At 71.7% G+C, this 110,226-nt stretch carries 119 protein-coding genes, 3 tRNA genes and 1 pseudogene (1 of these 123 running past the window's edge); 99 read left to right on the forward strand and 24 right to left on the reverse strand.

Going from position 1 to position 110,226, the window contains the following annotated elements:
• From ABD143_RS30320 to ABD143_RS30345, 5 genes are all read right to left on the reverse strand, one after another.
• Positions 1–1,225 carry the 5' portion of a class I adenylate-forming enzyme family protein gene (locus tag ABD143_RS30320; RefSeq protein WP_343984871.1) on the reverse strand. Its footprint begins 464 nt before the window's first position, so the window shows 1,225 of its 1,689 coding nt (coding positions 1–1,225); its start codon is at positions 1,223–1,225; its stop codon lies off the left edge, out of view.
• Positions 1,225–2,547 (reverse strand): cytochrome P450, encoded by a 1,323-nt coding sequence (locus tag ABD143_RS30325; protein WP_343984872.1) that lies wholly within the window; start codon positions 2,545–2,547, stop codon positions 1,225–1,227. The genes ABD143_RS30320 and ABD143_RS30325 overlap by 1 nt, the downstream gene beginning before the upstream one ends.
• A 70-nt stretch (positions 2,548–2,617) precedes the next feature.
• Positions 2,618–5,689, reverse strand: coding sequence for a helix-turn-helix transcriptional regulator (locus ABD143_RS30330; protein ID WP_343984873.1), 3,072 nt, complete (start codon positions 5,687–5,689; stop codon positions 2,618–2,620).
• On the reverse strand, positions 5,686–5,934 hold the full coding sequence (locus ABD143_RS30335) for a hypothetical protein (protein ID WP_343984874.1): 249 nt from the start codon (positions 5,932–5,934) through the stop codon (positions 5,686–5,688). The genes ABD143_RS30330 and ABD143_RS30335 overlap by 4 nt, the downstream gene beginning before the upstream one ends.
• A 275-nt stretch (positions 5,935–6,209) precedes the next feature.
• Entirely contained in the window at positions 6,210–6,758 is a 549-nt protein-coding gene (locus ABD143_RS30345) for a CobW family GTP-binding protein (RefSeq protein WP_343984875.1), read from the reverse strand.
• Positions 6,759–6,845: 87 nt separating this feature from the next.
• On the opposite strand from ABD143_RS30345, the gene rpmG (ABD143_RS30350) reads away from it, so the two are divergent.
• From rpmG (ABD143_RS30350) to ABD143_RS30400, 11 genes and pseudogenes are all read left to right on the forward strand, one after another.
• The gene (gene rpmG / locus ABD143_RS30350) at positions 6,846–7,010 is read left to right on the forward strand and encodes a 50S ribosomal protein L33 (protein WP_343984876.1); all 165 of its coding nucleotides are present in this window, start codon (positions 6,846–6,848) and stop codon (positions 7,008–7,010) included.
• A 1-nt stretch (position 7,011) separates the two neighbouring features.
• A pseudogene (locus ABD143_RS30355) lies at positions 7,012–7,295 on the forward strand (30S ribosomal protein S18).
• 5 nt (positions 7,296–7,300) lie between these two features.
• Positions 7,301–7,537: a 50S ribosomal protein L28 gene (gene rpmB, locus ABD143_RS30360; protein ID WP_343984877.1), complete on the forward strand. Its 237-nt coding sequence runs from the start codon at positions 7,301–7,303 to the stop codon at positions 7,535–7,537.
• A complete protein-coding gene (rpsN, locus tag ABD143_RS30365; RefSeq protein WP_343984878.1) occupies positions 7,537–7,842 on the forward strand; it encodes a 30S ribosomal protein S14 in 306 nt (101 codons plus the stop codon). Before rpmB ends, rpsN begins: the two co-directional genes overlap by 1 nt.
• Positions 7,843–7,933: 91 nt before the next feature.
• Positions 7,934–8,006: transfer RNA gene (locus tag ABD143_RS30370), tRNA-Thr, on the forward strand.
• Between the two features lie 28 nt (positions 8,007–8,034).
• Positions 8,035–8,110 (forward strand) — tRNA-Met (locus ABD143_RS30375).
• Positions 8,111–8,145: 35 nt separating this feature from the next.
• Positions 8,146–8,313, forward strand: a complete 168-nt coding sequence (gene rpmG / locus ABD143_RS30380; RefSeq protein ID WP_094926598.1) for a 50S ribosomal protein L33 — start codon at positions 8,146–8,148, stop codon at positions 8,311–8,313.
• A gap of 3 nt (positions 8,314–8,316) precedes the next feature.
• Complete coding sequence (locus ABD143_RS30385) at positions 8,317–8,766, forward strand: FAS1-like dehydratase domain-containing protein (RefSeq protein WP_343984879.1); 450 nt, start codon at positions 8,317–8,319, stop codon at positions 8,764–8,766.
• A 34-nt stretch (positions 8,767–8,800) separates the two neighbouring features.
• The gene (locus ABD143_RS30390) at positions 8,801–9,238 is read left to right on the forward strand and encodes a MaoC/PaaZ C-terminal domain-containing protein (protein WP_343984880.1); all 438 of its coding nucleotides are present in this window, start codon (positions 8,801–8,803) and stop codon (positions 9,236–9,238) included.
• 81 nt (positions 9,239–9,319) lie between these two features.
• Entirely contained in the window at positions 9,320–9,589 is a 270-nt protein-coding gene (locus tag ABD143_RS30395; protein WP_343984881.1) for a DUF6400 family protein, read from the forward strand.
• Positions 9,582–9,851 carry a hypothetical protein gene (locus ABD143_RS30400; RefSeq protein ID WP_343984882.1) on the forward strand — a complete coding sequence of 90 codons (270 nt, stop codon included), beginning with the start codon at positions 9,582–9,584 and terminating at the stop codon, positions 9,849–9,851. Before ABD143_RS30395 ends, ABD143_RS30400 begins: the two co-directional genes overlap by 8 nt.
• Before the next feature lie 27 nt (positions 9,852–9,878).
• Here ABD143_RS30400 and ABD143_RS30405 read toward each other — a convergent pair whose 3' ends face one another.
• Positions 9,879–11,105, reverse strand: a complete 1,227-nt coding sequence (locus ABD143_RS30405; RefSeq protein WP_343984883.1) for a pyridoxal phosphate-dependent aminotransferase — start codon at positions 11,103–11,105, stop codon at positions 9,879–9,881.
• 167 nt (positions 11,106–11,272) lie between these two features.
• Here ABD143_RS30405 and ABD143_RS30410 point away from each other — a divergent pair.
• From ABD143_RS30410 to rplA, 5 genes are all read left to right on the forward strand, one after another.
• Positions 11,273–11,348: transfer RNA gene (locus ABD143_RS30410), tRNA-Trp, on the forward strand.
• Positions 11,349–11,423: 75 nt separating this feature from the next.
• Positions 11,424–11,759 carry a preprotein translocase subunit SecE gene (gene secE / locus ABD143_RS30415; protein WP_343984884.1) on the forward strand — a complete coding sequence of 112 codons (336 nt, stop codon included), beginning with the start codon at positions 11,424–11,426 and terminating at the stop codon, positions 11,757–11,759.
• Between the two features lie 17 nt (positions 11,760–11,776).
• Entirely contained in the window at positions 11,777–12,634 is an 858-nt protein-coding gene (gene nusG / locus ABD143_RS30420; protein WP_379659648.1) for a transcription termination/antitermination protein NusG, read from the forward strand.
• Positions 12,635–12,693: 59 nt separating this feature from the next.
• Positions 12,694–13,128: a 50S ribosomal protein L11 gene (rplK, locus tag ABD143_RS30425; RefSeq protein ID WP_343985021.1), complete on the forward strand. Its 435-nt coding sequence runs from the start codon at positions 12,694–12,696 to the stop codon at positions 13,126–13,128.
• 76 nt (positions 13,129–13,204) lie between these two features.
• Positions 13,205–13,927 (forward strand): 50S ribosomal protein L1, encoded by a 723-nt coding sequence (gene rplA, locus ABD143_RS30430; protein WP_343984885.1) that lies wholly within the window; start codon positions 13,205–13,207, stop codon positions 13,925–13,927.
• 61 nt (positions 13,928–13,988) lie between these two features.
• Here rplA and ABD143_RS30435 read toward each other — a convergent pair whose 3' ends face one another.
• Both ABD143_RS30435 and yczR read right to left on the reverse strand, forming a co-directional pair.
• On the reverse strand, positions 13,989–15,086 hold the full coding sequence (locus ABD143_RS30435) for a CaiB/BaiF CoA transferase family protein (RefSeq protein WP_343984886.1): 1,098 nt from the start codon (positions 15,084–15,086) through the stop codon (positions 13,989–13,991).
• A 223-nt stretch (positions 15,087–15,309) separates the two neighbouring features.
• Positions 15,310–16,791 carry a MocR-like transcription factor YczR gene (yczR, locus tag ABD143_RS30440; protein WP_343984887.1) on the reverse strand — a complete coding sequence of 494 codons (1,482 nt, stop codon included), beginning with the start codon at positions 16,789–16,791 and terminating at the stop codon, positions 15,310–15,312.
• Positions 16,792–16,853: 62 nt separating this feature from the next.
• Between yczR and ABD143_RS30445 the strand changes: the two genes are divergently transcribed.
• On the forward strand, positions 16,854–17,099 hold the full coding sequence (locus ABD143_RS30445; RefSeq protein WP_343984888.1) for a hypothetical protein: 246 nt from the start codon (positions 16,854–16,856) through the stop codon (positions 17,097–17,099).
• Here ABD143_RS30445 and ABD143_RS30450 read toward each other — a convergent pair.
• Positions 17,067–17,477, reverse strand: a complete 411-nt coding sequence (locus tag ABD143_RS30450) for a sterol carrier protein (RefSeq protein ID WP_343984889.1) — start codon at positions 17,475–17,477, stop codon at positions 17,067–17,069. The genes ABD143_RS30445 and ABD143_RS30450 overlap by 33 nt on opposite strands.
• 129 nt (positions 17,478–17,606) lie before the next feature.
• Positions 17,607–18,269, reverse strand: coding sequence for a response regulator (locus ABD143_RS30455; RefSeq protein WP_343984890.1), 663 nt, complete (start codon positions 18,267–18,269; stop codon positions 17,607–17,609).
• A gap of 52 nt (positions 18,270–18,321) precedes the next feature.
• Here ABD143_RS30455 and ABD143_RS30460 point away from each other — a divergent pair, with 52 nt between their 5' ends.
• The 3 genes from ABD143_RS30460 (at position 18,322) to ABD143_RS30470 (ending at position 22,125) form a co-directional block, all read left to right on the forward strand.
• The gene (locus tag ABD143_RS30460; protein WP_343984891.1) at positions 18,322–19,599 is read left to right on the forward strand and encodes a sensor histidine kinase; all 1,278 of its coding nucleotides are present in this window, start codon (positions 18,322–18,324) and stop codon (positions 19,597–19,599) included.
• A gap of 421 nt (positions 19,600–20,020) precedes the next feature.
• Positions 20,021–21,127 carry an NDMA-dependent alcohol dehydrogenase gene (locus tag ABD143_RS30465; protein WP_343984892.1) on the forward strand — a complete coding sequence of 369 codons (1,107 nt, stop codon included), beginning with the start codon at positions 20,021–20,023 and terminating at the stop codon, positions 21,125–21,127.
• 32 nt (positions 21,128–21,159) lie between these two features.
• Positions 21,160–22,125 carry a R2-like ligand-binding oxidase gene (locus tag ABD143_RS30470; RefSeq protein WP_343984893.1) on the forward strand — a complete coding sequence of 322 codons (966 nt, stop codon included), beginning with the start codon at positions 21,160–21,162 and terminating at the stop codon, positions 22,123–22,125.
• Positions 22,126–22,131: 6 nt separating this feature from the next.
• Here ABD143_RS30470 and ABD143_RS30475 read toward each other — a convergent pair whose 3' ends face one another.
• On the reverse strand, positions 22,132–23,256 hold the full coding sequence (locus ABD143_RS30475) for a sensor histidine kinase (RefSeq protein WP_343984894.1): 1,125 nt from the start codon (positions 23,254–23,256) through the stop codon (positions 22,132–22,134).
• A 35-nt stretch (positions 23,257–23,291) separates the two neighbouring features.
• The gene (locus ABD143_RS30480) at positions 23,292–23,945 is read right to left on the reverse strand and encodes a response regulator transcription factor (RefSeq protein WP_343984895.1); all 654 of its coding nucleotides are present in this window, start codon (positions 23,943–23,945) and stop codon (positions 23,292–23,294) included.
• Positions 23,946–24,054: 109 nt separating this feature from the next.
• Here ABD143_RS30480 and ABD143_RS30485 point away from each other — a divergent pair, with 109 nt between their 5' ends.
• The 14 genes from ABD143_RS30485 to rplL all read left to right on the forward strand — a co-directional run bounded on the left by ABD143_RS30485 (position 24,055) and on the right by rplL (position 37,887).
• Positions 24,055–24,396: a hypothetical protein gene (locus ABD143_RS30485; RefSeq protein ID WP_343984896.1), complete on the forward strand. Its 342-nt coding sequence runs from the start codon at positions 24,055–24,057 to the stop codon at positions 24,394–24,396.
• Positions 24,397–24,675: 279 nt separating this feature from the next.
• Positions 24,676–25,920, forward strand: a complete 1,245-nt coding sequence (locus tag ABD143_RS30490) for an ABC transporter ATP-binding protein (RefSeq protein WP_343984897.1) — start codon at positions 24,676–24,678, stop codon at positions 25,918–25,920.
• Positions 25,921–25,930: 10 nt separating this feature from the next.
• Positions 25,931–26,710 carry an MlaE family ABC transporter permease gene (locus ABD143_RS30495; protein WP_343984898.1) on the forward strand — a complete coding sequence of 260 codons (780 nt, stop codon included), beginning with the start codon at positions 25,931–25,933 and terminating at the stop codon, positions 26,708–26,710.
• Position 26,711: 1 nt separating this feature from the next.
• Entirely contained in the window at positions 26,712–27,551 is an 840-nt protein-coding gene (locus tag ABD143_RS30500) for an MlaE family ABC transporter permease (RefSeq protein WP_343984899.1), read from the forward strand.
• The gene (locus ABD143_RS30505; protein ID WP_343984900.1) at positions 27,548–28,867 is read left to right on the forward strand and encodes an MCE family protein; all 1,320 of its coding nucleotides are present in this window, start codon (positions 27,548–27,550) and stop codon (positions 28,865–28,867) included. Before ABD143_RS30500 ends, ABD143_RS30505 begins: the two co-directional genes overlap by 4 nt.
• Positions 28,864–30,012: an MCE family protein gene (locus ABD143_RS30510; RefSeq protein ID WP_343984901.1), complete on the forward strand. Its 1,149-nt coding sequence runs from the start codon at positions 28,864–28,866 to the stop codon at positions 30,010–30,012. Before ABD143_RS30505 ends, ABD143_RS30510 begins: the two co-directional genes overlap by 4 nt.
• Positions 30,009–30,971, forward strand: coding sequence for an MCE family protein (locus ABD143_RS30515; RefSeq protein ID WP_343984902.1), 963 nt, complete (start codon positions 30,009–30,011; stop codon positions 30,969–30,971). Before ABD143_RS30510 ends, ABD143_RS30515 begins: the two co-directional genes overlap by 4 nt.
• Before the next feature lie 5 nt (positions 30,972–30,976).
• Positions 30,977–32,230, forward strand: a complete 1,254-nt coding sequence (locus tag ABD143_RS30520) for an MCE family protein (protein ID WP_343984903.1) — start codon at positions 30,977–30,979, stop codon at positions 32,228–32,230.
• Complete coding sequence (locus ABD143_RS30525) at positions 32,227–33,513, forward strand: MCE family protein (RefSeq protein WP_343984904.1); 1,287 nt, start codon at positions 32,227–32,229, stop codon at positions 33,511–33,513. Before ABD143_RS30520 ends, ABD143_RS30525 begins: the two co-directional genes overlap by 4 nt.
• Positions 33,510–34,736 (forward strand): MCE family protein, encoded by a 1,227-nt coding sequence (locus tag ABD143_RS30530; protein ID WP_343984905.1) that lies wholly within the window; start codon positions 33,510–33,512, stop codon positions 34,734–34,736. Before ABD143_RS30525 ends, ABD143_RS30530 begins: the two co-directional genes overlap by 4 nt.
• A gap of 53 nt (positions 34,737–34,789) precedes the next feature.
• Positions 34,790–35,362: a hypothetical protein gene (locus ABD143_RS30535; protein ID WP_343984906.1), complete on the forward strand. Its 573-nt coding sequence runs from the start codon at positions 34,790–34,792 to the stop codon at positions 35,360–35,362.
• A gap of 15 nt (positions 35,363–35,377) precedes the next feature.
• Positions 35,378–36,583, forward strand: a complete 1,206-nt coding sequence (locus tag ABD143_RS30540; protein ID WP_343984907.1) for a hypothetical protein — start codon at positions 35,378–35,380, stop codon at positions 36,581–36,583.
• Between the two features lie 298 nt (positions 36,584–36,881).
• The gene (gene rplJ / locus ABD143_RS30545) at positions 36,882–37,457 is read left to right on the forward strand and encodes a 50S ribosomal protein L10 (protein WP_343984908.1); all 576 of its coding nucleotides are present in this window, start codon (positions 36,882–36,884) and stop codon (positions 37,455–37,457) included.
• 37 nt (positions 37,458–37,494) lie between these two features.
• Entirely contained in the window at positions 37,495–37,887 is a 393-nt protein-coding gene (gene rplL, locus ABD143_RS30550) for a 50S ribosomal protein L7/L12 (RefSeq protein WP_343984909.1), read from the forward strand.
• Between the two features lie 81 nt (positions 37,888–37,968).
• On the opposite strand, the gene ABD143_RS30555 is transcribed toward rplL, so the two are convergent.
• Positions 37,969–39,636, reverse strand: coding sequence for a class I adenylate-forming enzyme family protein (locus ABD143_RS30555; protein ID WP_343984910.1), 1,668 nt, complete (start codon positions 39,634–39,636; stop codon positions 37,969–37,971).
• 766 nt (positions 39,637–40,402) lie between these two features.
• On the opposite strand from ABD143_RS30555, the gene rpoB reads away from it, so the two are divergent.
• Together rpoB and ABD143_RS30565 are read left to right on the forward strand one after the other, a co-directional pair.
• Positions 40,403–43,930, forward strand: a complete 3,528-nt coding sequence (rpoB, locus tag ABD143_RS30560) for a DNA-directed RNA polymerase subunit beta (protein WP_343984911.1) — start codon at positions 40,403–40,405, stop codon at positions 43,928–43,930.
• A 38-nt stretch (positions 43,931–43,968) separates the two neighbouring features.
• Complete coding sequence (locus tag ABD143_RS30565; protein ID WP_343984912.1) at positions 43,969–47,892, forward strand: DNA-directed RNA polymerase subunit beta'; 3,924 nt, start codon at positions 43,969–43,971, stop codon at positions 47,890–47,892.
• 99 nt (positions 47,893–47,991) lie between these two features.
• Here the strand turns inward: ABD143_RS30565 and ABD143_RS30570 are convergent, their stop codons facing one another.
• Positions 47,992–49,188 (reverse strand): FAD-dependent monooxygenase, encoded by a 1,197-nt coding sequence (locus tag ABD143_RS30570; protein ID WP_343984913.1) that lies wholly within the window; start codon positions 49,186–49,188, stop codon positions 47,992–47,994.
• Positions 49,189–49,289: 101 nt separating this feature from the next.
• On the opposite strand from ABD143_RS30570, the gene ABD143_RS30575 reads away from it, so the two are divergent.
• The 32 genes from ABD143_RS30575 (at position 49,290) to ABD143_RS30730 (ending at position 71,235) form a co-directional block, all read left to right on the forward strand.
• The gene (locus ABD143_RS30575) at positions 49,290–49,874 is read left to right on the forward strand and encodes a TetR/AcrR family transcriptional regulator (protein ID WP_343984914.1); all 585 of its coding nucleotides are present in this window, start codon (positions 49,290–49,292) and stop codon (positions 49,872–49,874) included.
• An 866-nt stretch (positions 49,875–50,740) separates the two neighbouring features.
• A complete protein-coding gene (gene rpsL / locus ABD143_RS30580; protein WP_142051261.1) occupies positions 50,741–51,115 on the forward strand; it encodes a 30S ribosomal protein S12 in 375 nt (124 codons plus the stop codon).
• Positions 51,115–51,585: a 30S ribosomal protein S7 gene (rpsG, locus tag ABD143_RS30585; RefSeq protein ID WP_343984915.1), complete on the forward strand. Its 471-nt coding sequence runs from the start codon at positions 51,115–51,117 to the stop codon at positions 51,583–51,585. Before rpsL ends, rpsG begins: the two co-directional genes overlap by 1 nt.
• 45 nt (positions 51,586–51,630) lie before the next feature.
• Positions 51,631–53,730: an elongation factor G gene (gene fusA, locus ABD143_RS30590; RefSeq protein WP_343984916.1), complete on the forward strand. Its 2,100-nt coding sequence runs from the start codon at positions 51,631–51,633 to the stop codon at positions 53,728–53,730.
• Between the two features lie 191 nt (positions 53,731–53,921).
• On the forward strand, positions 53,922–55,115 hold the full coding sequence (gene tuf / locus ABD143_RS30595; protein WP_343984917.1) for an elongation factor Tu: 1,194 nt from the start codon (positions 53,922–53,924) through the stop codon (positions 55,113–55,115).
• Between the two features lie 322 nt (positions 55,116–55,437).
• Entirely contained in the window at positions 55,438–55,743 is a 306-nt protein-coding gene (gene rpsJ, locus ABD143_RS30600; RefSeq protein WP_040804197.1) for a 30S ribosomal protein S10, read from the forward strand.
• Positions 55,744–55,754: 11 nt separating this feature from the next.
• Positions 55,755–56,408 carry a 50S ribosomal protein L3 gene (rplC, locus tag ABD143_RS30605; RefSeq protein WP_343984918.1) on the forward strand — a complete coding sequence of 218 codons (654 nt, stop codon included), beginning with the start codon at positions 55,755–55,757 and terminating at the stop codon, positions 56,406–56,408.
• Entirely contained in the window at positions 56,408–57,319 is a 912-nt protein-coding gene (rplD, locus tag ABD143_RS30610) for a 50S ribosomal protein L4, sunset domain variant (RefSeq protein WP_465269681.1), read from the forward strand. The genes rplC and rplD overlap by 1 nt, the downstream gene beginning before the upstream one ends.
• Positions 57,316–57,615: a 50S ribosomal protein L23 gene (gene rplW / locus ABD143_RS30615; protein WP_343984919.1), complete on the forward strand. Its 300-nt coding sequence runs from the start codon at positions 57,316–57,318 to the stop codon at positions 57,613–57,615. Before rplD ends, rplW begins: the two co-directional genes overlap by 4 nt.
• Before the next feature lie 14 nt (positions 57,616–57,629).
• Positions 57,630–58,463, forward strand: coding sequence for a 50S ribosomal protein L2 (gene rplB, locus ABD143_RS30620; protein WP_343984920.1), 834 nt, complete (start codon positions 57,630–57,632; stop codon positions 58,461–58,463).
• Between the two features lie 15 nt (positions 58,464–58,478).
• Positions 58,479–58,760 carry a 30S ribosomal protein S19 gene (rpsS, locus tag ABD143_RS30625; RefSeq protein WP_013677461.1) on the forward strand — a complete coding sequence of 94 codons (282 nt, stop codon included), beginning with the start codon at positions 58,479–58,481 and terminating at the stop codon, positions 58,758–58,760.
• 39 nt (positions 58,761–58,799) lie between these two features.
• Positions 58,800–59,225 carry a 50S ribosomal protein L22 gene (gene rplV, locus ABD143_RS30630; protein WP_343984921.1) on the forward strand — a complete coding sequence of 142 codons (426 nt, stop codon included), beginning with the start codon at positions 58,800–58,802 and terminating at the stop codon, positions 59,223–59,225.
• Positions 59,225–60,055, forward strand: a complete 831-nt coding sequence (gene rpsC, locus ABD143_RS30635) for a 30S ribosomal protein S3 (protein ID WP_343984922.1) — start codon at positions 59,225–59,227, stop codon at positions 60,053–60,055. Before rplV ends, rpsC begins: the two co-directional genes overlap by 1 nt.
• Before the next feature lie 3 nt (positions 60,056–60,058).
• Positions 60,059–60,478, forward strand: coding sequence for a 50S ribosomal protein L16 (rplP, locus tag ABD143_RS30640; RefSeq protein WP_343984923.1), 420 nt, complete (start codon positions 60,059–60,061; stop codon positions 60,476–60,478).
• Positions 60,478–60,723 carry a 50S ribosomal protein L29 gene (gene rpmC / locus ABD143_RS30645; protein ID WP_343984924.1) on the forward strand — a complete coding sequence of 82 codons (246 nt, stop codon included), beginning with the start codon at positions 60,478–60,480 and terminating at the stop codon, positions 60,721–60,723. The genes rplP and rpmC overlap by 1 nt, the downstream gene beginning before the upstream one ends.
• Positions 60,720–61,007 (forward strand): 30S ribosomal protein S17, encoded by a 288-nt coding sequence (gene rpsQ / locus ABD143_RS30650; RefSeq protein WP_343984925.1) that lies wholly within the window; start codon positions 60,720–60,722, stop codon positions 61,005–61,007. The genes rpmC and rpsQ overlap by 4 nt, the downstream gene beginning before the upstream one ends.
• Positions 61,004–61,372: a 50S ribosomal protein L14 gene (gene rplN, locus ABD143_RS30655; protein WP_343984926.1), complete on the forward strand. Its 369-nt coding sequence runs from the start codon at positions 61,004–61,006 to the stop codon at positions 61,370–61,372. The genes rpsQ and rplN overlap by 4 nt, the downstream gene beginning before the upstream one ends.
• A gap of 1 nt (position 61,373) precedes the next feature.
• Positions 61,374–61,688, forward strand: coding sequence for a 50S ribosomal protein L24 (gene rplX, locus ABD143_RS30660; RefSeq protein WP_343984927.1), 315 nt, complete (start codon positions 61,374–61,376; stop codon positions 61,686–61,688).
• On the forward strand, positions 61,688–62,257 hold the full coding sequence (rplE, locus tag ABD143_RS30665; protein WP_343984928.1) for a 50S ribosomal protein L5: 570 nt from the start codon (positions 61,688–61,690) through the stop codon (positions 62,255–62,257). The genes rplX and rplE overlap by 1 nt, the downstream gene beginning before the upstream one ends.
• Position 62,258: 1 nt before the next feature.
• Positions 62,259–62,444, forward strand: a complete 186-nt coding sequence (locus tag ABD143_RS30670; protein ID WP_343984929.1) for a type Z 30S ribosomal protein S14 — start codon at positions 62,259–62,261, stop codon at positions 62,442–62,444.
• Between the two features lie 75 nt (positions 62,445–62,519).
• The gene (gene rpsH / locus ABD143_RS30675; protein ID WP_343984930.1) at positions 62,520–62,918 is read left to right on the forward strand and encodes a 30S ribosomal protein S8; all 399 of its coding nucleotides are present in this window, start codon (positions 62,520–62,522) and stop codon (positions 62,916–62,918) included.
• Between the two features lie 11 nt (positions 62,919–62,929).
• The gene (gene rplF / locus ABD143_RS30680) at positions 62,930–63,469 is read left to right on the forward strand and encodes a 50S ribosomal protein L6 (RefSeq protein WP_343984931.1); all 540 of its coding nucleotides are present in this window, start codon (positions 62,930–62,932) and stop codon (positions 63,467–63,469) included.
• Positions 63,469–63,873, forward strand: a complete 405-nt coding sequence (gene rplR / locus ABD143_RS30685) for a 50S ribosomal protein L18 (protein ID WP_343984932.1) — start codon at positions 63,469–63,471, stop codon at positions 63,871–63,873. Before rplF ends, rplR begins: the two co-directional genes overlap by 1 nt.
• Before the next feature lie 52 nt (positions 63,874–63,925).
• On the forward strand, positions 63,926–64,558 hold the full coding sequence (gene rpsE, locus ABD143_RS30690; RefSeq protein ID WP_343984933.1) for a 30S ribosomal protein S5: 633 nt from the start codon (positions 63,926–63,928) through the stop codon (positions 64,556–64,558).
• On the forward strand, positions 64,558–64,800 hold the full coding sequence (gene rpmD, locus ABD143_RS30695; RefSeq protein ID WP_379659647.1) for a 50S ribosomal protein L30: 243 nt from the start codon (positions 64,558–64,560) through the stop codon (positions 64,798–64,800). The genes rpsE and rpmD overlap by 1 nt, the downstream gene beginning before the upstream one ends.
• Positions 64,800–65,249: a 50S ribosomal protein L15 gene (gene rplO / locus ABD143_RS30700; RefSeq protein ID WP_343984934.1), complete on the forward strand. Its 450-nt coding sequence runs from the start codon at positions 64,800–64,802 to the stop codon at positions 65,247–65,249. Before rpmD ends, rplO begins: the two co-directional genes overlap by 1 nt.
• Positions 65,250–65,443: 194 nt before the next feature.
• Positions 65,444–66,751: a preprotein translocase subunit SecY gene (gene secY / locus ABD143_RS30705; protein ID WP_343984935.1), complete on the forward strand. Its 1,308-nt coding sequence runs from the start codon at positions 65,444–65,446 to the stop codon at positions 66,749–66,751.
• Positions 66,752–66,813: 62 nt separating this feature from the next.
• Complete coding sequence (locus ABD143_RS30710) at positions 66,814–67,362, forward strand: adenylate kinase (RefSeq protein ID WP_343984936.1); 549 nt, start codon at positions 66,814–66,816, stop codon at positions 67,360–67,362.
• A gap of 67 nt (positions 67,363–67,429) precedes the next feature.
• Positions 67,430–68,254 carry a type I methionyl aminopeptidase gene (gene map, locus ABD143_RS30715; RefSeq protein ID WP_343984937.1) on the forward strand — a complete coding sequence of 275 codons (825 nt, stop codon included), beginning with the start codon at positions 67,430–67,432 and terminating at the stop codon, positions 68,252–68,254.
• Between the two features lie 121 nt (positions 68,255–68,375).
• A complete protein-coding gene (locus tag ABD143_RS30720) occupies positions 68,376–69,509 on the forward strand; it encodes a Re/Si-specific NAD(P)(+) transhydrogenase subunit alpha (RefSeq protein ID WP_343984938.1) in 1,134 nt (377 codons plus the stop codon).
• Complete coding sequence (locus ABD143_RS30725) at positions 69,509–69,853, forward strand: NAD(P) transhydrogenase subunit alpha part 2 (protein ID WP_343984939.1); 345 nt, start codon at positions 69,509–69,511, stop codon at positions 69,851–69,853. The genes ABD143_RS30720 and ABD143_RS30725 overlap by 1 nt, the downstream gene beginning before the upstream one ends.
• A complete protein-coding gene (locus ABD143_RS30730) occupies positions 69,853–71,235 on the forward strand; it encodes an NAD(P)(+) transhydrogenase (Re/Si-specific) subunit beta (protein WP_343984940.1) in 1,383 nt (460 codons plus the stop codon). The genes ABD143_RS30725 and ABD143_RS30730 overlap by 1 nt, the downstream gene beginning before the upstream one ends.
• 67 nt (positions 71,236–71,302) lie before the next feature.
• Here ABD143_RS30730 and ABD143_RS30735 read toward each other — a convergent pair whose 3' ends face one another.
• The 3 genes from ABD143_RS30735 to ABD143_RS30745 form a co-directional block, all read right to left on the reverse strand.
• On the reverse strand, positions 71,303–71,491 hold the full coding sequence (locus tag ABD143_RS30735) for a YbdD/YjiX family protein (RefSeq protein WP_343984941.1): 189 nt from the start codon (positions 71,489–71,491) through the stop codon (positions 71,303–71,305).
• On the reverse strand, positions 71,488–73,611 hold the full coding sequence (locus tag ABD143_RS30740) for a carbon starvation CstA family protein (protein WP_343984942.1): 2,124 nt from the start codon (positions 73,609–73,611) through the stop codon (positions 71,488–71,490). The genes ABD143_RS30735 and ABD143_RS30740 overlap by 4 nt, the downstream gene beginning before the upstream one ends.
• Before the next feature lie 242 nt (positions 73,612–73,853).
• Entirely contained in the window at positions 73,854–75,209 is a 1,356-nt protein-coding gene (locus tag ABD143_RS30745) for an MFS transporter (RefSeq protein ID WP_343984943.1), read from the reverse strand.
• A gap of 171 nt (positions 75,210–75,380) precedes the next feature.
• Between ABD143_RS30745 and ABD143_RS30750 the strand changes: the two genes are divergently transcribed.
• The 12 genes from ABD143_RS30750 to eccB all read left to right on the forward strand — a co-directional run bounded on the left by ABD143_RS30750 (position 75,381) and on the right by eccB (position 83,631).
• On the forward strand, positions 75,381–75,845 hold the full coding sequence (locus tag ABD143_RS30750) for a DUF1707 SHOCT-like domain-containing protein (protein ID WP_343984944.1): 465 nt from the start codon (positions 75,381–75,383) through the stop codon (positions 75,843–75,845).
• Between the two features lie 194 nt (positions 75,846–76,039).
• A complete protein-coding gene (gene infA, locus ABD143_RS30755) occupies positions 76,040–76,261 on the forward strand; it encodes a translation initiation factor IF-1 (protein ID WP_028929190.1) in 222 nt (73 codons plus the stop codon).
• A 28-nt stretch (positions 76,262–76,289) separates the two neighbouring features.
• On the forward strand, positions 76,290–76,403 hold the full coding sequence (gene rpmJ, locus ABD143_RS30760) for a 50S ribosomal protein L36 (RefSeq protein WP_010148647.1): 114 nt from the start codon (positions 76,290–76,292) through the stop codon (positions 76,401–76,403).
• A gap of 178 nt (positions 76,404–76,581) precedes the next feature.
• Positions 76,582–76,962 (forward strand): 30S ribosomal protein S13, encoded by a 381-nt coding sequence (gene rpsM / locus ABD143_RS30765; RefSeq protein WP_343984945.1) that lies wholly within the window; start codon positions 76,582–76,584, stop codon positions 76,960–76,962.
• Complete coding sequence (gene rpsK, locus ABD143_RS30770) at positions 76,962–77,369, forward strand: 30S ribosomal protein S11 (protein ID WP_343984946.1); 408 nt, start codon at positions 76,962–76,964, stop codon at positions 77,367–77,369. Before rpsM ends, rpsK begins: the two co-directional genes overlap by 1 nt.
• Positions 77,370–77,389: 20 nt before the next feature.
• Complete coding sequence (gene rpsD / locus ABD143_RS30775; RefSeq protein WP_343984947.1) at positions 77,390–77,995, forward strand: 30S ribosomal protein S4; 606 nt, start codon at positions 77,390–77,392, stop codon at positions 77,993–77,995.
• 92 nt (positions 77,996–78,087) lie between these two features.
• The gene (locus tag ABD143_RS30780) at positions 78,088–79,134 is read left to right on the forward strand and encodes a DNA-directed RNA polymerase subunit alpha (RefSeq protein WP_343984948.1); all 1,047 of its coding nucleotides are present in this window, start codon (positions 78,088–78,090) and stop codon (positions 79,132–79,134) included.
• 2 nt (positions 79,135–79,136) lie between these two features.
• Positions 79,137–79,865, forward strand: a complete 729-nt coding sequence (gene rplQ / locus ABD143_RS30785) for a 50S ribosomal protein L17, sunset domain variant (protein ID WP_343984949.1) — start codon at positions 79,137–79,139, stop codon at positions 79,863–79,865.
• An 86-nt stretch (positions 79,866–79,951) separates the two neighbouring features.
• Entirely contained in the window at positions 79,952–80,734 is a 783-nt protein-coding gene (gene truA / locus ABD143_RS30790) for a tRNA pseudouridine(38-40) synthase TruA (protein ID WP_343985025.1), read from the forward strand.
• A 247-nt stretch (positions 80,735–80,981) separates the two neighbouring features.
• Entirely contained in the window at positions 80,982–81,194 is a 213-nt protein-coding gene (locus ABD143_RS30795; protein WP_343984950.1) for a hypothetical protein, read from the forward strand.
• A gap of 49 nt (positions 81,195–81,243) precedes the next feature.
• Positions 81,244–81,702, forward strand: coding sequence for a nucleoside deaminase (locus ABD143_RS30800; RefSeq protein WP_343984951.1), 459 nt, complete (start codon positions 81,244–81,246; stop codon positions 81,700–81,702).
• Positions 81,703–82,209: 507 nt separating this feature from the next.
• Complete coding sequence (eccB, locus tag ABD143_RS30805) at positions 82,210–83,631, forward strand: type VII secretion protein EccB (protein ID WP_343984952.1); 1,422 nt, start codon at positions 82,210–82,212, stop codon at positions 83,629–83,631.
• Position 83,632: 1 nt separating this feature from the next.
• Here the strand turns inward: eccB and mycP are convergent, their stop codons facing one another.
• Together mycP and eccD are read right to left on the reverse strand one after the other, a co-directional pair.
• Positions 83,633–84,988, reverse strand: a complete 1,356-nt coding sequence (gene mycP, locus ABD143_RS30810) for a type VII secretion-associated serine protease mycosin (RefSeq protein ID WP_343984953.1) — start codon at positions 84,986–84,988, stop codon at positions 83,633–83,635.
• A complete protein-coding gene (gene eccD, locus ABD143_RS30815; protein ID WP_343984954.1) occupies positions 84,985–86,361 on the reverse strand; it encodes a type VII secretion integral membrane protein EccD in 1,377 nt (458 codons plus the stop codon). The genes mycP and eccD overlap by 4 nt, the downstream gene beginning before the upstream one ends.
• A 143-nt stretch (positions 86,362–86,504) precedes the next feature.
• On the opposite strand from eccD, the gene eccCa reads away from it, so the two are divergent.
• The 9 genes from eccCa to ABD143_RS30860 all read left to right on the forward strand — a co-directional run bounded on the left by eccCa (position 86,505) and on the right by ABD143_RS30860 (position 95,839).
• On the forward strand, positions 86,505–90,413 hold the full coding sequence (gene eccCa, locus ABD143_RS30820; protein ID WP_343984955.1) for a type VII secretion protein EccCa: 3,909 nt from the start codon (positions 86,505–86,507) through the stop codon (positions 90,411–90,413).
• Positions 90,410–91,801 carry a type VII secretion-associated protein gene (locus ABD143_RS30825; RefSeq protein ID WP_343984956.1) on the forward strand — a complete coding sequence of 464 codons (1,392 nt, stop codon included), beginning with the start codon at positions 90,410–90,412 and terminating at the stop codon, positions 91,799–91,801. The genes eccCa and ABD143_RS30825 overlap by 4 nt, the downstream gene beginning before the upstream one ends.
• A gap of 117 nt (positions 91,802–91,918) precedes the next feature.
• Complete coding sequence (locus ABD143_RS30830) at positions 91,919–92,230, forward strand: WXG100 family type VII secretion target (protein ID WP_343984957.1); 312 nt, start codon at positions 91,919–91,921, stop codon at positions 92,228–92,230.
• A gap of 10 nt (positions 92,231–92,240) precedes the next feature.
• Positions 92,241–92,531, forward strand: coding sequence for a WXG100 family type VII secretion target (locus tag ABD143_RS30835; RefSeq protein ID WP_343984958.1), 291 nt, complete (start codon positions 92,241–92,243; stop codon positions 92,529–92,531).
• A gap of 202 nt (positions 92,532–92,733) precedes the next feature.
• Positions 92,734–93,177: a 50S ribosomal protein L13 gene (gene rplM / locus ABD143_RS30840; protein ID WP_343984959.1), complete on the forward strand. Its 444-nt coding sequence runs from the start codon at positions 92,734–92,736 to the stop codon at positions 93,175–93,177.
• Between the two features lie 38 nt (positions 93,178–93,215).
• Positions 93,216–93,800, forward strand: coding sequence for a 30S ribosomal protein S9 (rpsI, locus tag ABD143_RS30845; protein ID WP_343984960.1), 585 nt, complete (start codon positions 93,216–93,218; stop codon positions 93,798–93,800).
• Between the two features lie 8 nt (positions 93,801–93,808).
• Positions 93,809–95,146 (forward strand): phosphoglucosamine mutase, encoded by a 1,338-nt coding sequence (glmM, locus tag ABD143_RS30850; RefSeq protein ID WP_343984961.1) that lies wholly within the window; start codon positions 93,809–93,811, stop codon positions 95,144–95,146.
• A gap of 58 nt (positions 95,147–95,204) precedes the next feature.
• The gene (locus ABD143_RS30855; RefSeq protein ID WP_343984962.1) at positions 95,205–95,474 is read left to right on the forward strand and encodes a hypothetical protein; all 270 of its coding nucleotides are present in this window, start codon (positions 95,205–95,207) and stop codon (positions 95,472–95,474) included.
• Positions 95,471–95,839 (forward strand): hypothetical protein, encoded by a 369-nt coding sequence (locus ABD143_RS30860; protein ID WP_343984964.1) that lies wholly within the window; start codon positions 95,471–95,473, stop codon positions 95,837–95,839. Before ABD143_RS30855 ends, ABD143_RS30860 begins: the two co-directional genes overlap by 4 nt.
• Before the next feature lie 96 nt (positions 95,840–95,935).
• Here the strand turns inward: ABD143_RS30860 and ABD143_RS30865 are convergent, their stop codons facing one another.
• Complete coding sequence (locus tag ABD143_RS30865; RefSeq protein WP_343984966.1) at positions 95,936–96,769, reverse strand: dienelactone hydrolase family protein; 834 nt, start codon at positions 96,767–96,769, stop codon at positions 95,936–95,938.
• Between the two features lie 91 nt (positions 96,770–96,860).
• Here ABD143_RS30865 and ABD143_RS30870 point away from each other — a divergent pair, with 91 nt between their 5' ends.
• The 7 genes from ABD143_RS30870 (at position 96,861) to tsaD (ending at position 103,590) form a co-directional block, all read left to right on the forward strand.
• Complete coding sequence (locus tag ABD143_RS30870) at positions 96,861–98,306, forward strand: NAD(P)H-hydrate dehydratase (protein ID WP_343984968.1); 1,446 nt, start codon at positions 96,861–96,863, stop codon at positions 98,304–98,306.
• Positions 98,307–98,382: 76 nt separating this feature from the next.
• On the forward strand, positions 98,383–99,561 hold the full coding sequence (gene alr / locus ABD143_RS30875; protein WP_343984970.1) for an alanine racemase: 1,179 nt from the start codon (positions 98,383–98,385) through the stop codon (positions 99,559–99,561).
• A complete protein-coding gene (locus tag ABD143_RS30880; RefSeq protein WP_343984972.1) occupies positions 99,558–100,655 on the forward strand; it encodes an alpha/beta fold hydrolase in 1,098 nt (365 codons plus the stop codon). The genes alr and ABD143_RS30880 overlap by 4 nt, the downstream gene beginning before the upstream one ends.
• 68 nt (positions 100,656–100,723) lie before the next feature.
• Complete coding sequence (tsaE, locus tag ABD143_RS30885; RefSeq protein WP_379659654.1) at positions 100,724–101,185, forward strand: tRNA (adenosine(37)-N6)-threonylcarbamoyltransferase complex ATPase subunit type 1 TsaE; 462 nt, start codon at positions 100,724–100,726, stop codon at positions 101,183–101,185.
• Between the two features lie 232 nt (positions 101,186–101,417).
• A complete protein-coding gene (gene tsaB / locus ABD143_RS30890; RefSeq protein WP_343984974.1) occupies positions 101,418–102,089 on the forward strand; it encodes a tRNA (adenosine(37)-N6)-threonylcarbamoyltransferase complex dimerization subunit type 1 TsaB in 672 nt (223 codons plus the stop codon).
• Positions 102,086–102,553 (forward strand): ribosomal protein S18-alanine N-acetyltransferase, encoded by a 468-nt coding sequence (gene rimI, locus ABD143_RS30895; RefSeq protein ID WP_343984976.1) that lies wholly within the window; start codon positions 102,086–102,088, stop codon positions 102,551–102,553. The genes tsaB and rimI overlap by 4 nt, the downstream gene beginning before the upstream one ends.
• Complete coding sequence (gene tsaD / locus ABD143_RS30900; RefSeq protein WP_343984978.1) at positions 102,550–103,590, forward strand: tRNA (adenosine(37)-N6)-threonylcarbamoyltransferase complex transferase subunit TsaD; 1,041 nt, start codon at positions 102,550–102,552, stop codon at positions 103,588–103,590. Before rimI ends, tsaD begins: the two co-directional genes overlap by 4 nt.
• A 29-nt stretch (positions 103,591–103,619) precedes the next feature.
• On the opposite strand, the gene ABD143_RS30905 is transcribed toward tsaD, so the two are convergent.
• The 3 genes from ABD143_RS30905 to ABD143_RS30915 all read right to left on the reverse strand — a co-directional run bounded on the left by ABD143_RS30905 (position 103,620) and on the right by ABD143_RS30915 (position 107,156).
• Positions 103,620–104,549 carry an aldo/keto reductase gene (locus ABD143_RS30905; RefSeq protein WP_343984980.1) on the reverse strand — a complete coding sequence of 310 codons (930 nt, stop codon included), beginning with the start codon at positions 104,547–104,549 and terminating at the stop codon, positions 103,620–103,622.
• A 28-nt stretch (positions 104,550–104,577) separates the two neighbouring features.
• Positions 104,578–106,182 (reverse strand): alkaline phosphatase D family protein, encoded by a 1,605-nt coding sequence (locus tag ABD143_RS30910; protein WP_343984982.1) that lies wholly within the window; start codon positions 106,180–106,182, stop codon positions 104,578–104,580.
• An 86-nt stretch (positions 106,183–106,268) separates the two neighbouring features.
• Positions 106,269–107,156, reverse strand: coding sequence for a DUF8017 domain-containing protein (locus ABD143_RS30915; protein WP_343984984.1), 888 nt, complete (start codon positions 107,154–107,156; stop codon positions 106,269–106,271).
• 228 nt (positions 107,157–107,384) lie between these two features.
• Here ABD143_RS30915 and groES point away from each other — a divergent pair, with 228 nt between their 5' ends.
• Both groES and groL read left to right on the forward strand, forming a co-directional pair.
• A complete protein-coding gene (gene groES, locus ABD143_RS30920; RefSeq protein ID WP_343984986.1) occupies positions 107,385–107,675 on the forward strand; it encodes a co-chaperone GroES in 291 nt (96 codons plus the stop codon).
• Between the two features lie 95 nt (positions 107,676–107,770).
• Complete coding sequence (groL, locus tag ABD143_RS30925; RefSeq protein WP_343984988.1) at positions 107,771–109,393, forward strand: chaperonin GroEL; 1,623 nt, start codon at positions 107,771–107,773, stop codon at positions 109,391–109,393.
• A gap of 74 nt (positions 109,394–109,467) precedes the next feature.
• On the opposite strand, the gene ABD143_RS30930 is transcribed toward groL, so the two are convergent.
• The gene (locus tag ABD143_RS30930) at positions 109,468–109,746 is read right to left on the reverse strand and encodes a WhiB family transcriptional regulator (protein ID WP_343984990.1); all 279 of its coding nucleotides are present in this window, start codon (positions 109,744–109,746) and stop codon (positions 109,468–109,470) included.
• Between the two features lie 133 nt (positions 109,747–109,879).
• Between ABD143_RS30930 and ABD143_RS30935 the strand changes: the two genes are divergently transcribed.
• Positions 109,880–110,226 (forward strand): MerR family transcriptional regulator (locus ABD143_RS30935; protein ID WP_425563751.1); only part of this gene is annotated, 347 nt, incomplete at its 3' end.

The raw sequence follows: 110,226 nt of genomic DNA on the forward strand, positions 1-110,226 counted from the left end.
CCGGCGGGAGCGGCGAGAGGTCGGTCCCCGCCGGGTCGACGATCCGGATCTCCGTGTCGAACACCGGACGCCCGACCGTGCCGACCTTGCGCACGCCCGCCCGCCCCTGTGGCCCCATCGTGGCCACCATCGTCACCTCGGTGAGCCCGTAGCCCTCGGCGACCACGACGTCCGCCCCGAAGCGGCGGCGCAGGCCCTCGATCATCTCGACGGGCATGGGTGCGGCGCCGGAGGAGACGCCGCGTACGGACGAGAGGTCGCGGCGGGTGAGATCCGGGTGCTGGAGCAGCGCGCCGAAGAGCGCCGGCGCCCCGCCCATCGTCGTCACGCGGAATCGCTCGGCGTCGGCGAGGTAGGCGGCAGGGTCGAACCGCTCGTGCAGGATCGTCGTGCCGCCGGTCAGCATGGGCACATTGAGCCCGCCGATCGTGCCCATCGCGTGGAACCAGGGCGTTATGTTGATGCCCGAACCGGTGCCCAGTCGCACCGGGTACTCGTCGGCGGACGCGACCTGGTCGAGTACCAGCCCGCCGTGCTCGTCGAGCGCGGGCACCGAGCCCGTGCTCCAGCACGCGGACTGCAGCGTGTTGACCACGACGTTGCGATGCGGCAGCCGCACGCCCTTCGACCGGCCGGTCGTGCCGCCGGTGTAGGCGAGGTGCGCGAGGTCGCTGTGGATGTCGATCTCGACGCTCGGCGGTGTCGTCGGCGCATCGGCGTGGAACGCCTCGAAGTCCTCGCCGCCGGGGACCCCGTCGAGCGCGGCCTCACGGGACGGGTCGAGCGCCTGGTCCCTGTCTGTGACGAGCACGAGACGGATCGCGGTGCGGTCGCGGGCGGCGGCGAGCGCCGGAGCGGCCGGCCCCCAGGTCACGGCGGCGACGGCGCCGCAGTCGGCGAGCTGGGCGGCGAGGTCGGCGGGCGGGAGCAACGGGTTGGCGGGGGAGAACGTGGCCCCGGCCAGCAGGATTCCGTAGTAGGCGACCGCGTACTGCGGGCAGTTCGGCAGGTGGATCGCCACGACGTCGCCGCGCCCGATCCCGGCGGCGCCGAGCGCGTTGGCGAACGCCGAGGCGCGGGCGTGCAGCTCGGCGAACGTCAGGTCGCGGCCGGCGAAGTGCACCGCGGTCCGGTCTCCGAAGCGGCGGGCCGACCCCGCGAGCACCGCCCCGACCGGCACCTGCGGGTAGCCGAGGGACTGCCGCACCCCCTGCCCGGCGGTCATCACGCACCCCCGGCAGTGAACGCCACCGGCAGGTGCTTGATCCCGTTGATGAACATCGACTTGAGTCGCTGCGGAGGTGCCGTGGTGTGGATGTCCGGCACCCGCCTGAGCAGCTCGCGGAACATCACGGCCATCTCGCGGCGCGCCAGGTGGGCGCCGAGACAGAAGTGCGGCCCGGCGCCGCCGAATCCGACGTGCGGGTTCGGGGACCGCAGCACGTCGAAGTCGTCCGGGTCGTGGAAATGGGCGGGGTCCCGGTTGGCCGCCCAGTAGAACAGGGCCACCTTGTCGCCCGTCATCATCGGCTGCCCGCCCAGCACGGCGTCGGCAGCGAGCGTGCGCCGCATGAAGATCACCGGTGACGCCAAGCGGACGATCTCCTCCACCGCCGTCGGCGTCACGCCCTCGATGTCGGCGAGCCACGCGGCCCGCTGCTCGGGGTGCTCGCTGAGCAGGTGGATGCCCCAGCTGATCGCGTTGCGCGTGGTCTCGTTGCCCGCCACGACGAGCAGGATGAAGAAGCTCGCCAGCTCGTCGGGGGTGAGTCGCTCGCCGTCGATCTCGGCGTTGACAAGAGCGGACGTGACGTCGTCGGTGGGGTTCTCGGTCCGCTGCCTGCCGAGGTCGCGCATCAGCTCGGCAAGGTCGTTGCCCGCCTGCAGCAGCGCCATCACGACGTTGCCCGAGTCCGGGACGTACTCCGGGTCCTGCGCCCCGAGGATGATGTTGCTGCGGTCCAGCACGAACGCGTACTGGCTCGCCGGGACGCCCATCATGTCGCAGACGATCTTGAGTGGCAGCCGCGCGGAGATCGCAGGCACCGCGTCGCACTCGCCCGCGTCGATCACGTCGTCGACGATGCCGCGAGCCGTGCGCTCCACGTCCTCGACGAGTCCCGCGAGCCGCCGGGGGGTGAACCCGCGGGAGACGATCCGGCGCAGCCTTGCGTGCCGCGGGTCGTCGGTGTTGATCATCGAGCCGTAGAACTCAAGGAACTCCTGCGGCATGTCCGCGATTCCGGTGGCACCGCGGCCGGAGGTGAACACCGAGGGCGTGCGGCTGGCCTCTGCGAGGTCGTCGAGCCTGGTCAGGGCGTAGAAGCCGGCGCCGCGCGGGAACGGGCTCTCCGGCTCGGGGAAGAACGCGACCGGCTCCCGCTCCCGCAGGGCGGCGAACCCGGCGGCCCGCTCCTCGATCGGCGCCGTCCAGAACCCGTCCGTGTCGGACACGTCCGGCCGCCCGGCCCACGCAGTGCTGTTCCCGGTGCTTGCGTGCCCGGCGCCGGTGTGCTCGGTGTTGCCCTCGGTACGCGTCGGCGCCATCGCCGAGCCTCCTCGTTGGTGAGTGGACCGGATCACTACGTGATCCACCATAGTTACCGAGAGGTAGGGCTCAAGGGTCCGAGCGCACCATCTCCCGGTTCGCCGGGGCCAGCAGGCCGCGCTCGTATGCGACGGTGACGGCTTCGGTGCGGCTGCTCGCGCCGAGCTTCGCCATCACCCGGGACAGGTGCACACTCACCGTCTTCTCGCTGATGAACAGCTCCGCCCCGATCTGGCGGTTGGTGCGGCCGCTCGCCACGAGCCCGAGCACCGAGCGCTCGCGGGGGGTGAGTGGGTCCGGCCCGGCGGGCACCGGCGGCGGTGGGGCCGCCTCAAGCCGCACCCCGGCCCGCGCGGCCAGTTCGCGAACGGCGCCGGCCAGGGGCTCGGCGCGCAGCCACGCGGCGGTGCCCAGCGCGGCGCGGAGATCCTCCGCGACCTGCGCGTGGGCGGCTCCGCTCGTGAGCGCGGCCTCGGCCCGGCGCAGCATCGCGTAGGCCTGCTGGTAGCTGGGAAGGGCCGTGCCGCCGGGCGCGCGGTCCTGCCTCTCGTAGGCGAAGGCCGCGACCACCTCGCTCCAGGCCGCAGGGTCGGGCGTGCCCGCCACCCGGGTGAGCTCCGCCCGCGCGCGGCAGAGCCAGGCGCGTCCCTCGGGCCCGAGGGCGCCGGCGCGGGGCAGGCCCCGCTCGGCCGCCTCCTCCGCCGCGCGCACCATTTCCCTGGCGGCGGTCACCGCCTCCGCCACCGGCTGGAGCCCGGCCGCCGCCATGTCGCCATAGGCAGCGGTGCCCAGCGCGCCCAGCATTATCCGGCCGAGATGCGGGTTCAGGTCGGTGTACGGGCCGGTGTTGAGCCCGTCGAGCGCGTGCCGTACGCGCTGCGCCGCCTCCTCGGGGCGGCCCTGCCACATGGCGGCCTCGGCCCCCGCCTGACCCATCAGCATGATCACCTGCTCGTCGACGGGCGTGGAGTCCCGCAGCTCCGCCAGGCGCCGTTCGGTGGCCGCGAACCGCCCGCGCCCCACGGAGGTGAGGAGCCCCGCCGCCGCGAGCCGGGTGGCGACCGTGGCCGAGACCGACTCGCCCGCGATCTCGGCGGCGGCCTCCGCGGCGTCCCACTCCCCGCGCATGTAGCGCGCGATCACGTGGGCGACACGCAGCTCCAGCCCGTAGCCGCTCCACGTGGTGCCGGTGGCCGCGGCCCGCTCTTCGCCCGCCGCGAACTCGTCGCCCGCCTCCGCGAGGCGCCCCTCGCCGAGCAGGGAGATGCCCACCGCGTAGTAGGCGCGCAGCTCGACCGTCAGGTTGGCCGAGTCCCGGGCCAGCGGCTTCGCCTCGGCGAGCAGCTGGCGGGCGCGTTCCGGGTCGCCGTCGTACTCGGCGCAGACGGCCAGCGTGACGAGCGCGTCGGCGGTGGCGCCCTCGACCCTGACGTTCTGCTCCGCCGAGACACGCCGCGCCACAGCGAGCGCCGCCTCCGCCTCGGCCACCGACTCGGCGAAGTGGTCGAGCCGGCCCAGCACGCGGGCCAGCACGGCGTGGGCCCACGCGAGCTCGTCCGACGGCGGGAGGCCGACCACCAGCTCCAGCGCGCGCCGCGCCACCGTGAGGGCCTCCTGCTCGTGGCCCGCGAGGTCGAGCAGCCGCAGGGCGTAGCGGCGGCCGATGGCCGAGGTCAGCCGCGGGTCGCCGCGCTCCTCGGCCAGCTCGAGGGCGCGGCGCCCGAGCGCGATGCCGCGGTCCGGATCGCCCGTGGCGCTCGCTCCCCACGCGGCCCAGCGGGTGAGCGTGCCCTCATCGACCCCCGCGACGGCCTCGGCGTCGGGCACGGCGGGCCACAGGTCGATGGCCCGCTCGGTGTGCAGCAGGATCTCGGCCGGAGCCTCGCGCTCGTTGGCCTCGTTGGCCGCCTGCACCGACGCCGCGAGCGCGAGCGGGAGATCGTGGCAGGCCATCGCGTGGTGGGCCAGCTCGGCGGCGCGCCCCGGCTCGGCGGCGCCGCGCGGGCCGCTGCCTCCGGGGAGGGCGAGCAGCGCGGCGTACGCAGCGTGCAGCCGGCTCCGCTCGCCGGGCAGCAGCTCGTGGTAGACGGCCTCGCGCAGCAGCGCGTGGCGGAAGGCGTAGGCGTCGTCGCCGGGCACCCCGCCGGGCTCGGCGGCCGCAGCGACGAGCACGTGGTGGGCGACCGCCTCGCGCAGCGCGTGCTCCAGTTCGTCGACCGGCAGCCCGGACACCGCAGCCAGCCGGTCGTGGCGCACCCGCCTGCCGGCCACCGACGCGATGCGCAGCATCCGCTGGGTGGCCGGCGAGAGCCCCTCGACGCGCGCCAGCAGCACCTCGGCGAGCCCGTGCGGCAGCCCGTCGGAGGATGCGGAGACCAGCTCCTCGGCGAAGAACGCGTTGCCCTCGCTGCGCCGGGCGACCGTGCGCAGCATCGCGGCCGGGAGGCTGCCGTCGGCGAGCAGCCGCACCAGCTCCAGCGCCTCGTGCTCGGGGAGCGGGGTGAGGTCGATGCGCTCGACGGCAGGCAGCCGGACCAGCTCCGACAGCACCGGGCGCAGCGGGTGGCGGCGGTGCAGGTCGTCGGTGCGATAGGTGGCGAGCACGACCAGCCCCTGCCCGGACAGGCGCGACAGCAGGAACACCAGCAGGTCGCGGCTGGAGCGGTCGGCCCAGTGCAGGTCCTCGACGACCAGGAGCACCGGGGCGCTCGCCGTGAGGTCGTCGAGTGCCGACAGCACGGCGTCGAACACGCGGAGCTGGCCGAGGTCGCGATCCTCACCCCGGGTGGTGCCGCCACGGGCCCAGCCTCCGGGGAGCAGGTGGCGCAGGGCCTCGTGCTCGTCGAGCAGCTTGGCATGAGTCGCGGCGAGCGCCCCGACGATCTCGGTGAAGGGCAGGTACGGCAGCGCCGACTCGGCGGTGTCGAGGCAGCGTCCGACGAGCACGGTGAACCCCGCGGCGACCGCCCGCTCGACGGCCTCGGTGACCAGGCGCGACTTGCCCACCCCGGCGTCTCCCGAGAGGAGCACGCCGGTGGGGCGGCCGGCTGCGGCGCGATCGAGCGCACCGGCGAGCGCCGACACCTCGTGCCGGCGCCCCACGAGCCCGATCCCCGCCCCCAGCCGCGCCACGCCGGTCATCGTGACACGGCGCTACGACGTTCTGCGTCGTGATTGCCGTCGGCTGAACCCGCGTCAGCGGCGGCGGCTGCCGGTCCACCGGCGCGCCGGCGCGGCTCCGGCGGATCGGTGGGCGGCGTAGCCACCGGCCTGCGCCGCCGGAGCGAGGACGCCAGCCGGGCCAGCCGGTAGTTGTCGGCCTCGGCGAGCAGTTCCTTCCGGTGGAGTTCGGACTGGGCGGTGAGCAGCGAGAAGTCGGTGAACATGGCTCCAGGTTCGGCCTGAGGCCCACCTCCGGACATCGGTCGATCACGTCATCCTGAGCCCTCGTGGGAGGCACTGCGGGGTAAGGCCGCCTCAGCCCCCTTACTCGGGGGTGAGGAGCCCGCGCTGGTAGGCCCGCACCAGACGGCGGGGCACGAGGTGGCGCCGTCCGGCGATCGTGATCGGCACCAGGTCCGGCGGTAAGGCCTTCCACTGTGCCCGCCGGCTGCGGGTGTGGGACCGGGACGTGCGGCGTGGCCCGGCCTGGGTACGGCCATCAGTGCTCCTCTTTCTCGGTGTCGGCAGGGCCGCTGAGCAGGTCAGCGGGGGTCTCGCAGGGGTCGGTGTGCCACCAGCCGAACGGGTCGGGCAGCTCCCGCCAGGCGTCCTCGCCCGCCGCCACCTCGGCGTCGGTGAGCAGAGCGCCCAACAGCGCGCCCTCGATCTCGCGGAGGTCGACGACCTCGGTGACCGGCGCGCCGTCCACGAGCACGTGCAGCAGCGACCAGCAGACCTGTTCCGGTTCGAGCGCCGGGTCGAGGTGGAGGACGACCCGGCGCGGCCCGCCGGGGCCTGCCAGCTCGAGCAGCTGCGGGAGGAGGTCCTCCCGCAGGGTGCAGGACAGGAAGCCGTGTTCGAGCTCCAGCACCGTCGTCTCGTCGAACCGGCCGCGGCGCAGCCTGCGGTGCACCCGGCCGGACGCGATGTCCCGCAGGTCGTGGTGCCGCACGGCGGTGTCCGGGTCGAGGGCGCGGATGCGGCTGATCACGCCCTCCACGCCGGGTACGTGCATGCCGGTCAGCACCAGCAGCTCTGGTCGGGTCACGGCGTCCTCCTCCGGGTCGGGCATTTGTGGCGGCGTCCCGGTGTTACCGTAGATGAAAATAGATATCGTTAACGAGAAGGGGTGGGCATGGCCCGCAACGAGGTCCGGCCGATCGTGAAGCTGCGCTCGACGGCAGGCACCGGAACCACGTACGTCACGCGCAGGAACCGGCGCAACGACCCGGATCGCATGGTGCTGCGCAAGTACGACCCGGCGGTCCGCCGGCACGTCGAGTTCCGCGAGGAGCGCTGACGTGCCCGTCGACGGGAAGAGGCAGCGCCCCCCGAGGCGCAAGGCCAACCCGCTGCACGCGAAGCGGATCACCGAGGTCGACTGGAAGGACAGTCCTTACCCGCCCCGCCGCCTCCGAAAGCTCCGGCGGCGTCCATCCCCGGCTCTATTGCTGCGCACGTTCATCTCCGACCGCGGCAAGATCCGCGCCCGCAGGGTGACGGGCCTGACCCCGCAGCAGCAGCGGCAGGTCGCCGTGGCGATCCGCAACGCCCGCTGCCCTACCCGCGCGCCGGGCGGGGGTGACGGCGGTGTCCAGGAGGTGTCAGCTCACCGGGCGGGAGCCCGGCTTCGGGAAGAACGTGTCGCACTCGCACCGGCGCACGAGCAGGCGATTCGATCCGAACATCCAGACGAAGCGCTACTGGCTCGCCGCCGAGGGCCGCCACGTGCGGCTGCGGCTGTCGACCGACGCGATCCGCACGGTCGACCGCATCGGGATCGACGCGGCCGTGGCGCGAATCCGCGCCCGGGGAGGGAAGGTCTGATGGCGACCAAGGGGAAGATCGCGCGAAACGAGCAGCGGAAGGTCGTGGTCGCCCGGTGCGCGGCCCGGCGGGCGGAGCTGAAGGCGATCATCGCCCGCCCCGCCAGTTCGGAAGCCGACCGCGCGGCTGCGCAGCGGGAGCTGTCCCGTCAGCCGCGTGACGCGAGCGCTACCCGCGTGCGCAACCGCGACGGTGTGGACGGCAGGCCGCGCGGCTACCTGCGGGCCTTCGGCGTCTCCCGGGTGCGCATGCGGCAGCTCGCGCACGAGAGCTACCTGCCGGGCGTGCGCAAGTCGAGCTGGTGAGCCGCACGACCAGTACCCGTTTTCCGGCCCGGCGCTGGCGTTGTGTAGCATCGTCAGCGGCCGCGCGGGAGTGACCGACCGCTCGGTGTGCGCCCCTTTAGCTCAGTCGGCAGAGCGTCTCCATGGTAAGGAGAAGGTCTACGGTTCGATTCCGTAAAGGGGCTCGGCGAGCTGGCCCGGCCAGTTGCGCGAAGCGGTGTAGCTCAGTCGGTAGAGCAAGCGGCTCATAATCGCTGTGTCGCCGGTTCAAGTCCGGCCACCGCTACCAGACAGCAGATACACAGCAAGCAGGAGGCACCCGCGATGGCGAAGGCCACCGACGTCCGGCCGAAGATCACGTTGGCGTGCGAGCAGTGCAAGCATCGCAACTACATCACCAAGAAGAACCGGCGGAACGACCCCGACCGGCTCGCGATCAAGAAGTTCTGCCCGAACTGCGGCACTCACCGCGAGCACCGCGAGACGCGCTGAGCCGTGCCCGACGCCTCGTACGTCGGGAAGGCGCTGCCGCCGACGGCCCCGTACCAGGTCAGCCGGGAGAAGATCCGGGAGTTCGCCCTCGCCATCGGCGAGGGCGATTCCGTGTGTCTGGACATCGACGCCGCGCGCGCCGCGGGCCACCCGGACGTGATCGCTCCGCCCACCTTCACAGTGACGTTCACCATGCCGGTGATCGAAGCGTTCCTGCTCGACCCCGCCTTCGGCTGGGACTACTCGCGCATGGTCCACGGCGATCAGTCGATCGTCCTGCACCGTCCGATCCACGGCGGTGACGAGCTGGTCACCACGGTCCACGTCGAGGACCTGACGACGCGGGCCGGCAGCCACATGCTCACCCTGCGCTGCGAGGTCGTCGACGCCGCCGGGGCGCCGGTGGCCACCACCAAAGCCATGCTCGTCACGCAGGCGGAGGCGGCGTCATGACCGCCGACGGGCTCCTTCCCGCGGAGGCGGCGTCATGACCGCGGTCGGCGACCAGCTCCCGCCTCTTCAGCTGCGCGTCACGCGCGCCGACCTGGTGCGCTACGCGGGCGCGTCCGGCGACTTCAACCCCATCCACTGGAGCGACCGCGTCGCCACCGGCGTCGGCCTGCCCGGTGTCATCGCGCACGGGATGCTCACGATGGCCCTCGCCGGGCGGATCGTCACGGACTGGGCGGGCGGCCCGGCCGCGGTGCGTAGCTACGGCGTGCGCTTCACCCGGCCCGTCGTCGTCCCGGACGACGACGAGGGCGCGCTGGTCGAGGTCACCGGCAAGGTCTCGGGCCTCACCGCGTCCGAGGACGGCCGCCACATCGCCAAGGTGTCGATCACGGCCACTTTCGACGGGAAGACCGTGCTGGGCCGGGCCGTCGCCGAGGTTGCGGTCGACGAGGACCTGCCAACCTTGGCGTGACCGACCCCACACCCGTGAGGATCGTCCCGTTCCCTTGGGGTGCGGGCGCCGGCGGAGAGTATCCGTAGGTCGGTGGACTTCATGAACGACGACCGGCTTGCCGAGCTCGAACGGGTGCGTCCTGACGATCCCGACGCGCGTCACCCGGCGACCACGTCCTCGCACGTTTTCGATCTGAGTGCCCACGAACAGCGTCGGCTCTCGGCCGTGCTCGCCGCGACACCGGACCTCGATCCCGGTGCCGTGCTGGCAGCCGAGGTCGAGGCGCACCGCATGCTCTACAGCGGCCTCGACGCCGAGCAACAGGCAGTGTTGCGCATGCTGGTGGACGCGGGGGTCCTCGATGCGTGACGCCGCAGCCGACAACGGCAGGCGTACCTGGACGGAATGTCCCCGCTGCGCCGACCACATGGCCTGCACCGCCTGCGACGAGGGTCGCAGCTGCGAGACCCATTGGCGCTACCTGCTGGCCGCGGAGGGCAGGAGGCTGTTCGTCCAGTGCCGGTCCTGCTGGCACCGCTGGTGGCACGACACCGGGTTCGGCGTCGGGAACCGCCCCGCCGAGGTCGACGAGATGGACGGCTTCCCGCCGCCGGGCCAGGCCGCGGCCTGAGCCTCGCCTGCGACCCGCCCAGGATCGTTAGACGGCCTCGCTGAGCAGCGCTCCCATCCGCTCCACGCCGGTGCGCAGGTCGTCGTCCCCCAGCGCGTAGGAGAGCCGGAAGAAGCCCGGCGTGCCGAACGCCTCCCCCGGCACCACGGCGACCTCGGCGTGCTCCAACACCGCTGCGGCCAGTTCCACGCTCGTCCGCGGGCGGCTGCCGCGCAGCTCCTTGCCGAGCAGGTCCTGCACCGAGGCGTAGGCGTAGAAGGCGCCGCGCGGGGTCGGGCACTCGACCCCCGGGATGGCCCGCAGGAGCTCAACGATCGTGCGCCGGCGCCGGTCGAACGCGGTACGCATCTCCGCCACCGCGTCAAGCGGGCCGGAGACGGCCGCGAGCGCGGCCCGCTGCGACACGTTCGCGACGTTGGAGGACAGGTGCGACTGGAGGTTCGTGGCCGCCTTGACGACGTCGGCGGGCCCGGCCAGCCAGCCGACGCGCCAACCCGTCATCGCGTAGGTCTTGGCCACGCCGTTCAGCACCACGCAGGTGTCGGCCAGCTCGGGCACAGCCACCGGCATCGAGACCGCCTCGGCGCCGTCGTAGACGAGGTGCTCGTAGATCTCGTCGGTGACGACCCAGATGCCGTGCTCGACGGCCCAGCGCCCGACGGCCTCGGTGAGCTCGCGGGACGCCACTGCACCCGTCGGGTTGGACGGGGAGCACCAGAGCAGCACCTTGGTGCGGTCGGTGCGGGCGGCGTCGAGCTGCTCGACCGTGGGCAGGAAGTCCGCCTCCGGGCCGCACGTGACGACTACGGGCACACCGCTGGCGAGCGTGATCGCCTCGGGGTAGGTCGTCCAGTACGGCGCGGGCAGGAGCACCTCGTCGCCCGGGTCGAGCAGCGTGGCGAACGCCTGGTAGACGGCCTGCTTGCCGCCGTTGGTGACCAACACCTGCGACGGGGCGATCTCGAACCCGGAGTCGCGCAGCGTCTTCGCGGCGATCGCCTCGCGCAGCTCCGGGAGGCCCGCGGCGGGCGTGTAGCGGTGGTTGCGCGGTTCGGAGCAGGCGGCCTCGGCGGCCGCGACCACGGCGGGCGGGGTCGGGAAGTCCGGCTCACCCGCGCCGAAGCCGATGACTGGGCGGCCTGCCGCCTTGAGCGCCTTCGCCTTGGCGTCGACGGCGAGCGTGGCGGACTCGGCGATCCCGCCGATCCTGGCGGAGACACGGGCGCGTGCGGTCGGTGTGGTGGTCGGGGCCATGACTGGATACTCCCGCACCGGAGCGGGGCGAGGAGCTGCCGGGTCGGGCGCGGGGTGTGCGATTTCAACCGCATATGCGGGGTGCCGTACACTCGCTCTGCTGGGTGCGTCGCACGCATGGCGCACTCCTTCGCACCCGAGCGGCAGGCCCGGGGCGAAGTTGGTCTAGGGGTGTAGCTCAACTGGCAGAGCAGCGGTCTCCAAAACCGCAGGTTGCAGGTTCAAGTCCTGTCACCCCTGCCACTGCAGGATGTGCTGGATCGGAGTACCGGAAAACGAGCGTGCGGCAGCGACCGCGGGCAGCTGGAGGATGCGGGCGTGACTGAGGAGCGCGAGGGCGGTACCGGGCGGGAGCGCCCGAGTTCCGCCGCCGACCGCAGGGGTCGGCGTTCCGGTCCGGCTCCCTCCGGCGACGGCAAGGGCCGGGCCACCGCGGTCCGCGACGGCCGGCCCGCCAAGGTGTCCCTGTTCGGCCGACTGGCGCGGTTCCTGCGCGAGGTGGTCGCTGAGCTGCGGAAGGTCATCTGGCCCACCCGCAACCAGCTGGTCACGTACACGATCGTGGTGCTGGTCTTCGTGTCGTTCATGGTCGCGCTGGTCTGGCTGCTGGACTTCGTGTTCGCGCAGGGTGTGCTTTTCCTGTTCGGCACCTGACCGGCACTACGCACGACATGGACGAAGGAAGCGAGAGGCACGTGACCGAGCGCGAGGTCGACCAGCGCGATGCCGTGACCGACGATGGCATCGACGAGTCGTCGACGCCCTCCGAGCTCGCGGCCGACGACGCCGACGACACGGCGGCCGACACCGGAGTTTCCGACGAGGACGATGACGTCGCCGACAAGCCCGAGGATGCGGAGGCTCCGGAGGGTCCCGACGACGCTGTCGCCGAGCCCGCCGCGGTTGAGGACGCCGAGGCCGACCCGGTGGAGGAGATGCGGGCCGCGCTCCGGCGCGCGCCCGGCGACTGGTACGTCGTGCACTCCTACGCCGGGTACGAGAACAAGGTGAAGACCAACCTCGAGACGCGGGTGCAGACGCTCGACGTCGAGGACTACATCTTCCAGGTCGAGGTGCCCACCGAAGAGGTCACCGAGATCAAGAACGGCCAGCGCAAGCAGGTGCAGCGCAAGGTGCTGCCCGGCTACATCCTGGTGCGCATGGAGCTCAACGACCAGTCGTGGGGCGCCGTGCGCAACACGCCCGGCGTCACCGGCTTCGTCGGGGCCACGTCGCGGCCGTCGCCGCTGTCGCACGACGACGTCATCAAGTTCCTGCTGCCGAAGGTCGAGCCCAAGCAGGCCGCCAGCACCGGCAAGAGCGATGTCGCCGCGGGTGCCGGCAAGCCGGCCGTCGAGGTCGACTTCGAGGTCGGCGAGTCTGTCACCGTCATGGACGGCCCGTTCGCCACGCTGCCGGCCACGATCAACGAGGTCAACCTGGACGCGCAGAAGCTCAAGGTCCTCGTGTCGATCTTCGGCCGCGAGACCCCGGTCGAGCTGGCGTTCAGCCAGGTCTCGAAGATTTGACCACCGCCGCGCGGCAGGCAGGCCCGCGGCGCGCACCACCGACAAACAGGGAAAACGAGATGCCCCCCAAGAAGCGGAAACTCTCCGCGATCATCAAGCTCCAGATCAAGGCGGGTGCGGCCACGCCCGCTCCGCCGGTCGGCCCCGCGCTCGGTCAGCACGGTGTCAACATCATGGAGTTCTGCAAGGCCTACAACGCCGCCACGGAGTCTCAGCGTGGCGACATCGTCCCGGTCGAGATCTCGGTGTTCGAGGACCGCTCGTTCACCTTCGAGCTCAAGACCCCGCCCGCCGCTCGGCTGCTGCTCAAGGCCGCCGGCGTGGAGAAGGGCAGCGGCGAGCCGCACGTGAAGAAGGTTGCCACGGTGACCATGGACCAGGTGCGGCAGATCGCGCAGACCAAGATGCAGGACCTCAACGCCACCGACATCGACCAGGCGGCGAAGATCATCGCCGGCACCGCGCGGTCGATGGGAATCACCGTTTCCGGCTGAGGCGTTCAGCGGGATGTAAGCGTGGGAGAGCCAGGCGTGGCTCGTACCACGAACCTCAGAGCACAGAGGAACAGTCATGGCACAGCGCAGCAAGGTCTATCGCAAGTCCGCCGAGCTGATCGACTCGGAGCGGCTCTACAGCCCGCTCGAGGCGGCCGGCCTGGCGAAGCAGACGTCCAGCGCCAAGATGGACGCCACCGTCGAGGTCGCGATGCGGCTCGGCGTCGACCCCCGCAAGGCCGACCAGATGGTCCGCGGCACCGTGAACCTGCCTCACGGCACCGGCAAGACGGCGCGCGTCATCGTGTTCGCCACCGGTGACAAGGCCGCCGAGGCCGAGGCCGCAGGCGCCGACGTCGTCGGCGCCGAGGACCTCATCGAGCGCATCCAGGGCGGCTGGCTGGAGTTCGACGCGGCGATCGCCACGCCGGACCAGATGGCCAAGGTCGGCCGCATCGCCCGCATCCTGGGCCCGCGCGGTCTGATGCCGAACCCGAAGACCGGCACCGTCACCCCGGACGTCACCAAGGCGATCCAGGACATCAAGGGCGGCAAGATCAACTTCCGGGTCGACAAGCAGGCCAACCTGCACCTCGTCATCGGCAAGGCGTCGTTCGACACCGAGAAGCTGGTGGAGAACTACGGCGCGGCGCTCGACGAGATCCTGCGGGCCAAGCCGTCGGCCGCGAAGGGCCGCTACATCAAGAAGGTCACGGTCTCCACGACCACGGGCCCGGGCATCCCGGTCGACCCGAACCGCACGCGCAACCTGCTGGTGGACGAAGCCCCCAGCGCCTGAGCGATCCCGATGACGAGACCCCCGGTGCGAAGGGCACCGGGGGTCTCGTCATTCGCGGGGATCACGACCAGTCGGTGAGGATGCTCTCCACTGGCTCCGGCGGTGTCGGGGCGCCTGGCACCGCCGTGCTCGTTCTCGAGAAGCGGGGTGCGGGGGCCGCCTGCGCCACGCCGTCGCGCTCCACGATCGTCGAGCGTGCGGCGATGTGCGGGTGGTCCGCCACCTCACCGAACGCCAGCACGGGGGTGACACAGGCGTCGGTGCCGGCGAAGACCTCGGTCCACTCGTCCCGCGTGCGGGAGGCGAAGACCTCCGCGAATCGCGCCTTCACCGCGGGCCAGCGGTCGCGGTCGAGCTGGTGGGGGAGGCCGGCGTCGGCGAGGCCGAGCCCCGCGAGCAGGGCCGCGTAGAACTGCGGCTCGATGGCCCCGACGGCCACGTGGCCGCCATCGGCGCACGTGTACGTGTCGTAGAACGGGGCGTGCCCGTCGAGGAGGTTGACCCCGCGCTCGTCGGTCCAGATCTTCTGCGCGAGGAAGCCCCACACCATCTGCACCAGCAGTGACGACCCGTCCACCATCGCCGCGTCGACGACCTGGCCCTCGCCGGAACGCTGCGCCTCCCACAGCGCGGCGAGCACACCGATGACCAGCAGCATCGACCCGCCGCCGAAGTCGCCGACGAGGTTCAGCGGCGGGACGGGGCGTTCCCCGGCGCGGCCGATCGCGTGCAGCGCGCCCGTCAGCGAGATGTAGTTGATGTCATGGCCGGCGCGGTCGGACATCGGCCCGTCCTGGCCCCACCCGGTCATCCGCCCGTAGACGAGGCGCGGGTTGCGGGCATGGCAGTCGGCAGGGCCGACGCCGAGCCGCTCCGCGACGCCCGGCCGGTAGCCCTCCATCAACACGTCGGCGTGCTCGACGAGCCGCAGTACAGCCTCGCGTCCGGCCGGGTCCTTCAGGTCCGCGGCCATCCGGCGACGGCCGCGCAGAGTCGGGTCGGGTGCGTCGGGCGAGCCGAGCTGCAGGCCTCCGGAGGGCCGGTCGACGCGGACGACGTCAGCGCCGAGGTCGCTCAGGACCATGGCGGCGTGCGGTCCTGGACCGATGCCCGCGAGCTCCACGACCTTCAGTCCGGCCAGCGGTCCGCTCCGACCCACCCGACACCTCCGTTGCTCGACGAGCCGAACTCTACTGTCGGCTGACTGGTTGATCCGGTTGCGGCGCGGTGGCCACGAACGTTGCCGGGGTGATCGCGGGATCAGAACGGCGCCTCGCAAGGCGCCCCCGCACCCTCGTACCGGGCGTACTTGGGTGCGGGGGCAACGCGGCGAGGCGTCGTTCTGGCCCGCGAGGACCCGGTGGACGTTTATGGCCACCGCATTAGGCCACAGCGACCGGCTCGGCGTCGGTGGCGGGCGCGGCGTGGTCGAGCTCGGCCCAGGCCAGCGCGAGCCGCTCCAGCGCGGCGTCCATCCGGTCCCGGCGCAGCGCGTAGGGCAGCCGGATCCGCCGCTCGAAAGCGCCGTCGACGCCGAACTGCGGGCCGGCCGCGAGCAGCACGTCGTGACGGCGCGCGGCCGTCGTCAGGCGGCTCGACACGGGCTCGGCCAGGTCGACCCACAGGCTGACCCCACCGCCCGGTCGCGACGGCGTCCAGCCGGGGAACGCCAGCGCCAGTCGTCCGAGCAGGTGGTCGCGGGCAGCTGTCAGCTCGGTGCGCCGTGCCGCCCGCACGCTGTCGAGGTCGGGCAGCAGGCGGGCGACCACGAGCTGTTCCAACGCCGGGCTGCCCAGGTCGATCGGCGCCCGCGCGGCGGCGAGCCTGCGGATCATCGCGGCTGACGAGCGGATCCAGCCGACGCGCAGCCCGCCCCAGAGGACCTTGCTCGCCGACCCGATCGTGAGCACGAGCGGAGAGTCGGCGGCACCGTGCGCGGCGACCGGGGGTACGCGCGGCGCGTCGAGAGCGAGCTCGGCGAGCGTCTCGTCCACGATCAGCGGGGTGCTGGTGCGCCGGGCGAGCTCGACGAGCCGCTCCCGGCTGGCCGAGTCGAGCAGGGCGCCGGTGGGGTTCTGGAAGTCCGGGATGAGGTAGGCGAGGCGCGGCGCGGCGTCCCGTACCGCGGACGTGAGCAGGTCGAGATCCCACCCGGCGGCCCCGTCGATCTCCGGCGTCATCGGAACCGGGACCGCGCGTGCCCCGCGGCTTGCGACCGCGACCAGCGCGTTGGGGTAGGTGGGGTGTTCGACGAGCACCCGGTCGCCCGGGCTCACCAGCGCGCTCAGCGCGATCGCGATCGCGTTCTGACCGCCGCCGGTGACCAGCACCTGGTCCGGGGACGTGGGCAGGCCGCGGGTGGTGAAGCGCTCGGCGATCGCCGCACGGAGCACAGGAATGCCCGGCAGGTCGTAGCCGTGGCCGCCGAGATGGGCGTCGAGGTCGTGCACGGCGCCCGCTGCCGCCGCACGCACCTGCTCGGACGGAGCCGGCAACGCCGCGTGCGCGAGGTCGTAGAACCCGCCGTCGCTGCGCGGGGAGAAGGTCGCGGGGGTGCCGCTCTCGTAGTGGTCGATCGGGAGTTGGGTCCAGCTTCCGGCGCCACGCCGGCTGTGCAGGACGCCGGACTCGCGAAGCGTGTCGTACGCGGTGGCGACGGTGGTGCGGCTGACGTCGAGGGCGGCGGCCAGCTCCCGCTCTGCGGGCACCCGCGTGCGCATCGGAAGGCGCCCGTCCAGCACCAGAAGGCGGATCCGGTCCGCCAACGCGCCGGCCAGGCCCCGGCCTCCGGGCGGTCGCCAGTCGCCGAGAAGCCGCGCGAAGCTGCGGGCGCCGATCCGCCGTTCGATCTCGACACGGTCCACGCGGTCCACTCCTGCCAAATTGGCCCTACTGAAGCGGGCCAATCCTAACCACGATGGAGGGCATGGATACGACAGTCGTCTGGACCCTGCTCGCCGTCCTCGTCGCCATCGCGATCGCCGCCCCGCGCTACGGCGTGGACAGCCGCTGGATGCCGCCAGGGCAGGCGCCGGCCCCACCTCGACGCGGTCCCACCGTGCGGGGGGACCTGGCCGCCCTGGCACGCCGGGCGCGTCGGACGTTCTACTCCAGCCGGCCGCGGGGCGGCAGCCGGCCGTCAGGCCTTGAGCAGGTCAGTCCGTCCCGCTGACTCCAGCTGCTCCTTGTACGGGCCGAACATGCCCTTGGCGAGCGGCAGCACCTTGAGCAGCTTCGCGACCGGCCCCTTGGCACGCACGTCGCCCTTGGCCAGCGCGACCGGCAGGATCACCTTGCCCAGCCAGAACCGGTTGCCCGTGTCGGCGGTCATGAACAGCTCGACGTTGGGTTCCGGGCCGAGGCCCGCTCCCTCGTGGATCTGCGAGTTCGGCATGTCGACGGTCAGCACGGCGTCCGGGTCCGTGTAGGTGATCCGCAGGACGATCCCGGTGGGCTGCAGCTTCGCCACCAGCTCCTGGTCCTCCATGCCCCGCCGGAAGATCCCACCCAGGTACTCGTAGACCTCGGCCTCGTCCTTGAACGCCGCCACGTCGCAGCCCCTCTCGTCGGTTCTCGTGTTCCGGCGCAGTCTTGCGCACCGGACGCCGCGGAAGGAGCACACGAACGGGCCACCCGCGGCCCGCGCGGGCCAGCACTGCCCTAACGGGCCAGCACCGCTCTAACGGTGCGGGTCGTCGTCGAGCAGCCCGTAGCGGCCCGCGAGCGCCGCGGCCTCGATCCGGTTGGCCGCGCCGAGCTTGTGCAGCAGCGAGGCGATCATGCGTTTGGCCGTGCGCTCGCTGACGAGCATCGGCTTCGCGATCTCGCTGGTCTCCAGGCCGCGGGCCAGCAGGGCCCAGAGCTGCAGCTCCCGGCTGCCCAGCCGTTCCACCAGCCCGTCGGCGGCGCGGTCGCTCGCCGCGAGCAGGGAGTCGAGCAGGTCGGCCCGGACCACTCGGACACCTGCAGCGACGGTGAGCAGCGGCGCGACGAGCACCTCCGGGTCGGCGGACTTGCCGAGGAACCCGGACGCCCCGGCCCGTAGCGCCGCGGCCGCGAGCCCGAGGTCGTCGGTGCCGGACAGCGCGAGCACCCGCGTGCGCGGGTAGGCCGCCGTGACCCGCCGGATCGTCTCGACCCCGCCGAGCGGGGGCAGCGCGAGGTCGACGATCGCGATGTCGGCGGCCTCCCGCCCGACCAGCGCAACGGCCTCCTCGCCCGCCGTCGTAGAGCCCGCCACGACGAACGTGTCGCCCGCGCGCGACTCCAGCAGGAGTGTCAGGCCCTGGGAGAACAGGGCGTGGTCGTCAACGATGACCACCACGTAGCGGCCGTCACGCACGGTGGGGCAGCCTATCCGGTGCTCGTCGCCCCCGGTGGGAGATGCTGACCAGGTGACCAACGACGCCCCGGCCGGCCTGCAGCGGATCGAGGAGCGGCCGGCCGTCGTCATCCGCCTGCTGGTCGTGGGTGCCGTCGGGTTGGCGCTCGTGTTCGAACCGCGGCTCGCGCAGGGTCGCGCAGCGCTGCTGGCCGGCCTCGTCGTCGCGGCGCTGGTCTACGCGCTCGTGCTCGGAGTGGCCTCTTGGCGGGGTGGGCGGCTGCTGCCGCCGCGGGTCGCCACGGCGATCGACGCCGTGCTGGCGCTCGTCGCATGCGGGCTCACCGGCGGCGCCACGAGCGTCATGGTCGCGATCCTGCCGCTGGTGGTGATCGCGGGCGCCCTCCGCGGCGGGGCGGTCATCGGGAGGCTCACCGCCCTCGCGGTCGGCGCCGGGTTCACCGTGGCGGCCGTGGCCGGCTCGGGCCCGGAGGTCGGCAGCGCTCAGCGCTGGCTCACCGGCGCGTGGTGGACGGGCTACCTGGTCGCGGCCGCCGTGCTCGTCGGGATCCTGTTGCGGATGCTGGAGCGCCAGTTCGGGGCCGCCGCCGAGGAGAGCGCACGGGCCATGGCCGAGCACGAGGCGTTCCTGGAGGAGCGCGACCTGCGGTCGAGGCTGCTCGCCGCCCAGGACGCGCGAATGGACGGCGTGCGGGTGGTGCTGCACGAGTTCCGGACGCCCGTCGCGTCGCTGACGGCGCTGGCCACCGACCTCGCGGCGGGACGGCTCACCGGTCCGGCGGCCGCAACGGCCACCCGTCTGCTCGCGGAGCACGCCGTGCACCTGCGGGACATGCTTGACGGCCTCGCCGACGTGGCGGTGCAGGAGGGCAGCCCGCTCGGCCGGGTGCGGGAGCGGCCGGTGCGGCTCGAAGAGCTCGCCGACGCCGTGCTGGATGCGGCGGCGGTGGAGCCGACCCGGAGGGCGCCCTCCGTCACCCCGCCCGACGCCGTGGTGCGCTGCGACCCGCAGCGCCTGCGCCGCGTGCTCACCAACCTCGTGGAGAACGCGGCCCGGCACAGCGGCAACGCGCCCGTCGAGCTGGATCTCCGGTACACGGACGGTCGGCTGGTCGTTGAGGTGCGCGACCGCGGCCCGGGACTGCCGCCCGGTCAGGCCGGGATCGTGACGGCGAAGGGCGTGGCGCTGGGGGACCGGCAGGGCACGGCCGGCCTCGGCCTGTGGATCGTCGAGTCCCTGGTGGCGTCGATGGACGGCGAGCTGCGCTTGCTACCCAGAGAAGGCGGCGGCCTGGTGGCCCACCTGAACCTCCCCCTCCCCACCCCCTGACCCGCGAGTCGCCGCAGAAGTGCGAGCGAGTCGCCGCGAAAGAGCGCGCGAGTCGCTGCGAAAGCGTGCGCGAGTCGGGGTGTGAGTGCGCGCGAGTCGGGGTGTGAGTGCGTCCGAGTCGCGGCCCAGGGGCACGTCGGGAGGCGGGTGCGCGAGGCGTCGGTGGCCGGGGCCGCGACTCGCGTGCACCCAGACCGCGACTCGCGTGCACCCAGACCGCGACTCGCGTGCACCCAGACCGCGACTCGCGGGCATTTCTGCGGCGACTCGCTTGCACTTCTGGCGCGACTCGCGGGTCAGGGGGTGGGGTGGGGTGCGGGGTTCTGGGTTCTGGCCCTGGATGGGTGAACTGGCACCTGCGGGCCACGGCAGGAACCCGCGGCCCGGTGTGCGGCGAGTTGATCGCCGTCATGCTGACCCCATGAAGACCACGGCAGCGGTGCTCTGGGAACTCGGCGGCAAGTGGGAGGTCGAGGAGGTCGAGCTCGATCCGCCCGCCGCGGGAGAGGTGCTCGTCGAGCTCGCGGCCAGCGGCCTCTGCCACTCCGACGAGCACCTGGTGACCGGGGACCTGCCGGTCGCCTACCCCATGATCGGCGGCCACGAGGGCGCCGGGCGGGTGGTCGAGGTCGGGCCCGGGGTGCACGAGGTGGCGGTGGGTGACCCCGTCGTCATGACGTTCCTACCGAGTTGCGGTCGCTGCAGCTACTGCGCGCGCGGCTACACCGCCCTCTGCGACGACGGCGCGGGCGCCACCCTCGGCCCGCAGCTCGACGGCACCTACCGCTTCCACGCCCGCGGCGAGGACGTCGGCCAGATGTGCCTGCTCGGCACGTTCGCGCGGCACACCGTCGTCCCGGTCAAGTCGGTCGTGAAGATCGACGAGGGCTTCCCGTTGCACCTCGCCGCACTCGTTGGGTGTGGCGTCACCACGGGTTTCGGCTCCGCCGTGCGCACCGCCGAGCTGCGTGCCGGCGACACGGCCGTCGTCATCGGGGTGGGTGGGATCGGCGCCAACGCTGTGCAGGGTGCCAAGGTCGCGGGCTGCCGGTACGTCGTGGCGGTGGACCCCGTGGAGTTCAAGCGCGAGAAGGCGCTGGAGCTGGGCGCCACGCACGTCGCCGCGAGCATGGACGAGGCCTGGAACGTCGTCTCGAGCATCACGCGCGGCCAGCTCGCCGACGCCGCGATTCTCACGACGGGTGTGGCCGAGGGCTCCTACCTGCAGCCCGCGCTCCAGCTCGTCGGCAAGAAGGGTCGGGTGGTCGTCACCGCGCTCGGCCACCCCGACGAGGAGACGGCCTCGCTCTCGCTGCTGGAGCTGACGCTCTACGAGAAGCAGATCCGCGGCGCGCTCTACGGCAGCTCCAACGGTCAGCACGACGTGCCGCGGCTGCTGGAGATGGCCAACCTCGGCCAACTCGACCTCGCGGGCCTCATCACCACCGAGTACTCCCTGGAGGAGATCAACACCGGCTACCGAGACATGCGCGAGGGCCGCAACATCCGCGGCCTGATCCGTTACTAGCAGCCAGCACACCACGGGCAAGGGGGCTCCACGTGAAGCGGTCTATCGAGCACGGCAAGCGCACCGGTTTCGCCACCCTCCAGAAGGGCGGCATCAACTTCGACTCGTTCCCGATGCGCCTGTTCGCCAAGGGCAACGGGCGGCAGTGGAACCCGGCCGACATCGACCTCAGCCAGGACGCGCGAGACTTCGCGGCGATGACCGACGACGAGCGCTGGTGGACCTGCTCGCTGGGGGCGCAGTTCATGGCGGGCGAGGAGTCGGTCACGCAGGACCTGCAGCCGTTCGTCGCTGCGATGGCGGCGGAGGGCCGGATCGCCGACGAGATGTACCTGACGCAGTTCGTCTACGAGGAGGCCAAGCACACCGAGGCCTTCCGCCGCTGGTTCGACGCCGTCGGGATCATCGACGACCTGCACGAGTACATCGAGCCGAACGACCACTACATGCAGATCTTCACGAAGGAGCTGCCCGACAGCCTCTACGCGCTCGGCAGTGACCCCTCACCGCGCAACCAGATCCGCGCCTCGGTGACCTACAACCACATCGTCGAGGGCACGCTTGCGCTCACCGGGTACTTCGCGTGGCAGAAGGTCTGCGCGGGCCGCGGGATCCTCCCGGGGATGCAGCAGATCATCAAGCACATCGGCGACGACGAGCGCAGGCACATGGCGTGGGGCACCTTCACCTGCCGCCGCCACGTCGCGGCCGACGACAGCCTCTGGGAGGCCGTCGACGAGCGGATGCAGGAGCTGCTCGTGCCCGCTATGGGCGTTGTCACCGAGACGTTCGACCAGTACGAGGGCGACGTGCCACCGTTCGACGTCGACATGAACGAGCTGGCCGAGTACGCGATGGACAAGGTCGGCAGGCGCCTGAGCGCGATCGAATCGGCGCGCGGCGCGAACGTGCGCACGATCGACCTCGATGCGAGCCCCGAGGTGCTCGAGGAGCGCTTCCACACCGAGGACGAGGCACAGCTCGCAGCCGTGAGCTGACGGCCATTATGTCCCGCTGGGCAGGGTCACCCGCACGTCCAGGCCGCCCTCCGCACGGGGGTGCAGCGCAACGGTGCCCCCGTGGGCCTGGGCGATCGCGGCCACGATCGACAGGCCGAGCCCGAGTCCGCGCTCGCGCGTGCGTGCCGGACCGAGCGTGCGGAACGGTTCGAGGAGACCGGCCACCTGGTCGGGCGGGATGACGGGACCGCTGTTCGCCACCTCCAGCATCACGCAGCCGGGCCCGGTCGAGGTTGCCACGTGCACCCAGCCGTCCGGTACGTTGTGGCGCTCGGAGTTGGAGATCAGGTTGGCGACCATCCGCTCGAGCAGCTCGGGATCGCCCGCGACCGGGGCGGGCGCGAGCGCGGTCGCCATCGCCGGTCGACCATCGCGCACCGCGACGTCGGCATCCAGCACGGCCAACGCGACCTCCGCGAGGTCGACATCCCGCCGGCGGGCGAGGCCCTGCTGGCTGCGGGCCAGCGTGAGCAGGGCTTCGATGATCCGTTCCTGGTGCTCGCCGGAAGCGAGCAGCCGCCGGAGGGTCTCGCGCAGCGACCCCCGTGGCGCATCCGTGTCGGCCAGCGCCACCTCGATCGCCGCGCGCTGCAGAGTGAGAGGCGTACGCAGCTCGTGCGAGGCGTTCGCGACAAAGCGCCGTTGCGCGCCGAACGCGCGCTCCAGCCGGTCGAGCAGATCGTCGAACGTGTCGGCGAGCTCCTTCAGCTCGTCGTCCGGGCCAGAGGCGGCTAGCCGCCGGTGGAGGTCGTCGGCGGTGATGCGGCGCACCGTGGCGGTCATCGTGGCGAGCGGGCACAGCACCCGCCCGGCCACCAGCCAGCCGAGCAGCACCGAGCCGGCCGCGGTGATCGTCAGCGCCAGCCCCGAGCTGATCAGCAGCCCGCGCAGGCTCGCCGCGCGCTGCAGGTCGAGCTGGTCTTGGAGCGCGGGCGCGAGCACCGGGGGTTGCGGCGCAGGCAGCTCCGGCAGACCGCCCACGTCCGGGGCCGGGGGCGCGGGCGGCGCGCCGAAGGCCGAGTACACCACCAGCAGGTACACCAGCCCGACGAGCAGCGCTCCGGTCGCGAGGAAGAGCCCGCCGTAGAGCAGGGTCAGCCGCAGTCGCACGGTGCGGACCGGACGCGGGCGCGCGGACATCGGCGTCAGATCCGGTAGCCGGCTTGCGGGACTGTCTCGATCAGCGGCGGGTCTCCGAGCTTGCGGCGCAACCGGCTGACGGTCACCTTCACCGACTGCGTGAACGGGTCGCTGGCCTCGTCCCACCCTTTCTCCAGCAGCCGTTCGGCCGAGACCACGGCGCCCCGCGCCGACAGCAGCAGCTCCAGGACGGCGAACTCCTTGGGGCTCAGCTCCAGGCGGCGCCCACCCCGAGTGGCGGCCCGCCGAGCCGTGTCGAGCTCGAGCTCGCCGTGCACGAGCACGGGTGGCAGCGCGGTGTGCGAACGTCTACCCAATGCCCTGATCCGCGCCACCAGCTCGGCGAAGGCGAAGGGTTTGGCCAGGTAGTCGTCGGCGCCGAGGCCCAGCCCGGCCACCCGGTCGGCGACGGTGCCTGCGGCGGTCAGCATCAGCACGCGCGCCGCGTGGCCGTCGGCGGCCAGAGACCGGCAGACCTCGTCGCCGTGCACGACCGGCAGATCGCGGTCGAGCACTACGACGTCGTAGTCGTGGATCGCGGCCCGGTAGAGCGCCGCCGCGCCGTCCAGTGCCACGTCGACGGCCATGCCCTCCCGGCCGAGTCCCGCCGCCAGCGTCCGGGCAAGTTCCTCGTGATCCTCGACGATCAGCACCCGCACCCGCGCAGCATCCAGGATGTCCGGTTGCGCCGGGGTAACGGTCGCCGTTCCCGCGGTGCAACCGCCTGCGGGATCTCCTGGGGACTCCATCGACCGAACGGAGAACGACATGAGGATCCCCGCCCGAGCGGCCGTCGTCGTCATCGGCGGCGCCGCCGCCGTGCTCGCGCTCACCGGTGCGGCGAGCGCCGCGGCCGCCGACGACTACACCGCCTGTATGCGAGCCCACGGCCTGCCCGACTTCCCGGCCGCAACGGTCACGGACGGCGGGCTGCTGGTGTTGGACCCGGCCGGAGCGGGATTCGACCCGTTCTCGCAGGTCTACCGCGCCGCCGCCACCGCGTGTGCGCACGCGCCGGCCACCGGTGCCGCGCTGCCCGCCGAACCCCGACCGCCTGCTCCGCCCGCGCCGCCTGCCCCGCCACAGCCGCCCGCGCCGCCGCGGCTCTGACCCTGGGGTCCGGGAGCCTGCTGGCGGGGTGCTGACTCGATCTTGCCGTACCGCCCGGTCGGGACCGTCCGGCCGGGCGGTGCAGCGCCGGATCGCGACGCAACGTGACAGCTCTACGGCAACTGGTGGACGTATGCTCGTCCGATCGGACCAACGTAGTGGCGAATGCTAACCAGCGAGTAACCCCAGTTGGCGGGTCTCGTTGACCACCTGTGGCCGACCGGCCGCCCCGCTCCCCGCCCGCGCCGGTCGCCCGTAGTAGGCATCAGGAGGCGTCGTTTGACTGGCGTAGAGGTCAGGGTGGAAGGGCTGTCGAAGTCCTTCGGCCGCGCCAACATCTGGTCCGACGTGACCCTCACGCTGCCGCCTGGCGAGGTGTCGGTGCTGCTCGGGCCGTCGGGCACGGGCAAGTCGGTGTTCCTGAAGACGCTGATCGGTCTGCTCAAGCCGGAGCAGGGCTCGATCTTCATCCACGACACCGACCTGGTGCGCTGCTCCGAGTCGCGGCTCTACGAGCTGCGGAAGCTCTTCGGCGTGCTGTTCCAGGACGGCGCGCTCTTCGGGTCGATGAACCTCTACGACAACATCGCGTTCCCGCTGCGGGAGCACACGAGGAAGTCGGAGTCGGAGATCCGCGACATCGTCACGGAGAAGATGACGATGGTCGGCCTCACCGGCGACGAGCGGAAGCTCCCCGGTGAGATCTCCGGCGGCATGCGCAAACGAGCAGGTCTCGCGCGGGCGCTGGTGCTGGACCCGGAGATCATCCTGTTCGACGAGCCGGACTCCGGGCTCGACCCGGTGCGGACGGCCTACCTGAACCAGCTGATCATCGACCTGAACGCGCAGACCGACGCCACGTTCCTGATCGTCACCCACGACATCAACACCGCCCAGACCGTGCCCGACAACATCGGGATGCTCTACCGGCGGCACCTGGCGATGTTCGGGCCCCGGGAGGTGCTGCTGACGTCCGAGGAACCGGTTGTCGCGCAGTTCCTGAACGGGCGCAGGCAGGGTCCGATCGGCATGTCGGAGGAGAAGGACACCGCGCAGGCCGCCCGTGAGATGGAGGAAGCGGGCGACCTGGCCGGGCTGCCACCGCTGAAGCCCCAGCTGCAGCCGAGCGCCGGGGTGGGGGAGCGCCGGGCCGTCGCGCGGCGGCGCCTGCGGGTGGAGGGGATGCTGCACACCCTCCCGGCCGCGGCGCAGCAGGCCATCCGCGACAGCTACGACGAGGACCCGCTCCAGTGGAGCGGCTACTCGGTCGGCGAGCACGAGCCGGCGACCGGTCCGATCGAGGTGCGCACCCGCCCGTCCGCGATGCCGCGGCGCGCGGCCGAAGACGTGACCGGCTACCCGCCGCCCGCTCCCGGCTACGGCAGGGAGTCCGACACGTTCGACGCTTACGGCCCCGGCTACGGCGGCGACCAGGACGCCGGCGGTCCCGGCTCGAACCCGTCGTGGCGTCCGGACACCCCGCCCCCGCCCTCGGGCGCCGGCCGCCACCACCCGCGACCCTGAGCAGGCAACGATGACCGCCCCCGCCCCGATCACCCGCGCCCTCACGCCGGTCGGCCGGCTGTTCGCGCTCGGCATCGACGTCGTGCGCAACACCTTCCGCCGTCCGTTCCAGCTGGGCGAGTTCATCGAGCAGACCTGGTTCGTCACCAAGGTCTCCGCGCTGCCGACGGCCCTGTTCACGATCCCGTTCGGCGCGACGATCGCGCTGCTGCTTGCCGAGCTCACCCGCCAGTTCGGCGCCCAGAGCCAGACGGGCGCCGGCAGCGTGCTGGCGATCGTGCAGCAGGCGGCCCCGATCGTCACGGCGCTGCTGATCTCCGGTGCCGGTGGCAGCGCAGTGTGTGCCGACCTCGGGGCGCGCACGATCCGCGAGGAGATCGCCGCGATGGAGGTGCTCGGCATCTCCCCGATCCAGCGGCTGGTGGTGCCCCGGGTGCTCGCCATGGCCACCACGGCCGTGGTGCTCAATGGCCTGGCCAGCGTGGTCGGTGTGGGCGGCGGCTACTTCTTCAACGTCATCGTGCAGGGCGGCACGCCCGGCGCCTACATCGCGAGCTTCTCCGCCGTCGCGCAGGTGTCGGACATCGTCGTGAGCGAGATCAAGGCGGCGCTGTTCGGGTTCACCGCTGGGATCGTGGCCGCCTACCGGGGGCTCAACCCACCGCCCGGCCCCAAGGGCGTCGGGGACGCCGTGAACCAGTCCGTCGTCATCTCGTTCGTGCTCGTCTTCCTCATCAACCTGGTGCTGACCTCGGTCTACCTCGAGCTCGTGCCGCCGAAGGGGTCGTGACGTGGCGACGTTCGGCGGCAGGGCGCGCCGGTTGGTCACCGCGCCCCTCGATGTTCTGGAGCAGCTCGGCGACCAGCTCTCCCTCTACGCGCGGGCGATCGCCTGGACACCGCGCACGCTGCGCCGCTACCGCGGCGAGATCGCCCGCCTCCTCGCCGAGGTCAGCTTCGGTTCCGGGGCGCTGATCGTCATCCTCGGCACGGCGGGCGTGATGCTGTCGCTCTCGCTCTTCGTCGGGAGCCTGGTGGGCCTGCAGGGTTTCCGCGCGCTCGACACCCTTGGCGTCGAGGCGCTGACCGGCTTCATCACCGCGTACTTCAACACCCGCGACATCGCGCCCCTCGTGGCGGCGGCGGCGCTCACCGCCACCCTCGGCGCGGGCTTCACCGCGCAACTCGGCGCGATGCGGATCTCCGAGGAGATCGACGCGCTCGAGGTGATGGCCGTGCCCAGCGTGCCGTTCCTCATCACGACTCGCGTGATCGCCGGCGTCATCGCGATCATCCCGATGTACACGATCGGCCTGCTCGCGAGCTTCGCCGCGTCGAGGCTCAACGTCACGCTGATCAACGGCCTGCCCGGCGGCACCTACGACCACTACTTCGACCTGTTCCTGCCGGTCAGCGACGTGCTCTACTCGTACCTCAAGGTGATCGTCTTCGCGGTCGTGATCATCCTGATCCACTGCCACTACGGCTACACCGCGCGCGGCGGGCCCGCAGGCGTGGGCATCGCCGTCGGCCGCTCGGTGCGGCTGTCGATCGTGAGCACCGCGATCCTGGACTTCTTCCTCACGCTCGTCATCTACGGCACCTCGACCTCGGTGAGCGTGGCCGGATGATCAAGAAGCGACTGCAGGGGCTCCTGTTCGTGGTGGTGCTGCTCGGGATGGCCGGGCTCGCCGTCGGGCAGTACGCGGGCGCGTTCGACCGTGGCGTGCCCGTGACGCTGGAGGTCGACCGGGTCGGCAACCAGCTCGCCGAGCGCGCCGACGTGAAGATCCGTGGCCTGCGCGTCGGTCAGGTCGAGTCGATCAGCACGGACGCCACACACGCCACGGTGCAGCTGTCGATCGAGCCGGACAAGGTGGACCTCATCCCCGCGAACGTCGCGGCGCGGCTCATCCCCAAGACCCTCTTCGGCGAGCGGTACGTCTCGCTGGTGCCGCCCGCCGGGTCGCAGGCGCCGCCGCTGGCCGCGGGCGACGTCATCCCCCTCGACCGCAGCGACGCGGCGCGCGAGGTGGAGCGGGTGCTCGACGGGCTGCTCCCGCTCCTGCAGGCCGTCGAGCCGCAGGACCTGGCCACCACACTCGGCGCGCTGTCGCAGGCGCTGGCCGGGCGGGGCGAGAACCTCGGGCAGACGCTCGTGCGCCTGCAGGAGCTGACCGGCGGGCTGCGCCCGGCGATCCCGGACCTGCAGGCCGACATCACGCAGCTGGCGGACTTCGCCGGAAACGTCAACTCTGCCGCCCCCGACCTGCTGAACGCGCTGGACGACTTCAGCGCCACCAGCCGCACGATCGTGGAGCAGCGCCAGCAGCTGCACGACCTCCTCAGCGGCGTGACCTCGGCGTCGGACGACCTGCGCAGCTTCCTCGCCGCCAACCGCGGCAACCTCATCGCGCTGGCCGACACCAGCCGGCCGAGCCTCGAGAGCCTGGCGCGCTACTCGCCCGAGTTCCCGTGCCTGCTGAACCAGCTCGCCGGCATCGTCCCGCGCATCGACAAGGCCTTCGGCGCCGGCACGCCCGAGCCGGGACTGCACATCACGCTGGAGATCGTCAACCCGCAGGGCAAGTACATGCCGAACCAGGACGAGCCCCGGTACCTGGACGACCGCGGCCCGCGCTGCTACCCGATCCTCCCGCTCGGGCCCGAACAGCCGGCGGACGGCCCGTTCCGCGACGGCACCGCGCAGGACCGCCAGCCGCCGGTCGGAACGCCCGGAGGCAACCCCGAGAAGTTCGGCGCCGAGACCTACGGGACCTATCCGTCGTCCTACACCGGGATGGGCGTGCCCAACTCGCCCGGTGAGCAGCAGGTCATCGCGGAGCTGCTCGCCGTCCAGGACGGCACCTCGCCGGCCGCCGTGCCGGCCTGGAGCTCGATGCTCGTCGGGCCGCTGTACCGCGGGACCGAGGTGACGCTGACATGAGGCGGTTCCCGGTCGCGGCGTTCGTCAAGTTCGCGGCGCTCACCGCCGTGGTCGCGATGGCCACCACGGTGCTCGCGCTGACCATCGCCAACGCCTCCGGCGGTGAGCGCACGACCTACACCGCGCGCTTCAGCGACGCTTCCGGCCTGCTGCGAGGCGACGACGTCCGGATCGCAGGCGTGATCGTCGGCACGGTCGACGACATCAGGATCGTGGACCGGCGGCAGGCCGAGGTGGCGTTCAGCGTGGCGAGCGACCGGCCGCTGCCGGCGTCGGTGACCGCGGCGATCCTCTACCGCAACCTCATCGGGCAGCGGTTCCTCTCCCTGGGGCAGGGCACCGGGCCGACCGGGGAGGTGCTGCCTGCGGGCGGCACGATCCCGGTGGAGCGCACCCGCCCGCCGCTGAACCTCACCGTGCTGTTCAACGGGTTCAAGCCGCTCTTCACAGCGCTCGACCCCCAGCAGGTCAACCAGCTCTCCTTCGAGATCGTGCAGGTGCTGCAGGGCCAGGGCGGCACGGTGCAGAGCCTGCTGGCGAGCACCTCGTCGCTCACCAACACCCTCGCCGACCGCGACCAGCTGATCGGGCAGGTCATCGACAACCTCAACGCGGTGCTCGACACCGTGAACAAGCGCGACGAGCAGCTGTCGGAGCTGATCTCCTCGCTGCAGGCACTGGTGTCCGGCCTGGCCGAGGACCGCAAGCCGATCGGCGACGCGATCGTCACCATCGGCGAGCTGACCGACGTGACAGCCGGCTTCGTCCAGGACGCGCGGCCCCCGCTGCGTGCCGACATCAACCACCTCGGCGACCTCGCGGGCAACCTCAACGCGTCCGGGGACAAGCTGGAGCAGACGATCCAGAACCTGCCCGGCAAGCTCGACCGGCTCGGGCGAGCGGGCGGCTACGGCAGCTGGTTCAACTTCTACCTGTGCGGGTTGTCCGGCCAGGTCGGGCTGGAGCCCTACCTGGCTCCGACGCAGCTCGACGCCTACCGGAGCCCCTCGCCCCGCTGCGGGCCCAACCCGGACGGCGTGCAGGGGCAGGCGCCCGACCCGCTGGGCGGGCCGGCGCTGCCACCGCCCCCGGCGGCGGCGCAGGACCTGCCGCTGCTGGGCGGGCTGCTGGGAGGTGGCGGATGACGCGCCGCGGACCAGTCCCGATCGCGGTCACCGGCTTGCTGGTGCTCGTCCTGATCGCGGTGGTCGCCTTCAATGCGCCCACGATCTTCGCCGGGGGCACCACCTACAAGGCCGAGTTCGGTGAGGCCGCCGGGCTGCAGTCGGGTGACATGGTGACGATCGCGGGCGTCGAGGCCGGGCGCGTCACCGACGTGAAGCTGGCGGGCGACCGCGTTCTCGTCTCGTTCCGGGTCAGCGACGCCTGGGTCGGCGACCGGACCTCCGCGTCGATCGAGATCAAGACCCTGCTCGGCGCGAAGTACCTGGCGCTCGATCCGCAGGGCGACAAGGACCTCGACCCGGACAGCCCGATCCCGCTGGCCCGTACCGCGTCCCCGTTCGATGTGGTGGAGGCGTTCGACGGGCTTTCCGGCACGATCGACCAGATCGACACGGCGAAGCTCGCGGAGAGCCTCACCACGCTGTCGGACACGTTCCGCGGCACACCCCCGGAGGTCCGGGGCGCGCTCGACGGGCTGTCTCGTCTGTCCACCACGATCGCGAGCCGCGACGAGGAGATCCGCAAGCTGCTCGGGGGCACGCACAACCTCTCGGGCGTGCTCGCGGACCGGAACCAGGAGTTCGAGAAGCTCCTCTCCGACGGCAACCTGCTGCTCGCCGAGATCCAGAAGCGCCGCGCCGCCATCAGCAGCCTGCTCGACGGCACCCGGGCGCTGTCCGAGCAGCTCAGCGGGCTTGTGGCGGACAACAAGGAGCAGCTGCGGCCCACGCTGGAGCAGCTCGACCGGGTCGCCGCGCTCCTACAGCGCAACCGCGACTCCCTCGACGCGAGCCTGCAGAAGGAAGCGGTGTTCGTCCGGCTCTTCACCAACGCCGTCGGCAACGGCGAGTGGTTCGACAACTACGTGTGCGGCCTGTTCCCGCCGCCGCTCGGCCCGATCAACCCCGGGGGGTGCTAGCGCCCATGCCACTGACCCCGACCGACCGCAACCAGCTCCAGTTCACCGGGCTGGTCGCGGTGATCGCCGTGCTGCTCGCGGGTGGCCTGTACCTCGTGATCCAGCCGCCCGGCCGCACGATCACCGCGTACTTCAGCTCGGCCGTCGCCGTGTTCGAGGACAACTCGGTGCGGATGCTGGGTGTGCCCGTCGGCACCATCACGCAGGTCGTGCCCGAGGGCACCCAGGTACGCGTCGAGATCCGTCTCGACGACCCCGACCTGCGGCTGCCCGCCGACGCCAAGGCCGTCGTCGTCTCGCCGAGCCTGGTGACCGGCCGCTACATCCAGCTCACCCCGACCTACTCCGGCGGCCCCGAGATGCAGGACGGCGGTGTCATCCCCGTCGAGCGCACGGCCGTGCCACTCGGCGTGGACGAGCTGGCCCGCACCGCCACCGACCTGGCGAACGCGCTCGGCCCGCACGGGGCCAACTCCCAGGGCGCGCTGTCGGACGCGCTCAACGTCGGCGCGGCGAACCTCGGCGGCAACGGCCAGGCGCTGAACGACAGCATCCGCAACCTCGGCGAGCTGTCGGGCACCCTCGCGGACTCCCGTACGGAACTGTTCGGCACGGTCACCGAGCTCCAGTCGTTCACCTCCACGATCGCGGCGAACGACGCGCAGGTCCGCGACTTCAACGGGCGGCTGCAGGACGTCGCCGGGTTCCTCGCGGGAGAGCGGGGCGACCTCGCCGCCGCGGTTTCGGAGCTGTCGGTCGCGCTCGGCGACGTCGCCGGCTTCGTGCGCGACAACCGGGACGAACTCCATTCGAACGTCGACCGGCTCACCGAGGTCACCGACGTGCTCGTGAAGCAGCGCAACGCGCTCGCCGAGATCCTCGACGTCGCCCCGGCGGCGCTGGGCAACCTGTCGCTGGCATACAACGGCTCATCCGGCACGCTCGACACCAGGGCCGACATCAACGAGCTGACGCTGCCGCCGATCGTGCTGGTCTGCGAGTCGCTCCGGCGCGGCACCCCGCAGAACCTGCCGGCCGCGTTGTCGGACGCGTGCTCCACGCTCGCACCAGTCGTCAGCGGGGCCATCCCGCTGCCGAGCCCCGCCGACGTCATCACAGCGCTGCAGGAGGGTCGGCCGCCGCCGGTGCCCGGTCTCGCACTCCCGACCGTGCCGGCCCAGCCCAGCCCGGCCCAGCCAGGCCCGGCCCAGCCCAGCCCGGCCCAGCCCGGCCCGGCCCAGCCCGGAGGTGGGGGATGACGCGCGCGTCCGTCCGGCTCGCCGCTCTCGCCACCGCGGCCGCCCTGCTCACCAGCGGGTGCGGGGTGTTGTCCGGCGGCCTGCGCGGGGTGGACCTGCCCGGTGGCGCCGACCTCGGCGACCACCCTTACCGCCTCGTCGTCGAGTTCTCCGACGTGGTCGACCTCGTCCCGCAGTCGCTGGTGAAGGTCAACGACGTGCCCGTCGGCACCGTCACCGACATCTCCGTCGGACCGCAGTGGACCGCCATGGTCACGGTCTACGTCAACGGCGACGTGCCCATGCCGGCCAACGCGCAGGCCAGGGTGCGCACCACGAGCCTGCTGGGAGAGAAGTTCGTGGAGCTCCTCGCCCCGCAGGACGCGGAAGGCCGGATTGCCGACGGCGCCACCATCCCGCTCGCCCGCACCGGACGGGCCGCGGAGGTGGAGGAGGTGCTCGGTGCCCTGTCGCTGCTGCTCAACGGGGGCGGCGTCGCCCAGATCCGGACGATCGCCAACGAGCTGAACCATGCCCTCACCGGCAACGAGCCGGAGATCCGCTCGTTGCTCGCCGACGTCGACACCCTCGTCGGGGCCCTGGACGACCGCAAGACCGAGATCACCCGCGCCCTCGACGAGATCAACCGCCTGAGCAGCACCCTCAACGACCACCGCGGTCAGATCGAGACGGCCCTCGACGACCTGCCGGGCGGGCTCAAGGAGCTGGAGGCGCAGCGCGGGCAGCTCGTCGACATGCTGCAGGCCCTCGACCGGCTCTCCGGGGTGGCCACGGACGTGGTGAACCGCAGCCGCGACGACGTGCTCGCCGACCTGAAACTCCTCCAGCCGGTTCTGTCGAACCTCTCCGCCGCAGGCCCCGACCTCGTCAACGCGCTCCCGGTGCTGCCGACCTTCCCGTTCTCCGACGGCACCGTCGACGCTTTCGCGGGCGACTACACCAACCTCTACATCAAGGCCGACCTGGACCTCGGGCACGTCCTGCAGAACCTCGCGCGTTCCAAGGACGCGCCGCTGGGCGCGCGCGGGCCGCTGGACGGGCTGCCGTCCACCGCCCAGCTGCTCGCCCCGCTGCTCGGCCCGCCGAGCGGCGACACCCCGCGCTTCCCGCTGCTCGGCGAAGGCGGCCTCCTGCCGGTGCCGGTGCCGGGGCAGGCCGGGCCGCCCTCGACGTCCGGGTCGACGGTGCCGCCGGAGCAGCGCTCCACCCCGGAGCCGACACCGACACCGACGCCGACGCATGGCCCAGGCCTGCTCGACGGCCTACTCGGAGGTGGCCGGTGATCACCCGCATCGTCCGGTTCCAGCTCGTTGCGTTCCTGGTGATCACCCTCGTGGGAGTGGGCTACGCCGGGTTCCGCTACGCCGGGTTCGGCAACATCTTCGGCGCCACCACCTACCCCGTGCGGTTGCAGCTGGCCGAGTCCGGCGGGATCTTCACCGGCGCGGACGTGACCTACCGCGGGGTGAGCGTCGGCCGCGTCGGCCCGCTGACGCTCGTCCCCGACGGCGTCGAGGTGCAGCTCGACATCCGCCGCGACGCCCCGGCGATCCCGGCCGACCTCGACGCGGCCGTGCACAACCTCTCCGCCATCGGCGAGCAGTACGTCGACCTGATGCCGGCCACGAGCAGCGGCCCGGTCCTCGAAGCCGGATCGGTGATCCCGGTGTCGCGGACGTCCACGCCGGTTCCGGTCGAGAAGCTCGTGGTGAGCCTGGACGACTTCGTGCGCTCGGTGCCGCTGGACTCGCTCCGGACCGTCGTCGACGAGCTCGGTACGGGCTTCGCCGACACCGCGCAGCCGCTCCAGCGCATCCTCGATACGACCAACGCGTTCACCGCAGACGCGGTCGACGCACTACCGCAGACGCTCAAGCTCATCCGCGACGGGCGCACCGTGCTCACCACGCAGAACGACGTCGCCGGCTCGTTCCAGAGCTTCAGCCACGATCTCGCGCTGCTCGCAGACCAGCTCCGCTCGTCCGACCCGGACCTGCGCCGGCTGCTGCAGACCGGGCCGGACGCCTCGTGGCAGGTCCGCTCGCTGCTGCGGGACAGCGGGCACGGGATCGGCGAGCTGGTGGCCAACCTGCTCACCGTGTCGCAGGTCGCCGAGCCCCGGCAGGACGCGATCCGCCAGCTGCTCGTGACCTACCCCGGCGTCATCGGCACGACCTACACCGTGCTGCCCGACGACGGCACCGCCCACCTCGGGCTGGTGATCAATGTGTCCGACCCCTTCCCGTGTTCGCAGGGTTACCAGAGCACCGACCGAAGGCCCGGGAACGATGTGCAACCCCTGCCGCCGAACTCCGGCGCCTCCTGTGCGGAACCCCCCGGCAGCCCGATCACCGTGCGCGGCGCGCAGAATGTGCCGCGGGCGGCCACCCCCAGGCCGCCAGCGGATGCCCCGGTCGGTCCCCCGTCCGGCGGCGTGCCCGCAGGTTCGGCCCCGGTGGGCTCTGCTCCCCCTCTGAGCTCCCCGGCCCAGATCTTGCTCGGCTGAACGGAGCTCATGCAGCGATCGACGGCCAGACCCCGACCCCCGACGGAGAGCCCATGACCGTCCTCGACAGGCCCCCCTCGGGGGGCACCGCGAACGAGAAGTCGACCCGGCGCCGCCTGCCGGTGCTCACTCAGGTGACGGCGCTCGTCGCGCTCGTGGCCCTCGCCGCGGTCGCCGCGATGTTCTTCGGCGCGCGGTACATGCTGTCTCTCAACGACCAGGGGCTGGAGCTGGCCGCCGAGCGCGAGAGCGTGCTCGTCGACGCGCGGCAGGCCGCGATCAACCTCAACAGCCTCGACTACCACAACGTGGCCGCCGGCCTCGATCTGTGGGAGCAGACCTCCACCGGCACCCTGCTCGACGAGTTCCGCGCGAACCGCGCCGACTACGAGAAGGTCGTCACCGACGCCCGTCGCGTCACCGTGGCGACCGTCCAGGACGCCGCGGTGGCGGAGCTCGACGTCCGCTCCGGGATCGCGCGGGTGCTCGTCGGGCTCGACGTCGAGGTCCGCCCCGAGGGACAGGACCCGGTTGTCACGCGGCAGCGCCTGCAGCTGGAGATGACCCGCACCCCCGACGGCTGGCGGGCCAGCCGGCTCGCCCCCGTCCGCACCCCGTCGAGCTGAGCAGGAGGCGACCCCATGCCACCCCGCCCCCGCAGCCCCAAGGCCCGCGCCGGAGTCACCCGCAGGCCCCGTGTCGCCGGGCTGACCCCGGTCCCGCAACGGCCGGACCCCGGTCCCGACGGCGAGCGGAGCCGCGTCCGGCCGGCTGAGCCGGCGCGCCCCGGTACGTTCACCGACGACCCGCTGGCCCAGCCGGACGACGTCGTCGCGGAGCCCGCGAAGCTCGACCATGCGCCTGCCGAGCCCGAGCGACCGGCGGAGGAGCCGGACCCCGAGCCCCCGGCTGTGGACCTTGCCGAGCCGAACGTCCCCGACGCGCCCGAGGATCGCGACGGGCCCGTCGACCCCGAACCGGTCGAAGCCGAGCCGGTCGACCCCATCGAGCCCGCGGAGTCGGTGCCCCCGCCCGTGGCAGCGAGCGTCCCCGTCGTCACGGCTGCGCCCGCCCGTCCCAGCCCCGCTGGGCGTCCCACTCCCGACCCCGAGCCGGCCGAGCCGGCGACGGAGGCGATCCCGACCATCGACACCGCCGTGCTGGACACGGCGGTCCTCGACCTGCGCGCGCTGCGCACCGAGCCCGCCGGCGCCACGGAGGGCATGACGGGCGCCTGGCCGGAGCCCGCGTCCGACGCCGACGACGCAGAGCAGCCGGACGCAGAGGCCGGCGAGGAGCAGGCACCTGCGAAGACCCGCCGCGCATCGCGCACCGGCCTCCCAAAGCCGGTGCCGTACCTGGCCGCCGCGTTCGTGCTGTTCATCGCCGCCGCCGTGACCTTCGGGGTGCTCGATGCGCGTCTGCACAGCACCCCGACGGCCACCAACACCGCGCTCGTGGACGTGGCCGGCACGGCGGAGGCAGCCGGGCAGCTCTCCGACGCGATCGAGACCGTCTACTCGTTCGACTACACGCGTCTGGACGAGAACGAGCGGGCCGCGCGCGATGTGATCACCCCCGAGTTCGCCGCGGAGTTCGACCGGCTCTTCGCCGACGTCCGCCAGCGTGCCCCGGGGCAGCAGGCCGTGGTGTCGGCGACCGTGACGCTGTCGGCGGTGAAGGAGCTGACCGGCGACCATGCGGTCCTGGTGGCGTTCGTCGACCAGCAGGCCACCCGCGCCGCGCCGGACGCGCAGAGCAGGCAGCTCGCGGCGGCGGGGCGGCTCACGGTGACGGGTGAGCGGGTCGACGGCCACTGGAAGATCGCCTCGGTCGTCCCGGGCTGACGTCGGGGTGGGGCGTCGTGGAGGGTCAACTTTGCCATGTATCCTCGACCTCAGTTCCACCAGAGACCGCAGGTCTGCCTCGCGGCGAGCGATCGCCTCAGGCACGAAGGTCCCGCCTAGAGCGGGCGGCCCGCGCAGGCGGACGAGGTCATCGCGAGGTGCGCGTCAGCGCGCGCCGTCTGCCACGCCCCGTGCGCTCTGCGCCGGGGCGTTCGTTCTTCTCGGGTCTCCTGGTTCTCTCCGGTCTCCGGTGGCGCAGCACGTGCACGTCCCCACGACCACGAGAGAGGAGGCGAGGATGGTCCGACCCGACAAGGTCGAGGCGGTCGCTGAGATCGCCGAGAATTTCCGGGGCGCGTCCGCCTCGGTGGTCACCGAGTACCGCGGCCTGACCATGGCCCAGCTCACGACGCTGCGCCGGTCGCTCGGCGACGGCGCTACGTACCGCGTCGCCAAGAACACGCTGGTGAAGCGGGCAGCCGAGGACGCGGGCGTCGAGGGTCTCGACTCGATGCTCGTCGGCCCCACGGCGATCACCTTCATCACCGGTGAGCCCGTCGACGCCGCCAAGGCGCTGCGCGAGTTCGCCAGGACCAACCAGGGCCTGGTGATCAAGGGCGGCTTCATGGAAGGCCGCGCGCTCTCCGTCGACGAGGTCAACCGCCTCGCCGACCTGGAGTCGCGCGAGGTCCTGCTGTCCAAGATGGCAGGCGCGATGAAGGGCACGATGGCCAAGGCCGCCGGCCTGTTCGCCGCCCCGGCGTCGCAGGTCGCCCGCCTGGCGCAGGCGCTCGCCGACAAGCGCGCGGAAGAGGGCGGTGCGGCCCCGGCGGCCGAGGCCGCCCCCGAGTCGGACACCGACTCCGCGAGCTGACCACCCCCCGTACCGCATCACCGAAAGAGGAACCACCATGGCGAAGCTGTCCACCGACGAGCTGCTCGAGGCCTTCAAGGACCTCACCCTCATCGAGCTCTCGGAGTTCGTGAAGAAGTTCGAGGAGACCTTCGACGTCACCGCCGCCGCCCCGGTCGCCGTCGCCGCGGCCGGCCCGGCCGCCGGTGCCGCCGCTGCCGAGGCCCCCGAGGAGAAGGACGAGTTCAACGTCGTCCTCGAGGCCGCCGGTGACAAGAAGATCCAGGTCATCAAGGTCGTCCGCGAGCTCGTCTCGGGCCTCGGCCTGAAGGAGGCCAAGGACCTCGTGGAGTCGGCCCCGAAGCCGATCCTGGAGGGCGTGGCCAAGGACGCGGCCGACGCCGCGAAGACCAAGCTCGAGGAGGCCGGCGCCAAGGTCAGCCTGACCTGACGCCGCGCCACCCAGTACGACAGCGAGGGGCGGCACCCGCATCGGGTGCCGCCCCTCGCCGCGTTTCCCGTCCGCGGTGTATCAGCCCTGGTCCTCCCGCGCCCGCAGCTCGCGGCGCAGCAGCTTCCCGGTCACGGTCTTCGGGATCTCGTCGAGGAACTCCACCTGCCGCGGGTACTTGTAAGCCGCCATGCGCTCCTTGGCGAACGCGATCAGCTCCTCGGCCGTCACGGACCGGCCCGGCCGCAGGCTGACGAACGCCTTCACCGTCTCGCCCCGGTACTCGTCCGGCACCCCCACGACTGCGGCCTCCCGCACCGCGTCGTGCTCGTAGAGCACGTCCTCCACCTCACGCGGCCAGACCTTGTAGCCGCCCGCGTTGATCTGGTCCTTCTTGCGGTCGACGATGTAGAACCAGCCGGTCTCGTCCATGTAGCCGACGTCGCCGGTGTGCAGGGCGCCGCCCGGGATGGCGCGTTCGGTCTCCTCCGGCTTGCCCCAATAGCCCGAGACGACCTGCGGGCCCGTCGTGACGATCTCGCCGATCTCCCCCGGAGGGACGTCCTGCCCGTCGTCGCCGACGATCCGCACAATCGTGTTGTAGACCGGCACGCCCACCGACAGCGCGCCGGACGTCTCGTCCACCGGCGCCTCGGCGTCCGCGGGGACGCCGTGCGACGGGGAGGTGGTCTCGGTCAGGCCGTAGACGTTGTGGATGTACTGCCCGAAGGCCGCGGAGAACGCCTTGACCGTCGACGGCGGGATCGGCGCCCCGCCCGACCAGATCTTCGTGAGCGACGAGAGCGCGTCCCGGTCGGCGTTCGGCGCGTTCATGAGCGCGATGAACGCCGTGATCGAGCCGACGGTGAACGTGGGCCGCTGCTCGCGGATCGTCTCGATCGCGAGCGACGGCTCGAAGCGGTGGAACAGCACGAGGGGCACCCCGAGCAGCAGGCTGGCGGTGACGTGGCCGATCAGCCCGGTGATGTGGAACAGCGGCGCGACGCCGAGCACCACGTCGTCGGAGCCGAGGCGGCACAGCTCGCGGTAGGTCTGGCTGTTGAACACCACGTTCCCGTGCGTGTTCATCGCGCCCTTGGGCGGGCCGGTGGTGCCGGACGTATAGGTCAGGAACGCTGTGTCACCGGGGGAGAAGGACGTGGGCGGCGGCACCTGCCCGCGGTACCGCTCGATCATCCCGGCCATGTCCTCGGTGCCGGTCACGTCGACGGGCTCCTGGTCGGGGAACGCGCGCGGGTCGTCGCGGTTCTGGTGCTCCCGCTCCGACGTCGTGACGACGGTCTGTACCGCCGTGCGGCCGACCACGTCGGCGGCGACGTCCCGGTAGAGGCTCTGCAGGCACACGAGCACCCGGGCGCCGGAGTCGGTGAGCAGCAACTCCAGCTCGCGCTGCCGGTTCATCGGGTTGATCGAGACGGCGATCCCGCCCGCCTTCCACGTTCCGACGAGCCCGATCACGAACTGCGGCACGTTCTGCAGGTAGAGCGCCACCCGGTCGCCCGTCTCGAACCCGGTCTCGAGCATCCCGACGGCGAAGGCGTCCGTCAGCTCGTCCAGCTCGCGGAGCGTGATGCGGCCGTCGAAGTAGCGGATGGCGTCGCCGCCGGGGTTGCGTTCCACCGCGGCCCGGAACATGGCGAGCGCGTCGGTGAACTCGGGTTCGAGGTCTGCGGGCTGGCCCGCGTCGTAGCGGGCGAGCCACGGTCGCTCGTCGTAGGCGCTGCTCATCGCGGCAGGCTTCCCCGGCAGTCGGAGCGTCCCCGGCAGTCGGAGCTTCCCCGGCAGTCGGAGGGAGCGTCGGGGCCGAGCGGCTCGACCATCGCGGGGGCGTCGGACATCATCGTCTCCTACTGTGGCGGAGGGGTCGGTGGCCGATCGTGTGCCGGGGGTCAGAAGGTGTCAAGCGAGCCCGACACATGGTCGAGCGACCTCCGAACGGGTGGACCTCGGTCCTCCGCGCCGGTACCGGCGCGAGTACGGTGGGGAAACCAGCGGGGACGGTCGGCGGGTGCAGGCCCGTGGTCGGGGGCCCGCTGGGAGCACTCGACCGGTGGACACACGATCGGGTCTGATCCGCACGATGAGCGGTCAACCAGGCGCTGATCAGGCCGTCCGCTCCGGTCGTCCCGCGAAAGGGACCACTTACCGACGCGTAGAGTCTTGACGCGGTGCGGCTGAAAGGTCACTCTTAGATCTCGATGGTTGTCTCGGCGACCTGTCTCGACAGCGGCTGCATTTGCAGCTAGACTGCCTCTTTGCGCTGCCTCCGTCCAGCTACGCGTGCGCGCTCAGAGGGTTCTTCCCCCGCAGGGGGTTCCTGAGGGCCTCACGCGCTCCTGGTCGGAGGCTGCGCCTGACAACAGACGGCGTGCCCCGGAACCCGCATCCGCGAGCCCGCTCGACCCGGACCTCCCGCCCGGGCCGGACGAGCAGACGGTAGCGCGCGGGTGCCGGTGCACGCCAGACGAGAGCGCAGTTCTCGGAAGGACGCATCTTGGCTTCGTCCCGCGCCACCAGCCCCCTCGCGACCCCCGCGCCCGCTTCCGTCTCGGCGAACCCGAACTTCCCCGGTGCTCCTACTCGGGTCACCTTCGCGAAGATCCGCGAGCCCCTTGAGGTGCCCGATCTCCTCGACCTCCAGATCCAGTCCTTCGAGTGGCTGGTCGGCAACGAGGCGTGGTTCCAGAGGCGGATCGATGCCGGCGACGAGAACCCAATGGGTGGTCTCGAGGAGATCCTCACGGAGATCTCTCCGATCGAGGACTTCTCAGGGTCCATGTCCCTGTCGTTCTCCGACCCTCGCTTCGACGAGGTCAAGGCCTCCGAAGAGGAGTGCCGGGACAAGGACATGACCTACGGGGCCCCGCTGTTCGTCACCGCAGAGTTCACCAACAACACCACCGGCGAGATCAAGAGCCAGACGGTGTTCATGGGCGACTTCCCGGTGATGACCAGCAAGGGCACGTTCATCATCAACGGCACCGAGCGTGTCGTCGTATCCCAGTTGGTCCGCTCGCCGGGCGTCTACTTCGACCACGCGATCGACAAGACGACCGAGAAGGACGTCTACTCCGTCAAGATCATCCCGAGCCGGGGTGCGTGGCTGGAGTTCGACGTCGACAAGCGCGACACCGTGGGTGTGCGTATCGACCGCAAGCGCCGCCAGCCGGTCACCGTGCTGCTGAAGGCCCTCGGTTGGACCGCCGAGCAGATCCAGCAGCGCTTCGGGTTCTCCGAGACGATCCTCGCGACACTGGAGAAGGACCACACCGCCGGGCAGGACGAGGCGCTGCTCGACATCTACCGCAAGCTGCGTCCCGGCGAGCCGCCCACGCGCGAGAGCGCGCAGACGCTCCTGGAGAACCTGTTCTTCAAGGACAAGCGCTACGACCTGGCCAAGGTCGGCCGCTACAAGGCCAACAAGAAGCTCGGCCTCACCATCGACACCTCGGTCGGCACGCTGACCGAGGAGGACATCGCCACCACCATCGAGTACCTCGTCCGGCTGCACGCCGGCGAGACCACGATGCGCACGGGGGCCGACGCCGAGGGCAACGGCGGCGTCGAGGTGCCGGTCGAGACCGACGACATCGACCACTTCGGCAACCGGCGTCTGCGCACGGTCGGCGAGCTCATCCAGAACCAGGTCCGCGTCGGCCTGTCCCGGATGGAGCGCGTCGTCCGCGAGCGCATGACCACGCAGGACGTCGAGGCGATCACGCCGCAGACCCTGATCAACATCCGCCCGGTCGTGGCGGCGATCAAGGAGTTCTTCGGCACCTCGCAGCTGTCGCAGTTCATGGACCAGCACAACCCGCTGGCCGGCCTCACCCACAAGCGCCGCCTCTCGGCGCTCGGCCCGGGTGGTCTGTCCCGTGAGCGGGCGGGCTTCGAGGTCCGCGACGTGCACCCCAGCCACTACGGCCGGATGTGCCCGATCGAGACCCCCGAGGGCCCGAACATCGGCCTGATCGGCTCGCTGTCCACGTTCGCGCAGGTCAACCCGTTCGGCTTCATCCAGACCCCGTACCGCAAGGTCGACGAGGGCCAGGTCACCGAGCAGATCGACTACCTCACCGCCGACGAGGAGGACCGCTTCGTCATCGCGCAGGCCAACGCGCCGCTGACGGACGAGGGCCACTTCCAGGAGGAGCGCGTCCTCGTCCGCCGTAAGGGTGGCGAGGTCGACTACATCTCCCCGACGGGCGTCGACTACATCGACGTCTCGCCGCGCCAGATGGTGTCGGTCGCAACGGCGCTCATCCCGTTCCTCGAGCACGACGACGCCAACCGCGCGCTGATGGGCGCCAACATGCAGCGTCAGGCGGTGCCGCTGCTGCGCAGCGAGTCGCCGCTGGTCGGCACGGGCATGGAGCTGCGGGCCGCGGTCGACGCCGGCGACGTGCTGGTGGCCGACAAGGCCGGTGTGGTCGAGGAGCTGTGCGCCGACTACATCACCGTGATGGCCGACGACGGCACGCGCACCACGTACCGGCTCAACAAGTTCCGCCGCTCCAACCAGGGCACCTGCAACAACCAGAAGCCGATCGTCGACGAGGGCGCGCGCGTCGAGGTCGGGCAGGTCATCGCGGACGGGCCGTGCACCGAGGACGGCGAGATGGCCCTCGGCAAGAACCTGCTCGTGGCGATCATGCCGTGGGAGGGCCACAACTACGAGGACGCGATCATCCTCTCGCAGCGCCTGGTGCAGGACGACGTGCTGACGTCGATCCACATCGAGGAGCACGAGATCGACGCCCGCGACACCAAGCTGGGCGCCGAGGAGATCACCCGGGACATCCCGAACGTCTCCGAGGAGGTCCTCGCCGACCTCGACGAGCGCGGCATCATCCGGATCGGCGCCGAGGTCCAGCCCGGCGACATCCTGGTCGGCAAGGTCACGCCCAAGGGCGAGACTGAGCTCACCCCGGAGGAGCGCCTGCTCCGCGCGATCTTCGGTGAGAAGGCGCGCGAGGTGCGTGACACCTCGCTCAAGGTGCCGCACGGCGAGAACGGCAAGGTCATCGGCATCCGCGTCTTCTCGCGCGACGACGAGGACGAGCTGGCGCCGGGCGTCAACGAGCTGGTCCGCGTCTACGTCGCCCAGAAGCGCAAGATCCAGGACGGCGACAAGCTCGCAGGCCGCCACGGCAACAAGGGCGTCATCGGCAAGATCCTTCCCGCCGAGGACATGCCGTTCCTCCCGGACGGCACGCCGGTCGACATCATCCTCAACACCCACGGCGTGCCCCGTCGTATGAACATCGGCCAGGTCCTGGAGACCCACCTGGGGTGGATCGCCAAGTCCGGCTGGGAGGTCGAGGGCAAGCCGGACTGGGCGTCGAAGATGCCTGAGGACCTCTACTCCGTGCCGCCGGGCACGAAGACCGCCACCCCGGTCTTCGACGGCGCGAAGGAGCACGAGATCACCGGGCTGCTCGGCGCCACGCGGCCCAACCGCGACGGCGAGCGCATGGTCGGCCCCGACGGGAAGGCCACGCTGCTCGACGGCCGCTCCGGCGAGCCGTACCCGTTCCCGGTGGCCGTGGGCTACATGTACATCCTGAAGCTGGCGCACCTCGTGGACGACAAGATCCACGCGCGCTCCACCGGTCCCTACTCGATGATCACGCAGCAGCCGCTGGGCGGTAAGGCTCAGTTCGGTGGCCAGCGGTTCGGCGAGATGGAGTGCTGGGCGATGCAGGCGTACGGCGCCGCCTACACCCTGCAGGAGCTGCTCACCATCAAGTCCGACGACGTGGTGGGCCGCGTGAAGGTCTACGAGGCCATCGTCAAGGGGGAGAACATCCCCGAGCCGGGCATCCCGGAGTCGTTCAAGGTGCTGCTGAAGGAACTCCAGTCGCTCTGCCTGAACGTCGAGGTGCTCTCGAGCGACGGTGCGGCAATCGAGATGCGCGACACCGACGACGAGGACCTCGAGCGGGCCGCGGCGAACCTGGGCATCAACCTGTCCAGCCGCCCCGGGTCCGACTCGATGACCGTCGACGACGTCGTCAACTGACCCGCCCAGAGCCGACAACGAAGGAACTGAGGACACACGTGCTCGACGTCAACTTCTTCGACGAGCTGCGCATCGGCCTGGCCACCGCCGAGGACATCCGTCAGTGGTCGCACGGCGAGGTCAAGAAGCCCGAGACCATCAACTACCGCACCCTCAAGCCGGAGAAGGACGGGCTCTTCTGCGAGAAGATCTTCGGTCCGACCCGCGACTGGGAGTGCTACTGCGGCAAGTACAAGCGCGTCCGGTTCAAGGGCATCATCTGCGAGCGCTGCGGCGTGGAGGTCACGCGCGCCAAGGTGCGGCGTGAGCGGATGGGCCACATCGAGCTGGCCGCCCCGGTCACGCACATCTGGTACTTCAAGGGTGTGCCGAGCCGGCTGGGCTATCTGCTCGACCTGGCGCCCAAGGACCTCGAGAAGATCATCTACTTCGCGGCCTACGTCATCACCTCGGTGAACACGGAGCTGCGCCACACCGACCTGTCCACGCTCGAGAACGAGATGAGCGTGGAGCGCAAGCGGGTCGAGCAGCGCCGTGACGCCGACCTGGAGGCGCGGGCCCAGAAGCTCGAGGCCGACATCGCCGAGCTCGAGGCGGAGGGCGCCAAGAGCGACGTCCGCCGGAAGGTCAAGGAGGGTGGCGAGCGCGAGATGCGCCAGCTCCGCGACCGCGCCCAGCGCGAGCTGGACCGGCTCGACGAGATCTGGAGCACCTTCACCAAGCTCGACGTGCAGCAGCTGATCGCGGACGAGGGGCTCTACCGCGAGCTCTACGACCGCTACGGCGACTACTTCACCGGGTCCATGGGTGCCGAGGCGATCCAGACCCTGCTGCAGAACTTCGACATCCCGGCCGAGGCCGAAAACCTGCGGGAGACCATCCGCAGCGGCAAGGGGCAGAAGAAGCTCCGCGCCCTGAAGCGCCTCAAGGTCGTCGCGGCGTTCCAGACCACCGGCAACAGCCCGATGGGCATGGTGCTCGACTGCGTGCCGGTCATCCCGCCGGACCTGCGCCCGATGGTGCAGCTCGACGGTGGCCGCTTCGCGACCTCGGACCTGAACGACCTGTACCGCCGGGTCATCAACCGCAACAACCGCCTCAAGCGACTGATCGACCTCGGCGCCCCCGAGATCATCGTCAACAACGAGAAGCGGATGCTGCAGGAGGCCGTCGACGCGCTGTTCGACAACGGCCGCCGTGGCCGTCCGGTCACCGGGCCGGGCAACCGCCCGCTCAAGTCGCTGTCCGACCTGCTCAAGGGCAAGCAGGGCCGGTTCCGCCAGAACCTGCTCGGCAAGCGCGTCGACTACTCGGGCCGTTCGGTCATCGTGGTCGGCCCGCAGCTGAAGCTGCACCAGTGCGGCCTGCCCAAGCAGATGGCGCTGGAGCTGTTCAAGCCGTTCGTGATGAAGCGGCTGGTCGACCTCAACCACGCGCAGAACATCAAGTCCGCGAAGCGCATGGTCGAGCGTGGCCGCTCGCAGGTGTGGGACGTGCTCGAGGAGGTCATCTCCGAGCACCCGGTGCTGCTCAACCGCGCACCGACCCTGCACCGCCTCGGCATCCAGGCCTTCGAGCCGCAGCTGGTGGAGGGCAAGGCCATCCAGCTGCACCCGCTGGTCTGTGAGGCGTTCAACGCCGACTTCGACGGTGACCAGATGGCGGTGCACCTGCCGCTGTCGGCCGAGGCGCAGTCCGAGGCCAGGGTGCTGATGCTCTCGAGCAACAACATCCTGTCGCCGGCCTCCGGCCGTCCGCTGGCCATGCCTCGCCTGGACATGGTCACGGGCCTGTTCCACCTGAGCCGGCTGCGCGAGGGCGCCACCGGTGAGGGCCACGTGTTCTCCTCGCCTGCCGAGGCGATCATGGCCTACGACCGCAAGGTGCTGCACCTGCAGGCGCCGATCAAGATCCGGCTCACCGACCTGGTCCCGTCCGTGGCCCGCGCCGCCGAGCTGGCAGCCGACGGCTGGCAGCAGGGCGACCCATGGCTCGCCGACACCACGCTCGGCCGGGTCCTGTTCAACGAGCTGCTCCCGGCGGACTACCCGTACGTCAACGAGCTGCTGCCGAAGAAGCGCCAGGCCGCGATCATCAACGACCTGGCCGAGCGCTACTCGATGACCGAGGTCGCGCAGGTCCTGGACCGGCTGAAGGACGCGGGCTTCTACTGGGCCACGCGCTCCGGCGTCACCATGGCCGTCTCCGACGTCGTCGTGCCGCCGAACAAGCAGGCGATCCTGGATGGCTATGAGGTCAAGGCCGACCAGGTCAACAAGCGCTACCAGCGCGGTGCGCTCTCCCACCAGGAGCGCAACGACGAGATGGTCAAGATCTGGACCCAGGCCTCCGAAGAGGTGGCCCGGGCCATGGAGGAGAACTTCCCCGAGGACAACCCGATCCCGACGATCGTGAAGTCGGGCGCGGCGGGCAACATGACCCAGGTCCGGCAGCTCGCCGGTATGCGTGGTCTGGTGGCCAACCCGAAGGGCGAGTACATCCCCCGTCCGATCAAGGCCAACTTCCGTGAGGGCCTCACGGTGCTGGAGTACTTCATCTCCACGCACGGCACCCGCAAGGGTCTGGCCGACACGGCGCTGCGCACCGCCGACTCGGGTTACCTGACCCGTCGTCTGGTGGACGTGTCGCAGGACGTCATCGTCCGCGAGGTCGACTGTGGCACCGAGCGCTCCATCACGATGCCGGTCACCGAGGAGGCGGGCGACGGGCGGCTCATCCCGCACCGCTACCTGCGCACCTCGGTGTACGCCCGCTCGTCGGGTGAGGACGTCGTGGGTCCGGACGGCGAGTTCGTGATTCGTCGCGGCGACGACCTCGGCGACCCGGCGCTCGACGCGCTGGTGGCCGCGGGCGTCCGGCAGATCAAGGTGCGCAGCGCGCTGACCTGCGTGTCCGCCACCGGGATCTGTGCGATGTGCTACGGCCGCTCGATGGCCACCGGCAAGCTGGTGGACGTGGGCGAGGCCGTCGGGATCGTCGCGGCGCAGTCCATCGGTGAGCCCGGCACGCAGCTGACGATGCGCACCTTCCACCAGGGCGGTGTCGCCGGTGACGACATCACCACCGGTCTGCCGCGTGTGCAGGAGCTCTTCGAGGCCCGGGTCCCGAAGGGCAAGGCGCCCATCGCCGACGTCGACGGCCGCATCGCCATCGAGGACGGCGAGCGCTTCTGGAAGATCACTCTCACCCCGGACGACGGCGGCGAGGAGATCGTCTACGAGAAGCTGTCGAAGCGGCAGTGGCTGGCGATGATCGTCGTCGACGGCCAGGAGCGGCCGCTCGCCGACGGTGACCACGTGCACGTGGGCCAGCTGCTCCTGGAGGGCACGGCCGACCCGCACGAGGTGCTGCGCGTCATGGGCCCGCGCGAGGTGCAGCTGCACCTGGTGCGTGAGGTGCAGAAGGTGTACCGCACGCAGAGCGTGGACATCCACGACAAGCACATCGAGGTGATCATCCGGCAGATGCTGCGCCGGGTCACGATCATCGACTCGGGCGCCACGGAGTTCCTGCCGGGAGCGCTGGCCGAGCGGGCCGACTTCGAGACGCAGAACCGCCGGGTGGTGGCCGAGGGCGGCGAGCCAGCCTCCGGTCGTCCGGTGCTGATGGGGATCACGAAGGCCTCGCTGGCCACGGAGTCGTGGCTGTCCGCGGCCTCGTTCCAGGAGACCACCCGGATCCTCACCGATGCCGCGATCAACGGAAAGCGCGACAAGCTCGTCGGGCTCAAGGAGAACGTGATCATCGGCAAGCTGATCCCGGCAGGCACCGGCATCAACCGGTACCGCAACATCCAGGTCCAGCCCACCGAGGAGGCCCGCGCGGCCGCCTACGCGCTGCCGAGCTACGACGACGGCTACTACAGCCCCGACGTGTTCGGCACGGGCACCGGTGCCGCGGTGCCACTGGACGACTACGACTTCGGTCGCGACTACCGGTAACAGGTAGCGCCCGAAGCCGAGCCTCGAACGGGGCCGGACACCGCTCTCCCGCGGCGGTGCCCGGCCCCGTTCGTCTGTCCGGGGGCTGTCCGCCAGCGGCTATCGCACGGCAGGAACGCTCTCGGGGTAGGCGTCCAGCGTCAACGCGTTGGCTGCGCCCGCCGTGATCCGGTTGAACAGCGGCAGCAGGATGCGGCTGGAGAGCATCCGGTAGCCACGGTCGCGTTGGCGGATCGCCTTCTCCGTCGCCGGTGCGAGGAAGGCACCCGCACCCTTCGCCTGCCGCTGTCCGACCGCCGCGGCCTTCCGTGTGACGGCCTCGTAGCGTTCGAACGCCAGGCTGTGCCCGCCGTCGCCGGCCGCGTCGAGCTCGGCGGCCAGCACATAGGCGCCCATCATCGCGAGGCCGGTTCCGGACCCGCCCGGGCCCGCGCACCATGCGGCGTCACCGAGCAACACGACCCGGTCCATTGACCAGCCGTCCAGGTGTATCTGCGCGAGCGCGTCGAAGTACAGGTCGGTGGCCCCGCCCAGGGCACGGAGCAGGCGCGGTGTCTCCCATCCGGCGCCGGCGTAGCGCCTGCGAACGAGCTCGGTGAGCGCGGCGCCATCGTGCCGGTCGTAGGTGAGCTCGTCCGACGAGAACACGAACCCGACGCCGGCGACCGCTGTGTCGCGCCCGCTGGAGACCGTCACCCCGCGGCCCGGTTCGTTGTACATCAGCCCGGTGCGGTCGAGGCCCAGCTCGTTCGGCATCGTGAAGCCGGCCTGGTAGTGCCCGAGGAAGGCGCGGAACCGCTCCTCGGGGCCGAAGGCGGCGGCCCGGACGCCGGAGTGCAGGCCGTCGGCGCCGACGACCAGGTCGAAGCGGCGGGCAGGCCCGCCGGCGAACGTGACGTCCACGCCTTCGGGGTCTTGGTGGAGCGCCGTGACGTGGTCGCCGAACACGTACTCGACGCGACCGGCGGTGCGCTCGTACAGCAGCTCCGCGAGGTCGCCGCGCCCGATCTCGACCTCCCCGCTGAAGAACGCCGATGGCATCCGCACGCGCACCCGGCCATCGGCGTCGACGATCCGCTGCTCGCCCATGCCCGTCTCGCGGGCGCGGACCGCGTCGAGCAGGTCCATCCGGCGCAGGAGCTCCATCTGCGCGCCCCGGAAGTCGACGCCGTGGCCGCCGCCGCGCAGCGCGGGGGCCCGCTCGACGACCGTGACCGTTGCCCCCCGGCGCGCGAGCCAGTACGCCAGCGTGGGCCCGGCGATGCTCGCGCCCGAGATCAGCACCTGCGTGTCCATGAGTCCTCCCGTAGTTGATGGCAGGACCGTAGAGCAGGGTTGACCAAATGGGCAAGACGTATGTCTTATCCATTTGGGCAAGAGTGGATAGCATGGGCCGCATGGGCAATCGGGAGGACCTGCTCGACGGCGCGGTGCGCTGCCTCCACGACAAGGGCTGGGCGAAGACGACGGTGCGGGACATCGCCGCCGCCGCAGGGGTGAGCCACGCGGCCATCGGCTACCACTTCGGCTCCCGCGAGGCCCTGCTCATGGCGGCCCTGATCCGGGCGATCGACGAGTGGGGCGACGCGGTCGCGAAGGTCGCCGCGCATTCCGCGTCGGAAGGCGACCGGCTGGCCGCGGAGTGGAACGCGATGGTCGCGACGTTCGGAACGCACCGCGCGATGTGGCGCGCGACCATCGACGCCGCTGTGCAGGCCGAGCACCACCCGAAGCTGCGCGAGCTGCTGGCCGACGGTCAGGAGGAAGGCCGGCGCGGGGGCGCGGCCGCGCTGCTCGGGATACCTGAGGACGAGGTTCCCGAGGAGAGCGTCCGGACGCTCGGGTCGGTGCAGAACGCCCTGATCTCCGGCGTGATGATGCAGTGGATCGTCGACCCGGAGCGTGCGCCCAGCGGCGCCGACGTCGCGGCCGGGCTGCGGGCGCTCGCGGACCTGATCAGCCCCGCCCAACGAGCGGAGTGATCGGCCGCGGCACCTGGACGGAGCTCGGCACCGGCCCCTCGGCTCTGAACTTGCCGCCTCGGACGAGCGGCACGTCCGTCCGATAGGTCTCCCGGCGCCTGCGGAATCACCGGCGAGTGCGATGCGTTGTGCTGGATGTCATGGCCCGCGCTGGGCGCGCTAGGCGGCTTGCGCGTCGTCCGACCTGGTGGCCACCGCCGTGCACGAACAGCACCTGGTGCGGTCCACCGCCGAGCCCGTCGGTGCTGCGGCGGGTGCCACGGGGGACCGGCACGAGGTACCCGGTGGCGTCCAGAGGCAGGCGCATGAGGAAGCGGGGGGAGAGCAACGGAGCTACGACGGCACGCGTCGGCCGCGCGGCCACAGCACTGGGGAGGCGCGCTGCCGGACGGTACCCACCGGACGTCGGGACCCGGAACACTCGACCGGGCAGGCTCGCTCACAGACGTGCGATGAACGGGGCTCCCGGAGCGGCGAACGGGCGCGTCCTCTTGCGGGGGAAGCGCCCTTCGGGCACTCTGCGTGTACCGACAGGCGCCGACAAGGACCCGTTTTGACCGTCGTCCGACGGGACGGGTAACCTGTTGTCTTGCGCTCGACCACGGTCGGGCCGATCTGCGTGCCCAGTGGTCGCCGATCCCGCGTTGGTGGGGCCGATGGTCGCCGGAACCGCAGGCCCATGGCCCCCGTGAGGTCTCGATCTCATACCTCGGTGCCCTGGCGGCAGTACGTCCGATATCGGGACACGCCCGACCTCGGGGGAGGGCGGCCGGCTTCCAGCCGGTGTCCCGGGCACCACGCACCACCAGCACGAACAGCACCACGAGCATCAGATAGCGACACCGACGGGAAGAAGCAGACGGTTCATGCCCACGATCCAGCAGCTGGTCCGCAAGGGCCGTCAGGACAAGGTCGGCAAGACCAAGACCGCAGCGCTCAAGGGGAGCCCCCAGCGCCGCGGGGTGTGCACGCGCGTGTACACCACGACGCCCAAGAAGCCGAACTCCGCGCTGCGCAAGGTCGCGCGCGTGCGGCTCAGCAGCGACATCGAGGTCACGGCTTACATCCCCGGTGAGGGCCACAACCTGCAGGAGCACTCGATCGTGCTCGTGCGTGGCGGTCGTGTGAAGGACCTGCCCGGCGTTCGCTACAAGATCATTCGCGGCTCGCTGGACACCCAGGGTGTGCGTAACCGCAAGCAGTCCCGCAGCCGCTACGGCGCGAAGAAGGAGAAGAGCTGATGCCTCGTAAAGGCCCCGCGCCGAAGCGGCCTCTGGTCTCCGACCCGGTGTACAGCTCGCCGCTGGTCACGCAGCTGGTGAACAAGGTGCTCCAGGACGGCAAGCGCTCCCTCGCCGAGCGCATCGTCTACGCAGCCCTCGAGGGCACGCGGGAGAAGACGGGCACCGACCCGGTCGTCACGCTGAAGCGCGCGCTGGACAACGTGAAGCCGGCCCTCGAGGTGCGCAGCCGCCGTGTCGGTGGCGCCACCTATCAGGTGCCGATCGAGGTCCGCGCCGTGCGACAGACCACGCTCGGCCTGCGCTGGCTGGTGTCCTACGCGGGGCAGCGCCGCGAGAAGACGATGGTCGACCGGCTGATGAATGAGCTGCTCGACGCGAGCAACGGCCTCGGCGCCAGCGTGAAGCGGCGCGAGGACATGCACAAGATGGCGGAGTCCAACAAGGCCTTCGCCCACTACCGCTGGTGACGGGCCGATCGTCCGCGCCAACCTGCTGACGGAAGAGAGCTGACAGTGGCACGGGACGTGCTGACGGACCTCGGCAAGGTCCGCAACATCGGCATTATGGCGCACATCGACGCCGGCAAGACCACCACCACCGAGCGGATCCTGTTCTACACCGGGATCAACTACAAGATCGGTGAGGTGCACGACGGCGCCGCCACGATGGACTGGATGGAGGAGGAGCAGAAGCGCGGCATCACGATCACGTCGGCCGCCACCACCTGCTTCTGGAAAGACCACCAGATCAACCTGATCGACACCCCCGGGCACGTCGACTTCACCGTCGAGGTGGAGCGCAACCTGCGGGTGCTCGATGGCGCCGTCGCGGTCTTCGACGGCAAGGAAGGTGTCGAGCCGCAGTCCGAGCAGGTCTGGCGGCAGGCCACCAAGTACGACGTCCCCCGCATCTGCTTCGTCAACAAGATGGACAAGCTGGGCGCGGACTTCTACTTCACCGTCAGCACGATCCAGGACCGCCTGGGTGCCAAGCCGCTCCCGGTCCAGCTGCCCATCGGCTCTGAGAACGACTTCATCGGTGTCATCGACCTGGTCGAGATGCGCGCGCTCACCTGGCGCGGTGAGGTCCAGAAGGGCGAGGACTACGCCGTCGAGGAGATCCCGGCCGACCTGCGCGAGCGGGCCGAGGAGTACCGCACGGCGCTCGTCGAGGCCGTCGCCGAGACCGACGACGACCTGATGGAGCTCTACCTCGGTGGCGAGGAGCTCACCACCGAGCAGATCAAGCACGGTGTCCGGAAGATCGTGAACAACCGCAGCGCCTACCCGGTGCTCTGCGGCTCGGCGTTCAAGAACAAGGGCGTGCAGCCCCTGCTCGACGCCGTGATCGACTACCTGCCGTCGCCGATCGACCTGCCGCCGGTCGAGGGCACGCTGCCGGACGGGGAGACCCCCGCGCACCGCGCCCCCACGAAGGAGGAGCCGTTCTCGGCCCTGGCCTTCAAGATCGCCGCGCACCCGTTCTTCGGCAAGCTGACCTACATCCGGGTGTACTCGGGCCGGCTCGCCGCTGGTTCGCAGGTCATCAACTCGACCAAGGACCGCAAGGAGCGCATCGGGAAGATCTTCCAGATGCACGCCAACAAGGAGAACCCGGTCGACGAGGCCCTTGTCGGTCACATCTACGCGGTCATCGGTCTGAAGGACACCACCACCGGCGACACGCTCAGCGACCCGCAGTCGCCGATCGTGCTGGAGTCGATGACCTTCCCCGACCCGGTGATCCAGGTCGCGGTCGAGCCGAAGACCAAGGCCGACCAGGAGAAGCTCTCCACGGCGATCCAGAAGCTGGCCGAGGAGGACCCGACGTTCCAGGTCTCCCTGGACGACGAGACCGGCCAGACCATTCTCGCAGGTATGGGTGAGCTGCACCTCGAGGTGCTGGTCAACCGCATGAAGAGCGAGTTCAAGGTCGAGGCCAACATCGGCAAGCCGCAGGTGGCCTACCGCGAGACGATCCGCCGGACCGTCGACAAGTACGAGTACACGCACAAGAAGCAGACCGGTGGTTCGGGCCAGTTCGCCCGCGTCATCATCAAGCTCGAGCCGCTCGACACGGCCGACGGTGCGCTGTACGAGTTCGACAACAAGGTCACCGGTGGTCGCGTGCCGCGGGAGTACATCCCGTCGGTCGACGCAGGCGCCCAGGACGCCATGCAGTACGGCGTGCTGGCGGGCTACCCGCTGACCGGCATCAAGCTGACGCTGCTCGACGGCCAGTACCACGAGGTCGACTCTTCCGAGATGGCGTTCAAGGTCGCCGGCTCGATGGCTCTCAAGGAGGCTGCGCGCAAGGCCGACCCGGCCCTGCTCGAGCCGATGATGGCCGTCGAGGTCACCACGCCCGAGGACTACATGGGCGACGTGATCGGCGACCTCAACTCCCGCCGTGGCCAGATCCAGGCCATGGAGGAACGGGCCGGTGCCCGCGTCGTCAAGGCGCTGGTGCCGCTCTCGGAGATGTTCGGCTACGTCGGCGACCTCCGGTCGCGGACCCAGGGCCGGGCGAACTACACGATGGTCTTCGACTCCTACGCGGAGGTCCCGACCAACGTCGCCAAGGAAATCATCGCGAAAGCGACGGGCGAGTGAGCACCGCAGCGAGCGCCAGCGAGCGAGGCGCGCAGCGAGCCCGAATGAACACTGCGAAAGCGACGGGCGAGTAAGAGGCGCGTGCCGCGGACCTGTAGGGTCCGCGGCTCGTCCCAGGCACCACCCGCACCACCACAAGACCTGCCGTCAGCACGGCGGACAAGAAGAACACAGTCCAGGAGGACCCTGAAGTGGCGAAGGCGAAGTTCGAGCGGACCAAGCCGCACGTCAACATCGGCACGATCGGTCACATCGACCACGGCAAGACCACGCTGACGGCGGCCATCACCAAGGTTCTGCACGACAAGTACCCCACCCTCAACGAGGCGTCGGCGTTCGACCAGATCGACAAGGCTCCTGAGGAGCGTCAGCGCGGTATCACGATCTCCATCGCGCACGTCGAGTACCAGACCGAGAAGCGGCACTACGCGCATGTCGACTGCCCCGGTCACGCTGACTACATCAAGAACATGATCACCGGTGCGGCGCAGATGGACGGCGCCATCCTGGTGGTCGCGGCCACCGACGGCCCGATGCCGCAGACGCGTGAGCACGTGCTGCTCGCCCGTCAGGTCGGTGTGCCCTACATCGTCGTGGCGCTCAACAAGGCCGACATGGTCGACGACGAGGAGATCCTCGAGCTCGTCGAGCTGGAGGTCCGTGAGCTGCTGTCGTCGCAGGAGTACCCGGGCGACGACCTGCCGATCGTCCGTGTCTCGGCGCTCAAGGCCCTCGAGGGCGACGCCGAGTGGGGCGAGAAGCTGCTCGAGCTGATGGACGCGGTCGACGAGTCCATCCCGGAGCCCGAGCGCGACATCGAGAAGCCGTTCCTCATGCCCGTCGAGGACGTCTTCACGATCTCGGGCCGCGGCACCGTGGTCACCGGCCGCATCGAGCGCGGCATCGTCAAGGTGAACGAGGAGGTGGAGATCGTCGGCATTCGCGAGAAGTCGTTCAAGACCACCACCACGTCCATCGAGATGTTCAAGAAGTTCCTCGACGAGGGTCGCGCGGGCGACAACGCGGCGCTGTTGCTCCGCGGTGTCAAGCGCGAGCAGGTCGAGCGCGGCATGGTCGTCACCAAGCCCGGCACCACTACCCCGCACACCGAGTTCGAGGGCCAGGTCTACATCCTGTCCAAGGACGAGGGTGGCCGTCACACGCCGTTCTTCAACAACTACCGTCCGCAGTTCTACTTCCGGACCACGGACGTGACGGGCGTCGTGACGCTGCCCGCCGGCACCGAGATGGTCATGCCCGGCGACAACACCACCATGAGCGTGAAGCTGATCCAGCCCATCGCCATGGAGGAGGGCCTGCAGTTCGCCATCCGCGAGGGTGGTCGGACCGTGGGCGCCGGCCAGGTCATCAAGATCACCAAGTAACACGCACCAACCCCCGGTCGAGGGTGCCGCGCTTCCGTGTGGCATCCTTGACGGGTTGCGCGTAAGGCGCCGGTGCGCGCGGAATCAGATCCGCGCGCACCGGGCCTGGCGCCAGCCCCCGAGCACAGGGACCCCCCAGGGGGTTGCGAGTGATCCGGGGAGCGGTCTGCGAAGCAGGGGCGACACGCCCGACCTCGTGGACCGGAGCCCACGCCGAGTGAGACCGGAGGCCGCACCTCCACGGTGCGGCTGGGGCTCCTCCGCGTGTGCTCGCCCGGGCACGCGTACATGAGTGGCAGGAAGAAGAGGACGACCGACGACCATGGCGGGACAAAAGATCCGCATCAGGCTGAAGGCCTATGACCACGAGGCCATCGACGCCTCCGCGCGCAAGATCGTCGAGACGGTCACGCGCACGGGTGCTCGGGTCGTCGGGCCGGTGCCACTGCCGACGGAGAAGAACATCTACTGCGTCATCCGCTCGCCGCACAAGTACAAGGACTCGCGCGAGCACTTCGAGATGCGCACCCACAAGCGGCTGATCGACATCCTCGACCCCACGCCGAAGACGGTGGACGCGCTCATGCGTATCGACCTCCCGGCGTCGGTCGACGTCAACATCCAGTAGGGCTTGGACTGATGACCGAGAGGCAGATCACCGGGATCCTGGGCACCAAGCTCGGGATGACCCAGGTCTTCGACGAGAACAACCGGGTGGTCCCGGTCACCGTGGTCCAGGCGGGCCCGAACGTGGTGACGCAGGTCCGCACCCCCGAGAACGACGGCTACAAGGCGGTCCAGCTCGCGTACGGCGCGATCGACCCCCGCAAGGTGAACAAGCCGCGCACCGGCCACTTCGCCAAGGCGGGCACCACGCCGCGCAGGCACCTGGTCGAGCTGCGCACCGTCGACGCCGGCGAGTACAGCGTCGGCCAGGAGATCACCGCCGAGGTCTTCGACGCGGGCACCGTGGTCGACGTCGTGGGCACGAGCAAGGGCAAGGGCACCGCGGGTGTCATGAAGCGCCACGGCTTCAAGGGCCTCAGCAACAGCCACGGCACCCAGCGCAAGCACCGCTCGCCGGGCTCCATCGGCGGCTGCGCCACCCCCGGCCGGGTCTTCAAGGGCCTGCGGATGGCCGGCCGCATGGGCAACGAGCGCGTGACCACGCAGAACCTCACCGTGCACCGGGTCGACACCGAGCGTGGCCTGCTGCTGATCAAGGGTGCGGTCCCCGGACCGCGCGGCGGTCTGCTGCTCGTCAAGACGGCCGCGAAGGGTGGTGCGAAGTAATGACATCGGTCGAGATCAAGACCCCCGAGGGCACGGCGACCGGCAGCGTTGAGCTCCCCGCCCACGTCTTCGACGTCACGGCCAACATGCCGCTGATGCACCAGGTCGTCGTGGCCCAGCTCGCCGCTGCGCGCCAGGGCACGCACGACACGAAGACCCGCGGCGAGGTCCGCGGTGGCGGCAAGAAGCCGTACCGCCAGAAGGGCACCGGCCGCGCCCGCCAGGGCTCGACCCGCGCCCCGCAGTTCGCGGGCGGTGGCGTCGTGCACGGCCCCACGCCACGCGACTACGCGCAGAAGACCCCCAAGAAGATGAAGGCCGCCGCGCTGCGCGGTGCCCTCTCGGACCGGGCCCGCGCCGGCCTGGTGCACGTCGTCTCCGCCGTGGTCACGGGCGACAGCCCGTCCACCAAGTCGGCTCGCACGGCCATCGAGGCCGTCGCAGGCGAGGCCGGGCGCGTGCTGGCGGTCGTCGGCCGCGAGGACGAGGTCGCGTGGCTCTCGCTGCGCAACCTGCCCACCGTGCACGTGATCGCGCCCGACCAGCTCAATACCTACGACGTGCTCGTCAACGACGCCGTGGTGTTCACGCAGGAGGCGCTCGACGCCTTCCTGGCCGGCCCGATCGCCACGCCCACCCGGGCGTCGGTCGCGAGGGCCATCGCCCGCGAGAGCGAGACGGTCGCCGACGGCGAGAACCCGCACGGGCCCCAGAGCCACGCGCCGCTGGCCGACGGGTCGCAGCCCGAGGGCTTCCCGGTGAAGGGCAACAGCGACTCGAACCTCTACCACGTGCCGGGCAGCTCGTTCTACGCCCGCACCGAGGCCGAGGTCTGGTTCGCCTCCGCCGAGGCGGCCGAGGCGGCCGGGTTCCAGCCGCCGCCCTCGCAGCGCAAGGAGGCTGACAAGTGATCCCCGACCCGCGCGACATCCTGCTCGCGCCCGTGGTGTCGGAGAAGAGCTACGGGCTGCTCGAGGAGCGCCAGTACACCTTCATCGTCCGACCGGACGCGAACAAGACCGAGATCAAGATCGCTGTGGAGAAGGTGTTCGGGGTCAAGGTGCTCAGCGTCAACACGCTGAACCGCCCTGGCAAGCGCAAGCGCTCCCGCACCGGCTACGGCAAGCGCAAGGACACCAAGCGCGCGGTCGTCACGCTCTCCGAGGAGAGCCGCACGATCGACGTGTTCGGCGGCCGGGCGAGCTGAGGGACTGACGACACATGGGCATCCGCAAGTACAAGCCGACAACCCCGGGTCGCCGCGGCTCGAGCGTCTCGGACTTCGCTGAGATCACCCGCGACGAGCCCGAGAAGTCGCTGGTCCGTCCGCTGCACAGCAAGGGCGGTCGCAACGCGCACGGGCGGATCACCACCCGGCACCAGGGCGGCGGTCACAAGCGTGCGTACCGGCTGATCGACTTCCGGCGCAACGACAAGGACGGGATCCCGGCCACCGTCGCGCACATCGAGTACGACCCGAACCGCACCAGCCGCATCGCGCTGCTGCACTACGCCGACGGTGAGAAGCGCTACATCATCGCGCCGGCGAAGCTCAAGCAGGGCGACAAGGTGGAGGCCGGTCCCCGTGCCGACATCAAGGTCGGCAACAACCTGCCGCTGCGCAACATCCCTACCGGCACCGTGGTGCACGCGATCGAGCTCCGCCCCGGTGGCGGCGCGAAGATCGCCCGCTCAGCCGGTTCGAGTGTGCAGCTCGTGGCGAAGGACGGCCCTTTCGCGCAGCTGCGCATGCCGTCCGGCGAGATCCGCAACGTCGACGTGCGCTGCCGCGCCACCGTCGGCGAGGTGGGCAACTCCGACCACTCCAACATCAACTGGGGCAAGGCGGGCCGCATGCGGTGGAAGGGCAAGCGCCCGACCGTCCGCGGTGTCGCCATGAACCCGGTCGACCACCCGCACGGTGGTGGTGAGGGCAAGACCTCCGGTGGTCGCCACCCGGTGAACCCGGCTGGTAAGCCCGAGGGCCGCACGCGGCGCACCAAGCCGTCCGACAAATTGATCGTTCGCCGGCGTCGTACCGGCAAGAAGCGCTGAGCAGGGAGGTAACCAATGCCGCGCAGCCTGAAGAAGGGCCCGTTCGTGGACGACCACCTGCTCAAGAAGGTGGACGCGCTCAACGAGTCGGGCAAGAAGACCGTCATCCGGACCTGGTCCCGGCGGTCCACGATCATCCCCGACATGATCGGCCACACGATTGCGGTGCACGACGGCCGTAAGCACGTGCCGGTGTTCGTGTCGGACGCGATGGTGGGCCACAAGCTCGGGGAGTTCGCACCCACGCGGACGTTCCGGGGCCACATCAAGGACGACCGCAAAGCGCGCAGGCGCTGAAGCGGCCCGAGTAGCGACTAGGAAGGAAGGGGTACAGGAATGGCTGACACAACCACCACCGAAAGCCCTGCCTCCGCGCTCGAGCCGATTCGGGCGCGCGCGGTGGCGCGGTACGTACACATGTCGCCGACCAAGGTGCGGCGCGTCGTCGCCCTGATCAAGGGTCGGCCGCTGCAGGAGGCTCTCGACATCCTGCGGTTCTCGCCGCAGGCGGCGGCCCAGCCGCTGTTCAAGGTCGTGGCGAGCGCCGCGGCCAACGCCGAGAACAACCTCGACCTGGACCGCGACACCCTCGTGGTCGCAGCGGCCTACGCCGACGAGGGCCCGACGCTCAAGCGCATCCGGCCGCGCGCCCAGGGGCGTGCCTACCGGATTCGCAAGCGCACGAGCCACATCACCGTCGAGGTCGAGTCGCAGCCGGAGAAGGCGCGGCCCGCCCGCGGTGCGAAGGGGAGGACCCGCTGATGGGTCAGAAGATCAACCCGCACGGGTTCCGGCTCGGCATCACCACCGACTGGAAGTCGCGCTGGTATGCCGACAAGCAGTACTCGGAGTACGTCAAGGAGGACGTCGAGATCCGCCGCATGCTCTCCAAGGGCATGGAGCGGGCCGGCATCTCCAAGGTCGAGATCGAGCGCACCCGGGACCGCGTGCGGGTGGACATCCACACCGCTCGCCCCGGCATCGTGATCGGCCGTCGTGGCGCCGAGGCCGACCGCATCCGCGGCCAGCTCGAGAAGCTGACCAAGAAGCAGGTCCAGCTCAACATCCTCGAGGTCAAGAACTCGGAGTCGGACGCCCAGCTCGTCGCGCAGGGCGTGGCCGAGCAGCTGTCCAACCGTGTCGCCTTCCGGCGCGCGATGCGCAAGGCCATCCAGTCGGCCATGCGCTCGCCGCAGGTCAAGGGCATCCGGGTGCAGTGCTCCGGCCGTCTCGGCGGCGCGGAGATGTCGCGCTCGGAGTTCTACCGCGAGGGTCGCGTGCCGCTGCACACGCTGCGCGCCGACATCGACTACGGCCTGTTCGAGGCCCGCACCACGTTCGGCCGCATCGGCGTGAAGGTGTGGATCTACAAGGGTGACGTCGTCGGTGGCCGCCGCGAGGGTGCCCCTGCCGCCGCGCCGAGCGCCGACCGTGCGCCGCGGCGCGAGCGTCCGCAGCGCCGTCGTTCCGGCGCGTCGGGCACCACGGCCACGAGCACCGAGGCCGGGCGTGCTGCCGCCGAGCAGTCGAACAGCGGTGGCACCGCCACCGCCACCGCCGAGGCTCCGGCCCAGACCGGTGGGGAGAGCTGAGTCATGCTGATCCCCCGCAAGGTCAAGCACCGCAAGCAGCACCGTCCGCACCGCACGGGCATCGCCTCCGGCGGCACCCGCGTGACCTTCGGTGACTTCGGCATCCAGGCCCTCGAGCCTGCCTATGTGACCAACCGGCAGATCGAGTCGGCTCGTATCGCCATCAACCGGCACATCCGCCGTGGTGGCAAGGTCTGGATCAACATCTTCCCGGACCGCCCGCTCACCAAGAAGCCCGCCGAGACCCGCATGGGTTCCGGCAAGGGCTCGCCGGAGAAGTGGGTGGCCAACGTGAAGCCCGGCCGGGTGCTGTTCGAGATGAGCTACCCCAACGAGCAGACCGCTCGCGAGGCCCTGCGTCGCGCGATCCACAAGCTGCCGATGAAGTGCCGGATCGTGACCCGTGAGGGTGGTGACATCTGATGGCCGCCTCGACGACGACCGCCGCCGAGCTGCGTGAGCTCACCGACGAGGAGCTCGTGCTCCGCGTGCGGGAGGCCAAGGAGGAGCTGTTCAACCTCCGCTTCCAGATGGCCACCGGGCAGCTGGACAACAACCGGCGGCTGCGTACCGTCCGGCACGACATCGCGCGGATCTACACGATCATGCGCGAGCGCGAGCTGGGCCTTTCGGCCGCCCCTGACGAGAACGGCGAGGGCGCGGCATGAGTGAAGCAGCCAACACGCCGCCGACGACGGCGGAGCGTGCGGAGCGGAAGGTCCGAGAGGGCCTGGTCGTCTCCGACAAGATGGACAAGACGATCGTGGTGACCCTCGAGGACCGCGTGAAGCACCGGATGTACGGCAAGGTCATCCGCCGGACGAGCAAGGTCAAGGCGCACGACGAGGCCAACTCGGCCGGTGTCGGCGACCGCGTCCGGCTGATGGAGACCCGACCGCTGTCGGCCACCAAGCGCTGGCGGCTGGTGGAGATCCTGGAGAAGGCGAAGTGATCCAGCAGGAGTCGCGGCTGCGTGTCGCCGACAACACCGGTGCCAAGGAGATCCTGTGCATCCGGGTGCTGGGCGGATCGTCACGTCGCTACGCAGGAATCGGCGACACGATCGTCGCCACAGTGAAGGACGCCATTCCTGGCGCCGGCGTGAAGCGCGGTGACGTGGTCAAGGCCGTTGTCGTCCGCACCGTCAAAGAGCGCCGCCGTCCGGACGGGTCTTACATCCGGTTCGACGAGAACGCCGCCGTTCTGATCAAGCCGGACGGCGAGCCGCGGGGGACCCGCATCTTCGGCCCGGTCGGGCGCGAACTGCGCGACAAGCGGTTCATGAAGATCATCTCCCTCGCTCCGGAGGTGCTCTGACATGAAAATCAAGAAGGGCGACACCGTGCTGGTGATCGCAGGCAAGGACAAGGGCGCGAAGGGCAAGGTCATCCAGGCCTACCCGGGTGAGAACCGCGTGCTGGTCGAGGGCGTGAACCGGATCAAGAAGCACACCCGGATCACGCAGAACCAGCGTGGGGCGCAGTCCGGCGGGATCATCACCACGGAGGCGGCAATCCACGTCTCCAACGTGATGCTCGTCGACGGCGACGGCAAGCCGACCCGCGTGGGCAAGTCGACCACCGAGGACGGCAAGCGCGTCCGGATCTCCCGGCGTTCCGGGAAGGAGATCTGATGACCGCCGCGACCCAAGAGCGTGTGGTGCCGCGCCTCAAGCAGCGCTACCGCGACGAGATCAAGGGCGAACTGCGCGAGCAGTTCGCCTACGCCAACGTGATGCAGATCCCCGGCGTCGTGAAGGTCGTCGTCAACATGGGTGTCGGTGACGCCGCCCGCGACGCGAAGCTGATCGACGGCGCGGTCCGCGACCTGGCCACCATCACCGGGCAGAAGCCGCAGGTCCGCCGGGCCACCAAGTCCATCGCGCAGTTCAAGCTGCGTGAGGGCATGCCCATCGGGGCGAAGGCGACCCTGCGAGGCGACCGCATGTGGGAGTTCCTCGACCGTCTGCTGACCATCGCGCTGCCCCGCATCCGTGACTTCCGCGGGTTGTCCCCCACCCAGTTCGACGGCCGGGGCAACTACACGTTCGGCCTGAACGAGCAGTCGATGTTCCACGAGATCGACCCGGACACGATCGACCGTCCGCGCGGCATGGACATCACGGTCGTCACCACGGCCACGACCGACGAGGAAGGCCGGGCGCTCCTGCGCAAGCTCGGCTTTCCGTTCAAGGAGGCGTGAGATGGCCAAGAAGGCTCTCATCATCAAGGCCGCGCGCAAGCCGAAGTTCAAGGTGCGGGGCTACACGCGCTGCCAGAAGTGCGGCCGGCCGCGCGCGGTGTTCCGCAAGTTCGGACTCTGCCGCATCTGCGTCCGCGAGATGGCGCACGCCGGCGAGCTGCCCGGCATCAGCAAGAGCAGCTGGTAGAACTCCTCTGATCGCCACAGGCCCCCTGCGCCGCTCAGGCACAGGGGGAACCAGGCGGGAAAGCAGTGACGTCACATGACGATGACCGATCCGATCGCAGACATGCTCACGCGTCTGCGCAACGCCAACTCGGCGTACCACGACCGCGTGGTCATGCCGCACTCGAAGCTCAAGGTGGCGATCGCCGAGATCCTCCAGAAGGAGGGTTACATCGCTTCGCACACGGTCGAGGACGCCGAGGTCGGCAAGTCCCTGGTCATCGAGCTGAAGTTCGGGCGCAACCGCGAGCGGAGCATCGCGGGCCTGCGTCGGGTGTCGAAGCCCGGCCTGCGGGTCTACGCCAAGTCCACGAACCTGCCCCGGGTCCTCGGTGGCCTCGGCGTCGCGATCATCTCGACGTCCGGCGGCCTGCAGACCGACCAGCAGGCGAAGAAGAACGGCGTGGGCGGGGAAGTCCTCGCCTACGTCTGGTGAGGGGGTAGGACATGTCCCGTATCGGGAAGCTGCCCGTCACCGTGCCGTCCGGGGTGGACGTGACCATCGACGGCCGCACGGTGACGGTGAAGGGGCCGAAGGGCACCCTGTCGCACACCGTGGTCGAGCCGATCACGATCGAGCGCGACGACGCAGGCGCGATCCTCGTGAAGCGCCCTGACGACGAGCGGCGCAGCAAGGCCATGCACGGCCTGTCGCGCACGCTCGTCAACAACCTGCTCGTCGGCGTCACCGCCGGCTACGAGAAGAAGCTCGAGATCGTCGGTGTCGGTTACCGCGTGGTGCTGAAGGGGTCGAACCTCGAGTTCGCGCTCGGGTTCAGCCACCCCGTCGTCGTCGAGCCGCCGGCGGGCATCACCTTCGCGGTCGAGACCCCCACGCGGTTCTCCGTGTCGGGCATCGACAAGCAGCTCGTCGGCGAGACCGCCGCCAACATCCGCAAGATCCGCAAGCCCGAGCCGTACAAGGGCAAGGGCGTGCGGTACGCGGGCGAGAACGTCCGCCGCAAGGTCGGAAAGACGGGTAAGTGATGGCCGACACGATCTCTGCGGCGGCCAAGAAGCGCGCCGCTTCCCAGGTGTCCAGCAAGCGCCGCACGTCGCGCGCACGCCGGCACGCCCGACTCCGCAAGAAGGTCGTCGGCAGCGCCGAGCGCCCGCGGCTCGCGGTCAAGCGCAGCTCGCGCCACATCGTCGTGCAGCTCATCGACGACGTCGCGGGCCACACGCTCGCGGCTGCCTCCACCCTGGAGGCCGACGTCCGCGCGCTGGACGGCGACAAGAAGGCCCGCGCGGCCAAGGTCGGCGAGCTCGTCGCCGCCCGGGCACGCGAGGCCGGGGTCACCGCAGTGGTGTTCGACCGTGGTGGCTACGACTACCACGGGCGCATCGCCGCCCTGGCCGACGCCGCTCGTGCGGGCGGGCTGGAGTTCTGATGACTGTCACACGAGTGTTTCTTGGGTACAAGCTGATGGAAGGGAACGTCTGATGCCGGGACGTACACGGCGTGACGGCGGAGGGCCTGGTGGCAGCGGTGACAACCGCGACCGTCGGGACCGCCGGGACGGAGGCCGTGGCGGGGCGGCCCAGGACAAGACCCCGTACATCGAGCGACTGGTCACGATCAACCGCGTGGCCAAGGTCGTGAAGGGTGGCCGGCGGTTCAGCTTCACCGCGCTGATGATCGTCGGCGACGGCGACGGCATGGTGGGCGTCGGCTACGGCAAGGCCAAGGAGGTGCCCGCGGCGATCGCCAAGGGTGTGGAGGAGGCGAAGAAGAACTTCTTCCGCGTCCCCCGCATCGGCGGCACGATCGTGCACCGCGTGCAGGGCGAGGCGGCCGCCGGTGTGGTGCTGCTGCGCCCGGCGAGCCCCGGTACCGGGGTCATCGCCGGTGGCCCGGTGCGCGCCGTGCTGGAGTGCGCCGGCATCCACGACGTCCTCTCGAAGTCGCTGGGCAGCGACAACGCGATCAACATCGTGCACGCCACGGTGGCCGCGCTGAAGATGATCCAGCGTCCGGAGGAGGTGGCGGCCCGCCGCGGCCTGCCGCTCGAGGACGTCGCCCCTGCCCACATGCTGCGGGCCCGTGCGGCCGCCGCCCAGGGTGCGAGGTCGTGATGGCCCGCGCCACCGCGTCGAAGGACGCTGCCACCGCGCAGAGCACGGCCACCAGCGGCACGAAGCTCGTCGTGACCCAGGTGCGTAGCAGCATCGGGGCCCAGGCGAACCAGAAGGCCACGCTGAGGTCACTCGGCCTGCGCAAGATCCGCCAGACGGTCGAGCGGGACGACACCCCGCAGATCCGCGGCATGATCCACACCGTCCGTCACCTCGTGACGGTCGAGGAGGTCGGTTCCTGATGACCACCCCCATCAAGATCCATCACCTGCGTCCGGCCCCTGGCGCGAAGACCGCCAAGACCCGGGTCGGCCGTGGTGAAGGCAGCAAGGGCAAGACCGCCGGTCGCGGCACCAAGGGCACGAAGGCCCGTAAGACGGTGTCTCCCGCCTTCGAGGGCGGGCAGATGCCGCTGCACATGCGGCTGCCGAAGCTCAAGGGCTTCAAGAACCGGTTCCGCACGGAGTACCAGGTGGTGAACGTGGGCGACCTCGCCCACCTGTTCCCCGAGGGCGGCACCGTAGGCCCCGACGAGCTGGTCGCCGCCGGCGCTGTCCGGCGCAACCAGCTGGTCAAGGTGCTCGGCAACGGCGAGCTGGAGGGCATCGCGCTGACCGTGAGCGCGCACGCGTTCTCCAGCAGCGCCCGCGAGAAAATCACGGCAGCGGGCGGCAGCGTCAGCGAGCTGTGACGACGGTGTCCGTCCGGTGCGGCCCGGCGCGAAGGTGTGAAAATGCCTGAAGCGCCGGTCCGTGCCGAACGGGCGCCGTCGGCGCTGTTAGAGTCGCTCGCGTCCGGGTTCCGCAGGTCCCCGCCGGGCGCCGCGCCCGACTTGCGGCGGAGGGCCTGCCGTGGAGCGGGTCACCAGTACAGGAGGATCACCGAGTGCTCAGCGCTTTTCGGTCGGCACTGACCACGCCGGATCTCCGGAAGAAGATCTTCTTCACGCTCGGCATCGTCGCCGTCTACCGGCTCGGTGCGATGATCCCGTCGCCAGGCGTCTCGTATCCGAACGTCCAGGAGTGCATCCGCCAGGTCGAGGGCAGTGACAACTCGAGCGTCTACTCGCTCATCAACCTGTTCTCCGGTGGCGCGCTGCTGCAATTGTCGATCTTCGCGCTCGGCATCATGCCGTACATCACAGCGAGCATCATCATTCAGCTGCTCACCGTCGTCATCCCGCGGTTCGAGCAGCTCAAGAAGGAAGGGCAGTCGGGTCAGAACAAGCTGACCCAGTACACCCGCTACCTGACCATCGCGCTCGCCATCCTGCAGGCCACGGGGATCGTCGCACTGGCCGACCGTGGGCAGTTGTTCACGAACTGCTCGTTGCCGATCATTCCGAATTCGAGCATCTACACGCTGTCGGTCATCGTCATCGTCATGACGGCGGGCACCGCGGTCATCATGTGGCTGGGCGAGCAGGTCACCGAGCGCGGCGTCGGCAACGGCATGTCGCTGCTGATCTTCGCGTCGATCGCGGCGCGGATCCCGGCCGAAGGCGCCAACATCCTGAGCAACGGCGGCCTGATCTTCGCCGGCGTCTGCTTCTTCGGCCTCGCCATCATCGCGAGCGTGGTGTTCGTCGAGCAGGGCCAGCGGCGAATCCCGGTGCAATACGCGAAGCGCATGGTCGGGCGCCGTATGTACGGCGGCACCTCCACCTACCTGCCGCTGAAGGTCAACCAGGCCGGTGTCATCCCGGTGATCTTCGGTTCGTCGCTGCTGTACCTCCCCGACCTGATCTCGCGGCTCGCCGGCACCACCGGCGGCGGGTTCCAGCAGTTCGTGCAGACCTATCTGGTCGACCAGTCGAGTTGGGTGCACATCACCCTGTACATCGCGCTGATCATCTTCTTCACGTACTTCTACGTCGGCATCACGTTCAACCCCGAAGAGCGCGCCGACGAGATGAAGAAGTTCGGCGGGTTCATCCCGGGCATCCGGCCCGGTCGGCCGACGGCCGAGTACCTGCAGTTCGTGCTCTCGCGCATCACTCTCCCCGGCTCCCTGTACCTCGGCATGATCGCGGTGCTGCCGAACTTCTTCCTCGGCATCACCGGGTCGGGCCAGAACCAGAACTTCCCGTTCGGCGGGACGGCCGTGCTGATCATGGTCGGTGTGGGCCTTGACACGGTAAAGCAGATCGAGAGCCAGCTGATGCAGCGCAAGTACGACGGTTTCCTGCGCTAGCGTCGTTGGTCTGGCCGTGTCGGGTGTTCGAGAGTTCAGCGGGTAGTGGGAGGTTGTTTCGCGTGCGTCTCGTTCTGGTTGGTCCGCCTGGCGCGGGCAAGGGCACCCAGGCGGTGCGTCTCGCGGAGCGTCTCGACGTCCCGCACATCTCCACGGGTGACCTCTTCCGCGCCAACCTGGCCCAGCAGACCCCGCTCGGCCAGGAGGCCAGGCGCTACATGGATGCGGGCGATCTCGTCCCGGACAGCGTCACGGTCGAGATGGTGCGCGAGCGGCTCACGCACGACGACGCCGGGAAGGGTTTCATCCTTGACGGCTTCCCGCGCACGCTCAGCCAGGCCGCCGCGCTCTCGGATCTGCTCGCCGAGCGCGGCGAGGACCTCGATGCCGTGGTCGAGTTCAACGTGCCCGAGGACGAGCTGGTCCAGCGGCTGCTGGGCAGGGGCCGCACCGACGACACCGAGGATGTCATCCGGCGTCGCCAGCAGGTCTACCGCCAGGAGACTGCGCCGCTGCTCGAGCACTACCGCGACCGGCTCGTGACGGTCGACGCCGTCGGCGAGGTCGAGGAGATCACCGACCGGGTGTCCGACGCCCTCCGTACACGATGAGTGAGCGTCAGCGGGCGGATCATCGACACAGCGCCTGCGCGAAGCGCCGGCCGAGCGAGGCCGAGCGATGAGCGGGCGTGGTGGGGTGCGCGGGATTATCGCGCGCTGGCGCGGGCGGGACATCGAGCTCAAGTCGCCTGCCGAACTGGAGGCCATGCGCGCCGCCGGGGCACTCGTCGCGCGCACGCTCGCAGCCGTCGTCGAGCAGACCAAGCCCGGTGTCAGCACCGCGGAGCTGGATGCGCTCGCCGAGCAGACCATCCGCGACGCCGGCGCCGTTCCGTCGTTCCTGGGTTATCACGGCTACCCGGCCTCGATCTGCTCGTCGGTGAACGAGCAGATCGTGCACGGCATCCCGAGCCTGACGCAGATCCTCGCCGATGGCGACCTCATCTCGGTTGACTGCGGGGCCATCCTCGACGGCTGGCACGGCGACGCCGCGGTGACGATCCCGGTCGGCGCGGTGTCCCCGTCCGACCTCGCGTTGTCGGCGGCCTGTGAGGTTGCGCTGTACGCGGGGATCGAGGCGGTGCAGCCCGGTGGGCGCCTCTCCGACATCTCGCACGCGGTGCAGGTGGCCGCCGAGGCGGCGGGCCGCCGCGACGGAGTCGGCTACGGGATCGTGGCCGAGTACGGAGGGCACGGCATCGGCACGGCCATGCACATGGACCCGTTCCTGCCCAACTTCGGCGAGCCCGGCCAGGGGCCGCGGCTCGTGCCCGGCATGGCGCTCGCCGTGGAGCCGATGCTCACCGCAGGCGACCCCACCACCCGGGAGCTCGACGACGGCTGGACGGTGGTCACCGCCGACGGCGGCCGTGCGGTGCACTGGGAGCACTCGGTCGCGATCACCGAGGACGGCCCGCGGGTGCTGACGGTCCTGTCCGACTGACCGGACGAGGCCCGCCTACGACTTTCGATCGGGTACTGCATCGATCGAGACCAGTGCTCCGGCACAACCCACGTCACACGTGTTCCCTGCTTGGGGGCTTGCTGGTCTAGGCTCTGGTCTTGTGAATACAGAATCCACAGTACCGCGGCACACGACTGTCGGGGTGCCGCGCGAGTCTGCCGCCGGTGAGCGACGTGTCGCACTGGTGCCGAAGGTGGTCGAGAAGCTCCGCTCGCGGGGTGTGGAAGTCGTCGTCGAGGCCGGGGCGGGCCTCGGCGCGTTGATCCCCGACGAGCTGTTCACACAGGCGGGCGCCACGATCGGGGATCCGTGGGTCGCCGACGTCGTGGCGAAGGTGAACCCGCCGTCGGCCGAGGAGATCGGCAGGCTGCGCTCGGGCGGCACCCTGATCGGCTTCCTCGCGCCGCTCACCTCGCCGGAGACGATCGAGTCGCTCAAGGCCGCCGGCGTGCAGGCGTTCGCCATGGAGGCGATCCCGCGTATCTCGCGCGCCCAGACGATGGACGCGCTGTCCTCCCAGGCCAACGTCGCCGGGTACAAGGCGGTGCTGCTCGCGGCGGAGCGCTCCACGCGCTTCTTCCCGATGCTGACGACGGCGGCGGGCACCGTGAAGCCGGCGCAGGCGCTGATCCTGGGTGTGGGCGTCGCGGGCCTGCAGGCGCTGGCCACGGCCAAGCGGCTCGGCGCCCGCACCACCGGCTACGACGTGCGTCCGGAGGTGGCCGACCAGGTCCGCTCGCTCGGCGCACAGTGGCTCGACCTCGGCATCGAGGCCGCCGGTGAGGGCGGCTACGCCCGTGAGCTCACCGAGGAGGAGCGCGCCGAACAGCAGAAGCGCCTCGAGGAGGCGATCACCGGGTTCGACGTCGTGATCACCACGGCGAACGTCCCCGGCCGCAAGGCCCCCACCCTGGTCACCGCCAAGGCGGTCGAGGGGATGCGCCCCGGCAGCGTCGTCGTGGACCTGGCCGGTGAGAGCGGGGGCAACTGCGAGCTGACCGAGCCGGGTGAGGTCGTCGTCAAGCACGACGTCACGATCGCGTCCCCGCTGAACCTCGCGTCGACGATGCCGGAGCACGCGTCGGAGCTGTACGCGCGCAACGTGTCCGCGTTGCTGGAGCTCATGCTGGACAAGGACGGTGCGCTCGCACCGAACTGGGACGACGAGGTGCTCGCGAAGTCCTGTGTCACGCGCACGGTGACCGAGTCCGGCGCCGAGGAGAAGGACAACTGATGGAATCCGGACTGCTGGCGAACCTTGCGATCCTGGTGCTGGCCGGGTTCGTCGGTTTCGCCGTGATCTCAAAGGTGCCCAACACCCTGCACACGCCGCTCATGTCGGGCACCAACGCGATCCACGGGATCGTGCTGCTCGGCGGGCTGATCGTGCTGGGCCACCTCGAGAACCCGTCGGTGGTCGACCAGATCCTGCTGGTCATCGCCATCGCGTTCGGCATGATCAACGTGATCGGTGGGTTCCTCGTGACCGACCGCATGCTGGGGATGTTCAAGTCCAAGCCGGATGCCGCCAAGGCGCCGTCGGCCGAGAAGATCGCGTCGAACGGGAAGGGCGCGTGATGGACGTTCTCGTCCCGATCCTCTACATCATCGCGTTCGCGCTGTTCATCTACGGCCTGATGGGGCTCACCGGCCCCAAGACGGCCGTGCGCGGCAACCTCATCGCCGCGGTCGGCATGACGATCGCGGTGGTGGCCACGCTGCTCCAGGTGCAGCACAACTGGATCCTGATCATCATCGGTCTGGTGGTCGGCGCCGCGCTCGGTGTGCCGTCTGCGCGCCAGGTGAAGATGACCGCGATGCCGCAGATGGTGGCGCTGTTCAACGGCGTCGGCGGTGGGGCGGTGGCCCTGATCGCGTGGTCGGAGTTCCGCACCACGGGCGGGTTCTCCGGCGAGCCGGGCTACGTCATCGTCGCCTCGATGTTCTCCGCGATCGTCGGATCGATCTCGTTCTGGGGTTCGCTGATCGCCTTCGGCAAGTTGCAGGAGATCCTTCCCGGCCGCCCGATCGGGCTGGGCAAGGCGCAGCAGTTCGTGAACGGTCTGCTGCTGCTCGGCGCCATCGCCTGTGCCGTGGTGGCCGGGGTCGGCGGTGCTCCGGAGATCTGGATCGTCGCGCTGCTCCTGCTGGCTGCGGTGCTCGGCGTGCTCGTGGTGCTGCCGATCGGCGGCGCCGACATGCCCGTGGTGATCTCGCTCCTCAACGCGCTCACGGGACTCTCGGCCGCCGCGGCCGGTCTCGCGCTGAACAACACCGCGATGATCGTGGCCGGCATGATCGTCGGGGCGTCCGGCACGATCCTGACCAACCTCATGGCCACGGCCATGAACCGCTCGATCCCGGCGATCGTCGCCGGCGGGTTCGGCGGCACCGCCACGCTCCCGGGTGCCGGTGACGGTGTCGAGCGCACGGTCAAGGCGACGTCCGCCGCGGACGCCGCGATCCAGATGGCCTACGCGTCGCAGGTGATCGTCGTGCCGGGGTACGGCATGGCGGTGGCGCAGGCCCAGCACGCGGTGAAGGACATGGCCAAGCTGCTGGAGGCCAAGGGTGTGGAGGTCAAGTACGCCATCCACCCCGTGGCCGGCCGGATGCCGGGGCACATGAACGTGCTCCTGGCCGAGGCGGACGTCTCCTACGACGCGCTCAAGGAGATGGACGACATCAACGACGAGTTCTCCCGCACCGACGTCACGCTGGTGATCGGGGCGAACGACGTCACCAACCCGGCTGCGCGCAACGACTCGAGCTCACCGATCTTCGGGATGCCGATCCTCAACGTGGACCAGAGCCACTCGGTGATCGTGCTCAAGCGCTCGATGAACAGCGGTTTCGCGGGCATCGACAACCCGCTGTTCTACGCCGACAACACCTCGATGCTCTTCGGCGACGCGAAGAAGAGCGTTGCCGAGGTGACGGAGGAGCTGAAGGCGCTCTAGGCCGGACACACGAAACGGCGCTCTCACCCGGCGAGGCCGGGCGAGAGCGCCGTTTTGTTTGTGCGGGTCAGCAGCAGCGGGAGCCGGGCTTCGCGTCCGCTGCGGCGATGCGGCGGCGCTCGAACTCCCGCCTGCTCAGCGGGGCCACACCCGCGTGCTCCTGCGTGTGCCGCTCCAGGTAGCGGTCATACTGCGTCTCCCCGGTGAGCTCGCGCAGGTACCAACGCACCCCACGCCAGATCTCGCCGGGCGTCATGAACGGTCCCCGGCCGTGGCGAGGGCCCGTTTCTCCTCCGCCGTGGCGATCAGGCCGGACGGCGCCACGATCTTGGACGGGACGGCAGGCGCCTCCGTGCTGGGCAGCGGCGTATCCGAGGTGAGCGCCCGGTACCAGACCACCAGCGCGTTGGCGATCACGATGATGATCAGGATCGCGAACAGCGCCGACAGGGTGCCCTGCACGGTGGAGTTCGTGACGACGGTCTGCATTTCCGCGAGGCTCTTCGCGGGCGTCAGCACCTCGCCGCGCGCCAGGGCGGCCGCGTAGCGCTCCCGCTGGGCGAAGAAGCCCAGGGTCGGGTTGGGCGAGAACACCTTCTGCCAGCTCGCCGTGAGTGTGACCGCGACGTCCCACGCGAGCGGGATGGCCGTGACCCAGACGTACTTCGTGCGGCCCGTCTTGATCAGCAGCGTGGTGCAGACCGTGAGCGCGACCGCCGCGAGCAGCTGGTTGGCGATGCCGAACAGCGGGAAGAGCTGGTTGATGCCACCCAGCGGGTCGGTGACACCGGCGTAGAGGAAGTAGCCCCACGCCGCGACGACGACCGCGCTCGTGAACCACATGCCGGGCTTCCAGTTCACGTTGGCCATCGGCTTGTACACGTTGCCGAGGGTGTCCTGGAGCATGTAGCGCCCGACCCGGGTGCCCGCGTCCACCGTGGTGAGGATGAACAGGGCCTCGAACATGATCGCGAAGTGGTACCAGAACGCTCGCAGCGCGTCCCCGCCGAAGGCGCCGGAGAAGATCTCCGACATGCCGATGGCGAGCGTGGGCGCCCCGCCCGTGCGGGCGACCAGCGTGCTCTCCTGAACCGAGGCGGCCGCCGCGGCGAGCTCCTGCGGGGTGATCGTGAAGCCGAGGTTGTTGACCGCTTGGGACGCCGACTCCACCGTGGTGCCGAGCAGCCCGGCCGGGGCGTTCATCGCGAAGTACAGGCCGGGGTCGAGGATGCAGGCGGCGATCAGCGCCATGATCGCGACGAACGACTCCATCAGCATCGCGCCGTAGCCGATGAGCCGGACCTGCGACTCCTTCTGGATCAGCTTCGGCGTGGTGCCGGACGCGATCAGGGAGTGGAACCCGGAGAGCGCGCCGCAGGCGATCGTGATGAACACGAACGGGAACAGCGACCCGGCGAACACCGGCCCGGTGCCGCTGAAGGCGAACGTGGTGAAGGCCTCGGTGTTGAGCACCGGCATGGTGATCAGCACGCCGAGCGCGAGCAGCGCGATCGTGCCGATCTTCATGAACGTCGACAGGTAGTCGCGCGGGGCGAGCAGCATCCACACCGGCAGCACCGACGCCGCGAAGCCGTAGATCACCAGGCAGAGGACCAGCGTGCGCGGGTCGAGCGTGAACGCTTCCGCCCAGCTCGAGTTCTGGACCCACCCGCCCGCGACGATGGCAAGCAGCAGGAGCGCCACGCCGATGACGCTGGTCTCGATGACTCGTCCCGGGCGTATCGAGCGCATGTAGAAGCCCATGAACAGGGCGATGGGGATCGTCATCGCGATCGAGAACGTGCCCCACGGCGAGTGCGCCAGCGCGTTGACGACGACGAGCGCGAGCACTGCGAGCAGGATGATCATGATGGAGAACACTGCGATCAGCGCGGCGACACCGCCGACGACGCCGATCTCGTCGCGGGCCATCTGGCCGAGGCTCTTGCCGTCGCGCCGCATCGAGAAGAACAGCGTGACCATGTCCTGCACGGCACCGGCGAAGATGACGCCGACGATGATCCAGATCGTGCCCGGCAGGTAGCCCATCTGTGCGGCGAGCACCGGCCCGACCAGCGGCCCGGCCCCGGCGATCGCCGCGAAGTGGTGGCCGAACAGCACCCGGCGATCCATCGGCTGGTAGTCCGTGCCGTTGTCGAGCCGTTCAGCCGGAGTGGCCCGGCTGTCATCGACCTTCAGTACCCGCTTGACGATGAACCGGGCGTAGAACCGGTAGGCGATGGCGTAGGAGCCGAGTGCGGCCACCACCAGCCAGATCGCGGAGACGTTCTCCCCGCGGGCCAGCGCGAGCACTGCCCATGCGACGGCGCCGATGATGGCAACCGCCGTCCAGATCAGCACCGACCGGGGGTTCATCCGGGATCGTGTCTCCGACAGGGTCACCGCACACCCCCCGGAGCTAGGCGCCTGGTGTCCCGTCGTTCACGCTGGTCCAGCATCACAACTCCTTGCGCCCTCCGCGGCGCCGTCGCCGCGGACCCCGATGCGTCAGGTTGTCCCGCAGCCACCATCCGGCCGGTGCGGTTGGGCCAGATTGTCACCCGTGACCGGCAGATGCCACCCGAACGGTTGATACCGGTTCCACAACCGTCGGCGAATCACCCTTGGCCGGTGGGGGTCGGCGCGCCGGACTCCGCCTCCTCGGGACGCGTAGCCGGCTCGGTGTCGGGGGGAGAGTCGAGCGGGTGTGCGATCTCGTCCTGCGGCAGCCGCCACCCGAGGATCGCCGCGATCCCCAGGAACACGGGGATGGAACCGGCCAGCGCGAAGGTCAGCGGGACGCCGATCCACTCGCCCACGGGCCCGGCGATCGCCATCGAGACGGGCATGAGTGCCAGCGACACGAAGAAGTCAAGGCTGGAGACCCGCCCCAGGAGGTGTGGCGGCACCCGGCGCTGCAGCAGCGTGCCCCAGATGACCATCGCTACGGACCCGGTGAAGCCGACGACGAACGTGGCGGCCGCCATGATCCACAGCTCGCCGGCGATGCCGATCAGCACCAGGGGCGCCGCGCCCGCACCCCACATCAGGATCATCGTGGTGAGGTAGCGGCGGGGAAGTCGCCACGCCGACACCAGCAGCGAGCCGATGGCACCGCCGAGCCCGAACGCCCCGAGCACGAGGGCGAAGCTGCTGGCGCCGCCACCGGTCTGCTCGCGCACGGCGAACGGGAGCAGCACCTCGATGGGGCCGATGAGCACCAGCACGTACAGCGTGGCGAAGGCGAGTGAGGCGAACAGCCACCCGGTGCGGAACAGGTAGGCGAAGCCCTCCCGCAGGTCGTGGAGCACCGACGTGCGCTCGTCTGCGGGCGCGACGGCGACGCGGCGCATCGCGACGATCGCGACGGTGGCGAGCGCGTAGACGGCCGCGGCGAGCAGCAGCGCGACGCCGGGGGCGAAGGCGCCGACCAGCAGCCCGGCCAGCGCCGGACCGAGTGCCTGCTGCGCGATGGGCCGCAGCGTGCCCTCCACGCCGTTTGCGGCGAGCAGTTCGTCGGGGGGAAGGAGCGTGGGCAGGATCGCCGAGTAGGCCGGGTAGAAGAAGGCCTCGGCCGCGCCGACCACGAACGCGATGACGGCCAGGTGCCACAGCTGCAGGGCACCGGTGACGGCGAGCGCACCTGCGAGCACCGCCGACGCGATCCGGACGATCTCGACGCCGAGCAGCACGGCCCGTTTGGGCAGCCGGTCGGCGGCGACACCTCCGATGAGCACGCTCGCGAGGAGCCCGACACTCGACGCTGCCGCGACGATCGACAGCTCCGACGGCCCGCCGCCGAGCGCGATCACCTGGTAGACGATGGCGACGAGCCAGAGACCGCTGGCGAAGAGCGAGGCCGCCATCGACATCACGAGCAGCCGGTACTCGCGATGGGCGAAGGGGCGCAGTGGACGGGGCAGGACGCGGGGCGGGCGTCCGGGTGAGGTGGTGCCGGCTGGCTGTTCGTTCATCACCGTTCCAACGAACCCTCCTAGGTGAACCGGACTGGAGGTCAAGACCGGATTAATAGGGCGAACCGCACCATAACCGCGGCCTCCGACAAGGTCGCCCCATTTCCCACGCAGCTCGCCGACCCGCCCGTCCGGTGGCCGCGGGGTCCTCATCGGAGGCACCATGGAGAGGTGGCTGGTGAGGAGACGGCGGGCTCGGGCCGGTCCCACGTGCGGCCGGAGGACATGCGTGCCGGGGACGCCGACCGCGAAGTGATGCTCGAACGGCTGCGGGCCGCGCATGCCGAGGGCCGCCTGGACGCCGACGAGTTCGAGGAGCGCGTCACCGCGACGCTCGCCGCCCGCACCTACGGCGAGCTCGCCGCGCTGGCCGCGGACCTGCCCGGCGACCCGCCCTCGCCCCGGCCGCTCGCCCCGCCCGCGGGGCCGGCGCGGCCGCCCGCGCCACGAGCCGATCCGGACGTGGACCTGCGCCGAGGGGCGGTGGCGTGGGGCTGGGTCAGCGCGGTCGCGATCGCGCTCTGGGTGGTCGCGAGCCTCACCACAGGCGTCTTCGTCTTCCCGTGGTGGATCTTCGTGGCCGCGCCGTGGGGACTGGGACTGCTCTGGGCCGTGAGGCAGCAGCGGCGCGACTGACGGTTGGGACGGCGCTGCTGGCCCTACCCCATGTGCGGGCACCCCCGCAAGCGACGTACACTGGGCTTTCGGCGCGCCTCTTGGCGCCGGTTCCGTCGTGCCTACCGCAGCTCACGGTCCCGGAGCAGCGACGTGCCCAGGTACGGCAAGTAGCGAGTCCCACAGTACGCAACCTGTCACGGAACGCGGAGGACATGGCCAAGAAGGACGGGGCGATCGAGGTCGAGGGCCGGGTCGTCGAACCCCTGCCGAACGCGATGTTCCGCGTGGAGCTGGAGAACGGACACCGGGTCCTCGCACACATCAGCGGCAAGATGCGTCAGCACTACATCCGGATCCTCCCCGAGGACCGGGTGGTGGTCGAGCTGTCGCCATACGACCTGACCCGCGGCCGCATCGTCTACCGCTACAAGTGACTATTCCCAACCCGAGAGAGCGACGGACGTGAAGGTCCAGCCGAGCGTCAAGAAGATCTGCGACAAGTGCAAGGTGATCCGCCGCCACGGTCGGGTCATGGTGATCTGCGAGAACCTGCGCCACAAGCAGCGCCAGGGCTGATCACCCGCGCCGTCGCGACGACTTCGCGCAGCAGTACAGCAACACAGAGGAACCCAGCGCACCTACCGGGCCACACGGGCCCGGTTCACCCCCGGACCAGGCCGGGGCCCGGAATCAGATCCTCCGGGACGGGCGCCGGGCAGACCTGGAACGGGAAACGACAGGAGCACCCCGCCGTATGGCACGTCTCTCCGGCGTCGACCTCCCCCGCGAGAAGCGGATGGAGATCGCGCTCACCTACATCTACGGGATCGGGCGCACCCGGTCCATCCAGATCCTCGACGCCACCGGCATCAGCCGCGACCTGCGTTCGCGGGACCTGACCGACGAGGACCTCGCCGCCCTCCGCGAGTACATCGAGAACAACTTCCGCGTCGAGGGCGATCTGCGCCGCGAGGTGCAGGCCGACATCCGTCGCAAGATCGAGATCGGCTGCTACCAGGGGATCCGGCACCGCCGGGGCCTGCCGGTGCGCGGCCAGCGCACCAAGACCAACGCCCGCGGCCGCAAGGGACCGAAGAAGACGGTCGCCGGCAAGAAGAAGGCAGGTAAGAAGTAATGCCGCCCCGCACTCGCGCTGCGTCCGGCCCGAAGAAGGTCCGGCGCAAGGAGAAGAAGAACGTCGCGCACGGCCACGCGCACATCAAGAGCACCTTCAACAACACCATCGTGTCGATCACCGACCCGACCGGTGCTGTGATCGCGTGGGCCTCCGCGGGCCACGTCGGTTTCAAGGGCTCGCGCAAGTCCACGCCGTTCGCCGCGCAGATGGCCGCCGAGAGCTGCGCCCGCAAGGCCGCCGAGCACGGCATGAAGAAGGTCGACGTCTTCGTGAAGGGTCCCGGGTCCGGCCGCGAGACGGCGATCCGGTCGCTGCAGGCAGCCGGCCTCGAGGTCGGCACGATCTCCGACGTCACCCCGCAGCCGCACAACGGCTGCCGTCCGCCCAAGCGGCGCCGGGTCTAAGGGAAAGGGAGTAACCAGACATGGCTCGTTACACCGGCCCCATGACCCGCAAGTCCCGCCGGCTGAAGGTCGACCTCGTCGGCGGCGACCAGGCGTTCGAGCGCCGTCCCTACCCGCCCGGCCAGCACGGCCGGATCCGGATCAAGGAGACGGAGTACCTCCTGCAGATGCAGGAGAAGCAGAAGGCCCGTTTCGCGTACGGCGTGCTGGAGAAGCAGTTCCGCCGGTACTACGAGGAGGCCAATCGCCGCCAGGGCAAGACGGGCGACAACCTGCTCCAGATCCTCGAGTCGCGGCTTGACAACGTCGTCTACCGGGCGGGCATCGCACGCACCCGGCGGATGGCGCGCCAGCTCGTCAGCCACGGCCACTTCGTGGTCAACGGCAAGCGGGTGAACGTCCCCAGCTTCCGCGTCTCGCAGTACGACGTCATCGACGTCAAGCCGAAGTCGATGGGCACCGACCCGTTCATCATCGCCAAGGAGCTGGTGGGCGACCGCCCGATCCCGGCGTGGCTGCAGGTCGTTCCGTCGAACCTGCGAATCCTGGTCCACCAGCTGCCCGAGCGGCCGCAGATCGACACCCAGGTCACCGAGCAGCTGATCGTCGAGCTCTACTCCAAGTAGCGCTCGACACCCCCCGGTCCCGCAGGGAGGGGCCGGGGGCTTGCTGCGGCATCAAATAGCGGTTGCCGCAGGCCTGAAGGAGGCACCCACCCATGCTGATCTCTCAGCGCCCCACCCTGACCGAGGACTCGGTCGTCGACACCCGGTCGCGGTTCGTCATCGAGCCCCTCGAGCCGGGCTTCGGCTACACGCTGGGCAACTCGCTCCGGCGCACCCTCCTGTCCTCCATCCCGGGGGCGGCGGTCACCAGCATCCGCATCGACGGCGTGCTGCACGAGTTCACCACCGTGCCCGGCGTCAAGGAGGACGTCACCGACATCATCCTCAACCTCAAGGAGCTGGTCGTCAGCTCCGAGGAGGACGAGCCGGTGACCATGTACCTGCGCAAGCAGGGCCCCGGCCCGGTCACGGCCGGCGACATCGTGCCCCCGGCCGGTGTCACCGTGCATAACCCGGACCTGCACATCGCCACCCTCAACGACAAGGGCCGCCTCGAGGTGGAGCTCGTCGTCGAGCGGGGCCGCGGCTACGTCCCGGCGATGCAGAACAAGGCCACCGGCGCCGAGATCGGCCGCATCCCGGTCGACTCGATCTACTCGCCGGTGCTCAAGGTGACCTACAAGGTCGAGGCCACCCGCGTCGAGCAGCGCACCGACTTCGACAAGCTGGTGCTCGACGTCGAGACCAAGCCCTCGATCACCCCGCGGGACGCGCTGGCCTCGGCCGGCAAGACCCTGGTGGAGCTGTTCGGGCTCGCCCGCGAGCTGAACGTCGACGCCGAGGGCATCGAGATCGGCCCGTCGCCGCAGGAGGCCGACACCATCGCGGCCTTCGCGATGCCGATCGAGGAGCTGGACCTCACCGTCCGCTCCTACAACTGCCTCAAGCGCGAGGGCATCCACACCGTGGGTGAGCTGGTGGGCCGCAGCGAGGCCGACCTGCTCGACATCCGCAACTTCGGCGCCAAGTCCATCGACGAGGTCAAGATGAAGCTCGTCGGCCTCGGCCTGGCCCTGAAGGACAGCCCGCCCGGATTCGACCCGTCGGCCGCGGCCGCCGAGTACGGGTCCGACGGGTACGACCCTGACCAGCCGTTCGGGGACGACGGCCAGGACTACGCAGAAACGGAGCAGCTGTAGCCATGCCTCAGCCCACCAAGGGACCCCGTCTCGGCGGGTCGCCTGCGCACCAGCGGCTGATCCTGGCCAACCTGGCCACGGCGCTCTTCGAGCACGGTCGGATCACCACCACCGAGGCCAAGGCCCGTCGGCTGCGTCCGTACGCGGAGCGGCTGATCACCAAGGCCAAGCGCGGCGATCTGCACAACATCCGCGAGATCGCCAAGGTGATCCGGGACAAGGACATCGTGCACCGCCTCGTCTCGGACATCGGCCCGTTCTTCGCCGACCGCAACGGTGGCTACACCCGGATCACCAAGACGCTGCCGCGCAAGGGCGACAACGCCCCCATGGCCGTGATCGAGCTGATCCAGCAGAAGACGGTCACCGACGAGGCCGAGCGCGCTCGCCGGGTGGCGGCGTCGCAGGAGCGGCGCGCAGCCGCCGCCAGCGCGCCTGCGGAGGCGGAGGACACCACCGCCGAGGCACCCGAGGCCGTCGAGGAGAGCGTCTCCACCACGGACGCGCCGTACGGCGAGGGCAGCCACGCCCCGCTGGACGACCCGGCCGAGGCCCCGGAGGGCTTCCCGATCAAGGGCAACGACAGCTCGAAGCTGTACCACGTCCCCGGGTCGTCGCACTACGACCGCACCGAGGCCGAGGTCTGGTTCGCGACGCCGGAGGCCGCTGAGGCCGCCGGTTTCTCGCTGCCCCCGTCGCAGCGTGAGGACGAGGACTCCGAGGAGTCCTGATCACCCCGCACGACCCCGTCGAGCCCGCCGCCCACCCGGACGGCGGGCTCGCGGTCGTTCGGGAGCAGTCGCGGTTCCGGCTCGATATCGCCTACGACGGCACCGAGTTCTCCGGGTGGGCGATGCAGCCCGAGCGGCGGACCGTCTGCGGGGTGCTCGCCGGGGCGCTGACCGTGGTGCTGCGGGATCCCGTGGCGCTCACCGTCGCCGGGCGCACCGACGCCGGCGTGCACGCCACCGGGCAGGTCGCGCACTCCGACCTGCCCGCCGATCTCGACCCCGAGTGGCTGGTGCGCAGGCTCGCCCGGCTGCTCCCGCCGGACGTCCGCGTGCGAGCCGTCACGCCCGTCCCCGCTGAATTCGACGCGCGGTTCTCCGCTCTGCGCAGGCACTACCGCTACCGGGTGGCCACCGCCGCGCATGGAGCCGAGCCGCTGCGCGCCCATGACACGGTCTCCTGGCCGCACCCGCTGGACCTGGACGCCGTGTCGGCAGCGTCCGAGCGCCTGCTGGGTGAGCACGACTTCGCCGCCTTCTGCAAGCGCCGGGAGGGCGCCACTACCGTCCGCGCGCTGCAGCGGCTCTCCTGGACCCGGGAACCGGACGGCGTGGTGACCGCCGCCGTATCGGCCGACGCCTTCTGCCACTCGATGGTCCGCAGCCTCGTCGGGGCGCTCCTCGACGTCGGACGGGGGCGGCGCGCTCCGGACTGGCCGGCCGGGCTCCTGCTGCGCGGCGAACGCGCGAGCGAGGTGCCGGTTGCCCCGGCACACGGACTCACACTGGTGGGCGTCGACTACCCGCCCGCAGCCGAGCTGGCGGCCAGGGCGAGCGCGACGCGGCGACTCCGCGTGCCGCCGCCGGGCTAGTGCATAACCCGGTCGGCCCGCCACGAGTTGGTCTGGGCGGGCGCGGCGCAGCGAATGGGCGCGTGTGGTTACGCGCTCGTCGACCGTGGCTAGCCCTGGTGGGGCAACTTACGCAACGATGCGTAACGGCGAAGCGATACTTCTACTGCACAATGTTCGCGCTCGCACCGAGTACGGGTGACCGGCGCCGGGACACGGACCCTCCACGTGTCAGCCGCTCCCGTGTCCTGGATCGAATGGAGACGCCGTGATCACCACGCCGCAGATGCGGGACATCGAGACGGAGGACTGCCCGCATTGTGCGCCGTCGGCACGCATGGTCACGGCCGCCCAGGTCGACCGGGCGGTGGCGCAGCTGCGGGAGCGCCCCGGCCGCAGCGCCGTTGAGCAGATCCAGGCCGTCATTCGGGCGCTGGACCTGACGGTCGTACCGGACTCGGTCATTCCGGATCCCCGCTGACGGAACATCGCGCCATGGGGCTCCGCCGACTACGACGTGGAGTCGGCCCGTGACGACCGCTCCGGAACCGGGCGCGCTGCTGGACGTCGCGCTCGCCGAGGCCCGCACCGGTCTCGCCGAGGGCGGGATCCCGATCGGAGCGGCGCTCTTCGCGGCCGACGGCACGTTGCTGGGCAGCGGCCACAACCGGCGCGTCCAGGACGACGACCCGTCGATGCACGCCGAGACGGCGGCGTTCCGCGCCGCGGGGCGGCAGCGCGACTACCGCTCCACCGTGATGGTCACGACCCTCTCGCCGTGCTGGTACTGCTCCGGGCTGGTGCGCCAGTTCGGCATCGGCTCGGTGATCGTCGGCGAGGCGAGCACCTTCCACGGCGGGCACGACTGGCTCGCCGAGCACGGCGTCACCGTCACCGTGCTCGATGACGAGCGCTGTGTCGCGATGATGACCGAGTTCATCGCCGCGCGTCCGGAGCTGTGGCATGAGGACATCGGAGAGCCCTCATGAGCGAGCTTGCGAGCGAATCGTTCGACACAGCGCCCGCGCCATCAGGGAAGTGCCCGGCGAAGCCGACCGAGCGCAGCGAGGGAGTGCGATGAGCATTGCGATCCCCAGGCGCAGGGCCGACCTCGCGCCGGTCGTCACGGCGCCGTTCCTGAAGGAGCGCCTGGACGCGATCTCGATCGGCTAGGAGGGTCCTGAACAACTCCGCCCGTAGCGAGCGGCGTCCGGGTGGGTGCATCGCAAGGCGGAGGATCGGGCCGATACCGCTGTTGTATCGGTCCGATCGTCCAACGCCGCGAGGTGCCTGCCTGGGCGTCGCGCAGTAGGGCCGAGTTGTTCAGGGCGCTCCTCTAGGAGGTCCGCCGCCGTGGCCCGCGCCAGAAGGATCACGGCGGGTGCGTTCACCGCAGCGCTGACCGGACCGGCGATCGGGCGGACCGTCGGCCTGGCCGAGCCGGATTTCTCCGAAACGCCCACGCCGGATCGGGTGCCGTGGTTAACGTCGGCGTCGTGTCCCGACCGAGCGCCGTGCGGGCCCCGGCTACCCCCGACCAGGTGGACGCGTACCGGTTCGGCCTGCGGCGGCTGGAGGCGGCGCTGGTGCGGGGCGACCCGGTGCCGCTGCACGAGCAGATCCGATCGCAGCGCCGCGCGGTGCTCGCCGGTGTGGTGCTCGGACTTCTCGGGCTGTGTGTGGCCGGGGCCCTCACCGTCGTGGCGCCCACGCCCGCTTGGGAGCGCGAGGACGTGGTTGTCGGGTCCGGTTCGGGCGCGATGTACGTGGTGGCGAACAAGCCCGACCGGCTCGTCCCGGTGGCGAACCTCCCCGCCGCCCGGCTCGTGCTGGCCGCCCTGCGCAGCGGCGGGAGCACCGAGGCGGACCCCGCCACGGCCGTCCCCGTCACCGTGCCGGACGCCCGGCTCGACGCCGCCCCGCGCACGCCGACGGCCGCGCTGCCCGGTGCGCTCGCCGTGCGCCCCGACGCGTCCGCGCTGCCCGAGCGGTGGGCCGTGTGTGACCAGGTGACCGGGGACGGCGAGCTCGTCGCGACCACGGTGGTGGGCGGGGCCGCTCCCGTTCAGCCGAACCCGCCGGGCGACGGCGTGTTGCTCGGCGGCCCCGACGGATCGACGTGGCTCGTCGTGGGCGGGCAGCGGCACCGGGTCGACACCGGCGACGGGAGGGTCGCGGCGGCGTTCGGGCTCACCGGGAGGGTGCCCCGCGCCGCGGCGCAGAGCCTCATCTCCCTGCTGCCGGAGGGGCCGGAGCTCGCCACGCCCGCGATCCCGGACCGTGGCGACCCCGCACCCGGGCGGCTGCCTGGCCGGGTCGGGGACGTGCTGGTCGCGAGCCCGGTCGGCGCCGCCCTGCGCTTCTACGTCGTGCTGCCCGACGGGCTGCAGGAGGTGCCCGAGGTACTCGCGGAGCTGCTGCGGGTGGCCTCGGGTGCCCGGGCGGCGCGGGAGGTGGACGAGGCCGACCTGGCCGGGGCGGACATCGTGGACGGCCTGCCCACCGAGGGCTGGCCTGCCGGGGCGCCGCGAACGCTCGACCCGGCCGAGGCGCCCGTCGTGTGCTGGACGTGGAGTGGCGACGGCGACCCGGCCGGGTCGGTGTGGACGGGCGGCTCGGCGCCGCTACCGGCGGGCGCCGCCCCGGTCACGTTGGCGCAGGCCGACGGACCGGGTGAGCGGGTGGACGCGGCGGCCGTCGGGCCGGGCGGGGCGGTGCGCACCGGAGCGGTGGGGCCGCTCTGGCTGCTCTCCACCACGGGCGTGATCTACGGCGTGGCCGACTCTGCGACGGGCGCCGCGCTGGGAGTCACGGCGTCGGCCCGGGCCCCGGGGGCCGCGCTGAGCCTGCTGCCGGTAGGTCCGACCCTGGACATGGCGGAGGCGACCAGAGTGGTGGACGTGCTCCCGAGCCGGTGAATCACGTGCGTCGCGGGCGTCGGCGCAGCAGTGCTGCCGTCAGAGTTGCCATCGTCAGCAGGGCGCCCGCCGCCAGCAGGTCAACCGGCCAGCCCCGCTCTTCCGGCTGTGCCGGCTGCGGGGTCGTGCCGGCGAGGGGCGCGACCGCCGGGGCCGCCGTCGGTGCTGCCGCCGGTTGGAGGAGGGCCGGCACGGCGGTGAGTGCGGCCACCGGGTCCACAACCCCGTAGCCGAGCGCGCCGCGGAAATCGGGTGCGCGCCGGGCGGTGGCGAGGATGCGGTCGACCACCTGCCGGGCGCTGAGCTCAGGGAAGCGCTCGCGCACGAGCGCTGCCAGCCCTGCTGCCCACGGCGCCGCGAAGCTCGTGCCCGTCACACCCTCGGCGGTGCTGCCGCCACCGACCGCGAGCGAGCGCAGGCCGGTGCCCGGGGCGGCCACGTCCACCCACGGCCCGGGCACGGTGAACGGCGCCGCGGCGTCGCCGGGGTCGACGGCCCCCACGGTGAGCACGTCGTCGGCGTACCAGCCGGGGAGCGACACCTGCCGGGATCCGTCCGCCGCACAGGACCCGCTTCCGAGGTTGCCCGCCGCGGCCACCACAACCACGTCGGCGTCGGCCGCGAACCGGAGCGCGGCCTGCAACGGGGCACCCACCGCCGCGGCCCGGTCCGGGGAGAGGCACACGGCCTCCGAGATGTTCACGATGTCGGCCCCGCCGCGGACGGCCAGCACGATGGCCTCGGCGAGCGTGTTGGTGTCGCCCGCCGGGCGCAGGGCGCGGTCCGGGCCCGGCACCGAGTACGAGGGGCTCGACTGGCGGATCGACAGCAGTCGGGCACCCGGGGCGATGCCGACCGGCTCGGACGACCGGTCCCTCCGCTCAGGTGCGGCCGCGAGCAGCCCGGCGACCGCGGTGCCGTGGCCGTCGCAGTCGTCGAGGCCGTCGCCGCCCGTGAGGTAGTCGCCGCCACCGGTGAGCCGTCCGGCCAGCAGCGGGTGCGGGGCCACGCCCGTGTCGATCACGGCGATGACCTGCCCGCGACCCGTCGCGAGGCGGTGGGCCTCGGCCAGCCGGAGGCCGGGCGGGCCGGTGCCCGCTGAGGCGCCGTCGGCGGCGGGCGGGGTGCAGCGTTCGGGGGCCTCCAGCCCGGGGGCCGGTCCGGGCCGCCGTCCAGCGGGTGGGCCGGTTCGAAGCGGCGGCGGGGCGGGTGGCTGCGGCACGAGCCCGGCGGGCGTTGTGGGCGCGGCGACGGCGGTGGCGGCCGGTCCGGCGAGCGCCCCGCCGAGCAGGCCCGCGAGCGCCGCGCCGACCAGGGCCGCGCCGACCAGGGCCGCGCCCGCCCGCTTGCGGATCACAGCTCGCGGACCAGCCGGAACAGGTCCATGGCCGCGAGCGCGAGCGGGATCGCGGCCGCAATGAGCACACCCTCCAGCAGGTCGACCGTCCGCCGGACGACGGGGGAGCCGGCCCGCCGGCCGCGAGCGAGTGCCCCCGCGCCCGCCACCGCGACAAGGAGGAGGACGCCTGCGGCCACCGGCGGTCCAGCGGGTGCGGTGCGCAGCGCGACCACCCAGGCGAGCGCGACGGCTGCGGCGATCGCGGCAGCAAGCAGGACGCGGGTGGGGACCGGGTCGGCATAGCTGCGCGCCCGCAGCGCCAGCACCACGGCCGCGACACCCGCGAGCACCGGGCCGGCCAAGCCACCGCCGGCCGCAGCCGGGACAGCCGCACCGGCCGCCGCGACCGCGCTCCCTCCGATCAGGCCGGCGAGGTAGCCGCGCGCGAGGTCGGCGCGCTCGCGGAACTCGTCGGGCGGCAGCACGTCCGGCCCGGCATCGGCGTCGACGAGCTCGCTGCCGTCGCCGGGCACCACCGGGCGGGGCATCCCGGCGAGCCGGAGCGCCGCCCTCGGCAGCAGCGGCCCGGCAGCGAGCGCGAACGCGCACACCCCGGCCCCGACCGCGCTCACCGGCGCGTCGAACCGCAGGACGACCAGCGCCCCGAGCCCGACCGGCGCGGCGGCGACCACCGCGGCGATGAGCAGCGGCGCCACCACCCGGAGCGCGACCTGGGCGAGCGCGGCCACGGTGCCGGCCGCCGCGACCGCCAGCAGCAGCCGAGCAGGCCCCGACGCCCCGGGCAAGGCGGCCCACCCCGCTGCCGCGGCGAGCGGGACGGCCGCGAACGCCGCGGTGCGGGCGGCGATGTGCACGCGCGCAGGGTCGGGCACCCCCGCGACGGACGCCTGCCGCGCGAGCCGCGCGGCCGCGCCGACGGCGAGGGCCGCTCCGAGCCCCGCCACGAGGGCGGGGACAGCGCCGCCCGGGGTGACGGTGAGCAGCACGGCCGCCGCCACCGCGGTCGCGAGCACGGCGGCCGCGGCGAACCGGCGGTCCTCGGACGCACCGGCGGTGGCTGCGAGCGCGTCGACGGGGTCGTCGAACACCGGGGGCGGGGGTGGCGGTGCGGACGGGGCCAGCCGGAGCATCTCGCCGTCGGGGACGCCCAGCTCACCGAGGGTGGCCCCGGGCGGGAGCGGACCACCGGCGGCACCGGAGAGCCGCCACGGCTCCGGGCGCAGCCCGAACACGGGCTCCCCGACGAGCTCCAGCACCATCGGCACCAGCTCCGCCACTGGGACGTCGGCGGGCAGCGAGACGTCCACACGCGCCCGCGGGGACACGACGGTGAGCCGGCAGAAGCCCGTGTGCTGGGCGGCGGGGCGCATCGCGGTGACTCCCTCCGGGAGGACGGAAGCAGTTCTCCGGAACGGCCCCGGCGGTCCCCGTCGCGTGCCTAGCATCGCAGTGGGCGGGGTGTCCGCGGGGCTGTTCCGCGGAACCCGACACGCGGAACCTGCGGGGGGCGCCGATGGGCACGATCGGGGTGGTCCGGCAGCGCCGCGTCGCGCCGGGGATGCCGGGCGGCGAGCTCACCCTCGAACCGCCTCCCGAGCCGGAGCGGGTCGTCCCGGCCGGCGTGATCACGCGGCTGCTGCCGTTCGTCATGCTGCTCGGCTCGATCGGCTTCGTGGCGGTGCTCGGCGTCGACAACCCCACGTCCTGGCTCTTCGCCGGAATGTTCGCGATCTCGACGGTCGGGATGATGGCCTCGGGCAACGGGCGCGGCGGGAACCGCTCCGCAAGCCTGGACGAGGACCGCCGCGACTACCTGCGCTACCTGGCGCTGCTGCGGAAGCGGGTCCGCGCCATCGCCGCTGAGCAGCGCGCGGCGCTGGAGGCCGTGCACCCCGATCCCGCGGCGTGGCCCGGTGTGCTCGCCGGGGGACGACTCTGGGAGCGCAGGCCCGCGGACCCCGACTTCGGGCACGTGCGGGTCGGGCGCGGGGCCCAGCGCCTCGCCACGCGGCTCGTTACGCCGCAGACAGGCCCGGTGGAGGGCATCGAGCCGGTCACTGCGCTCGCGCTACGGCGCTTCCTGCGTGGCCACGCGGTGGTGCCAGACCTGCCTGTCGCGCTCTCGCTGCGGGCCAGCACCACCGTCTGGCTCGAACCGGGGGCACCCGCGGCCGGGCTCGCTGCGGCCAGGGCGCTCGCCCGTGCCGTCGTCGCGCAGTACGCGCTCTGGCACAGCCCGGCCGACGCCCTGCTCGCCGTGATCGCCCCGCCGTCGCACGCGCCAGGGTGGGACTGGGTGAAGTGGCTCCCACACGCGGCGCACCCGCGCAGGCGGGACGCGGCCGGGCCGGTGCGGATGATCACCTCCGACGTGGACGAGGTGCGCCGCTGGTGGGCCGCCGAGCTGGCGGGCCGCCCGGCGGGGCCGGGGATCGGGGAGCCGCACCTGCTGGTCGTCGTCGACGAGGTGGCCGACGGCCCGGGGCCGTGGGCGGGCGTCGCCGGGGTCACCGTGCTGCGGGTCGGTGCCCCGCCGGGGCGGCGGCCGGGGCCCTCGGTGGTGCGGCTGCTGGTGGAGCCGGACCGGCTGCACCGCACGGCGGGCGACGAGCAGCAGGCGGAGATCGGCCGCCCCGACGGGCTCGCACCCGCCGAGGCGCTCGCGTTCGCCCGCCGCCTCGCGCGCTACCGCCCGGCCGGCGCGGCCGACGTCGAGGAGGTGGGTTCGTCCGGGGCGGCCGCCGGGCTGCCCGCGCTGCTCGGGCTCGGGGACGGGCCGGAAGGGATCGCGGCCCTGCGGGAGCGGTGGGCGCGCGCCGAGACCGATCGGCTGCGCGTCCCCATCGGCCTCGACGGGCGCGGCGGCCCGGTTGCGCTCGACCTCAAGGAGGCGGCGCAGGGCGGCAGCGGCCCGCACGGGCTGTGCGTCGGCGCCACCGGTTCCGGCAAGAGCGAGCTGCTGCGCACGCTGGTGCTCGGCCTCGCCGCCGCGCACTCGCCGGACGACCTCAACCTCGTGCTCGTCGACTTCAAGGGTGGCGCCACCTTCCTCGGCCTCGCGGGCCTTCCGCATGTCTCCGCGGTGATCACCAACCTCGCCGACGAGCTCACCCTCGTCGACCGGATGGCCGACGCCCTAGCCGGCGAGATCACCCGGCGCCAGGAGCTGCTGCGGGCGGCGGGCAACCTCGTCGGCGTCGCCGAGTACGCCGCCGCGCGGCGCGGGGGAGCGGCCCTCGCGCCGCTCCCGGCGCTGTTCGTCGTGGTGGACGAGTTCTCCGAGCTGCTCGCGCAGCGCCCCGAGCTGATCGACCTGTTCGTCACGATCGGACGGCTCGGCCGCTCGCTCGGGCTGCACCTCCTGCTCGCCTCGCAGCGCCTCGACGAGGGGCGGCTGCGCGGGCTGGAGTCGCACCTGTCGTACCGGATCGCGCTGCGCACGTTCTCGGCGGCCGAGTCGCGGGCCGTGCTCGGGGTGCCGGACGCCCACCAGCTCCCGGCCGCGCCCGGCTCGGCGTTCCTCGCCACGGGCACCGACGAGCTGGTGCGCTTCCGCGCCGCGTACGTGTCGGGGCCCGGAACCGCACCGGCGGTGCCTGCCCGGCCCGTGCGGCGCGCGCAGGCCCTCCCGTTCCGGGCCGGGTTCATGGCAGAGGTCTCCGCTGCCCCGCCCGAGGTCGAGACCGAGGATGCCGACGGGCCCACCGTGCTCGACGCTGTCATCGCCGCCATGGCCGGGCCGGGCCCGCGGGCGCACCGCGTCTGGCTCCCGCCGCTGGCCGCTCCGCCGCCGCTCGACGAGGTGCTCGGCCCGGTGGCGACCGTGGCGGGGCGGGGAGTGCGTGCGTACCGGGAGAGCCCACTCCGGGTGCCCGTCGGGCTCGTCGACCGGCCCTACCAGCAGTGCCGCCAGCCTCTCGTGGTCGACCTGGCGGGCGGATCGGGGCACCTGGCGATCGCGGGCGGGCCGCGGGCGGGCAAGTCCACCGCGCTGGCGAGCACGGTGCTCGCGCTCGCGCTCACCCACACCCCCGCCGAGCTGGGGGTGCATGTGCTCGACTTCGGCGGCGGCTCGCTCGGCCCGCTCGCCGGGCTGCCGCACGTCGGCACGGTGGCCGACCGGCAGCAACCGGACCTCGTGCGGCGGGTCGTCGCGGAGTTCACCGCCGCGCTCGCGCGCCGCGAACGGCTGTTCCGGGAGGCGGGTATCGCGTCCGTCGAGGAGTTCCGGGCGCGGCGGTCGGCCGGCGCGCACCCCGGGGAGCCCGGCACCGACCTGCTCCTGGTCGTGGACGGGTACCTCACCCTGCGGGGCGAGTTCGACGACCTGGAGGCCCGCTTGCTGCCGCTCGCCGCGCAGGGCCTGGCCTACGGGCTGCACCTCGCGGTGTCGGCGTCCCGGTGGAGCGAGCTGCGGCCCGCGCTCAAGGACCTGATGGGCGGGCGCATCGAGCTGCGGCTCGGCGAGCCGTCGGAGTCCGAGGTGGACCGGCGGCGCGCTGCGGCGGTGCCCACCCGGCCCGGCCACGCGCTCGCCGCGGACGGCTCCGCCGCGGTGGTCGCCGCGCCCCGGTTGAGCGCGGGCGCCACCGACACGCTCGCGCTGGTGGCCGAGGTCGCGGCGGCGTGCCCGGACGCGGGACTCGCCCCGGTCCGATTGCTGCCGGAGCGCATCGAGCTCCACCGGCTCCCCGCGAAGCCGGACCCGGGCGGTCTCGCGATCGGCGTCGACGAGGAGCGGCTCGGGCGCGTGGAGGTCGACTTCGACACCGACCCGCACCTGCAGTGCTTCGCCGACGCCGAGAGCGGCAAGACCAACCTGCTGCGGCTGGTCGTAGCCGGGGTCACCGCGCGATTCGGACCTGCGGAGGCGCGGATCGTGCTGGTCGACCACCGCCGCACCCTGCTCGGAGCCGTGCCGGCGAGCCATCTGATCGGCTACAGCAGTACCGCCGACGCCACCGCCGAGGTCGCGCGGGAGGTCGCCGCCTCCCTGCGCGGCCGCCTGCCCGGGCCGGACGTCACAGCGCGGGCGCTGCGGGAGCGCAGCTGGTGGAGCGGGCCGGAGGTGTACGTCGTCGTCGACGACTACGACCTCGTTGCGCCGGGCGGCGGCACTGCCAACCCGCTGCTCCCGCTGGTGGAGTTCCTGCCGCAGGCCAAGGACGTGGGCCTGCACCTCGTTGTCGCGCGCCGCAGCGGCGGGGCAGGCCGGGCGCTCTTCGACCCCCTGCTCGGCAGGCTGCGCGAGCTCGCGGCGCCCGGCCTGGTGATGAACGGCAGCCCGGAGGAGGGCGCGCTGCTCGGCACGGTCAAACCGGGGCCCGAGCCGCCGGGGCGCGGCACGCTCGTCGACCGGCGGCGGGGGAACCGGCGCGTCCAGCTCGCGTGGCTGGAGCCCGACCCGGGGGACGGCGAGTGACAGCGGTCCCCGTGCGCGTCGCCGTCCAGCTCGGGGCGGATGCCGTGCGGGTCGCCGGGGCCGGTGCGGACGGTGAGCCGTGGCTGGTGGCGGAGCTCCGGCCTGCAGAGACGCCGCAGACCGCCGTGGGCGGGCCGGTGGCCGAGCTGGTCGGGCCGGACGTCGAGGAGCTGGTGCTCGTGCATCCGGGCCGATGGCCGCCCGCCCGGGTCGCGGAGTGGGCGTCCGGCTGCGCGGGGACGGCGGCGCGGGTGCGCGCTGTCCCGGCACCACTCGCGGCGGCAGGCTGTCCCGGGCCGGTCGTGCTCGACGTGGGGTTCTCCGGCGCCGAGTGCACCTGGGTCGGCCCGGACGGGGCCGTACGGGACTGGCGCGCGGTCGACGTGGGCGGGCGCAGCCTGGACGGGCTCGTGGCGGCCCGGTTTGCGGCCGGGCAGGCGGAGGCGCGTCGAGTGCGGGAGGCCCTGTCGCTGCTGCCGTCGGTCCACGTGCAGTTGCCTGGCGAGGCGCGCCGGGTGACGGCGGTGGAGCTGCGGGCGGTCCTGGCCCCCGCGCTCGGCCCGGTTGTGGACGCCGTGCGGGAGATGCTGACCGTCGCAGGTCGGGCTCCGGTGCTGCTCGTGGGCGGGCTGGCGCGCGCGCCGCTGCTCGCCGAGCTGCTCGACGAGGCGGGGATCCCGGATGTCACGGTCGCGCCGCGGCCCGACGCCGCCGCGGCGCTGGGCGCCCTCGCCCTCCCTCCGCACGCGGGCGTCGTCACGAGTTCTCGTCGGACCGACACACAAGCCGTGGCGGCTGCGCCGGCTCGACTGCTCGGGCCACCGGTGCAGCGGCGGTGGCGGCCGGTGCGCACCGCGGCGTCGGCCCTGCTGGGTGCGGCCGCGGTCGTGGCGCTCCTCGCCGCGGGCCGGGTCGTCGCCCCGGGCCCGGCGCCTGCGGAGGCGGTCACGGGTGTCCTCGTCCAGTACGGCTACCGGCTCGACCTCCCGGAGGGGTGGGAGCACACGGGCGGGCTGCCGGAGCGGCGGCGGGTGCTGCTCACGCCCATCTCAGCGCCGGAGGGGAGTGACCTCGTGGCCGTCGAGCGGACGCCCCTGGGCTACGACTCCGGTGCCGAACCGGAGCGGGCCGCGGCGGAGTTGCGGGCGGAGTTCGCCGCGGCGGTGGCGGCCGGGTCGCGGCTGTCGGGCTATGACGCGGACGCCGAGGTTGCCGGTCGCCGCGGCACCACGTACCGGCAGGAGGAGGCGGACGGCACGGTCGTGGAGTGGTTCGTGGTGCTCGATGGCGACGCCCAGCTCAGCGTGGGCTGCCGGAGCACGCGGGCGAACGCGGGCGCCGTCCGGGCCGCCTGTGACCGGGTGGTCGCCACCGTGGGCAGGGCCTGACGCCGATCGGGCGACGAACGTTCACACCTGCACACGATTTCTGCGGTTCGGCCACGGCCCGGCCCGCATCCTGCGACGGTTGCCGGACAGCAGGCACCAGAACAGGGGGCGATCGGCATGGCCGAGGGTTTCGGTACGTCGACCGAGGAGATGGATCGGGCAGGGCGGCACGTGTTCGCGGTGAACGACGCCGTGCAGACCGACCTGGCCACGTTGCGCGCGCGGCTGGCGCCGTTGGCCGGGGCGTGGCGCGGGGAGGCGGCCACCGTCTTCGCCGAGCTGATGACGAGGTGGGACACCGACGCCCGCAGGTTGAGCGACGCGCTGCGGGCGATCGGCGAGTCGATCCAGGGCTCCGGCACGAGCTACCAGGCCATGGAGCAGCAGCACAGCGGTGACCTGTCCACGATCCGCGCCGCGCTCGGCTGAGGAGGAACCAATGTCGGAGATCAAGGTCACGTTCGGCGCGCTCGAGGCGGCGCGGCTCGACATCACGAACACCGCCAACCGCATCACAGGGCAGCTGGGCGAGCTCGAGAGGTACCTGGCGCCGCTGGTCGCCACCTGGGAAGGGGAGGCGGCCACGGAGTACCGCGTCAAACAACGCCAGTGGGACACCGCCGCCACCGACCTGGCGGCGGTGCTCGGCCAGATCGGCGTCACACTGGGAGTGGCGAACGAGCGCTACCAGCAGGCCGAGAAGACCAACACGGACCGCTGGCGGCCCTGAAAGCGGTACGTGGGGGGCCGTTTTGACCCTGCTTCACGGCGGCGGGTACGCTCGTTCTTCGATGTGCGGCGGGTGGACACCCGCGGCCGTGTTCACCCACGACCCGCACGGCCCGGCCCACCGGGCCCGGCGCCCCAGCATGCCGCACTCGCGCACCAGAGGAAGCTCCCGAACGAGCACACGACAGCGACGAGGTAGGTCCGTGCCCACGTACAGCCCCAAGCCCGGCGAGATCACCCGCGCCTGGCACGTGATCGACGCCACGGACGTGGTGCTCGGCCGCCTCGCCACGCACGCCGCCACCCTGTTGCGCGGCAAGCACAAGCCGACGTACGCGCCGCACATGGACACGGGCGACTTCGTCATCATCGTCAACGCGGAGAAGATCGCCGTCTCCGGCAACAAGCGGGACGCCAAGTTCGTCTACCGCCACAGCGGCTTCCCTGGTGGCCTGCGCCAGCGCAGCGTCGGCGAGATGATCGAGAAGCACCCGGACCGTCTCGTCGAGAAGGCCATCAAGGGCATGCTCCCGAAGAACCGCCTCGGCCGTGCGATGGGCAAGAAGCTCAAGGTCTACGCCGGGCCGGAGCACCCGCACGCCGCGCAGCAGCCGGCTGCGTTCGAGATCACCCAGGTCGCCCAGTGACCAACCCTGAAGCGACTGCACCGGAAGAGGGACAGCCCGTGACCACCCCCGAGTCCGAGTACGACGCCGTCGAGGCCGTGGACACCGACATCCCCGAGGCCGTTGACGCCGACACCGAGACTGCCGACACCGAGACCGTCGACACCGAGACCGAGACCGTCAACGACGCCGGCGTGGTCGAGGACTACGCCGCCGAGGTCGAGATCGCCCCGGCCGAGATTCCGGCCGTGTTCTCCGACCGCCCGATCCAGACGGTCGGCCGCCGCAAGGAAGCCGTCGTGCGCGTGCGGCTCATGCCGGGCAGCGGCAACTTCCGGCTCAACGGCAAGTCGCTCGAGCAGTACTTCCCGAACAAGCTGCACCAGCAGCTGATCCGGGAGCCGCTGGTCACGGTCGAGAAGACCGAGCGCTTCGACATCTTCGCCAACCTCCATGGCGGCGGCACCTCCGGCCAGGCCGGTGCGCTCCGCCTGGCGATCGCCCGCGCGCTCATCGAGGCCGACTCCGAGGACCGCCCGCCGCTCAAGAAGGCCGGCTTCCTCACGCGCGACCCGCGAGTCATCGAGCGCAAGAAGTACGGCCTCAAGAAGGCCCGCAAGGCGCCTCAGTACAGCAAGCGCTGACTGCAGGCGTGCGGCGGCTGTTCGGCACCGACGGCGTACGCGGACTGGCCAACGGCGAGCTCCTCACCCCGGAGCTCGCTTTGGCACTTTCCGCGTCGGCCGCTCGTGTGCTCGCCGAGCGGGACCGGTCTCGCCGGCCTGTCGCGGTGGTCGGGCGCGACCCGCGGGCGAGCGGCGAGATGCTGGAAGCCGCCGTCGTCGCGGGGCTCGCTTCGGCGGGCGCCGACGCCGTGCGGGTCGGCGTGCTGCCCACCCCCGCGGTGGCCTTCCTCGTCGAGGCTCTCGACGCCGACCTCGGCGTGATGATCTCGGCGTCGCACAACCCGATGCCGGACAACGGCATCAAGCTGTTCGCCGCGGGCGGCCACAAGCTGCCCGACGCGGTGGAGAGCGCGGTCGAGGCGGGTCTCGGTGTCGCCGCGACCCGCCCCACCGGCTCCGGCGTCGGCCGCGTCCGTGACCTCTCCGACGCGGCCGACCGCTACCTCGCTCACCTCCTCGCGGCCACCCCCGGCTCCCTTGCGGGCCTGCGTGTGGTGGTCGACTGTGCCCACGGTGCCGCGTCGGCGGTCGCGCCGGAGGTCTACCGCAGGGCAGGCGCCGAGGTCATCGGGCTGCACGCGGAGCCGGACGGCCTCAACATCAACGACGGGGTCGGCTCCACCCACCTCGGCGTGCTGCAGAAGGCCGTCGCCGAACACGAGGCCGACCTCGGCATCGCCCACGACGGCGACGCCGACCGCTGCCTCGCCGTCGACGCGTCCGGCGCCGAGGTGGACGGCGACCAGATCATGGCGGTGCTCGCCGTCGCGCTCCGCGAGGCGGGTGAGCTGGCGGGCGACACCCTCGTCGCCACCGTCATGAGCAACCTCGGGCTGCACCTCGCGATGCAGGAGGTCGGCATCGCGGTGCGCACCACCCAGGTCGGTGACCGCTACGTGCTCGAGGAGCTGCGGGCAGGCGGGTTCACCCTCGGCGGAGAGCAGTCCGGGCACGTCGTGCTCCCGCGCTACTCCACCACGGGCGACGGCCTGCTCACGGCCCTTCGGCTGATGGCGCGGATGACGGCCACGGGCCTGCCGCTGGCCGAGCTCGCCGCGGTCGTCACTCCGCTGCCGCAGGTGCTGCAGAACGTGCAGGTGGCCGACAAGGCGGCGGTCGCCGGGTCGGCCGCGGTGCGCGAGGCCGTCGAGGCGGCCGAGCGGGAGCTCGGTGGTTCCGGTCGGGTGCTGCTGCGGCCCTCCGGCACCGAGCAGCTCGTCCGGGTGATGGTCGAGGCGCCCACAGCCGAGCAGGCCAAAGCCGTCGCCGTCCGGCTCGCGGCGACCGTCGCGTCGGCCAAGTGAGTTGACCTAGTTCGGCCGTTCCGCCACGGGGACGGCCGCCTTCCTGCACCATCGGCCCATGCCGCGCGACGTGCACCTGCATCCCGACCGGCTGGGCGCCCACGCCGTCACGGCCGCCGAGCTGTCGGAGGAGCTGCGGGCGCTCCTGCACGGCGGCCCGACCGAGGCCCGCACCCCCGACGAGGAACGCGTGCAGGCTGCCGTGCTGCGGGCCGTCCGCGAGCTCGCCGCGCTCGGTGCCGCGCTCGCGGGAGCGGCTGCCGAACACGAGGCGGCCGACCGTTCCGTGGTGCAGTCGTTCCGCCAGGTCCTGCACGGCGAGCCGTGAGCCACCCGGCCGCTGACCTGCGCGAGGCGGCGCACTGGTGGACGCGGCTCGCCGAAGCGCTGGCCGACAGCGGGCGGCGGCTCGGGCAGCTCGGTGAGCAGATCGGGCGGGACTGGCCGGACGACCGCGGCCGGGAATGGGCCGAGCGCACCGCGAACGTGCGCGCGGAGCTTGGCCGGGAGGCCGTGGTCGCCGCCGAGCTGGGCGCGGAGTACGCCCGGCGCAGCGCCGACGCCGAGCTGTCGGCGCCGCCCACCTGGTCGAGCGTGGGCAGGCCCGGGGCGCGCCTCGCCGGCACGGAGGCGAAGCGCGCCGACGAGGAGCGGGGGATGCGGATCGCGGAGCTGTCAGAGCCGCCAAGATAGCCACGCACCGCTTCCCCGGCGACGCACCGGTTCCGGTGGCCGCGCACCGGTTGCGGCCGGTGCGTCAGTGCGGGAAACGGTGCGTGAGCGGGTGCACTAGCTGCTGGGGCGCTGCACCAGCGACGTGCCGGGGACCTTGCCGTCCACGAGCACGTCCACGCGGTCCTCATCGCAGAGGTGGTGCAGCAGGAACGCGGTGACCAGGGCCCGGGTGATCCGCCGGGTCTTGTGATCGGGGCTGCCGGCGAGCACGAAGTCGCTCCAGTGGGAGCCGTCGAGGAACCCCGTGTGGCCGGCCTTGTTGAGTGTCCGCAGGATCACCGGCCCGCCTGCGGCCGCCGCCACCGGTTCGGCGTGCCCGGCGGCGGGCGCGACCGTGTCCTTGCCGGCCGCGAGGTGCAGAACCGGCACTGTGACGGCACGGGCGGCGTCGATGGCGGACGGGCGGGTCTGTGCCATCGCGATCGTCACGACGGCGGCGACCCGCGGGTGTCCCGCCGCCGCGACGAGGGCCGTGCCGCCGCCGATCCCGTGGCCTGCGAACGCGGTGCGGCGGGAGTCGACGCTGATCCGCCCGTCGCCGAGGCGGACGCCCGCGCACACGTCGAGGGTGGTGCGCAGGTCGGAGGCGAACCCCGCGTGGCTCGGCAGCACGCCGCGGTGGCTCGACGGCGCTGCCGCGACGATCCCCCACGACGCGAGGTGGCGCAGGAGGTCGGCGTAACGCTCGGGGGGCTGCAGCCAGTCGTGCCCGAACGCCACCGCGGGCAGGCCGAGCCCCTCCTCCGGCGCGAAGACGAGACCGGGGATGCCGACCATGCCGAGGTCGCCGCGCAGCACCCGGTGCGGACCGGGCCGGGAGAGGTGGACCAGTGCGTCCTTGGCGTTCCGCACCTCGGGCGGCCGGATGGGCGAGCGGGTCCGGGTCACAGCGCGCACGGTAGTACCCCGGACCGGGCTGGGCGACCTGCCGCTCCGGGCGAAGCGCCTACGCTCCCAGCATGTCCGCGAGGGATCCTCGATGAGGGGCGTCTGGACCGCGCAGCAGGTGCGCGAGACCGAGGCCGTGCTCCTGGACCGCACCCCGGAGGGTGTGCTCATGCGGCGCGCCGCGTTCGGTCTGGCGGTGCACGCCCGGCGGATGCTGGCGCGGACCGGGGTGGTCGCGGGCCGCCGGGTGATTCTGCTGGTCGGGGCGGGCAACAACGGCGGTGACGCCCTCTGGGCCGGCTACGAGCTGCGTAGGCGGGGCGTGGGCGTCACGGCCGTGCTGCTGGACCCGGACCGCGCGCACCCGGAGGGCCTCGCCGCCCTGCGCAAGCTCGGTGGGCGGTTCGTGGACGCCGGAGCGGGGCTCGTCGCCGAGCTGGGTGCCGACCTCGTGATCGACGGCATCGTCGGCATCTCCGGGCGCGGGGCGCTGCGCGAGCCTGCGGGCGGGCTCGTCGCGGCCGTCGAGCGGGCGGGGGTGCCGGTGCTCGCCGTCGACCTGCCCAGCGGCGTCGACCCCGACACCGGGGCGGTGAGCGGGCCCGCCGTCACCGCCACGGAGACCGTGACGTTCGGGGCGCTCAAACCCGTGCACGTGCTCGCCGCGCCCCGGTGCGGTCACGTGCACCTGGTGGACATCGGGCTCGGCCCGATGCTCCCGAAGCCGCACGCCCACGTGCTCGACGACGCCGACGTCGGTGCGCGGTGGCCGGTGCCCGGCGCGGCCGACGACAAGTACACACAGGGGGTCGTCGGGATCGCGGCCGGCTCGGCCGCGTACCCGGGAGCGGCGGTGCTCGCCACGGGCGCGGCCGTGCTCGCCACGAGCGGGATGGTGCGCTTTGCGGGGACCGCCGCTCCCGAGGTCCGCGCCAAGTGGCCGGAGACGGTGATCACCGAGTCCATCGCCGACGCCGACCGCACCCAGGCGTGGGCCGTGGGTCCCGGGATCGGCACGGACGACGCCGGCCGAGCCGTGCTCGCCGAGGCGATCGCGCGGGACGTGCCCCTGTGCATCGACGCCGACGGGATCACGTTGCTCGCCAAACACTCCGACCTCCTGGCGGCGGTCCGGGGCCGCCCGGTGGTGATCACGCCGCACGACCGGGAGTTCGCGCGCGTCGCGGGCGAGGTGGGTGCCGACCGGATCGGCGCAGCCCGACGGGCTGCCTCCGACCTCGGGGTGACGGTGCTGCTCAAGGGCAACGCGACGGTCGTGGCCGATCCGGACGGGCGGGTGCTCGTAAACCCGGCGACCTCGTCGTGGGCGGCCACGGCTGGCTCGGGCGACGTGCTGACCGGGGTCATCGGCGCCCTGCTGGCCGCCGGGCTGGAGCCGTGGTGGGCGGCCGGGTGCGCGGCCCGCGTGCACGGCATCGCGGCCGACCTGGCCGCGCAGGGCGCTCCGGCTCCGGCGTCGAGGCTGCAGGCCTCGCTCCCGGACGCGATCAGGGCGGTGCGCGCCGCGACCGGTTAGCCGCGCGCGCCGAACGGCAGTGGTGTATGTCGCGCTGCCGACTCGGCGAAGTGGTTGCGGATGCGATGATGCGGGCGTGCAGGATCCGTCGCGGAGCCCACGTGCCGAGGCCGTCATCGATCTGGACGCCGTACGGCACAACGTCCGTGTGCTCCGAGCCGCCGCGCCGGGTGCCGCCCTCATGGCAGTGGTCAAGGCCGACGGTTACGGGCACGGCGCGCTGCCGGTGGCGAGGGCGGCGCTGGAGGCGGGGGCGTCCTGGCTCGGGGTCTGCACCTTGGAGGAGGCCCGTGAGCTGCGCGCAGGCGGGATCACCGCGCCGGTGCTGTCCTGGCTGCACCTCCCAGGCGACGACTTCACCGAGGCCGTGGCCACGGGCGTCGACCTCTCGGTGGCCTCGCGCGCGCACCTCGCCGCCGTGCTCGACGGCGCCCGTCGCGCGGGCCGCCCCGTCCGGCTGCACCTGAAGATCGACACCGGGCTGAGCCGCAACGGCGCACAGCCTGCTGACTGGATTGACCTGCTCGACGACGCGGCCAAGGCCGCGGCCGACGGGGCCGCGGAGGTCGTTGCCGTGTGGTCGCACCTCGCCCACGCCGACGCCCCGCACCACCCCACCCTCGACCTGCAGGCCGAGCGGCTCACGGCCGCCTGGCGGTCGGCCACGGAGCGCGGGCTCGACCCGATCCGGCACCTCGCCAACTCCGCGGCCACGATGAGCCGCCCCGACCTGCACTTCGACCTCGTCCGCCCGGGCATCGCCGTCTACGGTCTCGACCCGATGGACCGCCAGCCTGCCGACAGCCCGCTGCGGCCGGCGATGACACTGCGCGCGCGGGTGGCGCTCGTGAAGCGCGTGCCGGCGGGTGAGGGTGTGTCGTACGGGCACGAGTGGACGACGCCCCGCGAGACGACGCTCGCCCTGCTCCCCGTCGGGTACGCCGACGGCGTGCCGCGGCGGCTCGGCCGGGACGGCCGGATGCAGGTGCTGCTCGCCGGTGCCGTGCGGCCCGTCGTCGGGCGGGTGTGCATGGACCAGGTGGTCGTCGACTGCGGGGACGACACTGTGCGGGAGGGGGACCGAGCCGTGCTCTTCGGCCCCGGTGCCGAGGGCGAGCCCACCGCGCAGGACTGGGCTGACGAGCTCGGCACGATCCACTACGAAGTCGTCACGGGCGTGCACGGCAAGCGCGTGACACGCACGGTTGTCGGGGACACGGTTGTCGGGGACACGGTCGTTGGGGGCGGGGCGTGAGGCGCGGTCAGATATTGGGTGCGGCGGCCGGAGCCGCGGGGGCAGCAGTCACCGGGGTCGTCGTCGGTGTGGCGGCGCGCAAGCATTCGCAGATCGCGGCGGAGCGGCACCGGCTGGCCACGCAACTGTCGCAAGAGCCCGCGGAGTTCGCCGGGTCGATCAGCGAACCGTGCTCCGTCACGGCCGACGACGGCGTGCGGATCTCGGCGGAGGAGATCGAGGCGAGGGACGGCCGGCCCGCTCTCACCGTGGTGCTGGTGCACGGCTTCGCCCTGGACCGGCGCACCTGGCACTTCCAGCGGCAGTCACTCGCCGACCTGGCCGATCCGTCCATCCGACTAGTGCTCTACGACCAGCGCAGCCACGGCGCCTCCGAGCGGGCGCCCCGCGAGAGCTGCACCATCGAGCAGCTCGGCCACGACCTCGACGCCGTGATCAGGGCGCTGGCCCCCGAGGGCCCGCTCGTGCTGGTGGGGCACTCGATGGGCGGAATGACGATCATGGCCCTGGCCGAGCAGCACCCTGCGCTGTTCACCGAACGGGTGGTCGGGGTCGCGCTGATCGCGACGTCGGCAGGCCAGGTGGCGAGCTCCGGTCTGTCGGCCACCCTGCTCTCGCGGCACAACCCGCTCACACGCGGGGTGTCGCTGCTCGCGCGCCTGCAGCCGAAGCTGGTGGAGGCGGCGCGCCGGGCAGCGGGCGACGTCATCTGGGCCATCACCCGCAGCTTCGCGTACGGCGACCGCAACGTGGCGCCGTGGCTCGTCGACCTCGTCGACGCGATGATCAGCGCCAACGCGGTCGACGCCCTTACCGACTTCGCGGACACGGTGGACAGCCACAACCGGCTCGCGGCCCTCCCCGCGCTCGCCGAGTGCGAGGTGCTGGTCGCCGCGGGCGACGCCGACCGCGTCATCCCGGTCAGCCACAGCGACGTGATCGCGGCCGAGCTGCCCGACGCGACGCTGGTGCGGTTCGCCGGCTCGGGGCACCTGCCGATGCTGGAACAGCCCGCCGCCATGGACGAGGCGCTGGTCGCCCTGATCCGCCGCAGCACCGCCCGGGCCAGACCGCGGTTCCGGAGGCGCGCGTGAACGACGTGCGCAGCGTCGAGGCGGCGGTCGAGGCGGCGGTCGACGCGGGGGTCGACGCGGGGGTCGAGCTGGGCGTCGAGCTGGAGCTCCCGGAGCCCGCCGACACCGAGGCGCTCGGCGAGCGGCTCGCGGCCGGGCTCGGCCCTGGCGACCTCGTGGTGCTGTCCGGGCCGCTGGGTGCAGGCAAGACAGTGTTCGTGCGGGGGCTCGCGCGCGGGCTCGGCGTGGCCGGGCCGGTGACGTCGCCGACGTTCGTGATCGCGCGGGAGCACCGGCCGCTGCCCGGCGGGGCGGGGGTGCCGCTCGTGCACGTCGACGCGTACCGCCTCGGCAGTGGCGGGGCCGAGGTCGCCGACGAGCTGGACGACCTCGACCTCGACACCGACCTCGCCGAGGCCGTTGTGGCGGTCGAGTGGGGGGAGGGTGTGGTGGAACGCCTCGCCGCGCGGCACCTGCTCGTGCGCCTGTCCCGCCGTCCCGACGACCTGCGTACGGCCGTGGTCAGCCGGGTCGAGGCGGAGCGCGCATGATCGAGGCCGTCATCTTCGACTAGGCGACCGGCCCCTACGCCGACATCAGCGGCGCGAAGGGGTGGGCACACGGTCGGTGATCGTGCCGCACTGGCCCATTCCTGCCGTGCAGCAATGCGGGTGGACGTGCACCCCGACGCGGTGGTCCAGCGATTCGCCGACCTTCCGGAGCTGCTCGCCGCCTGGTGACCCTCGCGGCACCGGCCCGGCCCGCGCTCGTACGCTCAACAGCGTGCTCGTGCTGGCCCTTGACACCGCGACGCCCGCTGTGACAGCGGGTGTCGTGGAGCTGACGGGCGCCGATGTGGCGCTGCGGTCGGCCCGCGTGGAACGTGACGCCCGCAAGCACGCCGAGCTGTTGATGCCCGGCGTCCAGGGCGCCTGCGCCGACGCCGGGGTGACGCTGCGCGACCTCGACGCCGTGGTCGTCGGCGCCGGGCCGGGTCCGTTCACCGGGCTCCGGGTCGGCATGGTCACCGCCGCCGCGTTGGGCGACGGACTGGGCCTGCCGGTGTACGGCGTGTGCTCGCTCGATGCGATCGCGGTCTGCGCCGCCGCCGAGCCGCTCGCCGGGCCGCTGCTCGTGGTCACCGACGCGCGGCGGCGTGAGGTGTACTGGGCAGCCTACGACGCCACCGGCCGGCGCACCGAGGGGCCGCACGTGTCATCGCCCGCCGTGGCCGCCGAACGCGGCGCCGGGCTGGGGGCCGTGGCGAGTGCCGGTGACCTGGCCGGGTCGGTCGGGCTCCCGGTGCTCCCGCAGCAGTCGCCCTCGCCCGCCGGGCTCGTCGCGGTGGCGGCGGAGGTGCTCCGCTCCGGTGCCGAGCCGGGCCCGCTCGAGCCGCTCTACCTGCGCAGGCCCGACGCCGCCCCACCGGGCGAGCGGAAGCGGGTGACTGCGTGACCCCCGCGACGTTCGAGATCGACGCGCTGCAGGAGTCGGACGCGGCGCGCTGCGCCGAGCTGGAGAAGCTGCTCTTCCCCGGCGAGCACCCGTGGAGCGAGCGCGCGTTCCGCGAGGAGCTGCGCATGGGCCACCACTACCTCGCGGCCCGCGACCGCAACACGCTCGTCGGCTACGCGGGCATCGCGTTCGTCGCGGGGCCGCCGCACGCCGAGGCGGAGATCCATACGATCGGCGTGGACCCGGCCTACCAGCGCCGCGGCATCGGGCGCGAGCTGCTGCGCGGGCTGCTCGTGGTGGCCGACGCGGCGGGGGCCACGGTGTTCCTCGAGGTACGTACCGACAACGCCGCCGCCCGCACTCTGTACGAGGACGAGGGCTTCACAGTGGTCGGGCTGCGCAAACGGTACTACCAGCCCAGCGGCGCCGACGCCCACACGATGCGGCGGGAGCCGAGAGCATGATCGTCCTGGGTTTCGAGACCTCGTGCGACGAGACCGGCATCGGGGTCGTCCGCCACGAGCCGGACGGCAGCACGGTGCTGCTGGCCAACGAGGTGGCCTCCTCGGTCGACGAGCACGCCCGCTTCGGCGGGGTGGTGCCGGAGGTGGCGTCGCGGGCGCACCTGCAGGCGATGGTCCCCGCCGTGCGCCGCGCGCTCGCGACGGCCGGCGTGACCGGCCGGGACGTGGACGCGGTCGCAGTGACCGCGGGGCCGGGGCTCACCGGCGCGCTGCTCGTCGGGGTCTCGGCGGCGAAGGCGTACGCCGCCGCCTGGGACGTGCCGCTGTACGGGGTCAACCACCTGGCCGCGCACGTCGCCGTAGACACGCTGCAGCACGGGCCGCTGCCGCCGTGCCTCGCGCTGCTCGTCTCCGGCGGGCACTCCAGCCTGCTCGACGTGCCCGACCTCGCAGGGCCGGTCACCCCGGTCGGCGCCACCATCGACGACGCGGCGGGCGAGGCGTTCGACAAGGTCGCGCGGCTGCTCGGGCTGCCGTTCCCCGGCGGGCCGCACGTCGACCGCGTGGCCCGGGAGGGTGACCCGGCGGCCGTTGCGTTCCCGCGCGGGCTCACCGGCCCGCGTGACGCACCCTTCGACTTCTCGTTCTCCGGCCTGAAGACGGCGGTGGCCCGGCACGTCGAGGCCTTGGAGCGGGCGGGCACCCCGGTTCCGGTCGCCGACGTCGCCGCGAGCTTCCAGGAGGCCGTGGTCGACGTGCTCACCGCGAAGGCGGTGCGGGCGGCCCGCGACCACGGCATGGACACGCTCCTGCTCGGGGGCGGGGTCGCGGCCAACTCCCGGCTGCGCGTGCTGGCGCAGGAGCGCTGCGACGCCGCAGGCATCGCCCTGCGCGTCCCCCGGCCCGGCCTCTGCACGGACAACGGCGCGATGGTCGCGGCACTGGGCGCGCACCTGGTGGCGGCGGGCGCGAAGCCGAGCCCACCGGACCTCCCGGCGGACTCGAGCCTGCCGGTGACGGAGGTCCTGGTCGGCTGACCCCGGCAGTTCGGGGCCGGCCCTCAGGCTCAGGCGCTCGCCTTCGTCAGTTTCGCCAGCTCCGTCTTCGTGAGGGTCAGGTCCAGCACCGGCAGCAGATCGGTCAGCTGCTCCGGGGTGCGGGCGCTCGCGATCGGGGCCGCCACGGTCGGCTGGTCGGCCAGCCAGGCCAGCGCGACGGCCGCCACCGGCACCTCGCGGGCGGCCGCGATCTCGTCGAGGGCCGCGAGCACCCGCAGGCCTCGGTCGTCCATGTAGGCCATCGCGCCTTCGGCCCGCGCGCTGTCGACCTCCGTGTCAGGGCGGTACTTGCCGGTCAGGAAGCCCTTGGCAAGCCCGAAGTATGGCAGGCACGCGAGGCCCTGGCTCTCGAGCAGCGGGGCGAACGCGGACTCGAAGTCGCGTTCGAGGAGGTTGTAGTGCGGCTGCAGCGCGACATACGACGCGAGCCCCTCGCGCGCGGAGATCTCCAGGGCCGAGCGCAGCCGCTCGGGGGTGAAGTTGGACGCGCCGATCGTGCGGACCTTGCCCGCCCGCACCAGCTCGTCGAAAGCGGCGGCCGTCTCCTCCTGTGCCGTGCCGGCATCGTCGGTGTGGGAGAAGTAGAGGTCGATGCGGTCGGTCTGCAGCCGCCGCAGCGAGTCCTCCGCGGCGGCGACGATGTTGGCGCGGGAGAGCCCCGGGCGCTGTGGCCACGAGCCGACCTTCGTGGCGATCACGACTGAGTCGCGGTTGCCGCGGCTGGCCATCCACCTGCCGATGATCGTCTCGGACTCGCCGCCGGAGTTTCCGGGCGCGCGCCACATGTAGGAGTCGGCCGTGTCGATGAAGTTGCCGCCCGCGACCACGAACGCGTCGAGGACGGCGAACGAGGTGCGCTCGTCCGCCGTCCAGCCGAACACGTTGCCGCCCAGGCAGAGCCGGGACACGTCGAGGTCGCTCGAACCGATCTTCGCCATACCCCAACTCTACGTCCGCAGCCGCAGGTCAGCCGGGGTTAAGCCCCGCCTTGCGGTCCTCCACGACGAATGTCGCTTTCGTCTCGACCGGGGCGCCCGGCTGCTTCACGTACGGCACTGCGCGAAATTCGGCGGTCAGCTCCGTGGGGCTGAAGCGGGTGCGCACGTAGCCGCGGCGGTTGTTGTAGAAGCGGACGTGCGGGTTGTCGGCGAGGATCCCCGCGGTCTCGGGCCGGGTCTCCGAGCCGTCACCGCCGGAGGTGATCGACGTGGAAACCAGCTCCGTGCCGATGACAGGGGCCGCTGGGTCATCGAAGCGGGTCTTGATGTCGGCCGCCCAGGCCGCGTGCACGTCGCCGGTGAGCACGACGAGGTTGCGCCCCTTCGCCGCCACCCAGGAGTCGACGACGCGGTCCCGGGACCCCGGGGTGCCGTCCCACGCGTCCGGGTTGAAGCCGCGGCCGGGGCCAGGGGTGAAGTCGACCTGCGAGAAGAACACCTGCTGGCCGAGCACGTCCCAGCGGGCGCGCGAGCGGCGGAAACCGTCGGCGATCCACTGCTCCTGGGCCGAGCCGGGGAGCGAGGCCGCCGGATCGGTGCGCTCGGAGCAGTCGGAGTTGAACCGGTCGCCGCAGGGCTGGTCGCTGCGGTACTGGCGGGTGTCGAGCATGTGGAAGTTCGCCATGCCGCCCCATCCGACGCGCCGGTAGAGCTGCATGTCGATGCCCTTGGGCCGCTGGGCCGCCCGCAGCGGCATGTTCTCCCAGTAGGCCCGCAGCGCTGCCTCGCGGCGGGCGCGGAAGTTGGGCTGCGGGATCTCCGGGTGCTCGTAGACCTCGTCGGCCCAGTTGTTGTCCACCTCGTGGTCGTCGAACACCACGAGCCAAGGCGCGACGGCGTGCGCAGCCTGCAGGTCGGCGTCGGTCTTGTACTGGGCGTGGCGCTGCCGGTAGTTCGCGAGCGTCTCGGTCTCCGGGCCGACGTGGTCGCGCACGTTCCCGCCAGGAGCGACGTAGTCGCGTGCCTTGTACTCGTAGAAGTAGTCGCCCAGGTGCAGCACCAGGTCCGGCTCGTCCTCGGCCAGCCGGGCGTACGCGGTGAAGTAGCCGTGCTCGTACTGCGCACACGAGACGAAGCACATGGAGAGCGGCGCCATCGCCGACCCGGCCGGCGCGGTGCGGGTCCGCCCCGTCGGCGAGAGCTCTCCACCCGTCCGGAAGCGGTAGAAGTACTCCCGCCCGGGCTTCAGCCCGGCCAGCTCGACGTGGACGCTGTGGCCCAGCTCGGGCCCCGTGCGCTCGGTGCCGCGGCGGACGACGTCGCGGAACTGCTCGTCGGTCGCGAGCTCCCAGTCCACGTCCGTGGTCCGTTGGCCCAGTCCGCCGAGCCCGTCCTCGGCGACCGGGTCGGTGGCCAGGCGCGTCCACAGGACCATGCCGTCGGGGGCGGGCTCGCCCGAGGCGACGCCGAGGGTGAACGGGTTGCTCTGCAATGCCGCCGGGGCGGCGGATGCCGAGCCCGCGAGCCCGACGATCGTGCCGGGCACGGCGAGCACAGCTGAGGCGGCGATACCGGCTCGCAGCACGCTGCGACGGGAGTGTTCGGAGGTGGCGGGTAGAGCGTCTGTGGTCACGGCGGAAGCGTTGATCACCCGATCGAGCGAAAGATGGCGCCAGTAGCTCGGCACGGTGAACTGCCGTCGACGGGAGCCCGTGCCCGTCAGCACCATGACCCGAGCACGTCCCTCGTGGGGTCGCAGCGCTCCTCCAGCCCGGCGGGGCGCAGCGTGGACGCGATCAGGCCGACCTCGGCGTCGGTGACCGCGCCGGGGACGTCGCGTTCGGCGAGGAGCACCAGGACAACCGACTCGCCGGGAGCGCCCGACGGCACCGCGACCGCGTGCACGGCCTTTCGCGGCGAACCGCAGCTGCCGGCGGGCATCGCGATCTCCGCGACGACGTGGCTGCCGCGCCCGCCCACGGCCGCGACATCCGTCGAAGGTGAGAGCACCACCTGCGGGGCGCCGGGGACGTCGATGTCGTCGAAAGCGCCGCTCCAGAGGGTGGCCACCCCTGCGGCCGCGGCCGCCGTGTCGTCCGTCGGTGCGCCCGTGACCCCCGACCAGGCGAGGACGTATCGCTCGTCGAATCCTGGACACGGGGATGGAGCGGCGGCCTCGTACATCGCGACGCCGCTCATCACGACCCGCTCGCCTGCCGCGTCCATGAAGCCGCGGATGAGCGTCGGCGACTTCAGCTCCCACGTGGGTGGGACGTCGTAACCGGCGTTGCGGGTCGTGGAGACCGCGGCCGGCCAGCCGGGCAGCGAGCTGGGGATCAGTGCCGGCGTAGGCGCGCTCGGCGACGGGAACGGCGGCGCCGATGAGGGCAGCGCCGAGTCCGGCGGCCGTGCCGAAGTAGGCGGACCAGGGATCGGCGAGACGGCGGGCTGGGCGACCGGCCCGGCCGGTGCGGGCCCGCCCGAAACCAGCACGACGCCGACGGCGATCAGGGCGACGACGAGGAACGCGGCGATCCCCGCGAACCAGGCGCCCGACCGGCCGAGGCCACCGGGCCGCGGGCCAGGCGTGACCGGTGGCGAGCCCATTGCCTCCACGCGGGGCGACCGCCGGGTGCGTCAAAAGGGGACTCGTCGCTACTGCTCCCGGCACTACACCGAGGTGAGTGACCTCGTTGAGAGGTTGGCACTCTCATGGGTAGAGTGCCAAACGCACGGCCCGGACGTTCCGGCACCCGCGACGACGGGACGCCCGCGAGCTGTCGAACAGAACCCCATCAGACGAGTGCACGTACCCCAGGAAGGGGAGGTCATCAAGTGGCGAACATCAAGCCGCTCGAGGACAAGATCGTCGTCCAGGCCAGCGAGGCGGAGACCACCACCGCGTCCGGCATCGTCATCCCGGACACGGCCAAGGAGAAGCCCCAGGAGGGCAAGGTCCTCGCGGTGGGCCCCGGCCGCTACACCGAGCAGGGCACGCGGATCCCGGTTGACGTCAGCGTCGGCGATGTCGTCATCTACTCGAAGTACGGCGGCACCGAGGTCAAGTACGACGGCGAGGAGTACCTGATCCTCTCCGCTCGCGACGTGCTCGCGATCGTCAACTGACGCATCCCGCAGTTCTCCACACCGCCGCCCCGGTGGTCCCTCGACCGAGCGGCCACCGGGGCGGCGGCATGTTCACGTAGAACGAGAGGCAGGACATGCCGAAGCAGATCAGCTTCGACGAGACGGCGCGCAGGGCGCTGGAGCGCGGGGTGAACCAGCTGGCCGACGCGGTCAAGGTGACCCTCGGCCCGCGTGGCCGGCACGTTGTGCTGGACAAGAAGTTCGGTGGGCCGACCGTCACCAACGACGGCGTGACCATCGCGCGGGAGATCGACCTCGAGGACCCCTTCGAGAACCTGGGCGCCCAGCTCGCGAAGACGGTCGCCACGAAGACCAACGACGTCGCGGGTGACGGCACCACCACCGCCACCGTGCTCGCACAGGCCATGGTCGCCGCCGGGCTGCGCAACGTCGCGGCAGGCGCCAACCCCACGGCGCTCGGCAAGGGCATCTCGGCCGCGGCCGAGAAGGTCGCCGAGGTGCTCAAGGAGAAGGCCGTCCCGGTCGACGACAAGGAGCACATCGCGCAGGTCGGCACCATCGCCTCCCGTGAGGAGGAGATCGGCCAGCTGATCGCCCAGGCGCTGCGCACGGTCGGCAAGGACGGCGTCATCACGGTCGAGGAGGGCTCGACGCTCGCCACCGAGCTGGAGATCACCGAGGGTCTCCAGTTCGACAAGGGCTACCTCTCGCCGTACTTCGTCACCGACGCGGAGTCGATGGAAGCCGTGCTGGAGGACGCCTACGTCCTGCTGCACCGCGAGAAGATCAGCGCCATCGCCGACCTGCTCCCGCTCCTGGAGAAGGTGCTCGGCGAGGGCAAGCCGCTCCTGATCATCGCCGAGGACGTCGAGGGCGAGGCCCTGTCCACGCTGGTCGTCAACTCGATCCGCAAGACCATCAGGGTCGCAGCGGTCAAGTCCCCGTTCTTCGGCGACCGGCGCAAGGCGTTCATGGACGACCTCGCGGTCGCCACGGGCGGCACGGTGATCAACCCGGAGATCGGCCTCAAGCTGTCCGACGCCGGGCTGGACCTGCTCGGCCGGGTGCGCCGCGCCGTGATCACCAAGGACACCACCACCCTCGTCGAGGGCGGGGGCTCGAAGGAGGCCATCGAGGCGCGCATCGCGCAGCTCAAGGCCGAGGTCGAGTCCTCCGACTCCGACTGGGACCGCGAGAAGCTGCAGGAGCGGCTGGCCAAGCTCTCCGGCGGTGTCGCGGTCATCAAGGTGGGCGCTGCCACCGAGACCGCCCTCAAGGAGCGCAAGCACCGCATCGAGGACGCCGTCTCGGCCACGCGTGCCGCGGTCGAGGAGGGCATCGTCCCCGGCGGCGGTTCCGCGCTCATCCACGCCGCCAAGGCGCTGGAGGACGGCATCGGCCTGAAGGGTGACGAGGCCACCGGCGTCGCAGTCGTGCGCCGCGCGCTCACCGCCCCGCTCTTCTGGATCGCCGCCAACGGTGGTCTGGAGGGCGCGGTCGTGGTCGCGCGGGTTGCCGAGCAGGAGTGGGGCCACGGCTTCAACGCCGCCACCCTCACCTTCGGCGATCTGCTGGCCGACGGCGTCATCGACCCGGTCAAGGTCACCCGCTCCGCCGTGGTGAACGCCGCGTCGATCGCGCGGATGGTGCTCACCACCGAGAGCTCGGTCGTCGACAAGCCGGAGCGGCCCGCTCCGGCCCCCGCGGGCGGCCACGGTCACGGCCACGGGCACTGACCGACGCCCTACGCCGAAGCGGGCCGCCCCCTCGGGGACGGTCCGCTTCTGCGTTCCCGGGGTTCTTCCCGGGTTCAGTGCCTGCCGCGGACGATCTCGTCGCGCTCGGCCTCCGAGAGCCCGCCCCACACGCCGTAGGGCTCCTGGACGCTCAGCGCGTGCCGGCGGCATGGCTCGATCACCGGGCAGCGGCCGCAGACCTCCTTGGCCCGCGCCTCCCGGTTCACCTTGGACGAGCCGCGCTCGTTCTCAGGGTGGAAGAAGAAGGCGCTGTCCATGCCGCGGCACGCGCCGTGCACCTGCCAATCCCAGATCTCGGTCACCGGGACCGGAAGCCTCCGCGTGTCCGCCACACCAACCACCTGCCCGCTCGCGTGCTCGTTCTCGACGGTGCACTTGTGCCCAGAGTAGAACCGCGCCAAACCTTGTTCAAATGATTGCCGTGGCGACTTGCCCGGTCCCCGGCCCGGCCACCACGATGACCCGATGCCCGAGCCGGCTCCCGCCGCTGCCACGCACGAGCACCCGGACACCGCCGAGCCCTGGCTGACGGTGGCCGCGGCCGCGCGCCGGCTCGGTGTCGCGCCCTCGACGCTGCGCACGTGGGACCGGCGGTACGGGATCGGTCCGAACGAGCACACCCCCGGCCGGCACCGGCGCTACTCCGCCGCCGACCTCGCGCGGCTGGAGCTCATGCAACGCGCGCTGGTGCGCGGTGTCGCACCCGCGGACGCTGCGCGGTGGGCGCTGGCCGCCGGCGCGTCCGCCCCGACGCCGGCCCCGGCCCCGGCCCCGCCCCGGACCCAGGCCCCGACCCGGACCCCGGCTCCGCC

It is taken from the genome of Pseudonocardia aurantiaca (genome assembly GCF_039526725.1).
In the GTDB taxonomy this organism is placed as follows: domain Bacteria; phylum Actinomycetota; class Actinomycetes; order Mycobacteriales; family Pseudonocardiaceae; genus Pseudonocardia; species Pseudonocardia aurantiaca.

Excerpts from the sequence above, each read along its gene's own strand:
- ABD143_RS30400 (WP_343984882.1), top strand. The coding sequence starts at position 9,582 with ATGCGTGACGCCGCAGCCGACAACGGCAGGCGTACCTGGACGGAATGT.
- rplD (WP_465269681.1), top strand. The coding sequence starts at position 56,408 with ATGACATCGGTCGAGATCAAGACCCCCGAGGGCACGGCGACCGGCAGC.
- ABD143_RS30835 (WP_343984958.1), top strand. The coding sequence starts at position 92,241 with ATGTCGGAGATCAAGGTCACGTTCGGCGCGCTCGAGGCGGCGCGGCTC.
- rpsN (WP_343984878.1), top strand. The coding sequence starts at position 7,537 with ATGGCGACCAAGGGGAAGATCGCGCGAAACGAGCAGCGGAAGGTCGTG.
- eccD (WP_343984954.1), bottom strand. The coding sequence starts at position 86,361 with ATGCGCCCCGCCGCCCAGCACACGGGCTTCTGCCGGCTCACCGTCGTG.
- rpsQ (WP_343984925.1), top strand. The coding sequence starts at position 60,720 with ATGAGTGAAGCAGCCAACACGCCGCCGACGACGGCGGAGCGTGCGGAG.
- ABD143_RS30540 (WP_343984907.1), top strand. The coding sequence starts at position 35,378 with ATGCCACCCCGCCCCCGCAGCCCCAAGGCCCGCGCCGGAGTCACCCGC.
- ABD143_RS30915 (WP_343984984.1), bottom strand. The coding sequence starts at position 107,156 with ATGGGCTCGCCACCGGTCACGCCTGGCCCGCGGCCCGGTGGCCTCGGC.
- rpsK (WP_343984946.1), top strand. The coding sequence starts at position 76,962 with ATGCCGCCCCGCACTCGCGCTGCGTCCGGCCCGAAGAAGGTCCGGCGC.
- rplX (WP_343984927.1), top strand. The coding sequence starts at position 61,374 with ATGAAAATCAAGAAGGGCGACACCGTGCTGGTGATCGCAGGCAAGGAC.
- eccCa (WP_343984955.1), top strand. The coding sequence starts at position 86,505 with ATGGGCACGATCGGGGTGGTCCGGCAGCGCCGCGTCGCGCCGGGGATG.
- ABD143_RS30390 (WP_343984880.1), top strand. The coding sequence starts at position 8,801 with ATGACCGCGGTCGGCGACCAGCTCCCGCCTCTTCAGCTGCGCGTCACG.
- ABD143_RS30535 (WP_343984906.1), top strand. The coding sequence starts at position 34,790 with ATGACCGTCCTCGACAGGCCCCCCTCGGGGGGCACCGCGAACGAGAAG.
- ABD143_RS30730 (WP_343984940.1), top strand. The coding sequence starts at position 69,853 with ATGGACGTTCTCGTCCCGATCCTCTACATCATCGCGTTCGCGCTGTTC.
- ABD143_RS30740 (WP_343984942.1), bottom strand. The coding sequence starts at position 73,611 with ATGAACCCCCGGTCGGTGCTGATCTGGACGGCGGTTGCCATCATCGGC.
- rplR (WP_343984932.1), top strand. The coding sequence starts at position 63,469 with ATGGCCGACACGATCTCTGCGGCGGCCAAGAAGCGCGCCGCTTCCCAG.
- ABD143_RS30735 (WP_343984941.1), bottom strand. The coding sequence starts at position 71,491 with ATGACGCCCGGCGAGATCTGGCGTGGGGTGCGTTGGTACCTGCGCGAG.
- rplE (WP_343984928.1), top strand. The coding sequence starts at position 61,688 with ATGACCGCCGCGACCCAAGAGCGTGTGGTGCCGCGCCTCAAGCAGCGC.
- ABD143_RS30465 (WP_343984892.1), top strand. The coding sequence starts at position 20,021 with ATGAAGACCACGGCAGCGGTGCTCTGGGAACTCGGCGGCAAGTGGGAG.
- rplL (WP_343984909.1), top strand. The coding sequence starts at position 37,495 with ATGGCGAAGCTGTCCACCGACGAGCTGCTCGAGGCCTTCAAGGACCTC.
- rpsS (WP_013677461.1), top strand. The coding sequence starts at position 58,479 with ATGCCGCGCAGCCTGAAGAAGGGCCCGTTCGTGGACGACCACCTGCTC.
- rplP (WP_343984923.1), top strand. The coding sequence starts at position 60,059 with ATGCTGATCCCCCGCAAGGTCAAGCACCGCAAGCAGCACCGTCCGCAC.
- ABD143_RS30555 (WP_343984910.1), bottom strand. The coding sequence starts at position 39,636 with ATGAGCAGCGCCTACGACGAGCGACCGTGGCTCGCCCGCTACGACGCG.
- ABD143_RS30505 (WP_343984900.1), top strand. The coding sequence starts at position 27,548 with ATGATCAAGAAGCGACTGCAGGGGCTCCTGTTCGTGGTGGTGCTGCTC.
- rplB (WP_343984920.1), top strand. The coding sequence starts at position 57,630 with ATGGGCATCCGCAAGTACAAGCCGACAACCCCGGGTCGCCGCGGCTCG.
- ABD143_RS30495 (WP_343984898.1), top strand. The coding sequence starts at position 25,931 with ATGACCGCCCCCGCCCCGATCACCCGCGCCCTCACGCCGGTCGGCCGG.
- rplO (WP_343984934.1), top strand. The coding sequence starts at position 64,800 with ATGACCACCCCCATCAAGATCCATCACCTGCGTCCGGCCCCTGGCGCG.
- rpmC (WP_343984924.1), top strand. The coding sequence starts at position 60,478 with ATGGCCGCCTCGACGACGACCGCCGCCGAGCTGCGTGAGCTCACCGAC.
- ABD143_RS30780 (WP_343984948.1), top strand. The coding sequence starts at position 78,088 with ATGCTGATCTCTCAGCGCCCCACCCTGACCGAGGACTCGGTCGTCGAC.
- ABD143_RS30575 (WP_343984914.1), top strand. The coding sequence starts at position 49,290 with ATGGGCAATCGGGAGGACCTGCTCGACGGCGCGGTGCGCTGCCTCCAC.
- ABD143_RS30745 (WP_343984943.1), bottom strand. The coding sequence starts at position 75,209 with ATGAACGAACAGCCAGCCGGCACCACCTCACCCGGACGCCCGCCCCGC.
- rpmG (WP_343984876.1), top strand. The coding sequence starts at position 6,846 with ATGGCCCGCAACGAGGTCCGGCCGATCGTGAAGCTGCGCTCGACGGCA.
- rpsD (WP_343984947.1), top strand. The coding sequence starts at position 77,390 with ATGGCTCGTTACACCGGCCCCATGACCCGCAAGTCCCGCCGGCTGAAG.
- ABD143_RS30405 (WP_343984883.1), bottom strand. The coding sequence starts at position 11,105 with ATGGCCCCGACCACCACACCGACCGCACGCGCCCGTGTCTCCGCCAGG.
- ABD143_RS30395 (WP_343984881.1), top strand. The coding sequence starts at position 9,320 with ATGAACGACGACCGGCTTGCCGAGCTCGAACGGGTGCGTCCTGACGAT.
- rplQ (WP_343984949.1), top strand. The coding sequence starts at position 79,137 with ATGCCTCAGCCCACCAAGGGACCCCGTCTCGGCGGGTCGCCTGCGCAC.
- ABD143_RS30515 (WP_343984902.1), top strand. The coding sequence starts at position 30,009 with ATGACGCGCCGCGGACCAGTCCCGATCGCGGTCACCGGCTTGCTGGTG.
- ABD143_RS30570 (WP_343984913.1), bottom strand. The coding sequence starts at position 49,188 with ATGGACACGCAGGTGCTGATCTCGGGCGCGAGCATCGCCGGGCCCACG.
- groL (WP_343984988.1), top strand. The coding sequence starts at position 107,771 with ATGCCGAAGCAGATCAGCTTCGACGAGACGGCGCGCAGGGCGCTGGAG.
- rplK (WP_343985021.1), top strand. The coding sequence starts at position 12,694 with ATGCCCCCCAAGAAGCGGAAACTCTCCGCGATCATCAAGCTCCAGATC.
- ABD143_RS30670 (WP_343984929.1), top strand. The coding sequence starts at position 62,259 with ATGGCCAAGAAGGCTCTCATCATCAAGGCCGCGCGCAAGCCGAAGTTC.
- rpsH (WP_343984930.1), top strand. The coding sequence starts at position 62,520 with ATGACGATGACCGATCCGATCGCAGACATGCTCACGCGTCTGCGCAAC.
- rpsL (WP_142051261.1), top strand. The coding sequence starts at position 50,741 with ATGCCCACGATCCAGCAGCTGGTCCGCAAGGGCCGTCAGGACAAGGTC.
- rplA (WP_343984885.1), top strand. The coding sequence starts at position 13,205 with ATGGCACAGCGCAGCAAGGTCTATCGCAAGTCCGCCGAGCTGATCGAC.
- map (WP_343984937.1), top strand. The coding sequence starts at position 67,430 with ATGAGCGGGCGTGGTGGGGTGCGCGGGATTATCGCGCGCTGGCGCGGG.
- ABD143_RS30335 (WP_343984874.1), bottom strand. The coding sequence starts at position 5,934 with ATGTTCACCGACTTCTCGCTGCTCACCGCCCAGTCCGAACTCCACCGG.
- ABD143_RS30525 (WP_343984904.1), top strand. The coding sequence starts at position 32,227 with ATGACGCGCGCGTCCGTCCGGCTCGCCGCTCTCGCCACCGCGGCCGCC.
- ABD143_RS30870 (WP_343984968.1), top strand. The coding sequence starts at position 96,861 with ATGAGGGGCGTCTGGACCGCGCAGCAGGTGCGCGAGACCGAGGCCGTG.
- rpsC (WP_343984922.1), top strand. The coding sequence starts at position 59,225 with ATGGGTCAGAAGATCAACCCGCACGGGTTCCGGCTCGGCATCACCACC.
- ABD143_RS30445 (WP_343984888.1), top strand. The coding sequence starts at position 16,854 with ATGGATACGACAGTCGTCTGGACCCTGCTCGCCGTCCTCGTCGCCATC.
- ABD143_RS30725 (WP_343984939.1), top strand. The coding sequence starts at position 69,509 with ATGGAATCCGGACTGCTGGCGAACCTTGCGATCCTGGTGCTGGCCGGG.
- rplJ (WP_343984908.1), top strand. The coding sequence starts at position 36,882 with ATGGTCCGACCCGACAAGGTCGAGGCGGTCGCTGAGATCGCCGAGAAT.
- rplC (WP_343984918.1), top strand. The coding sequence starts at position 55,755 with ATGACCGAGAGGCAGATCACCGGGATCCTGGGCACCAAGCTCGGGATG.
- rplF (WP_343984931.1), top strand. The coding sequence starts at position 62,930 with ATGTCCCGTATCGGGAAGCTGCCCGTCACCGTGCCGTCCGGGGTGGAC.
- rpsM (WP_343984945.1), top strand. The coding sequence starts at position 76,582 with ATGGCACGTCTCTCCGGCGTCGACCTCCCCCGCGAGAAGCGGATGGAG.
- rpsJ (WP_040804197.1), top strand. The coding sequence starts at position 55,438 with ATGGCGGGACAAAAGATCCGCATCAGGCTGAAGGCCTATGACCACGAG.
- ABD143_RS30510 (WP_343984901.1), top strand. The coding sequence starts at position 28,864 with ATGAGGCGGTTCCCGGTCGCGGCGTTCGTCAAGTTCGCGGCGCTCACC.
- ABD143_RS30520 (WP_343984903.1), top strand. The coding sequence starts at position 30,977 with ATGCCACTGACCCCGACCGACCGCAACCAGCTCCAGTTCACCGGGCTG.
- ABD143_RS30330 (WP_343984873.1), bottom strand. The coding sequence starts at position 5,689 with ATGACCGGCGTGGCGCGGCTGGGGGCGGGGATCGGGCTCGTGGGGCGC.
- infA (WP_028929190.1), top strand. The coding sequence starts at position 76,040 with ATGGCCAAGAAGGACGGGGCGATCGAGGTCGAGGGCCGGGTCGTCGAA.
- tsaD (WP_343984978.1), top strand. The coding sequence starts at position 102,550 with ATGATCGTCCTGGGTTTCGAGACCTCGTGCGACGAGACCGGCATCGGG.
- nusG (WP_379659648.1), top strand. The coding sequence starts at position 11,777 with ATGGACGAAGGAAGCGAGAGGCACGTGACCGAGCGCGAGGTCGACCAG.
- ABD143_RS30325 (WP_343984872.1), bottom strand. The coding sequence starts at position 2,547 with ATGGCGCCGACGCGTACCGAGGGCAACACCGAGCACACCGGCGCCGGG.
- rplV (WP_343984921.1), top strand. The coding sequence starts at position 58,800 with ATGGCTGACACAACCACCACCGAAAGCCCTGCCTCCGCGCTCGAGCCG.
- rpsG (WP_343984915.1), top strand. The coding sequence starts at position 51,115 with ATGCCTCGTAAAGGCCCCGCGCCGAAGCGGCCTCTGGTCTCCGACCCG.
- ABD143_RS30905 (WP_343984980.1), bottom strand. The coding sequence starts at position 104,549 with ATGGCGAAGATCGGTTCGAGCGACCTCGACGTGTCCCGGCTCTGCCTG.
- rpmG (WP_094926598.1), top strand. The coding sequence starts at position 8,146 with ATGGCGAAGGCCACCGACGTCCGGCCGAAGATCACGTTGGCGTGCGAG.
- rpmD (WP_379659647.1), top strand. The coding sequence starts at position 64,558 with ATGGCCCGCGCCACCGCGTCGAAGGACGCTGCCACCGCGCAGAGCACG.
- ABD143_RS30485 (WP_343984896.1), top strand. The coding sequence starts at position 24,055 with ATGAGGATCCCCGCCCGAGCGGCCGTCGTCGTCATCGGCGGCGCCGCC.
- ABD143_RS30855 (WP_343984962.1), top strand. The coding sequence starts at position 95,205 with ATGCCGCGCGACGTGCACCTGCATCCCGACCGGCTGGGCGCCCACGCC.
- ABD143_RS30830 (WP_343984957.1), top strand. The coding sequence starts at position 91,919 with ATGGCCGAGGGTTTCGGTACGTCGACCGAGGAGATGGATCGGGCAGGG.
- rpsE (WP_343984933.1), top strand. The coding sequence starts at position 63,926 with ATGCCGGGACGTACACGGCGTGACGGCGGAGGGCCTGGTGGCAGCGGT.